107 protein-coding genes and 1 pseudogene (1 of these 108 only partly in view) are annotated in these 115,343 nt (G+C 49.8%); 32 read left to right on the top strand and 76 right to left on the bottom strand.

The genetic code is table 11. The annotated features are described in order from the left end of the window. Positions 1 to 570: the 3' portion of a Crp/Fnr family transcriptional regulator gene (locus AC50X8_RS16210; protein WP_056028519.1), read on the top strand. 117 nt of this gene lie to the left of the window's left edge; the window shows 570 of its 687 coding nt (coding positions 118–687); its start codon lies beyond the left edge, outside the window; it ends in the stop codon at positions 568 to 570. A 12-nt stretch (positions 571 to 582) separates the two neighbouring features. Here the strand turns inward: AC50X8_RS16210 and AC50X8_RS16205 are convergent, their stop codons facing one another. The 3 genes from AC50X8_RS16205 to AC50X8_RS16195 form a co-directional block, all read right to left on the bottom strand. Continuing rightward, entirely contained in the window at positions 583 to 1,896 is a 1,314-nt protein-coding gene (locus tag AC50X8_RS16205; RefSeq protein ID WP_494880360.1) for a hypothetical protein, read from the bottom strand. Between the two features lie 97 nt (positions 1,897 to 1,993). Then, positions 1,994 to 4,252 (bottom strand): nitric-oxide reductase large subunit, encoded by a 2,259-nt coding sequence (locus AC50X8_RS16200; protein WP_056028525.1) that lies wholly within the window; start codon positions 4,250 to 4,252, stop codon positions 1,994 to 1,996. A gap of 26 nt (positions 4,253 to 4,278) precedes the next feature. Continuing rightward, positions 4,279 to 5,448: a TIGR04053 family radical SAM/SPASM domain-containing protein gene (locus AC50X8_RS16195; protein ID WP_494880358.1), complete on the bottom strand. Its 1,170-nt coding sequence runs from the start codon at positions 5,446 to 5,448 to the stop codon at positions 4,279 to 4,281. Positions 5,449 to 5,629: 181 nt separating this feature from the next. On the opposite strand from AC50X8_RS16195, the gene AC50X8_RS16190 reads away from it, so the two are divergent. Then, positions 5,630 to 6,595 carry a multicopper oxidase domain-containing protein gene (locus AC50X8_RS16190; RefSeq protein WP_442952508.1) on the top strand — a complete coding sequence of 322 codons (966 nt, stop codon included), beginning with the start codon at positions 5,630 to 5,632 and terminating at the stop codon, positions 6,593 to 6,595. Here AC50X8_RS16190 and lpdD read toward each other — a convergent pair. Next, positions 6,592 to 6,951, bottom strand: a complete 360-nt coding sequence (gene lpdD, locus AC50X8_RS16185) for a prenylated flavin chaperone LpdD (RefSeq protein ID WP_056028534.1) — start codon at positions 6,949 to 6,951, stop codon at positions 6,592 to 6,594. The two genes, AC50X8_RS16190 and lpdD, sit on opposite strands and share 4 nt — an antisense overlap. A gap of 244 nt (positions 6,952 to 7,195) precedes the next feature. Between lpdD and AC50X8_RS16180 the strand changes: the two genes are divergently transcribed. The 5 genes from AC50X8_RS16180 to AC50X8_RS16160 are packed head-to-tail and all read left to right on the top strand — an operon-like array spanning position 7,196 to position 9,965. Then, positions 7,196 to 7,435 (top strand): DUF2249 domain-containing protein, encoded by a 240-nt coding sequence (locus tag AC50X8_RS16180; RefSeq protein ID WP_056028537.1) that lies wholly within the window; start codon positions 7,196 to 7,198, stop codon positions 7,433 to 7,435. A 43-nt stretch (positions 7,436 to 7,478) separates the two neighbouring features. After that, positions 7,479 to 7,799: a hypothetical protein gene (locus AC50X8_RS16175; RefSeq protein ID WP_046233434.1), complete on the top strand. Its 321-nt coding sequence runs from the start codon at positions 7,479 to 7,481 to the stop codon at positions 7,797 to 7,799. 22 nt (positions 7,800 to 7,821) lie between these two features. Continuing rightward, on the top strand, positions 7,822 to 8,382 hold the full coding sequence (locus tag AC50X8_RS16170) for a DUF2249 domain-containing protein (RefSeq protein ID WP_494880356.1): 561 nt from the start codon (positions 7,822 to 7,824) through the stop codon (positions 8,380 to 8,382). 13 nt (positions 8,383 to 8,395) lie between these two features. Continuing rightward, entirely contained in the window at positions 8,396 to 9,628 is a 1,233-nt protein-coding gene (locus AC50X8_RS16165; protein WP_056028543.1) for a hypothetical protein, read from the top strand. A gap of 31 nt (positions 9,629 to 9,659) precedes the next feature. Next, positions 9,660 to 9,965: a metal-sulfur cluster assembly factor gene (locus tag AC50X8_RS16160; RefSeq protein ID WP_494864448.1), complete on the top strand. Its 306-nt coding sequence runs from the start codon at positions 9,660 to 9,662 to the stop codon at positions 9,963 to 9,965. A gap of 347 nt (positions 9,966 to 10,312) precedes the next feature. Here the strand turns inward: AC50X8_RS16160 and mobB are convergent, their stop codons facing one another. Next, the gene (mobB, locus tag AC50X8_RS16155; RefSeq protein WP_494880354.1) at positions 10,313 to 10,825 is read right to left on the bottom strand and encodes a molybdopterin-guanine dinucleotide biosynthesis protein B; all 513 of its coding nucleotides are present in this window, start codon (positions 10,823 to 10,825) and stop codon (positions 10,313 to 10,315) included. Between the two features lie 121 nt (positions 10,826 to 10,946). Between mobB and AC50X8_RS16150 the strand changes: the two genes are divergently transcribed. Together AC50X8_RS16150 and nrdD are read left to right on the top strand one after the other, a co-directional pair. Continuing rightward, on the top strand, positions 10,947 to 11,615 hold the full coding sequence (locus AC50X8_RS16150; RefSeq protein WP_056028551.1) for a radical SAM protein: 669 nt from the start codon (positions 10,947 to 10,949) through the stop codon (positions 11,613 to 11,615). A 14-nt stretch (positions 11,616 to 11,629) separates the two neighbouring features. Further along, positions 11,630 to 13,597, top strand: a complete 1,968-nt coding sequence (nrdD, locus tag AC50X8_RS16145) for an anaerobic ribonucleoside-triphosphate reductase (protein WP_494880352.1) — start codon at positions 11,630 to 11,632, stop codon at positions 13,595 to 13,597. 208 nt (positions 13,598 to 13,805) lie between these two features. On the opposite strand, the gene AC50X8_RS16140 is transcribed toward nrdD, so the two are convergent. Beyond that, the gene (locus tag AC50X8_RS16140; RefSeq protein ID WP_494880350.1) at positions 13,806 to 15,077 is read right to left on the bottom strand and encodes a molybdopterin molybdotransferase MoeA; all 1,272 of its coding nucleotides are present in this window, start codon (positions 15,075 to 15,077) and stop codon (positions 13,806 to 13,808) included. Between the two features lie 211 nt (positions 15,078 to 15,288). Here AC50X8_RS16140 and AC50X8_RS16135 point away from each other — a divergent pair, with 211 nt between their 5' ends. Then, a complete protein-coding gene (locus AC50X8_RS16135) occupies positions 15,289 to 15,816 on the top strand; it encodes a Crp/Fnr family transcriptional regulator (protein ID WP_056028560.1) in 528 nt (175 codons plus the stop codon). On the opposite strand, the gene hmpA is transcribed toward AC50X8_RS16135, so the two are convergent. From hmpA to AC50X8_RS16115, 4 genes are all read right to left on the bottom strand, one after another. Further along, a complete protein-coding gene (hmpA, locus tag AC50X8_RS16130; protein ID WP_494880348.1) occupies positions 15,817 to 17,073 on the bottom strand; it encodes an NO-inducible flavohemoprotein in 1,257 nt (418 codons plus the stop codon). Between the two features lie 463 nt (positions 17,074 to 17,536). Continuing rightward, entirely contained in the window at positions 17,537 to 18,523 is a 987-nt protein-coding gene (locus tag AC50X8_RS16125) for a glycoside hydrolase family 43 protein (protein WP_494880345.1), read from the bottom strand. Next, the gene (locus AC50X8_RS16120; RefSeq protein ID WP_494880343.1) at positions 18,462 to 18,737 is read right to left on the bottom strand and encodes a hypothetical protein; all 276 of its coding nucleotides are present in this window, start codon (positions 18,735 to 18,737) and stop codon (positions 18,462 to 18,464) included. The genes AC50X8_RS16125 and AC50X8_RS16120 overlap by 62 nt, the downstream gene beginning before the upstream one ends. Positions 18,738 to 18,877: 140 nt before the next feature. Continuing rightward, complete coding sequence (locus AC50X8_RS16115; RefSeq protein WP_056028574.1) at positions 18,878 to 19,768, bottom strand: LysR family transcriptional regulator; 891 nt, start codon at positions 19,766 to 19,768, stop codon at positions 18,878 to 18,880. Positions 19,769 to 19,889: 121 nt separating this feature from the next. On the opposite strand from AC50X8_RS16115, the gene AC50X8_RS16110 reads away from it, so the two are divergent. Then, positions 19,890 to 20,987, top strand: coding sequence for a branched-chain amino acid aminotransferase (locus AC50X8_RS16110; RefSeq protein WP_056028576.1), 1,098 nt, complete (start codon positions 19,890 to 19,892; stop codon positions 20,985 to 20,987). A gap of 174 nt (positions 20,988 to 21,161) precedes the next feature. Here AC50X8_RS16110 and pdaA read toward each other — a convergent pair whose 3' ends face one another. From pdaA to AC50X8_RS16090, 4 genes are all read right to left on the bottom strand, one after another. Then, positions 21,162 to 21,947, bottom strand: a complete 786-nt coding sequence (gene pdaA / locus AC50X8_RS16105) for a delta-lactam-biosynthetic de-N-acetylase (protein ID WP_494864596.1) — start codon at positions 21,945 to 21,947, stop codon at positions 21,162 to 21,164. A gap of 83 nt (positions 21,948 to 22,030) precedes the next feature. Further along, on the bottom strand, positions 22,031 to 22,921 hold the full coding sequence (locus AC50X8_RS16100; protein WP_494880340.1) for a sigma-70 family RNA polymerase sigma factor: 891 nt from the start codon (positions 22,919 to 22,921) through the stop codon (positions 22,031 to 22,033). Between the two features lie 80 nt (positions 22,922 to 23,001). Next, the gene (locus AC50X8_RS16095; protein ID WP_099520004.1) at positions 23,002 to 23,448 is read right to left on the bottom strand and encodes a carboxymuconolactone decarboxylase family protein; all 447 of its coding nucleotides are present in this window, start codon (positions 23,446 to 23,448) and stop codon (positions 23,002 to 23,004) included. Positions 23,449 to 23,659: 211 nt separating this feature from the next. Then, positions 23,660 to 23,848 (bottom strand): hypothetical protein, encoded by a 189-nt coding sequence (locus AC50X8_RS16090; RefSeq protein WP_056028590.1) that lies wholly within the window; start codon positions 23,846 to 23,848, stop codon positions 23,660 to 23,662. A 136-nt stretch (positions 23,849 to 23,984) separates the two neighbouring features. On the opposite strand from AC50X8_RS16090, the gene AC50X8_RS16085 reads away from it, so the two are divergent. Then, positions 23,985 to 24,311 carry a helix-turn-helix domain-containing protein gene (locus AC50X8_RS16085; protein ID WP_056028593.1) on the top strand — a complete coding sequence of 109 codons (327 nt, stop codon included), beginning with the start codon at positions 23,985 to 23,987 and terminating at the stop codon, positions 24,309 to 24,311. A 32-nt stretch (positions 24,312 to 24,343) separates the two neighbouring features. On the opposite strand, the gene AC50X8_RS16080 is transcribed toward AC50X8_RS16085, so the two are convergent. Continuing rightward, positions 24,344 to 24,832, bottom strand: coding sequence for a phosphatase PAP2 family protein (locus AC50X8_RS16080; protein ID WP_494880337.1), 489 nt, complete (start codon positions 24,830 to 24,832; stop codon positions 24,344 to 24,346). 235 nt (positions 24,833 to 25,067) lie between these two features. Between AC50X8_RS16080 and AC50X8_RS16075 the strand changes: the two genes are divergently transcribed. Genes AC50X8_RS16075 through AC50X8_RS16065 form a run of 3 tightly spaced genes read left to right on the top strand, consistent with a single transcriptional unit; the run spans position 25,068 to position 28,001 of the window. After that, on the top strand, positions 25,068 to 25,934 hold the full coding sequence (locus AC50X8_RS16075; RefSeq protein WP_056028599.1) for a class I SAM-dependent methyltransferase: 867 nt from the start codon (positions 25,068 to 25,070) through the stop codon (positions 25,932 to 25,934). Beyond that, positions 25,934 to 26,701 (top strand): RluA family pseudouridine synthase, encoded by a 768-nt coding sequence (locus AC50X8_RS16070; protein WP_056028602.1) that lies wholly within the window; start codon positions 25,934 to 25,936, stop codon positions 26,699 to 26,701. Before AC50X8_RS16075 ends, AC50X8_RS16070 begins: the two co-directional genes overlap by 1 nt. Next, the gene (locus tag AC50X8_RS16065; RefSeq protein ID WP_494880334.1) at positions 26,685 to 28,001 is read left to right on the top strand and encodes a CapA family protein; all 1,317 of its coding nucleotides are present in this window, start codon (positions 26,685 to 26,687) and stop codon (positions 27,999 to 28,001) included. Before AC50X8_RS16070 ends, AC50X8_RS16065 begins: the two co-directional genes overlap by 17 nt. Before the next feature lie 147 nt (positions 28,002 to 28,148). Here the strand turns inward: AC50X8_RS16065 and AC50X8_RS16060 are convergent, their stop codons facing one another. Further along, positions 28,149 to 28,553 carry a MarR family winged helix-turn-helix transcriptional regulator gene (locus AC50X8_RS16060; protein ID WP_046233412.1) on the bottom strand — a complete coding sequence of 135 codons (405 nt, stop codon included), beginning with the start codon at positions 28,551 to 28,553 and terminating at the stop codon, positions 28,149 to 28,151. A 196-nt stretch (positions 28,554 to 28,749) separates the two neighbouring features. Here AC50X8_RS16060 and AC50X8_RS16055 point away from each other — a divergent pair, with 196 nt between their 5' ends. Next, positions 28,750 to 28,917, top strand: a complete 168-nt coding sequence (locus AC50X8_RS16055) for a hypothetical protein (RefSeq protein WP_172455590.1) — start codon at positions 28,750 to 28,752, stop codon at positions 28,915 to 28,917. On the opposite strand, the gene gyrA is transcribed toward AC50X8_RS16055, so the two are convergent. Genes gyrA through AC50X8_RS16030 form a run of 5 tightly spaced genes read right to left on the bottom strand, consistent with a single transcriptional unit; the run spans position 28,908 to position 36,166 of the window. Continuing rightward, complete coding sequence (gyrA, locus tag AC50X8_RS16050) at positions 28,908 to 31,361, bottom strand: DNA gyrase subunit A (protein WP_494880332.1); 2,454 nt, start codon at positions 31,359 to 31,361, stop codon at positions 28,908 to 28,910. The two genes, AC50X8_RS16055 and gyrA, sit on opposite strands and share 10 nt — an antisense overlap. Positions 31,362 to 31,373: 12 nt before the next feature. Continuing rightward, complete coding sequence (gene parE, locus AC50X8_RS16045) at positions 31,374 to 33,344, bottom strand: DNA topoisomerase IV subunit B (RefSeq protein WP_056028607.1); 1,971 nt, start codon at positions 33,342 to 33,344, stop codon at positions 31,374 to 31,376. Between the two features lie 56 nt (positions 33,345 to 33,400). After that, positions 33,401 to 34,387 (bottom strand): ABC transporter permease, encoded by a 987-nt coding sequence (locus AC50X8_RS16040; protein ID WP_081418554.1) that lies wholly within the window; start codon positions 34,385 to 34,387, stop codon positions 33,401 to 33,403. Continuing rightward, entirely contained in the window at positions 34,380 to 35,339 is a 960-nt protein-coding gene (locus AC50X8_RS16035) for an ABC transporter ATP-binding protein (protein WP_494880330.1), read from the bottom strand. The genes AC50X8_RS16040 and AC50X8_RS16035 overlap by 8 nt, the downstream gene beginning before the upstream one ends. A gap of 14 nt (positions 35,340 to 35,353) precedes the next feature. Then, on the bottom strand, positions 35,354 to 36,166 hold the full coding sequence (locus AC50X8_RS16030; RefSeq protein WP_056028613.1) for a GDSL-type esterase/lipase family protein: 813 nt from the start codon (positions 36,164 to 36,166) through the stop codon (positions 35,354 to 35,356). 143 nt (positions 36,167 to 36,309) lie between these two features. Here AC50X8_RS16030 and AC50X8_RS16025 point away from each other — a divergent pair. Continuing rightward, a pseudogene (locus AC50X8_RS16025) lies at positions 36,310 to 37,038 on the top strand (TylF/MycF family methyltransferase). A 160-nt stretch (positions 37,039 to 37,198) separates the two neighbouring features. Here the strand turns inward: AC50X8_RS16025 and purT are convergent. The 11 genes from purT to leuC form a co-directional block, all read right to left on the bottom strand. After that, positions 37,199 to 38,380: a formate-dependent phosphoribosylglycinamide formyltransferase gene (purT, locus tag AC50X8_RS16020; protein ID WP_494864424.1), complete on the bottom strand. Its 1,182-nt coding sequence runs from the start codon at positions 38,378 to 38,380 to the stop codon at positions 37,199 to 37,201. Positions 38,381 to 38,522: 142 nt separating this feature from the next. Next, positions 38,523 to 40,352 (bottom strand): ABC transporter ATP-binding protein, encoded by a 1,830-nt coding sequence (locus AC50X8_RS16015; RefSeq protein WP_056028619.1) that lies wholly within the window; start codon positions 40,350 to 40,352, stop codon positions 38,523 to 38,525. Beyond that, the gene (locus AC50X8_RS16010; protein ID WP_056028622.1) at positions 40,352 to 42,133 is read right to left on the bottom strand and encodes an ABC transporter ATP-binding protein; all 1,782 of its coding nucleotides are present in this window, start codon (positions 42,131 to 42,133) and stop codon (positions 40,352 to 40,354) included. Before AC50X8_RS16010 ends, AC50X8_RS16015 begins: the two co-directional genes overlap by 1 nt. A 309-nt stretch (positions 42,134 to 42,442) precedes the next feature. Continuing rightward, positions 42,443 to 46,162, bottom strand: a complete 3,720-nt coding sequence (locus AC50X8_RS16005; protein WP_494880321.1) for a dynamin family protein — start codon at positions 46,160 to 46,162, stop codon at positions 42,443 to 42,445. Positions 46,163 to 46,174: 12 nt separating this feature from the next. Beyond that, positions 46,175 to 46,447: a hypothetical protein gene (locus AC50X8_RS16000; protein ID WP_046234755.1), complete on the bottom strand. Its 273-nt coding sequence runs from the start codon at positions 46,445 to 46,447 to the stop codon at positions 46,175 to 46,177. A gap of 44 nt (positions 46,448 to 46,491) precedes the next feature. Then, positions 46,492 to 47,172 (bottom strand): endonuclease III, encoded by a 681-nt coding sequence (gene nth, locus AC50X8_RS15995; RefSeq protein WP_056028628.1) that lies wholly within the window; start codon positions 47,170 to 47,172, stop codon positions 46,492 to 46,494. Positions 47,173 to 47,312: 140 nt separating this feature from the next. Then, entirely contained in the window at positions 47,313 to 49,787 is a 2,475-nt protein-coding gene (locus tag AC50X8_RS15990; protein WP_494880319.1) for an S-layer homology domain-containing protein, read from the bottom strand. 132 nt (positions 49,788 to 49,919) lie between these two features. Beyond that, positions 49,920 to 50,480, bottom strand: coding sequence for a GerMN domain-containing protein (locus AC50X8_RS15985; protein ID WP_494864412.1), 561 nt, complete (start codon positions 50,478 to 50,480; stop codon positions 49,920 to 49,922). A 20-nt stretch (positions 50,481 to 50,500) separates the two neighbouring features. Next, positions 50,501 to 51,943, bottom strand: coding sequence for an N-acetylmuramoyl-L-alanine amidase family protein (locus AC50X8_RS15980; protein WP_494864410.1), 1,443 nt, complete (start codon positions 51,941 to 51,943; stop codon positions 50,501 to 50,503). A 253-nt stretch (positions 51,944 to 52,196) separates the two neighbouring features. Beyond that, a complete protein-coding gene (leuD, locus tag AC50X8_RS15975; RefSeq protein ID WP_494880317.1) occupies positions 52,197 to 52,799 on the bottom strand; it encodes a 3-isopropylmalate dehydratase small subunit in 603 nt (200 codons plus the stop codon). Between the two features lie 29 nt (positions 52,800 to 52,828). After that, positions 52,829 to 54,244, bottom strand: coding sequence for a 3-isopropylmalate dehydratase large subunit (leuC, locus tag AC50X8_RS15970; RefSeq protein ID WP_494880315.1), 1,416 nt, complete (start codon positions 54,242 to 54,244; stop codon positions 52,829 to 52,831). 162 nt (positions 54,245 to 54,406) lie between these two features. Between leuC and AC50X8_RS15965 the strand changes: the two genes are divergently transcribed. Next, a complete protein-coding gene (locus AC50X8_RS15965; protein WP_099519986.1) occupies positions 54,407 to 55,300 on the top strand; it encodes a LysR family transcriptional regulator in 894 nt (297 codons plus the stop codon). 114 nt (positions 55,301 to 55,414) lie between these two features. Here AC50X8_RS15965 and AC50X8_RS15960 read toward each other — a convergent pair whose 3' ends face one another. Then, a complete protein-coding gene (locus tag AC50X8_RS15960) occupies positions 55,415 to 56,212 on the bottom strand; it encodes a carbon-nitrogen family hydrolase (RefSeq protein ID WP_056028649.1) in 798 nt (265 codons plus the stop codon). A gap of 132 nt (positions 56,213 to 56,344) precedes the next feature. Here AC50X8_RS15960 and AC50X8_RS15955 point away from each other — a divergent pair, with 132 nt between their 5' ends. From AC50X8_RS15955 to AC50X8_RS15915, 9 genes are all read left to right on the top strand, one after another. Beyond that, entirely contained in the window at positions 56,345 to 56,797 is a 453-nt protein-coding gene (locus AC50X8_RS15955; RefSeq protein ID WP_056028652.1) for a hypothetical protein, read from the top strand. 107 nt (positions 56,798 to 56,904) lie between these two features. Then, on the top strand, positions 56,905 to 58,101 hold the full coding sequence (locus tag AC50X8_RS15950; protein ID WP_494880477.1) for a pyridoxal phosphate-dependent aminotransferase: 1,197 nt from the start codon (positions 56,905 to 56,907) through the stop codon (positions 58,099 to 58,101). Positions 58,102 to 58,437: 336 nt separating this feature from the next. Next, positions 58,438 to 59,538 (top strand): glutamate 5-kinase, encoded by a 1,101-nt coding sequence (proB, locus tag AC50X8_RS15945; protein WP_494864403.1) that lies wholly within the window; start codon positions 58,438 to 58,440, stop codon positions 59,536 to 59,538. Between the two features lie 61 nt (positions 59,539 to 59,599). Continuing rightward, positions 59,600 to 60,850, top strand: a complete 1,251-nt coding sequence (locus tag AC50X8_RS15940) for a glutamate-5-semialdehyde dehydrogenase (protein WP_494864401.1) — start codon at positions 59,600 to 59,602, stop codon at positions 60,848 to 60,850. A gap of 45 nt (positions 60,851 to 60,895) precedes the next feature. Beyond that, positions 60,896 to 61,777 (top strand): pyrroline-5-carboxylate reductase, encoded by an 882-nt coding sequence (proC, locus tag AC50X8_RS15935; protein WP_494880312.1) that lies wholly within the window; start codon positions 60,896 to 60,898, stop codon positions 61,775 to 61,777. Continuing rightward, on the top strand, positions 61,774 to 62,994 hold the full coding sequence (locus AC50X8_RS15930) for a 2,3-diketo-5-methylthiopentyl-1-phosphate enolase (RefSeq protein ID WP_099519980.1): 1,221 nt from the start codon (positions 61,774 to 61,776) through the stop codon (positions 62,992 to 62,994). The genes proC and AC50X8_RS15930 overlap by 4 nt, the downstream gene beginning before the upstream one ends. Beyond that, positions 62,991 to 63,662 carry a 2-hydroxy-3-keto-5-methylthiopentenyl-1-phosphate phosphatase gene (locus tag AC50X8_RS15925; protein ID WP_056028670.1) on the top strand — a complete coding sequence of 224 codons (672 nt, stop codon included), beginning with the start codon at positions 62,991 to 62,993 and terminating at the stop codon, positions 63,660 to 63,662. The genes AC50X8_RS15930 and AC50X8_RS15925 overlap by 4 nt, the downstream gene beginning before the upstream one ends. Next, positions 63,662 to 64,312, top strand: a complete 651-nt coding sequence (mtnB, locus tag AC50X8_RS15920) for a methylthioribulose 1-phosphate dehydratase (RefSeq protein ID WP_494880310.1) — start codon at positions 63,662 to 63,664, stop codon at positions 64,310 to 64,312. The genes AC50X8_RS15925 and mtnB overlap by 1 nt, the downstream gene beginning before the upstream one ends. Before the next feature lie 191 nt (positions 64,313 to 64,503). Beyond that, positions 64,504 to 65,544, top strand: coding sequence for a MerR family transcriptional regulator (locus tag AC50X8_RS15915; RefSeq protein ID WP_056028677.1), 1,041 nt, complete (start codon positions 64,504 to 64,506; stop codon positions 65,542 to 65,544). 22 nt (positions 65,545 to 65,566) lie between these two features. Here AC50X8_RS15915 and AC50X8_RS15910 read toward each other — a convergent pair whose 3' ends face one another. After that, positions 65,567 to 66,439 (bottom strand): SDR family NAD(P)-dependent oxidoreductase, encoded by an 873-nt coding sequence (locus AC50X8_RS15910; protein WP_494880307.1) that lies wholly within the window; start codon positions 66,437 to 66,439, stop codon positions 65,567 to 65,569. A 144-nt stretch (positions 66,440 to 66,583) separates the two neighbouring features. On the opposite strand from AC50X8_RS15910, the gene AC50X8_RS15905 reads away from it, so the two are divergent. Continuing rightward, a complete protein-coding gene (locus AC50X8_RS15905; protein WP_056032632.1) occupies positions 66,584 to 67,048 on the top strand; it encodes a MarR family winged helix-turn-helix transcriptional regulator in 465 nt (154 codons plus the stop codon). Positions 67,049 to 67,232: 184 nt separating this feature from the next. Here the strand turns inward: AC50X8_RS15905 and argC are convergent, their stop codons facing one another. The 24 genes from argC to AC50X8_RS15785 all read right to left on the bottom strand — a co-directional run bounded on the left by argC (position 67,233) and on the right by AC50X8_RS15785 (position 92,364). Next, positions 67,233 to 68,186, bottom strand: a complete 954-nt coding sequence (gene argC / locus AC50X8_RS15900) for an N-acetyl-gamma-glutamyl-phosphate reductase (protein WP_056028683.1) — start codon at positions 68,184 to 68,186, stop codon at positions 67,233 to 67,235. A gap of 112 nt (positions 68,187 to 68,298) precedes the next feature. Further along, positions 68,299 to 70,716 (bottom strand): RNA polymerase recycling motor HelD, encoded by a 2,418-nt coding sequence (gene helD / locus AC50X8_RS15895; protein ID WP_494880305.1) that lies wholly within the window; start codon positions 70,714 to 70,716, stop codon positions 68,299 to 68,301. 334 nt (positions 70,717 to 71,050) lie between these two features. Next, positions 71,051 to 71,926 carry a sugar phosphate isomerase/epimerase family protein gene (locus tag AC50X8_RS15890; RefSeq protein ID WP_081418556.1) on the bottom strand — a complete coding sequence of 292 codons (876 nt, stop codon included), beginning with the start codon at positions 71,924 to 71,926 and terminating at the stop codon, positions 71,051 to 71,053. Between the two features lie 197 nt (positions 71,927 to 72,123). Beyond that, the gene (locus AC50X8_RS15885) at positions 72,124 to 72,813 is read right to left on the bottom strand and encodes a DnaD domain protein (RefSeq protein ID WP_494880303.1); all 690 of its coding nucleotides are present in this window, start codon (positions 72,811 to 72,813) and stop codon (positions 72,124 to 72,126) included. Positions 72,814 to 72,846: 33 nt separating this feature from the next. After that, positions 72,847 to 74,070, bottom strand: coding sequence for an acetate/propionate family kinase (locus tag AC50X8_RS15880; protein WP_494880301.1), 1,224 nt, complete (start codon positions 74,068 to 74,070; stop codon positions 72,847 to 72,849). Next, positions 74,070 to 74,942, bottom strand: coding sequence for a 3-hydroxyacyl-CoA dehydrogenase family protein (locus AC50X8_RS15875; protein WP_056028690.1), 873 nt, complete (start codon positions 74,940 to 74,942; stop codon positions 74,070 to 74,072). Before AC50X8_RS15875 ends, AC50X8_RS15880 begins: the two co-directional genes overlap by 1 nt. Positions 74,943 to 75,100: 158 nt before the next feature. Further along, positions 75,101 to 76,597, bottom strand: a complete 1,497-nt coding sequence (locus AC50X8_RS15870; RefSeq protein ID WP_056028693.1) for an AAA family ATPase — start codon at positions 76,595 to 76,597, stop codon at positions 75,101 to 75,103. Next, positions 76,590 to 77,132 (bottom strand): hypothetical protein, encoded by a 543-nt coding sequence (locus AC50X8_RS15865; protein ID WP_056028696.1) that lies wholly within the window; start codon positions 77,130 to 77,132, stop codon positions 76,590 to 76,592. Before AC50X8_RS15865 ends, AC50X8_RS15870 begins: the two co-directional genes overlap by 8 nt. Before the next feature lie 146 nt (positions 77,133 to 77,278). After that, positions 77,279 to 77,806: a hypothetical protein gene (locus AC50X8_RS15860; protein ID WP_056028699.1), complete on the bottom strand. Its 528-nt coding sequence runs from the start codon at positions 77,804 to 77,806 to the stop codon at positions 77,279 to 77,281. After that, complete coding sequence (locus AC50X8_RS15855; protein ID WP_494864594.1) at positions 77,806 to 79,107, bottom strand: amidohydrolase; 1,302 nt, start codon at positions 79,105 to 79,107, stop codon at positions 77,806 to 77,808. Before AC50X8_RS15855 ends, AC50X8_RS15860 begins: the two co-directional genes overlap by 1 nt. Continuing rightward, entirely contained in the window at positions 79,088 to 79,744 is a 657-nt protein-coding gene (locus AC50X8_RS15850; protein ID WP_046232083.1) for a redox-sensing transcriptional repressor Rex, read from the bottom strand. Before AC50X8_RS15850 ends, AC50X8_RS15855 begins: the two co-directional genes overlap by 20 nt. Next, on the bottom strand, positions 79,741 to 82,605 hold the full coding sequence (dinG, locus tag AC50X8_RS15845) for an ATP-dependent DNA helicase DinG (RefSeq protein WP_494880299.1): 2,865 nt from the start codon (positions 82,603 to 82,605) through the stop codon (positions 79,741 to 79,743). Before dinG ends, AC50X8_RS15850 begins: the two co-directional genes overlap by 4 nt. Before the next feature lie 18 nt (positions 82,606 to 82,623). After that, complete coding sequence (locus tag AC50X8_RS15840) at positions 82,624 to 83,358, bottom strand: tetratricopeptide repeat protein (RefSeq protein WP_494880297.1); 735 nt, start codon at positions 83,356 to 83,358, stop codon at positions 82,624 to 82,626. A 116-nt stretch (positions 83,359 to 83,474) separates the two neighbouring features. Continuing rightward, on the bottom strand, positions 83,475 to 83,858 hold the full coding sequence (gene panD, locus AC50X8_RS15835; RefSeq protein ID WP_056028712.1) for an aspartate 1-decarboxylase: 384 nt from the start codon (positions 83,856 to 83,858) through the stop codon (positions 83,475 to 83,477). Next, positions 83,851 to 84,741: a pantoate--beta-alanine ligase gene (gene panC, locus AC50X8_RS15830; RefSeq protein WP_494864592.1), complete on the bottom strand. Its 891-nt coding sequence runs from the start codon at positions 84,739 to 84,741 to the stop codon at positions 83,851 to 83,853. Before panC ends, panD begins: the two co-directional genes overlap by 8 nt. Continuing rightward, positions 84,716 to 85,660 carry a 3-methyl-2-oxobutanoate hydroxymethyltransferase gene (gene panB, locus AC50X8_RS15825; RefSeq protein WP_056028715.1) on the bottom strand — a complete coding sequence of 315 codons (945 nt, stop codon included), beginning with the start codon at positions 85,658 to 85,660 and terminating at the stop codon, positions 84,716 to 84,718. The genes panC and panB overlap by 26 nt, the downstream gene beginning before the upstream one ends. 275 nt (positions 85,661 to 85,935) lie before the next feature. Further along, on the bottom strand, positions 85,936 to 86,916 hold the full coding sequence (locus AC50X8_RS15820) for a biotin--[acetyl-CoA-carboxylase] ligase (protein WP_494880294.1): 981 nt from the start codon (positions 86,914 to 86,916) through the stop codon (positions 85,936 to 85,938). After that, positions 86,906 to 88,300, bottom strand: a complete 1,395-nt coding sequence (locus tag AC50X8_RS15815; protein ID WP_494880292.1) for a CCA tRNA nucleotidyltransferase — start codon at positions 88,298 to 88,300, stop codon at positions 86,906 to 86,908. Before AC50X8_RS15815 ends, AC50X8_RS15820 begins: the two co-directional genes overlap by 11 nt. Next, positions 88,209 to 89,375 carry an N-acetyl-alpha-D-glucosaminyl L-malate synthase BshA gene (gene bshA, locus AC50X8_RS15810; protein WP_494864367.1) on the bottom strand — a complete coding sequence of 389 codons (1,167 nt, stop codon included), beginning with the start codon at positions 89,373 to 89,375 and terminating at the stop codon, positions 88,209 to 88,211. The genes AC50X8_RS15815 and bshA overlap by 92 nt, the downstream gene beginning before the upstream one ends. 88 nt (positions 89,376 to 89,463) lie before the next feature. Further along, positions 89,464 to 90,162: a bacillithiol biosynthesis deacetylase BshB1 gene (gene bshB1 / locus AC50X8_RS15805; protein ID WP_056028727.1), complete on the bottom strand. Its 699-nt coding sequence runs from the start codon at positions 90,160 to 90,162 to the stop codon at positions 89,464 to 89,466. Continuing rightward, the gene (locus AC50X8_RS15800; RefSeq protein WP_056028730.1) at positions 90,159 to 90,578 is read right to left on the bottom strand and encodes a methylglyoxal synthase; all 420 of its coding nucleotides are present in this window, start codon (positions 90,576 to 90,578) and stop codon (positions 90,159 to 90,161) included. Before AC50X8_RS15800 ends, bshB1 begins: the two co-directional genes overlap by 4 nt. A gap of 40 nt (positions 90,579 to 90,618) precedes the next feature. Next, the gene (gene dapB, locus AC50X8_RS15795; RefSeq protein WP_056032644.1) at positions 90,619 to 91,377 is read right to left on the bottom strand and encodes a 4-hydroxy-tetrahydrodipicolinate reductase; all 759 of its coding nucleotides are present in this window, start codon (positions 91,375 to 91,377) and stop codon (positions 90,619 to 90,621) included. Positions 91,378 to 91,426: 49 nt separating this feature from the next. Beyond that, a complete protein-coding gene (locus AC50X8_RS15790) occupies positions 91,427 to 91,972 on the bottom strand; it encodes a tetratricopeptide repeat protein (protein WP_056028733.1) in 546 nt (181 codons plus the stop codon). Positions 91,973 to 92,028: 56 nt separating this feature from the next. Continuing rightward, positions 92,029 to 92,364, bottom strand: a complete 336-nt coding sequence (locus tag AC50X8_RS15785; RefSeq protein WP_056028735.1) for a nucleotide pyrophosphohydrolase — start codon at positions 92,362 to 92,364, stop codon at positions 92,029 to 92,031. Positions 92,365 to 92,753: 389 nt separating this feature from the next. Between AC50X8_RS15785 and AC50X8_RS15780 the strand changes: the two genes are divergently transcribed. Then, a complete protein-coding gene (locus AC50X8_RS15780; protein WP_056032646.1) occupies positions 92,754 to 93,623 on the top strand; it encodes a YitT family protein in 870 nt (289 codons plus the stop codon). A 12-nt stretch (positions 93,624 to 93,635) separates the two neighbouring features. On the opposite strand, the gene AC50X8_RS15775 is transcribed toward AC50X8_RS15780, so the two are convergent. The 12 genes from AC50X8_RS15775 to AC50X8_RS15720 all read right to left on the bottom strand — a co-directional run bounded on the left by AC50X8_RS15775 (position 93,636) and on the right by AC50X8_RS15720 (position 102,537). Then, complete coding sequence (locus AC50X8_RS15775) at positions 93,636 to 94,511, bottom strand: sporulation protein YpjB (protein WP_056028738.1); 876 nt, start codon at positions 94,509 to 94,511, stop codon at positions 93,636 to 93,638. 52 nt (positions 94,512 to 94,563) lie between these two features. Continuing rightward, positions 94,564 to 95,199, bottom strand: coding sequence for a DUF1405 domain-containing protein (locus tag AC50X8_RS15770; protein WP_494880290.1), 636 nt, complete (start codon positions 95,197 to 95,199; stop codon positions 94,564 to 94,566). Positions 95,200 to 95,308: 109 nt separating this feature from the next. Continuing rightward, positions 95,309 to 96,187: a menaquinol-cytochrome c reductase cytochrome b/c subunit gene (locus AC50X8_RS15765; RefSeq protein ID WP_056028744.1), complete on the bottom strand. Its 879-nt coding sequence runs from the start codon at positions 96,185 to 96,187 to the stop codon at positions 95,309 to 95,311. Between the two features lie 19 nt (positions 96,188 to 96,206). Beyond that, complete coding sequence (gene qcrB / locus AC50X8_RS15760; protein WP_046232067.1) at positions 96,207 to 96,878, bottom strand: menaquinol-cytochrome c reductase cytochrome b subunit; 672 nt, start codon at positions 96,876 to 96,878, stop codon at positions 96,207 to 96,209. A 16-nt stretch (positions 96,879 to 96,894) separates the two neighbouring features. Then, positions 96,895 to 97,428, bottom strand: a complete 534-nt coding sequence (locus AC50X8_RS15755) for a Rieske (2Fe-2S) protein (protein WP_056028748.1) — start codon at positions 97,426 to 97,428, stop codon at positions 96,895 to 96,897. A gap of 233 nt (positions 97,429 to 97,661) precedes the next feature. Then, entirely contained in the window at positions 97,662 to 98,084 is a 423-nt protein-coding gene (locus tag AC50X8_RS15750; protein ID WP_056028750.1) for a DUF2487 family protein, read from the bottom strand. Between the two features lie 257 nt (positions 98,085 to 98,341). After that, positions 98,342 to 98,521: an IDEAL domain-containing protein gene (locus AC50X8_RS15745; RefSeq protein WP_056028751.1), complete on the bottom strand. Its 180-nt coding sequence runs from the start codon at positions 98,519 to 98,521 to the stop codon at positions 98,342 to 98,344. A 22-nt stretch (positions 98,522 to 98,543) separates the two neighbouring features. Beyond that, positions 98,544 to 99,050, bottom strand: coding sequence for a gamma carbonic anhydrase family protein (locus AC50X8_RS15740; RefSeq protein ID WP_056028753.1), 507 nt, complete (start codon positions 99,048 to 99,050; stop codon positions 98,544 to 98,546). 105 nt (positions 99,051 to 99,155) lie between these two features. Then, entirely contained in the window at positions 99,156 to 100,391 is a 1,236-nt protein-coding gene (locus tag AC50X8_RS15735; RefSeq protein ID WP_056028755.1) for a hypothetical protein, read from the bottom strand. A 271-nt stretch (positions 100,392 to 100,662) separates the two neighbouring features. Beyond that, a complete protein-coding gene (locus tag AC50X8_RS15730) occupies positions 100,663 to 101,259 on the bottom strand; it encodes a histidine phosphatase family protein (protein ID WP_056028757.1) in 597 nt (198 codons plus the stop codon). Positions 101,260 to 101,341: 82 nt separating this feature from the next. Beyond that, positions 101,342 to 101,944, bottom strand: coding sequence for an anti-sigma factor (locus AC50X8_RS15725; protein WP_056028758.1), 603 nt, complete (start codon positions 101,942 to 101,944; stop codon positions 101,342 to 101,344). Continuing rightward, the gene (locus AC50X8_RS15720) at positions 101,941 to 102,537 is read right to left on the bottom strand and encodes an RNA polymerase sigma factor (protein ID WP_056028760.1); all 597 of its coding nucleotides are present in this window, start codon (positions 102,535 to 102,537) and stop codon (positions 101,941 to 101,943) included. The genes AC50X8_RS15725 and AC50X8_RS15720 overlap by 4 nt, the downstream gene beginning before the upstream one ends. A 488-nt stretch (positions 102,538 to 103,025) precedes the next feature. Between AC50X8_RS15720 and AC50X8_RS15715 the strand changes: the two genes are divergently transcribed. The 3 genes from AC50X8_RS15715 (at position 103,026) to AC50X8_RS15705 (ending at position 107,354) form a co-directional block, all read left to right on the top strand. After that, positions 103,026 to 104,234: an MFS transporter gene (locus tag AC50X8_RS15715; protein ID WP_494864355.1), complete on the top strand. Its 1,209-nt coding sequence runs from the start codon at positions 103,026 to 103,028 to the stop codon at positions 104,232 to 104,234. Positions 104,235 to 104,445: 211 nt separating this feature from the next. Further along, positions 104,446 to 105,753 (top strand): NtaA/DmoA family FMN-dependent monooxygenase, encoded by a 1,308-nt coding sequence (locus AC50X8_RS15710; RefSeq protein ID WP_494880288.1) that lies wholly within the window; start codon positions 104,446 to 104,448, stop codon positions 105,751 to 105,753. 737 nt (positions 105,754 to 106,490) lie between these two features. Beyond that, a complete protein-coding gene (locus tag AC50X8_RS15705; RefSeq protein ID WP_200931576.1) occupies positions 106,491 to 107,354 on the top strand; it encodes a collagen-like domain-containing protein in 864 nt (287 codons plus the stop codon). A gap of 434 nt (positions 107,355 to 107,788) precedes the next feature. Here AC50X8_RS15705 and AC50X8_RS15700 read toward each other — a convergent pair whose 3' ends face one another. The 6 genes from AC50X8_RS15700 to AC50X8_RS15675 all read right to left on the bottom strand — a co-directional run bounded on the left by AC50X8_RS15700 (position 107,789) and on the right by AC50X8_RS15675 (position 115,328). Further along, entirely contained in the window at positions 107,789 to 108,883 is a 1,095-nt protein-coding gene (locus tag AC50X8_RS15700) for a prephenate dehydrogenase (RefSeq protein WP_056028766.1), read from the bottom strand. Between the two features lie 4 nt (positions 108,884 to 108,887). Beyond that, positions 108,888 to 109,985: a histidinol-phosphate transaminase gene (hisC, locus tag AC50X8_RS15695; RefSeq protein WP_056028768.1), complete on the bottom strand. Its 1,098-nt coding sequence runs from the start codon at positions 109,983 to 109,985 to the stop codon at positions 108,888 to 108,890. Between the two features lie 141 nt (positions 109,986 to 110,126). Next, positions 110,127 to 110,888, bottom strand: coding sequence for an ABC transporter ATP-binding protein (locus AC50X8_RS15690; protein ID WP_494880286.1), 762 nt, complete (start codon positions 110,886 to 110,888; stop codon positions 110,127 to 110,129). Between the two features lie 10 nt (positions 110,889 to 110,898). Further along, positions 110,899 to 113,250: an FtsX-like permease family protein gene (locus tag AC50X8_RS15685; RefSeq protein ID WP_494880284.1), complete on the bottom strand. Its 2,352-nt coding sequence runs from the start codon at positions 113,248 to 113,250 to the stop codon at positions 110,899 to 110,901. Further along, on the bottom strand, positions 113,216 to 114,514 hold the full coding sequence (locus tag AC50X8_RS15680) for an MFS transporter (protein WP_056028774.1): 1,299 nt from the start codon (positions 114,512 to 114,514) through the stop codon (positions 113,216 to 113,218). Before AC50X8_RS15680 ends, AC50X8_RS15685 begins: the two co-directional genes overlap by 35 nt. 178 nt (positions 114,515 to 114,692) lie before the next feature. Further along, on the bottom strand, positions 114,693 to 115,328 hold the full coding sequence (locus AC50X8_RS15675; protein WP_056028776.1) for a TetR/AcrR family transcriptional regulator: 636 nt from the start codon (positions 115,326 to 115,328) through the stop codon (positions 114,693 to 114,695). Between the last annotated feature and the right edge of the window lie 15 nt (positions 115,329 to 115,343).

The following is a 115,343-nucleotide window of genomic DNA, read 5'->3' as shown; positions in this document are numbered from 1 at the left end:
ATTTTTACGGAGGGCAGCCATAAAGAAGCCGTGTTTTTCGTCCAGAACGGGCTGATCAAAACATATAAAACCGATGAAAACGGCAATGAGCATATTATGTCCTTCCTCAAAACAGGGGATATGTTCCCTCATACCGGCTTTTTCAACCAGCACCCTTACCCGGCAACGGCCGAGGCGATTATGGAGACGCAGCTGCTCGCCATTCCTATTCATGCATTCGAGCAGCTCATGATGAATACGCCGGCGATTGCGATTAAAGTGATGCGGGTGCTCAGTGGTAAAATTATAGAGCTTCAGGAAAAATTGCAGGAGCTAACTGGTCAAGATGTGCAAGACCGCGGCGTATCTTTCCTGCTCAAGCTTGCAGAAAATTATGGAACGGATCACGGCGGCATCGTCCATGTCGAGGTGCCGATGACCAATCAGGAGTTTGCCAATACGATTGGCACGACGAGGGAAACGGTCAACCGGCTCATTAACCAGCTGCGTAAGGAAGGGATTTTGGAGCCGCAGCGGAGCGGCTACCTGATTCATGACTATGAAGCATTAAAAACCTGGTCGCACAAGTGAAGGCGGTTAGCCTTACACTTGCGCGGCCTTTCTTTTTCCCCAGAATAAGGCGATGCCCGTCACCATAATCAGGCTTGCCGCCCAGACGGCTTCCTGTACGAATACAAGCGCCCCATGCCCCGTCCAATCGAATAAGCCTTGTAAAAATAACGTCAGCTCGTTCAGCATAAAACCAGCAATAAAGCTCATATAGCCAATATACGCTATCCTCCCCCTCCCATTCAGCCAGCCCTGCTGGAGAAAAAGCGCTAGGCAGAGGCAGCTTACAAAACCGAGCAGCGTCAGATGCAAATAGCCGATGACGATGCTGCGCGACTGATAAATCGCCTCCGCCAGCTGCGGTACGATAAGGCCCAGCTCAAGCGTCGCCTTAATCGCCGCGAGCAGCAGCGCAAGCACGAGCAAACGTGCCGCCCAGCCTGTGAATACGGCGGATAAGGCGAAGCGGGCTTTGAGCAGGACGGCGCAGAAAAGCAAAATAGCCGCCCACTGAATGACGGCAGCGAGCGCTGCGGCGAGCTGGGCGGCCAGCCCTATTTTCAGCCAGAGCACCGATAATAGAAATGCAGGCGGCATTGCCAGCGCGTACATCCAAAAAAGCAGCCTGACGATTTTCACAGAATAAGTGATTTGCCGCTGTTCCATCAGCCGCAGCAGCACCGCGAACAAGCCGAGCGTAAACCAACCGTTATATTGAAAATGCAAATAAAAATAAATCGCCGCTTCATACAGCGGACTGCCCTTCAATCCATTGGCACTCAGCAGGGCAAGCCCCCAGGGGCCAAGCGAGGAAATGACGAGACAAAGCAGACTGCCTTTGACGAACAGAAAGGAGAGCGGCTGTCTTGTGCTTGGATGCGAGCCTGTTCCTTGTACTTGCTGCAATTCCGAATGCACTCCTCGTTCCGGTTTTGCTCCTTCTCTTGCAATTACTGCTAAGCGTCTCCATGCCCATCCGGCGAACCAGTAGGACAGCAAAATTTGCAGCGTCGAAAAGCTGATCGATACGGCGGCATATCCTTGGATACAGAACGCAAAAAACATTCCGGCTAGTGTCAGCTGTGTTATCACCAGCATCACGCGGATTTTCTTTTCCTTGAAGACGCCCCCTGCCCTGCCACTGGCTGAGTTAAAAAAGACAGCGAGAAACAATAAAAACAGCGCCATATATCCCCAGCCGAGCAGTGCCAAATGGGAATGGGCATGCAGCAAATAATCGTAACGCAGTCCAGGCAGCGAGACATATGCCATACTGCGCATCAGCAGGCCGGTTACCGCCGTTACGAGGAAATAACCAATCGTTAGATGAATCCAGCTTTTGGGCAAGCTTTCCCCCTCCTTCGTTTAAAATGGGCCGGCAAGCAGCGATTCGCCCGCTGCTTGCCAGCAAACCAGCATTCCACTTTCCAGCATTAGCGAAAGTCTAGCTTACGTCCGACTTATAGGATCGGCCCGTCGCCAAACCGATGACAAAAATAACAATGCCTACTACACCAAGCGCAAAAATCGTATCGCCGACAGCCCTCAGCCAGACGAGATTTTGCATCGTGCGGGTATGAAGGAATTCGGCAGAGCGCGCATACCACATCCCATGCTCCATGCTCGCCAGCGTTTGGAGTATTCCTACGGGCAGCAGGCTTGCCAGACCCATCATCATCAAGCCGATATTAAACGACCAGAAGGAAAACCTCAGCAGCTTCGTCCGCCATTCCTTCTCTCCGGTGAGCCCGCGCATACAGAACAGCATAAGCCCGATTCCAAGCATGCCATAAACGCCGAACAGAGCGGTATGTGCATGAAGCGCCGTCGTATTAAGCCCCTGCATATAATATAGCGCAATGGGCGGATTGATAAGGAAGCCAAAGAGACCCGCTCCGACCAAATTCCAGAATGATACGGCGACGAAGAAAAAGATCGGCCATTTATAGCGCTTTACCCACGGTTTTGCCCGGCCATGACGCAAATTTTCATAAGCCTCAAACCCAATCAATAGCAGCGGCACAACCTCTAGCGCACTGAACGATGCGCCGAAAGCGAGCACTCCAATCGGCGTCCCGGCAAAATATAAATGATGAAACGTGCCAATAATGCCGCCCGCGAGAAAAATAACGGTCGAGAACAGCACCGTTGCCGTCGCGGTTGCCGTGCGTATAAGCCCCATGCGAGAAAACAGAAATGCGATAACGACCGCAGCGAACACCTCGAAAAAGCCCTCCACCCATAAATGAACGACCCACCAGCGCCAGTAGGTCACAATGGTCAAGTGCGCCTGAGGCCCCCACATTAAGCCCGGAATGTAAAACGTCGGAATCGCAACCGAAGCGATTAGAAACAGCGTCAGCAGATGGCGGCTTTCCCCCTTCTTCTTCAGAGCCGGCCAGATTGCCCGCGCCATGAGGAAAAACCAAATAAATAAGCCGGCCGTCAGAAAAACTTGCCATGCCCGGCCCAAATCGACATATTCATAGCCCTGATGTCCAAAATAAAAATTATGCGTCGCGCTTGTAATATAGCCTTTGACCGCAAGCCATTCGCCCGCCATTGAACCGGCAACGATCAGCAGCAGGCAGCAAAACAGCACGTTCACCCCTAAACGCTGGAATTTGGGCTCATGCCCAGAAATCGCTGGTCCGATATATAGGCCGGTTGCGAGCCATGCGGTCGCAATCCAAAATACCGCGAGCTGCTGATGCCAGGTGCGCGTGACGCTATAAGGAAACCATTCCGCGATCGGGATGCCGTAAAAGCCATTCCCCTCCACCGCATAATGGGCGGTAATCGCGCCGAGACCTGCCTGGACGGCGATCAGCGTCGTCACTATCCAGAAATATTTCATCGTCGCCCGCATGGAAGGCGTCGATTTCACTTGCAGGAGCGGATCTTTCTCCGGTATATGCCCGCTCTCATCCTGCTCCTTGCTCCGCTGTACGGCGTAATACCAAGCAAGCGCCCCTACTCCGGCAAGCAGCAAAACCACGCTCACAATGGACCAAAGCAGCGACGCGCTGGTCGGTTCATTATCAATGAGCGGCTCGCCCGGCCAGTTATTCGTATACGTAATGTCTGAGCCTAACCGATTCGTCGAGGTTGACCAAGTCGCCCACCAGAAAAAGGCATTCAGCTTCTCGCGATCGTCCAGTGAGCCTACCGTATTGGCTGGCAGAGCGATTTGCTCGCGATACGCGGCCCATTCAGGTGCATCTCCGAATACACCTGAATAATAGTCGCCCAGTTCAGAAGCCGTCAACGCCCGCAATGAAGTAATCACAATGTCACCCGTCTCCGGATCATACGTATTCGTGCGGATTTCACGCTTGAGCGTGGCTTTAAGCTCAGCCTGCTGCTCCTCTGTCAGGTGGTCATAAGGCAGCTGGTATTTTTGCTGCGCGTTATAATCATTCATAAACACAAGCTGCCGATGCAAATAGTCGGCCGTCCAATCCGGCGCTACATAGGAGCCATGGCCCCAGATGCTGCCCAGCTCCTGACCGCCCATTCGCTGCCAGACCTGCTGGCCCTCCATAATATCGGCTTTTGTAAAAATCGCATCTCCCTGCTCCGTGACCACCCGCTCCGGAATCGGCGGCTTCTCCTGAATAATCTCTCCGCCATAATAGAGCAATACGCCAAAGGATAAAACAAATACGAGCGCCAATGCCGCCCATAGCTTTTTATAAGGCATGAACTCCCCGCCTTTACCTATTTATTTTAACTCGGTATATAAGCACAATAAGGATCACTCTCCAAATAATCGCCGGTGAGGGCATAGGCCCTCGCCCTTGAGCCGCCGCATATTTGCTTGAAGGGGCAGATTCCACATTTACCCTTTAAAAGCGATTTATCCCTCAGCTGCTTCATAATGGGCGAATGCCGGTAAATTTCCGCGAGCGGCCGCTCGCGTACGTTGCCGCATACGATTGGCAGAAAACCGCTCGGATAAACATCCCCCGTATGGCTAATAAAAACAAAGCCGTCCCCATCATTAACGCCTTTGGGAGCACGTCCCAGCATGTCGGCATGTTTGCCCATGCCCCCGCCCGCACCTGCGCTTCCGCTTCGACTACCGCTTGCGCTTGTGTCATGTTCCTCCACTTCCTCACCGGCGTGCTTTCGCTGTTCCAGCTGGTCCTGTTTTTGCTGCTTTTGCTGTTGCAAAAAAACTCTGCGATAATGCGGTGCCTCCGTCGCTTTCACCCCGTAAGGCATCATTCGCTGAGTCTGGCACAGCCACATCATCACAGCCTCATGCTGCTCCGGCGAAATCATGTCTGCCTCCATTCCGCGTCCCGTCGGTACGAGAAAAAACACGCTCCACAGGACGGCGCCCATTTCCTTCACCTTCTCGGCGATTGCAGGCAAATCACCAACATTGTAGCGCGACACGGTCGTGTTCACCTGCAGTGGAATTTGCTGCTCCTGCAAATACGCGATTCCTTTCATCGTCTGGTCAAATGAGCCCCTCGTTCCGCGAAAATGATCATGAATCGCCGCTGTCGAGCCATCCAGACTGAACGCCCAGCGCGACAATCCCGCCTCCTTCGCCTTGCAAATCGCCTCATACGTAACCTTAGGCGTAGCGCTAGGTGTCATCGAAACCGGCAGTCCCTGCTCCTCGGACGCATACTTCGCAAGCTCGAACAAGTCCTGCCGCATTAGCGGATCACCGCCTGTAAAAACAAATAACGGCCGTTCCATCGCCGCGATCTCATCAATCAGCCGCTTGCCTTCAGCAAGTGTTAGCTGACGGGGATCTGCCTTGTACTGCGCCTCCGCTCGGCAATGCAGGCATTTGAGCGCACAGGCGCGGGTCACCTCCCAAATGACGATAAATGGATTAACCTTATAATCGCGCTCCTGCTTGGTTAATTTCGTGCTCATGCTTCTCCCTCCTTTCCTTAGCAAATTAGAAACTGTCCTTATTTTAGAAAACATTCTGGAGCACAACTGTGCGTCCCGTCACATTCGCACGCGGCACCTTGCTTTATTGTTGAGGTATACCGGAGCACTTTAGGCATCTACTGGATTGAAAGGAAGGATGACCATGCTGAATGTGAGGCATATGATTATTGTGATCGCAATTCTGGGAGCAATCGCTGTTTTCTGCGCGTACATCCCTGCGGAGGAAAATGATGCGGCGGCAATCGCGGAAGCGGCGGAAACGTTGAATCAACCACCTATAGCACCGAGTATTCACCGGAAGGGAAGCACAGTGACGATTGAAATGACCGCTCAGGTAACCGACGTGGAAATTTCCAAAGGCGTCTATTACAATGCATGGACGTTCAATGGGACGGTACCCGGCCCGGTGCTGCGCGTGAACGAAGGTGACACGATTGATTTTACGCTAAAAAATATGGACCCGAATGTGCCCCATTCGATGGATTTTCACGCCGTTCATGCTGCGCCAAGCAAAAAATTCATCGATGTGATGCCGAATGAAGCGGGCCATTTCAGTTATAAAGCGGAGTCGCCAGGCGTGTTTATGTATCATTGCGGGACAAGCCCAGCGCTCGCCCATATCGCCAACGGCATGTACGGCATGATTATTGTGGCGCCTGCGGATGGTTATCCCAGCGATGCAGACATTGACCGGGAATATACGATTGTGCAAAGCGAGTGGTATAAGGAGCATGACTATCAAGCCTTTTTAAATGATGAGCCCACCTATGTCGTATTTAATGGCAATGACTTTGGACTTAAAGAACAGCCTTTCCTTGCCAAAGTCGGAGATAAGGTGCGGTTTTATGTCAATAACGCCGGTCCCAACGAGGTCAGCTCGTTTCATATTGTAGGCACCCTGCTGGACCGGGTTTATATCGACGGCAATCCGCGAAATGTGCTGTACGGCCTGCAAACCTATTTGCTTCCGGCAAGCGGTGGTGCTGTTGTCGAGGTGACTGTAACTGAGGAAGGCGACTATCCGATTGTGACTCATCAGTTTAATGATGCCGCTAAGGGAGCTACCGCGATTTTACGCGTAACAAAAGATGGCAAGGATACGCATGAGCCAGCGATGAAGCATTAGCGCAGAAGCGCAATTTTCTGCTTCATGCCCTCTCTCGTTCGATTGACGATATTCGTAATCTCGCTGCGAGTCGGCTGCTCCAGATGAATGCCCACGACCACTGTAGCGGTTACGCCGAGAGTGCTTGCCGCCAGCATCGCCAGTTCCGCTGCCAGCTCTCCTTCCCGATGCCCTGGCAGTGTAATCGTTTCGCATTTGGGTGCAGCTAAATGAGCGCCCCATGCTGTCCAATATGCGGTAGCTGACGCTCCGATATGGGCGGCTCCCCCGGTGATGAGAAAGACTAGATCGCTGCCCATTGGCAGCACCCGAATGTCCACCTGCTGCTTGATTTGATGCTCCATTTGAGAATCCATATTCCCCTCCGGCTTGGCCGCGTGCAATTAGCGCGGCCTTTTTTATTTGTATAAGGCGAGTCTACAGCAAACCAGGCAGGATGGCTGTGACAGCCATCACCTGCAGCATCTCCGCCCTTCACGCACTTTTTCACAAAAAAACGCCCCTGCTTCACACAATGTGATGCTCGTCACAAAGCCGCCTCCCGCTTTCGATTATGCTTTAGACATAGCCAAAACCAATCTTTTCGAGGAGGAATGTTTTATGCAAGCTTTCACTGCAACTGTCAACGCTACGGAATATCCGCCGCAATTAAAGCACAAAGTTATTTTTCAAACGTTTCAGGAGCTAAAGCCTTCCGAAGCGATGCTGCTCATTAACGATCATGATCCCGTGCCGCTCCGCTTCCAATTCGAATCGATGTACAAGAACCAGTTTGATTGGGAATATATCGAGCAGGGTCCTGAACTATTTCGCGTCAAAATCGGGAAGCTTGCGCTGTAACAGCAAAAGCTTCGTAGAATAGCTTCGATAAGGAGGCAAGCACATGGCCGAAGTGACTATCGTCAATGAAAAAACGATTAAAATTGCGGTCCAGCTGGAGGATGCGCTGACCATGATCCGCGATGCCCAGACCCATATTACGGAATATGCGTTTGACATCGTCACCATGGTGGAAAAAATGCCGCAGTTCAACTATACGTATTTTTGCTTCTATGCTTACGACAGCGCCGCGCTTTTCGAGCGGATGCTGGATACGGATCCCAAGCAGTACACTTCCTTTTCACTCGATGCGCCGGATTCCTTTTTCTATGCTTTGTATGGAGGTATGACAGGACTTTACGAGGAAGCGAGGCTTTACCTTTAACGACTGGAGGAGGAGAGCAGCCATGCTAGCTAAGCAAACCCGAATTGTGGAGCTTGATGTTAGGCCTTATTTACGCCAAAAGCTGGAGCCCTTCCAGCTTATTATGGATCAGGTGAAGGAGCTGGAAACTCATGATGTGCTTGTGCTCCATGCTACCTTCAAGCCTACCCCGCTGCTTGGTTTGATGAAGGTAAAAGGCTACGCTAATAAAGTTCAGCAGGTAGGCCCTGAGCACTGGAGCGTCACTTTCGTCAACAAGAAAAATAAAAGCTTCCTGCAGGCATGGGACGCAGAGCCCGATGCGGCGATGGAGGAGGCTGTACGGGAAGAGGCAGCCTCCCCAGCTTCTTCAGAGCATTCCGGCAAAAAAATCATTCGGCTGGACAACCGCGGACTGGAGCCGCCTCAGCCGATGATTCGCACCTTGAATGCGCTGGAGAAGCTGGGCACCTGCGATGAAGTCATCATTCATAATGATAGAGTTCCCGTCTTCCTCATTGAGGAACTAAACTCGCTTGGATATGCCTTTACAATTGAAGAGCAGGAAGATGGCTCTGCACAAGTTTTCATTCAAAAAAGCTAGGAGGCCTCAGCTTATGTTGCGTCTCCCTTTTCTCTTTATCGCAACAGGCATCGCCGGGTTCACCTTGTTCCACCTCACCTCCCTGCTGTCGCTTGCCGACTGGACCCTAGATCCTGTTCGCGGGCCCACAGGATGGTTCAACATCCATCTCATCATCCTTGGCTGGGCAACGATGATTGCCATGGGCGCCGTGTATCAGCTCATTCATGTTATTTTACAATCAAAAATTTATAGCGAACGGCTCGCTTACGTCCATTACGGCTGCTTCACCGCCGGGGTATGCGGACTGCTTTACGGGTTCATTAAAGGCGAGGTTGCCTGGATTGCCGGCTTTGCGGTACTCGCTCTAATCGGTCTGCTGCTGTTCGCCTTTAATGTCACCTATACCCTATGGCGCGCCGCACAGTGGAATGCCATTACGCTCAGCACTGCTTGCGCCGTTTTGTATTTGACGCTGACGGGGCTGTCCGGCATGGGCATGGGACTGAACTTCGCCCTAAACGCCTGGAGCGGACTGCATGAACGTTTGTTCGGCGCCCATATTTGGCTCGGCACCTTAGGCTGGTTCGGGCTGCTCATTACCGGCTTCAGCTATAAAATGCTGCCGATGTTTTATTTGGCGCACAGCTTTCCCGCCCGCCTGTCCTATGTCACGCTCGGCTTATGGAATGCTGGCGTGCTGATGGGTGCTGCCTCCTTCCTGTTTGGCTGGGGCTTCTGGGCAAAATGGACTGCGCTGCTCTTTCTCGTGCTTGCGCTGCTTGCATACAATGTTCACCTTGCGCAAATTCGCAAGCATAGGCACAAGCGCCATCCGGGTGCAGGCATCGTATGGTCGGTGAACAGCTGCCGAGCTATCGCTCTGTTTGCCATCGGTGCGCTCATCTATACGGCGTTTTATCCACAGGCGTTCGAGTCTGCTGCGCTGGCAACAGCTGCGGGCTGGATTTATTTAGGCGGCTGGGTCGCTTTTATGATTTTATGCTACTTGTCCAAAATCGTCCCCTTTCTATGGTGGACGCAAAAATACGGCCCGCAGGTCGGCAAAACAGGCATACCTACCATGGCTGCTTTGCTGGGTGATAACGGCGTCAATCTTGGGCTTACCGGCATCGCTTTTTCCCTGCTGCTGCTGTTTGCGGGGCTGCTGCTTGGCCTGCCGTTTCTAGCGCTTGTAGGCGGGCTTGGCTTTTCTTTATTTTCACTCGGTTACATTTCATTAATCGCCTTGGTTTTTACACGGTAATGAACGGCACTTTGGAGAGGAGAGGAGCAGAATGGAAGAACGTACGAAGGAGCAAATATGGGAATTGCTGCGCAAGGTGCATGATCCCGAGCTGGGCGTTAATATTGTCGATCTTGGCCTCGTATACGACCTGAATTGGAAAGATGAGCATATTACAGTGGAAATGACGCTGACAACGCCAGGCTGCCCGATGCATGATATGATCGCTGGCGGCGTCCGGCATGTGCTGCTGGGGGAGCTGGGCTTCACCTCCGTCGACGTTAATGTCGTCTGGGAGCCTGCATGGCAGCCTGCCATGATGTCAGAAGAGGCGAAGGAATTTTTAGGCTATTGCTAGGCGCAAGCGTAAACGGCTGTCGCCGTCCTTTGGCGGCAAAGCTACCGTTTCGCGATGAAATATAAGCCCATTATAAGGGTGATACTTATAAATGCTTATATTTCAAGCGTAAACGGCTGTCGCCGTCCTCTGGCGGCGCCGCGCGTTTCAGTCCGAGAAATAGAAGCACAGTATGGCAAAAACTTATACTTTCTTATATTTAAATAAATAGGCAAGCTGCTGATGACTCTCATCGCGGCTTGCCTATTCGTGCTGTTGTCCATTGTTCGTAGCACCACGAGCGTCTCACGGAGCGATACGAACTCTAGCGGGCATTTGCTTTAATTTACCTTTCCCCGCTTATACGCTTACGTCGGTTCCTCCAGCACGAATGCTCCCTTGCCGCGTTCCTCCCGTATCCAAGCTGCCATACCCGCGCTGTCCTCAACAGTGAATACCGGAAGCCCATCGAAACTCACCGGATACCATGATGCAACCGCAACGACCTGCTCTAATTGCATAACGAGCGCCTCATCCTCCTCCTTGCGGATCAAGACAATTTTTGGATAGCGCTCTTGTTTAAAGCCTTCGACAATGACCCAGTCCATTTCACGGAACTGCTGAAGCAGCTCATTCAGCGGCGTTGGCCTTTGCTCCATAATTGCCGTGCGATGCGGCGAGGTGATGGCGATTTTATGCGCACCCGCCTCGCGATGCTGCCATGTATCGGTACCCGGATGATCAATGTCAAAATCATGTCCGTCATGCTTAACCGTGCCGACGCGGCAGCCGGCTTCGGCAAGCCGCTTGACCAGCGCTGCGGTCAGCGTCGTTTTCCCGGTATTTTTAAAGCCGACAATTTGAATAATGGAAGTTGGCAATGGTCCCTCTCCTTCTTTTTCTCACGCTGCTGTGATCCCTATCACTTCACGACTACCATATGTTGTATTACTATTAACTCCTGAAACTAAATGTAGTTATTCCAGTGGGAAGGAGAATATGATGCTGACCTTCTACCCCCGGTTCATCCGTACCTTTACAGATTTGCCCGGGCATCTCTCCCTGCTGATCCACGCCTGGAACGGCTGTAATATGCGCTGCTACGGCTGCCATAATGATGCGGAATTAATCGCGCAGAAGCCGATTCCGCACTTGTTATTAACCGCAGAGGAGACGCTTGATCGGCTGAGCGGCAGCGACGGGCTGTTCGACGCCGTGCTGTTCAGCGGGGGCGAATTTTTAATCGGCAGCGCGGCGGAGCTGGAAAGCTTCCTGCGGCGTGTACGCCTTATTTTCAGAGGGAAAATCATTATTATGACTAATGGCACGTTCCCAGGCAAACTGAAGCGTCTGCTGGAACTGGCGCTGATCGACGGCGTTCATATCGATATGAAGCTGCCCTTTCACCTGTTGGACCCTGCGGAGGATGCCGAGGTGTTCGAGGCGATTATCGGCGCCCAGCCTTCCGTCCGCTTCTGTCAGGACATCCTCGACTCCGTCGATCTCGTCATTCGCCACAACAGCAGGCTGAGCCAAGTAAGGACCGTTCGTTACCCGCTGCTGAGCGAGGAGTTTTTCGTCCAGATTGCCTCCTATGTTGAGCATTTGAAAGACAAGTATGACAGTATTGTACCTTATTCCCTGAATCCCTACCATCCACCGCAAAAATAGAACGGAGGCCGATGATGTTTAGCCAATCTACCGATATTATCCGCACGTTTACTTCCGGGTCCGAAACGAAGCAAGCCGACTATTTGAAAAGAGAGAACAGCAACTTCGTCTACTCGCTGCCGCTGCTGCGCCATAATCTGAACAATTTTGCCGAGGAGGAGTACTTGCTGAAGCATATTTTGCCGCCTGCTCTTACCGAGCTATATTGGGACGGAGTTGTGTACATTCACGACAAGCAGCTTAGCCCTTATTGCCTAAGTGTAGGCTGCAAAGATATTGCAACAAGCGGCATCCCTACACTGGCAAAAAATATGATGTCCTCGCACCCGACGAAAAAGCTGGAAACGCTGCTGCGTCATTTCAGCAATCTCGTCGTCCTGATGTCGCAGCAGGTGTCCGGCGCCGTCATGCTCTCGCAGATGACGACAGTGTCTGCCTCCTATCTCTATTATGAGGAGACGGTCAAGGGGCACATCTTTAAGGCAGAGGAGCTTCAGCAGCTGTTCCAAAGCTTGATCTGGGAAATGAACATGCCGCTGCGCGGCGGCTCGCAATCTGCCTTCACCAATATAACGCTGGAATTTGGCAAGCCTTCTGATGAAATCAAGGATGATTTTGTAGTCATTGGCGGCTCGCCGCTGGACATGCGCTACAAGGAAATTCCATCCGCCTACTTTGACCGGATTAATGAGGCGGTGATTGCGGTGATGAAGCAGGGTACAGGCAGTGGCATCCCGTTCACCTTTCCGCTCTTGACAGTGCCGATTGACGATCATTTTGACTACAGCAACCCGTTGTTTCTGGAGCTGCTGGACGGCATGTACCAATGGGGCGGCGTTTATTTCGAAAACTTCCGCAGCAAGCCGTTCGAAAGCGAGCATTATCGCCGTCTGAACCCTTATATTAAGCCGCGTGATCCAGAGGTCAGCCGCAGCCTATGCTGCCGACTGCAAATTGATTTAACGGTATTGTCACGTCTCGGAAGCGGGATTTTTGGCAGCTCCACTGGCTCTACCGGTGCCGTACAAGTTCTTAATCTAAACATGAACCGCGTCCTGATGGAATACGGCGGAAATGAAGATACGCTGCTTGCGAAAATGGGCGAGCTGCTGAACATTATGCAGGAAGGCCATATGGCCAAGCGGCAGTGGATTGAGCAAAACAAAGAGCTGTATCCGACCTTTTTCGCTTTAAACCGTGACTTGTCCAATTATTTCAATGTGTTCGCCGTTACCGGGATGCATGAGGGGCTAATCAATATCGGCTATGAGGGCGGGATGAACAATGAGGCAGGCAAGCAGCTCGCCCACCGGATTATGCAGTTTATGACAGAAACGATCAATACTTTTATCGTCCGCGATCAGGTCGCCTGCGGCATCGAATATGCACCGGGTGAAAATGCTGCCATCAAGCTGGCCCGCCATGATGTCAAATGGGCGAAAAACCATGACCGCACTATTTTTGTACAGGGCACTGGGGAAAACGTTTATTTGACCTCAGGCTGCATGCTGCCGTTCAGCGAGGATGACTTTCTGCGCCAGGTGGAGAACAGCGCCGAATTCCAGGCTTATGCGACCTCCGGCAGCATTTTGCACCATTTCCTTGAAACGAAGCTGGCTCCGGAGAGGCTGGCCGATTATTTAAGGAAAATTTTTGAGAAGCCTATTCAATATATTACGCTTACTCCGACTCTGACTAGCTGTCTCGCTTGCAGCCAGCAAATCGTCGCCGAGGACGGAAAAAACATCCACACCTGTCCCGTTTGCGGCAGCGACGATATCGCCACCTTCAGCCGCGTCATTGGTTATGTCAAAATGATTGCCCGCAAAAAGCTGGAGGTAGATGAGCAGGGCTACTATACAGGAGAATATAATTTTTGGAGCAATGCGCGGCGTTTTGACTGGAATACGCGCAAACGCATGAAGGAAGAGGCTGTTAACAGCGTTAGCACAGCCGCTGCCGTCTCTGCAGCAGACTCTTGATTTAGAAGATAGGCGCGTTAGAAACGTTAATTAGAGCTATAAAGGCTATGTAGGCTTAGAAGCTTTGCAGACTTTGCAAAAATAATAACCGTGTGTATACCTGCTCGGCAAACCACGCCTTGTGCCGATTACAGCCTCCCTTTCCCCTTTCGATTGATAGCGCTGGAAGGGGGAAAGGGAGCTTTTTCATAGCAGGTTTCCCCCTGCCTTACAACTTAGCAGCAGCAAGAGGAATGACCGTAACAAGCGTCCCCGCCTTGATGCCTGTCTTCGTAGGCGGAATGACTATCAGGCAGTTTGCATCCTTTAACGTAACCAGCGCGCTCGACATATCCACGCCCTCCTGCTTCACGTACACCAGTCCGTTGTTGAAATAACGAATGCCCCGCACAAAACGGGGATAAGCATTTACCTTGTTATAATCGGCTGCAAGAAAAGCATCATGTGCTTGAACATCTGCCGCCTTGTGCTCCCCCTGCATCGCGAGCAAAACGGGACGCACCAATAATTCACAGCCGATAAAGCATGCTGCCGGATTGCCGGACAATCCAAAGAAAAGTTTGTTATTCCATACGCCAGCGCTCGTTGGGCTGCCTGGGCGCATCGCAATTTTATTAAACAGCGTTTCCCCTTCCCACTGCAGGAAAAAATCAGCGATAATATCATAATCTCCGACAGACACGCCTCCAGTTGCAATAACCATATCCACATCGCTTGCGAGCAGCTTGTACAGCATGTTTTCAGCGTTTGTATAATCATCAGCAATATGCTCCACAAAAAGCGGTTCAGCGCCGCATGCGCGCACTTGGGCCGCCAGCATATAAATGTTGCTGTTTCTGATTTTGGCGCCTTCCAGCGGATCATCAATGGACAACAGTTCGCTCCCTGTTGAAACGATGGCAACGAGCGGCTTGCGGTGCACGCGAACCTCCGCGCAGCCAAGTGCGCTCAGCAGCGCCATCTGCCCCGGTCCAATCGTCTCGCCCGCCTCCAGCAGCAGCTCCTGAGCGCGCGCTTCCTCGCCGATTGGCGAAATATTCGCGCCGATCGGCACCGCTTTGCGCAGCTTGACATAAGGCCGGCCGGCTTCTGTGGCCTCCTCGGTCATTTCCAGCATGATGACGGCATCGGCACCATCTGGCACCATCCCGCCTGTCATAATCCGCGATGCTGTACCGGATGTAACCGTTTTTGTCGGCACAATGCCGCATGGCAGCTGTTCTATGACTTCCAGCATAACAGGAAGCTGCTGCAAATCAGCCGTTCGAATCGCGTAACCATCCATGCCGGAACGGCGAAAATGCGGAATTGCTTCGCGCGCGCGAATATTCTCGGCCAAGCAATAGCCTGCTGCATCGGCCAGTGCTATTTTAACCGTACCCGATTGATGAACCCGTTCCAGCAAAGCCTGCTGCGCGTCGCCTAGCGTTACCGCTTTTCTCTGAAGTTTGCTATCGTTTGTTTCCTTGTGTATGTTCATTAGAAACCCGTCCTTTCAAAAGCTGTTCTCGTTTATTTGAATGTACCAGTATAATGCACCGAACCACTGTGAGATAGGTCACTAAAGAATAGCTTAGGAATGTCCAAATTGCAAAAAAAGACCAATCAGCCTGGCACTGATTGATCCCGTCTATAAAAAGCCGCTATAATTTACATATAAGAAATACAGTATGGAAAGGAAGTTGCTCTTTATGCTGCTTCATAAAGGAGAAACGCTATTCCGCCAAGGAGAACTTGGGCCCCTCTACCATATTAAAAGCGGCATGCTCAAAATTATTCGCCTGCATGAGGATGGCAGTCCGATTCTAATGAATATTATTACCGCTGGCGAAACGATTCCCCATCATTCTCTCATCACTCAGCAGGCGTATCACGGGACAGCTGTAGCGCTGGTTACCTGCGATATTGAGGTGCTGCCATCGCAGGAGTGGTACCAAGCGCTGGAGAGCGAGCCGGAAAAATGCCGCGATATTGCGCTGCTGCTGCAAAACAAGCTGCGCATGATGCAGCAGCGCATCGATCAATTGACACAGGCCGCTCCAATTGATAAGCTCCGCAAGCTGGAGCAGTGGTTCGATCAGCATATTTCACCGGCTACCCTTTGCGATGTATTGACGCAGGATGAAATTGGTCAGCTGATCGGGCTGCGCCGCGAAACGGTCAATCGTCTTCTGCGGGCAAAGGCCGCCGAGAGCGCACTGAAAGAAGCATCCGTCTAATTAAACGGTATCGGCTGTTTCCTGCTGCTCTCCCTGCCCGTCGTTCAAGCTTTCTGCCGGGCCAAAAAACTCAAAATGAATATCGGAAGCCTGAACTTCAAACACCCGCAAAGCGCGATTGATCATTTTCATAAACGGCTGCGGTCCGCAAAAATAGAAGCTGGCATCCGTCGTCGGAATAACTGTACGCAGCCATGGGAAATTGATCAGACCTTCCTTGTGGTAATCTTTAAGCGCCTTGTCATGCGCCGTCGGCTGCGTATAACAATAGAAGACGGACAGCTGCGGATGACGGCCGGCAAGCGCCGATACCTGCTCCTTCATCGCATGCGTGTCACCATTCGTGGTCGCATGGATAAAGGTAACCGGGCGCTCTGGACTGGCTTCCAATACAGCATGCAGCATACTCATCATCGGTGTCAGCCCAACGCCGCCGCTAATGAGCACGACAGGCCGCGTATCCTCCAAATCAACGGTAAAATCGCCCGCCGGTGCTGACAAATGAACGATATCTCCCTCGCGCAAATGCTCATGCAGAGACACAGACACTTTGCCAGCAGGCCGGTCATCCTGCCCATCCTCGCGTTTGACCGAAATGCGGTAATAAGGCTTGCTTGGCGAATCCGATAAACTATATTGGCGAATATGGGTAAAAGCATCATTCGGCAGTTCCCTTTTCATACTCACATATTGCCCAGCTTTAAAGCTTGCAATCGCACCGCCGTCCTCCGGAACGAGGTAGAAGGATGTAATGTTGTCGCTCTCCTGAACCTTTTTATTGACCACAAAAGCCCGGAACCCTTCCCAGCCGCCATGCTGCTGCTCCGCCTGCTTATACATCTCTTTCTCCACACCTATAAACGCATCGGCAATAAGACCATATGCTTCTGCCCACGCCTGCAAAATATCATCAGTAGCCGCATCGCCCAGCACATCCTTGATGGCAGCAAGCAAATATTTTCCGACGATCGGATAATGCTCTGGCAAAATCCCCAAGCTTCTATGCTTATGGGCAATTTGCTTCACAACTGGCAAAATAGCAGCCAAATTATCAATATGAAGAGCGGCAGCGTAAACCGCATTTGCGAGCGCCGCTTGCTGCTTGCCTTGTTTTTGATTGGCATGGTTGAAAATATGAAGCAGCTCCGGATGAGCCGCAAACATCGTCTCATAGAAACGCTTCGTAATTGTCGTGCCGTGGACTTCCAATACAGGAACGGTAGATTTAATTGTGGCAATGGTTTTCTCACTCAGCATCATCGCACTCTCCTCACGGGTCTAAGTATCCTTCAAACTTGATCTTCACCAGTATAAACAAGGAATACGTTTTTGATTGTGATTGAAATCACAATAAAAGATGCTGAATTGTGACAGTTGCCCAGGGATTAATCGACAAAAGCGAAAAACTAAGAAAAACGCCTGGCGGCAAAGCTACCGTTTCGCGGGTGAAATATAAGCCCATTATAAGGGTGAAACTGATAATAGTATTATATTTCAAAAAAATCCAGATAAAGCAAGAGCTTCAGCTGAATTTGAGCTTTTTTTCAACCTTATAGCGCCTTTTGTCACATTTGACGTCAATCATTCACGTTTTAGACAATCGTTAGACAAAGTTCTTTAAGGTTCGACTAAGGTTTTGTTTATATAATAATAACTATCAACCCCACAGTTGATCATATAACTAGGACAGGCCCACAGAGATGTGGGCCACTTTTTTTATTTAACCTTTACTCCAGATATTAAAATCAGGTCTGCCATCCTTCGACCAATGCAGCTGCTTGACGAATGTATGACGATTCGGATCATTTAGCGGGTCGCCCTCAATCTCCTTATAGGTGCGGGCATGGTACACGAATACATCCGTCTCGCCATCCTCCGCTACCGTGAAGCCGTTATGCCCCGGGCCATACTGCCCGCGTTCCCCATCAGTCTTAAATACCGGCATTGGCGATTTCGTCCATGAAGCCGCATCGAGCAGATCGCTATCCTCAGATGCCGTCAGCAAACCGACGCAATAATTAAAATCGGTAGCGCTTGCAGAATAGCTGATGAAAATGCTGCCGCCCCGTTTAATGATCGCGGGCCCCTCATTAACCAAATAGCCGATTTTTTCCCAATCGTATTCAGGGGTTGCGATCATAATCTGAGTCCCGCGAATCGTCCAAGGGTTTTCCATCGCCGCGATGTACAGGTTTGTATTTCCTTTGATCGCTGGATCATTTTGCGCCCAAACCAGATAGCGCTCTCCCTTATGCTCAAACGTCGTAGCATCCAGATTGAAGGACTCCCAGTTCATTATGATTTTGCCCTTCTCCGTCCATGCGCCCTCCAGCGGATTAGCGCTTTCATTTTCAAGCACATAGGTGCGGTGGGCAAAGCCTGCATCCGTCCGCCCCGAAGCAAAATAAATGTACCAACGGCCATTGATAAAATGAATTTCCGGGGCCCAAATTTTCTCGCTCATCTCGCCGCTTTCATGCTTGTGCCAAATTGCAGCTGGCTCCGCATCAGCAAGCCCCGCAATCGTCTGCGAGCGGCGCAGCTCGATATAATTATAATCCGGCTCTGTCGCCGTGAAATAATACCAGCCGTCTACATGCTTATAAATCCAAGGGTCTGCGCGCTGCAAGATAATCGCTTTCCCCTCATTTTGCGTGATTTGCTTTGTAATCGGCTGTAAACTCTTCGATGATTTTGTCTCCGCCATCTTTTCTCCATTTTGCAACTGCATCATTCCAACCTTTCTCGTCAAGCTCACCCATTACGTATTTGGTCTGTGCATCGGTTATTGCTGTTTTGAGCTCATTGCCCTTCTGCACATTGGTGTCGGACAACAACGATGCGCGTAAATCAACCACAGCAAGCTCCAAATTATCCTCATAATAGCTTCTCCAGCTTGACGTCCAACTCCTTCTTTTCACCCTGCATCGCAATGGTGGCCAACATCTCCCGAATGCTACTCCGCTTGCCAACCAAAAGGTAAATGATGGCGGCTAAGATATTGAACAAACCGTCATACAATTGGAAAAGATAAAACAATAGGCCGAGGGGACGTTTGCGGTTATTGCTGAAACATTTGAATAAAATGACGGGCAGCATTGGACAGATAACGATTCCTGAGCCATACGATGCCGACATCCGATTGAAAATCCGTGTCCGTGATGGCCAGCATGCGAATCGTTGGAAGCGGAAAAGAAGCCATAACCGATTTAGGAAAGACAGTTACGCCGATTCCTGCTGCCACTAGCGCCATTATTATGGCGACGCTCGAGCATTCGCAGATGATTTTCGGCTCAAAGCCGTGGGCGCGGCACTCAATCATTACCTTCTCATGCATGGCCGTTGTCCGCTCTGTCTTAAGGGCAAGAAACGGCAAATCCTTAAGCTCGCTCATCTGCATCGATTGCTTTTGCGGATCTGTGCTCCACTTTGAAGGCAGCACCGCAACGAATGGGTCGGATGGCAGCGGCAATATCGAATAAGGCTGCGAATCAGAAGCTGATTCAAACGGCAGCCTGGCAACAACAAGCTCAATGCTGCGCTTTTCCAGCTGGCTGCCCAGCATATAATGATCGCCTTCCCAAATTTTGAACGTCACCTCGGGATGCTTGTCCCGAAACCGCTCAATGACAGGCGGCAGCAGCGAAATGCAGGACACGACCGAGCCAATCGGCAGTACGCCCTGAATGCCCGCATCGAGCTCGCGTACCTCCTGCATCGTTTCATTAAATTGATTGACCAAGCTTTCGGCCTTATCGCGCAGCAGCTCTCCCGCATGAGTCAGCACAAGGCTTTTGCCATTGCGGTCAAATAAAGTGACGTTCAGCTCCTGCTCCATTTGCTTTAATTGGCGGCTCAGTGGGGGCTGCTCCATATTCAACAGCTTGGCGGCGCGCGTAATTTGCCCCTCCTTGGCGATAGCCAGGAAGTATTTAAGCTGACGTATATCCATATGCATTCTCCTATACCTAAAAAGTATGATGATCCGATAAAACAGATATTATCAATATACTTCGTTAAGTGGTACGATTCAACTAAACGAATATTACGAATATATGTGGGAGGATTCTGAAATGAGCCAACCGATTGCCATTGAATTAGCTGCTACCAAAAAAACAAAGCCCCAATCCGATCAATTAGGGTTTGGAAAATATTATACCGATCATATGTTTATTATGGACTATGAAACATCGAAAGGCTGGCATAGCCCAAGAATCGTTCCTTACCAACCAATTACGCTCGACCCTGCCTCCAAGGTATTCCACTACGGACAAACGGTGTTCGAAGGGTTGAAAGCGTATCGCACGGATAACGGCAGCATTTTGCTGTTCCGTCCAGAGGAAAATTTTAAACGGCTAAACCGTTCTAACGAGCGTCTGAGCATTCCGCATCTTGATGAGGAAATTGCGCTGGAAGCTTTGAAGCAGCTCATTGCTGTTGATCAGGACTGGATTCCTGATGAGGATAAAACGTCCCTTTACGTCCGTCCGTTCATAATTGCGAACGAATCATCACTTGGTGTAGCGCCTTCTCAAAACTATATGTTTATGATTATCCTTTCGCCGGTCGGCTCGTATTACGCAGAGGGTATTCATCCGGTGAAAATTTTTGTAGAATCCGAATATGTACGTGCGGTTAAAGGTGGCGTCGGCAATGCCAAGACAGCTGGCAACTATGCTGCTGGCTTGAAAGCCCAGGAAGAAGCATCAGCCAAAGGCTGCACGCAAGTATTGTGGCTGGATGGTGTTGAGCGCAAATACATCGAGGAAGTCGGCAGCATGAACGTCTTTTTCAGCATCAACGGCACGATTGTCACTCCGGCGCTGAATGGCAGCATTCTTGACGGCATTACGCGCAAATCGATTATTGAGCTGCTTAAATCGTGGAACATTCCTGTTGAGGAGCGCAAGCTGTCCATTGACGAGCTCGTGGAAGCTTATCATAATGATACGCTGGAGGAAGCTTTCGGAACAGGTACGGCAGCGGTTATTTCGCCAATTGGAGAGCTGCATTACCTTGATGAGCAGCTGCTGCTTCGCGGTGGCGAGACAGGCCCGCTGTCGCGCAAGCTGTATGAGACGTTAACAGGCATCCAAACGGGCGTCATTGCCGATCCATTCGGCTGGACCGTTGAACTGCCAAGTGCCCAATATACCGCTGGAACAAAATAAAACATAGCGGCGCTCATTTGGCGCACAGCATGCCCCCTATACACATAAAACGAACCCCGTGCATTCTTAACAAGATCACGGGGTTCGTTTTATTTTTTATATTTCCGTTTTATTTCTTATCGTATTCAGCGTATGTGGCGATTAACTTTCTCCTGACGAAGCAGCAAATACCTATCAATAGCTGCGATTCGTCAGCTGATCCAAGCTTTTGAATGTATAGCCTTGCGCCCTCGCGCCATCTATAATCGCCCCTAAAGCTTGGGCATTGTCGCTTGAAACCGAATGCAGCAATATTACAGCTCCCGGATGGAGCTGGCGCATCACTTGATCTAGGGCATATGCAGCGCCCTTCTGGCTCTTAATGTCCCAATCCTTGTAGGCAACCGACCAAAAAACGCTTGTATATCCCGCCTGCTTGCTGACAGCAAGCACCTGATTGCTGAAAATCCCCCTCGGCGGCCGCAAATACGCCATTTGCTGCTGGCCGGTCAGCAGTGCCGACTGCTCCTCCACCTTTTTGAGCTCGGTCTGAATTTGTCCTGAGCTGAGCTGTGTCATATCCGGATGGCTCCATGAATGGTTGCCAACGATATGTCCTTCTGACGCCATACGCTTCACCAGCTCCGGCTGATCCTTAATAAAATGGCCTGTTACAAAAAAAGCAGCAGGCACACCCTTCGCTTTTAGCGTATCCAGCACCTTAGCTGTATAGCCGTTTTCATAGCCATTATCGAAGGTCAAATACAGCTCCTTTTGCTTCGTATCGCCGAGGAAAATCGCCCCATTTTGCTGGACGATGCCTTTGAAACCTTCCTCATTTATCGAAGGCAGCTGTCCTCCAGCGCTTTTCTTAAACCCAAAATGATACACGCCCGGCTGCGCCATTACGCTGTCCATCCCCAGGCAGCCTAGCCATACAGCCAGACACAGGCTCAGCAGCCGGAGTGCTATTCGCTTCATCATGCTGTTCCCCCTCATTCATATGCTGCTTACTCGCCCTTATGTTCTGCATCCAGCAAGCAAATTATGAGTGGAACCTTACATTAAATAAACGATAGCTTATCCGGGTTATACATCGCATAAATTCGCTTTATACGGCTGCCTTCCTCCGTTTGCACCCATTCTAGGCACATGACCGCCTGAACCTCTTTTCCCCGGCGGAAAATGAGCGCTGGCTGTCCGTTCAACATAGAAATGGATATGTTCGTACCGTGCAGGCTGTGCGTGGACATTCTCCGCAGCAGTATTACAGCGCGGCGTGCGCTAATAACGGGCCGTCTCACTGCAGTAACTTTGCCGCCGCCGTCGGTGATAAACACAGCATCTTGACGCATCAGAGCAAGCAGCTTCCCAATATCGGCCTGTTCAAATGCCGCAACAAATGGCTCCAATGCTGCTGCGTCCACTGTTAGCTCTTGTTCCTCAGCATCCGATTGTGGAAGCAGGCGGTACTGGTCAAGCGCCAGCTTGGCACGACTTAAAATTTTGCGGCAGTTTGACTCAGACTTGCCTACCAGCTCAGCAAGCTCATCGTAGCCATAGCCATAGCCTTCACGCAGCACAAATACCGCACGCTCTAATGGGGATAAATGCTCCAGCATGACGAGCATGGCATAGCTGATCGTTTCCCTGCGCGCGAGCTGCTCCAAAGGCTCATCGCCATAATCGCCGCTCCATGGCTCCGGCAGCCATTCGCCGACATAAGCTTCTCGCTTGTGGCGGGCAGATTGCAGCACATTCATGCAGCGGTTGACCGTCATTTTGCACAGATAGGCTTTGACATTGCGCAGCGGAGAAGGCTCTGCCGACTGAAGCGTCACAAAAACATCCTGGACGACATCGTCCGCCTCCTGCCGTGATCCAAGCAGCTTGTATGCAAGCGAGCTAAGCAGCGACTTATAATCCGCATACCACTCTGCTACTTTCCACAACACCTGAGTATCCGCCATCTCGCTTCCAAAACTTCCTTTCCCGTAAACAAATAACCAAATTTATAATTTCCTATAACGTCCTTTTAGTCGAAGCAGCCGGGGAACATGCTAGTTGAAATGGCAATCCGATTCCAGCTGTTGATCGTAATAATCGCCAAAATTAATGCTGCATATTCCGCTTCATCATAATAGTCTCTCACGCGATTGTACAGCTCATCCGGCACTCCCGCTGCAGAAACCTGAGTCACGTGCTCGGTCAATTCCAAAACGGCACATTCCTTTTCCGTATAAATAGGCGCTTCTCGCCATACGCTTAGCAGCATAATTCGCTGCAAACTTTCGCCTTTGTTCATCAAATCCTCACTATGCATATCCAGACAAAAAGCACAGCCATTGATTTGCGACGCCCGCAGCTTAATAAGCTCATAGGTGATAGGATCAATGCCGGAGCTTGACGCTGCTTTCTCCAATTCCATCAACGCTTTAAATACTGCAGGGTTCGCCGTGCGATAGTTTACTCTTAATTTCATTTTAAATTCCTCCCAGTAGGTTGGTGTTTTTCGGTTCTCATAAGATAAGACAAAGAAGCCGCCCCTTTTGTGACAAGCATAAGCAAAAAAAGCCAAACTCTACGCATAAAGCGTAAAATCCAGCTTTTTTACTCTTATTTCCATACTCTGAAACAACATCGTTTGCAATGCTTGATTGCACAGAGGCCCGTTCGGTGCCCTTTCTTGCAAGCTATTGCTTCTCTAATCGGTAAGTATGGCCGCAGAAAGAGCATTTGAACAACATCCCAGTATCGCCCATGATCCAGCTGATGCGATCATCGTCCTCTGCTTCTAAATATTCGCGCCCCTGTTCGTCTCGATCTCCGGTTGCGAACAATCCGGTTTGATTGCCGCAAACACATTCAAAGGTTAGTACCACGGTTTGTTTCCCCTCCCCTAAACACAGTTGTTTCCTGCTATTTTCGCCAAAACTATTGACAATGATACATTTTGTATCATAAATTAATAGTTAAGCTTGTATTATTATTTCAGCTTTTTTGAAGGAGCCACTAAAAATGACGATGGGAGACCGCTTGAAGGAACTCCGCTTACAAAAAAATCTTTCGCAAGAAGCCGTTGCCCGTGCGATCGGGATCACCCGCTCCGCTTACAGTCATTACGAGATTAACAATCGCCAGCCGGTATATGAAACGCTGATTAAGCTCGCCTTCTTTTTTCATGTGACGACGGATTATATTATTGAAGGTGAGACCCGCCAGCAAGTGGCTGGGCTCGCCAGGGAAGAAACGCACGAGCTGCTGCAGCTGCTGAATCATATGGATGAAGACAAACGAAAAGCATCGATTCATAAATTGCTTAATGTCATTCGCGAGTCGGAGTAATCCTTTGCCGGCTTGCTGCCCTGCTGCTTTCTTTAGCGGCGAGCCGTCAGAACGGTCATCATCAGTGCAAGGATGGCAAAGCTCGCTGCATACCCGCCAATAATGTCCGTTGCGTAGTGGACGCTGAAATACAGTCTTGAAGCGCCCATTAATACAATAAGCAATCCGGCGAGTACATAGCTGGCCCGCTTCATCGTTTGACTAAACCAGGCATCCCTTCCAATCCATATAGCTGCAAGCCCATAAAGCGCCATCGCCATCATGGCATTTCCGCTTGGAAAGCTTGCGCCAGCTGCCTCTAATCCCCAAGCCTCCTCTGGCCGGCCCCGGTCAAAGGCCATTTTGGCCAACGTATTCGTTATGTATACAAGTCCAGTACCTACTATAATCGGAGCTGCTTTCAGCCAGCCGCTGCGCCAGCCGAACCATAGAAAAAGCGCAAAAGTCGCTGCGATAATAAATAGAGAAGAACCCATATAAGACATCGCCTTGAAAAAAGCCGTCCATCCTTCTCCCCGCATTTGCTCAGCGAATGCGGCTGTTTCTTTGTCGAGCTGTGACAGCTCTGGACGTGCTGCAATCGCTGTAGTTAACGCAAATAATACCAGGCTTGCGGCAAGCCCGGCGACCCATCCCCAAAATACCTTTCGAATAAATATCCTCTCCCAATTGCTTCAACTTGTTTGCTTCGCTATAATTAGCGTTGACCTTAATATTATAATACAAATTTTGAAATTGGGAAGGAACGCTAAAATCATGTACGTATCAGATAAATGGAGAGATTACGAGGTAATAGATACAGGGAATGGAGATAAGCTGGAGCGTTGGGGCTCTTATATTCTTCGCAGGCCGGACCCGCAAATTATTTGGCCAATAGCGAAGGAAGACGGCTTGTGGAAAAAAACAGACGGCCACTACCACCGCAGCTCCTCTGGCGGCGGCGAATGGCAGTTCAATTCCCAGCTGCCGGAGCGCTGGACCATATCCTATGGAGAGCTGTCCTTCCATATTAAGCCGACCAGTTTCAAGCATACGGGGCTCTTTCCTGAGCAAGCGGTGAACTGGAGCTGGATGATGGATAAAATCCGCACGGCGGACCGTCCGATTCGCGTACTCAATCTTTTCGCCTATTCCGGTGGAGCTACGGTTGCGGCTGCCGCAGCAGGCGCAGAGGTTGTTCACGTGGATGCTTCCAAAGGCATGGTGCAGTGGGCGAAAGAAAATGCCCAGCTTTCCGGGCTGTCCGACAAGCCGATCCGCTTCATTACCGACGATGTATTCAAGTTTGTTCAACGCGAGCAGCGCCGGGGCCGTCAATATGACGCTATTATTATGGACCCGCCGTCCTACGGACGCGGACCGAACGGCGAGACGTGGAAGCTGGAAGAGAACCTGTTCCCGTTCCTTGAGTTCTGCACGACGATTTTATCCGATAATCCATTGTTTATGCTAATTAATTCGTACACGACAGGTCTATCCCCATCCGTGCTGCATAATCTGCTTCATATGACGATGGCGAAGCGCTTCGGCGGTGCGATACATTGCGGCGAAATCGGTCTGCCTATTACTGCATCCGGACTGAACCTGCCTTGCGGCATATTGGGCCGCTGGGAGTCTGTCTAATGGCTGGCTACTCTCTAGATGGCATCGGCGAAATTCCGGTGCTGTTTGAAGACAATCATATTTTGGCAGTTGTGAAGCAGCCGGGCATTCCCTCCCAAGAGGATCACACGGGTACGCCGGATATGCTGACACTGCTCAAACGCGATTTAAAAAAACGCCACGATAAGCCGGGAAATGTGTTTCTCGGCCTTATTCACCGACTGGATCAGCCTGTGGGCGGCGCCATGCTGTTCGCCAAAACCTCGAAAGCGGCCTCACGGCTCTCCGAGGCAGTCCGCAGCAGAAATTTTGGCAAAACCTATGTGTGCGTCGTACATGGCAAGCCTCATGCGGCAAGCGGCAAGCTTCGCCACTTTATCCGCAAGGATGCGAAGCTTAATCAGGTGACCGTATTCAAGCAGGAAGCACCGGAAGCGAAGGAGGCTGTGCTCGAATATACGGTTATAGCCAGTACAGACCGTTATGCTCTCATAGCTGTCATGCTGCATACGGGACGGCCCCATCAAATTCGGGCGCAAATGGCCTTTATCGGCTGCCCGCTGGTGGCCGACCGCAAATATGGAGCGCCGCAAACGGGCGGTGTTAACGATATCGCTCTTTGGTCTACTTCCGTTTCGGTTTCCCATCCCATAACGAAGGAACACGTCTGCTTCCGCTCCATCCCTTATGGGTCGAAAGCTTGGGGCTGGTGGCCGCAAGCCGAGCTGGAAGCCGCAGCAGACGTCTACCTGGCTGAAGGAGAATCCGTCCATGCGCCGAAGGACTAAAATTCATCTCGCCGTCAATATGATCCTGCTGCTGCTGGCAGCAGCAGGACTCCTTATTATTTTTTTCCCGCCGCTAGCAGGCTCATTACCGTTTACCGCTAACAGCGTCGATTCCACGATGCAAGTGGAGTCGGAATCGAGCGCCAGCGCACAATCGGCTACAGCTCCTAGTGCAACGACCTCCCCTGTGCTATCATCTGAGCCATCACCCGAGCCCACTACAACGCAGGAAGCCAGTGTTCCCCCATCCAGCCCTTCTAACAGCTATCAGGAAGCGCTATGGGTCGCCGTTGGCGATATTATGATGCATTCCCCGGAGCTGCCGGGTGCTTATAACAAAAAGACGAAAAGCTATAACTTCGATCCTTTCTTTCAAGATGTAGCGTCGATATTGAAAGAAGGCGACTGGGTTTTGGCGAATTTAGAAACGCCTGTAGCCGGATCCGCGTTCGCTTATACGGGTTACCCGACGTTTAATGCGCCCGTTGCCCTGCTCGATGCGCTGCAAAACGCCGGCTTCAACATATTGACCAATGCCAACAATCATATGCTCGACAAAGGCGAGAAAGGGCTGCTGCTGACGCTGAAGCATATGAAAGAGAAAGAGTTTATAATAAAAGGCTCCGCCGCCACACAAAAGGAAGCGGATACAAACATCATCGTCGAAAAAAACGGGATTCGCATGGGGCTGCTCGCTTACACGTATGGTACGAACGGCATCGCTATTCCTAAAGGAAAGCCATATATGGTTCCGCTAATTGATGAGCAAAAAATGATTGCCGATATTAAGAAGCTTAAGAAAGCAGGCGCCGATTTTGTTACGGTAGCGCTCCATTTTGGAACGGAGTACCAGACGAAGCCCAATGAGGAGCAGAAGACGCTTGCCCGCAAGCTGATTGCGGAAGGCGCCGACATTATCGCAGGCTCGCATACGCATGTCATTCAGCCCTATGAGGTGCTGGAGGCAACGGATGACGACGGCCGCGAGCGCCAAGGACTTATCATTTATTCGATGGGCAATTTTATTTCCAACCAGCGTGGAGACACGAAGGATTATGGCGTCATTTATCAAGTGCTTATTCGCAAAAATAACGGGGACGGCAGCATCCAGCTTGCCGATATTGAAGCCATTCCGACTTGGGTTTACCGCTACAAACCGGATCATAATTATCGCTATCGCATATTGCCTGTTGAGCAAACGCTTGCGGAGCAGTCGAGCAAGCTGCTTACACCAGATCTATATGCCTCTCTGAAAAAAAATCTCAGCCTGCTGCGCACCCGGCTCGAATCGATGTCCTAATCGCGGCTGTTCAGGGCAGAATGGGTAACAGGATAAGCAAACATAAAAGGGCGTTGCCGTCTTAGGACAGCAACGCCCTTTTTGTGCAGAATATAGCGGCGTCTTGCCTTAAGCCGCCTGTTCCACCTGCACCCTGCATTAGCGGAACTATCTATTGGCTACCTTGCCTAATAAGTAAACAAGCAGCTGCTGATTATGGGAGGAAATCCGGTCTAGCGCTTCAGAAATAAGCTTCGTTCGTACTTCCTTGCCACGCTGTGCCTCTGATTTCCCTTTGCCTGATACGGATACCCATACAATTCGTCTATCGGCTGTATCTCTTGTACGTACAATTAGTTCATTGCGCTCCATACGATCGAGCAAAGTAGTAATCGCTGCTGGAGTCGTTGCCAAATGCTGCAGCAGATCGGATGGCTTCATCGGTTGGTGTTGCAGCAATAAATCCAGCACATTCAGCTGGCCTTCCGTGAGCGGCGCCAGTCCCTCTTCCAGACCTGTCCTCCATTCTCTGCTTAGCTTCGTCCACAATCGAGTAAATTCATCAGAAACCATTCATACACCCGCTTCCTGTCCAATTTCTCTTTAATTCCAATTATACCATCCGAGATTGTCGAATAAAAGGTTAACCCGATTAATAATTTCCCTCACAAACTGCGATATACCCGAACGTTTTGACAAGAGTAGACATACAATGAATCTGGGCGCTTTCCCTATTTCGCCATCCTCACCTCATAAGGAGTGAACCTCAATGGATAACGAGAAAGCCGAAATTATTCGCAAAATTAAAGCTTATGGCATCATAAAAAACCCACAATGGCTCGATCGCCCGGATGAGCTCGTACCATTGTGGGTTATGTTGGATGCGATGATCCAGTTAATTGAACGCTTTGATCCGCCTAATCGCCCTTATGATTGAAGGACATCAGACGGACGGACAATGACTGCCGTTAAAACATCATTTTTTTCGAGCGGAACGATAGTCCGCCCTATCGATCTGCGATCATCTATCGGTGATTTCTCCGTCGTCATCGGCAGCTTAGCCCCAGATGAAGCTAGCGCGATGAGATCAATCGCATCCTTGCAATAAACGGCATAAACAAGTGCTGAGCCATTCGGCTTCACACGCTTGCCTTCTTTAAATTCGAACGTCTGAACCCCTTTGCCGCCTCTGCCCTGAACAGGGTAATCCAGCAGCAGCGAGCGTTTGGCATAGCCAAGGTCAGAGATGACGAACAATTCTCCTTCATCCTCGCCTACCCAGTCTGCCGCAATCAGTTCGTCGTCTTCCTTCAGCTGCATGCCGCGCACGCCTCCAGCGACACGCCCCATAGGGTTTACTTCGCTTTCGGAGAACCGGATGCTCCAGCCTTGCTTGCTCACGAGCATCAGCTGCTTCGTACCGTCGCTTGGCAAAATTTTAATAACCTCGTCGCCTTCAGCTACTTTGCAGGCTGCAATCGCTGTCGAGCGCGTTGACATATAGTCCTTCAGCTCAGTCCGCTTCACCTGTCCGCGTTTGGTAACAAAGACGAGCGAAGCGCCTGGAACATTAAAGTCCTTCACTGGGATGACGCTAATGATCGCATCATCCTTCGGAATCGGAACGATATTGACGACTGCGGTCCCCGTATCCTTCCATTTGAACTCGGGAATTTGATGGACGGGCAGCGTGTAATATTGTCCCTTTTTCGTGAAGAGCAGCAAATTATCAATCGTGTTGACCGCGTACAAGCCGCGAATGATATCGCCATCCTTCACGCCCGCGTTGCCAACTTCACCGCCGGAGCGCGTAAACGAAAGCATGCTTGTCCGCTTCATGTAACCTTCATTGCTCAGTGTAACGAGCACTTCCTCAGGCGTTACCATTACTTCAAGGTTAACCTTAAGCTCTTCTACTTCTCCCTGGATGTCTGAACGGCGGTCAATGCCGAACTTCGCATGAATTTCCATCAGCTCATCACGAATGACACCGATCAGCTTCTTATTGCTGTTCAAGATGCTGCTCAAATAAGCGATGCGCTTCATCACTTCTTTATGCTCTTTCTCCAGCGACGTAATTTCCAAATTCGTCAGACGATACAGCTGCAACGTTAAAATCGCATCCGCCTGGCGCTCGCTGAACGCGAACTTCTGGACGAGATTTTGCTGCGCATCGGCACGGTTTTTGGAAGCTTTAATCGCCGCAATCACTTCATCAAGCAAATTCAGTGCCTTAACGAGACCTTCCAGCACATGGGCACGATCTTCCGCTTTTTCCAGATCATATTGCGTACGGAATGTGACAACTTCCTTCTGATGTGCAATATACGCATTCAGCATTTGGCGAATGCCGAGCTGCTGCGGCGTTTTATTAACGATAGCCACCATATTAAAGCTGTAGGCCACCTGCAAATCCGTCTTTTTGAGCAAATAAGCCAAAATGCCGTTTGCATCTGTTTCCTTCTTCAGCTCGATCACGATCCGAAGGCCGTTTCGTCCACTCTCATCGCGCACCTCGGCGATACCTTCGACCTTTTTCTCCAGTCGAATATTTTCCATCGCCGTCACAAGGCGTGATTTGACAACCTGATAAGGAATTTCGGTTATGACAATTTGCTGGCGTCCGCCGCGCATGTCCTCGATTGCTGTCTTGGCGCGCAAATAAATGCGGCCTTTGCCGGTCGCATAAGCATCGCGTATGCCTTCCTCACCCATGATGAGGCCGCCCGTCGGAAAATCAGGCCCTTTAATAATTTGCATCAGCTCTTCGAGCGTCGTCTCTGGGCGGTTCATAACGGTGATACAGCCATCAATAACTTCACGCAAGTTATGGGGCGGTATTTCAGTCGCAAAGCCGGCAGAGATGCCGCTGGCCCCATTTACGAGTAAATTGGGGTAGCGAGACGGCAGCACAACCGGCTCTTTCGTCGTATTATCGAAATTATCCTTGAACATGACCGTACGCTTATCAATATCTCTCAGCAGCTCAATGGCTAGCGGAGATAATCTAGCTTCCGTATAACGCATGGCCGCAGCGGGATCATCATCCATCGAGCCCCAGTTGCCGTGGCCGTCAACGAGGATATGCCCCATTTTCCAAGGCTGCGCCATCCGCACCATGCCCTCGTATATCGAAGAATCGCCATGTGGATGATAATTGCCCATTACATCGCCGACCGTCTTCGCAGATTTGCGATATGGCTTGTCCGGCGTATTGCCGGAATCGTACATCGCGTACAATATACGTCGTTGTACCGGCTTCAAGCCATCCCGTACATCGGGTATGGCACGGTCCTGAATAATATATTTAGAGTAGCGGCCGAAGCGGTCGCCCACGATTTCTTCAAGAAATGCTGGAAGAAACTGTTCCAAAATGCTCATGCTGCTTGCCTCCTATTCCTCATATTCCGCAAAATCAACATTTTCCAAAATCCAGCGCTTGCGTGGATCAACTTTGTCGCCCATAAGCGCAGACACTCGGCGCTCCGCCTTCGCAGCATCCTCGATCTGCACCTGCAGCATCGTCCGCGTCTCCGGATTCATCGTCGTTTCCCACAGCTGGTCGGGATTCATCTCGCCAAGTCCTTTATAGCGCTGAAGCTCAAAGTTTTTGCCGAATTCCTTTAAATAATTTTGCAGCTGCTCATCCGTCCATGCATAACGTACCGTCTCCAGCTTGCCGGATTTTCGCGTCAGCTTGTAAAGCGGCGGTTGAGCAATATATACGCGTCCGCTGTCTATAAGCGGCTTCATATAGCGATAGAAGAACGTTAGAAGCAGCACCTGGATATGGGCTCCGTCCGTATCGGCATCCGTCATAATAATGATTTTGTGATAGTTGCATTCCTCGGATTCAAATTCCGGGCCTACGCCTGCGCCAATAGCGGCGATAATCATTTTGTACTCGTCGTTTTTCAAAATATCATGCAGCTTGGCTTTCTCCGGATTCATCGGCTTGCCCTTGAGCGGCAAAATCGCCTGATGCTTCGAATCACGCCCCTGCTTGGCCGAGCCGCCCGCCGAATCGCCTTCGACGATAAACAGTTCATTGCGCGTAACATCCTTCGATTGCGCTGGCGTCAGCTTGCCGCCAAGATTGGAGCTTTCGCTCTTCTTCTTGCCGCTGCGCATATCTTCCCGCGCCTTGCGCGCCGCTTCCCGCGCCCTTGAAGCCTGAACAGCCTTCTTGAGCAGCAGCTGGGCAACCTGCGGATTTTCTTCGAGAAACACTTGCATTTTCTCCGTCACAATCGCATCAACGACGCCGCGTGCAGAAGCGCTGCCGAGTTGGTCCTTCGTCTGGCCGACGAACTCCACCTCAGACATCTTAATGTTGATGACCGCCATCATGCCTTCGCGGAGATCATTGCCTTCCAGATTTTTGTCCTTTTCCTTCAGCATCGCGGCTTTGCGGGCATAATCGTTCATGACGCGCGTATATGCGGTTTTGAAGCCCGTTTCATGCGTACCGCCGCCCCGTGTAGGAATGGCATTAACGAATGAAGCCAGTGTTTCCGTGTAGCCGTCATTGTACTGAAGCGCCACTTCAACCTCAATATCCTCACGCTCGCCAGTAAAATGAATGACGTCATGCAGCACCGACTTGTCCTCATTGAGAAACTCGACGAACTGGCGCGCTCCGCCTTCATAATGGAACACATCGAGCTTGCCGCTGCGATCATCCTTGATCGTCACTTTCAGCCCCGAGTTGAGAAAAGCGATTTCCTGCAGCCGTTCTGCCAGCGTATCGTAATTCAGCGTAGTTCCCGTCTGAAACACGCGTCCATCCGGCTTAAATGTAACCTTCGTGCCTGTCCGCGACGTCGTTCCCGTTACTTCAAGTCCCGTTGTCGGCTCGCCGACATGCTCCTTGCCATCCGCATCTACCCAATATTCGAACCGAAGCTTATGTATTTTTCCATCACGGAAAATTTCCACTTCCAGCCATTCGGATAGCGCATTCGTTACCGAAGCGCCGACGCCGTGCAGGCCGCCTGATTTTTTATATCCCCCGCCGCCGAACTTTCCCCCAGCGTGAAGGATCGTAAATACGACTTGCGGCGTTGGAATTCCGCTTTTATGCATCCCTGTCGGAATGCCTCGTCCATTGTCATAGACCGTAATGGAACCGTTTTTGTGCAAAGTTACCTCAATGGCGGAACAAAATTTCGCCAAATGCTCATCGACAGCATTGTCGACGATTTCCCAAACGAGATGATGCAGCCCTGAGCTGCTCGTAGAGCCTATATACATTCCCGGACGTTTCCGTACGGCTGTCAAGCCTTCAAGAATCTGTATATCATCGGCCTCATAATTCCGATCCGCGGCCGGTGCTTGTGTAAAAACATCTGCATGCTCTGCCATATGCGCCCCCCTTATCTGCAGCACTTGTTACAATGTTACCGTATCTTCAAGCTATTTTAATTCAAGATGTCCTGTTTAGTAAAGACGCTGAACGAGACAATAAGCCCCGCAATCGCCCAAATCGCAAGCACGATAAGGGAAAAAGAAAATGACATGCCCTCAATCGGCGGCGGCGAACCTTCCAAATATGTCGGCAAATTGAGGTTCACGGCGAATAAATATTTGGCATTTTCCCACGAGGAGGACATGCTCGAAAGAATTGTTCCGGCAATGACAGAAGCCATCATGATCACCATGCTTGCCGCCGTGCTTCTGACAAGAACCGATACCATCAAAGCGAGAATTGCTACCGTCATGGCGGACAGCCATACGAGTCCCGTCTGCATGAGCATGTATAGCCACTGAGGAACAATGTGCACAAAGCTCGTGTCGACCTCGCTGCCGTTGATCGTAAAACCGGTAAAGATCGGCAAGCCCCAGCCTCCATAGCCGAAGAACATGCCCGATATTAAATAACACAGCAGCACCATCACCCCGACAAGCAGCGATACATAAAGAGTAAGCGCCGCGAGCTTGCTGAACAGCACCTTCCATCTGCGGACCGGCTTGGTAAGCAGCATTTTGATCGTTCCGGTGCCGCGCTCGCCAGATACGAGATCAGAACCAATGGTCAAAACGAGCAGCGGAATAAACAACCCTACCGCATTATTCATAAATTCCCGAGTAAAAGTGACGCCATTCGGGCTGCTAGGATTGACATCATGATCCAAATAATATTGAAGCTGCTGTACCGCAATGCGCTGCTGCTTCTTCCATTCCTCAGGAATCCGATTGCTGGACAGCCTGTTTTGCATATCCGTAATTTGCTGCAGCACCTCGTTGCGCCAGTCGGCAAATTTGTCTTTATTGTTCTGTGCTACGGTTAACTGAGCATACGTGAACATTGGAATAATAACAAGGAGAACAAGGACAATGACGAGAAACCTTCTTTTTTTCCACATTTTCAAGGTTTCATTTTCAATAAGGAGCAGTAGTTTATGCAAGGCTTTTCCCCTCCGTCATGTTCAGAAACAATTCTTCCAGTGTAGGAGCCGCTTTGTGCACCCCTTCAACGCTTATACCTTCCGCTACCAGCCGGCTGACGGTACCTGCAATATCCTCTAGCGGCATCGTTGTGACGACGGCGCCCGGCATGCTCGCAAGCACGCTCTCATCAATACGGTGCTCCTCTTCCGAAACGATTGCGGCCTTGCCGTCTTGCAGCAGCAAAGCAATGCCTTTCTCCCGAGGCTCCAGCTGCCATAATACATACGTTCCAGCCTGCTGAACCAGCTCGTCCACCGAACCGACGGCCAACACTCTGCCCTTGTCAATAATGGCCACTCTATCGCACATCAATTGAATTTCACTGAGCAAATGGCTCGATATGAACAGGCTGATGCCTTCTCCGGCAAGCATCCGCACAAACGCCCTCAGCTCCTTGATCCCAAGCGGATCAAGCCCATTCGTTGGTTCATCAAGAATAAGCAGCTTCGGACGTCCAAGCAAAGCTTGGGCAATGCCTAAACGCTGCTTCATGCCAAGCGAATATGTTTTGACTTTCTCATGAATGCGCTGCGTCAGGCTGACGATTTCGACGACCTCGCTAATTCTGGCCTCATCCACATCATCAAGCATATTGGCAAAATATTGCAAATTATCCCAGCCCGTCATATAGCCATACATTTCAGGGTTTTCTACAATGCTCCCGATATAACGGAGCGCCTGCTCCGGCTGCTTCTGGACATCATGTCCGCAAATCCGGATTTGCCCAGAGGTTGGCTTAATAAGATCGACCAGCATGCGAATCGTCGTCGTTTTGCCAGAGCCATTGGGTCCAAGAAAACCAAAAATTTCACCTGCCCGCACCTCAAAGCTGACATCGTGAATAATTTGCTTGCCGCGAATTTTTTTGCTTAAATTTGTCACTTGCAGCACTACATTCGACTGTTCCATAGCGCCTCCTTCTGCTACAACGCCTGCACGACCCGCTGCGCAATTTGTTTGTAACCTTCATGATTCGGGTGAAAATGGTCTGATGACAAGTAGCTGCCAATCCGTTCCTCAAACAAATCGAATGTCGGTACCATCGTCATATTTGAGTATTCATGAAGCATGTCATAGGCTTTCTCGTTCCACTTCTGAACCTCCAAGCTGCCATCCCGCAGCTCTTTTACATCAAAAAACGGATTATAGAGGCCAATATAAATGATGCGGGCATCCGGATTAATCCGGTGCAGCTCCGAAAGCACATTATCCAGCCGCTTCAAGCCTTCCTCAAGTCCCTTCTCCACCTGCGCGAGCGACATGTTTGGTTCAGCTGCTGCAGTTCCATTGGAATCCTGAGCGCCTTGCAGCGATTGAAACAGGTCGTTGCCGCCAATCGTCAGCAAAATGACATTTGCCTGCTGCAGCGCATAAGCCATGCCTTTATCCGTCTTTAAATTTTCCGCAAGCTGGTCGGCGCGCAGCCCGCTAATGCCCAAATTATTGACGAGCTCCGCCTGCTTGTCCGGATCAGCAGCCAAGCTGTCTACGACCTGCTTGACATAACCCCCGCCTGCCGAATCGCCAACTCCCTTGGTCAGAGAATCGCCTATTGCGACAATGCGAAGCTGATTTTTCTCAGCCGTCTGCTCTGGCAATGCCGTAACCTGCGGCTGTACGGATACAGAGGGAAACAGCTGATCCTTAATGGCATAGCCAATACCAACGAGCATCAATATCGTGATCAATAGGGAGCAGGCGCCAATCATAATGCCTAATCTTTTGGATGAACGCATCGCTTGTCTCTCTCCTTTTTCACAATCATTTACAAATTACAGGCAATGTATAAGTTTTTCGCTCCAATTGCCGTACACACAAGCCATTTTCAAACTTGTTTCATGTTCATACGTTAACCATAAAAAAGAAAAGGACTGTGATTATGAGCAATAATACACCAAAAGAGATGTATTTGGAAATGTTGAAAAAAGCAATATTATTTGAAATTTGGCTGGAGCGTGAGCCTGGCGCTACGAAGGAAAACCGCTTTTAAGGCCTCGATTGGCCCCTCATTGCACATAGTATGATTGGGCGTATTCGCATGAACCATCTGCATCAGCTTATGAATGCCGTCGTTAGCAACAACATCGAGGGCGATTTCATTGAAACTGGCGTATGGCGCGGCGGAACTTGCATTTTCATGCGCGGCTTTCTGAAAGTACATGGCATAACGAACCGGAAAGTGATCGTCGCCGATTCCTTTGAAGGGCTGCCAGCGCCGGAGGCCCGCTGTCCGATCGACGAAACCTCGAAATTTCACGAGCAGGACTTTTTGCGCGTTTCCTTGCCTGAGGTCGTCAGCAATTTTCAAAAATATGATCTATATGACGATGGCATTATCTTTCTTAAAGGCTGGTTCAAGGATACGCTGCCGGCGGCGCCAACGAATAAAATAGCGATAGCCCGCCTCGATGGCGACATGTATTCCTCGACGATGGATGCGCTGACTCATCTATATCCTAAAGTATCCATTGGCGGCTTTATCGTCATTGACGATTACTCCATTGGCTATTGCGCCGCAGCTGTTACCGACTTCCGCAATGCCTATCACATTACCGATCCGCTCGTGACGATAGATTCAACGGGCGTGTACTGGAAAAAAACAAAATAGGCAAGGTGAAACGGCTATCGCCGTCCTTTGGCGGCAAGGCGCGTTTCACTCCGAGAAATATAAGCCTAATGATAAGTGGGAAACTTATAAATTCTTATATTTCGAGAAGGAAGGGCTGCTGCGCCCATGCGATAACTGGACGCGGCAGCCCTTCTGCAGCCTATTCTCCGTATGTAATATGCAGCAGCTCCGCCGCTTGGCGCGCCGTTTCCCGTGCCTGCTCTACATCTGCAGCCGTACTGAGCGCAACAGCCATCCGGCGTCCGACTTTCGTCTCCGGCTTGCCGAATACCCGCACCTGCGTATGCGGCAGCGCCAGCGCTTCCTGCACGCCGCCAATACGGAACTGATTGCTTTCACGATCCGCTTTGAGCGTATGCGAGGCACCTGGCGACAGCAGCCTGATCGTTGGAATCGGGAACCCCAATACAGCGCGAACATGCAGTGCAAACTCTGACAAATCCTGCGTCGCCATCGTAACCATGCCTGTATCATGCGGACGTGGAGAAACCTCGCTAAACAGCACGCCATCCTGCGTAAGGAACAATTCGACGCCATAGAGGCCATAACCGCCCAGCTCTTCGGTCACTTTGCGGGCAATGTCCTCCGCCTGCTCGATTTGCTCAGTGCTCATCGCATGCGGCTGCCACGATTCGATGTAATCGCCATCCTTCTGTACGTGGCCAATAGGTGCGCAGAAGCTCGTGCCTGATACGGAGCGAATCGTAAGCAGCGTAATTTCCGATTCAAACGTAATAAAGCCTTCGACGATAATCCGCTGCTTCTTCGCGCGACCGCCCTCCATAGCGTAGCTCCAGCAAGCTTCAATTTCCGCTTCACTGCGGCAGACGCTTTGCCCTTTGCCAGACGAGCTCATGATCGGCTTAATGACACATGGGAAACCTAGCGCTGCTGTCGCTTCACGCAGCTCCTCCAGCGTATCGGCAAAACGGTAGGCGGCCGTCGGCAAGCCAAGCTGCTCGGCAGCAAGGCGGCGAATGCCTTCCCGGTCCATTGTCAGCCAAGCAGCGCGAGCCGTTGGAATGACGCGGAAGCCCTCCTGTTCAAGCTCCAGCAGCGTTTCGGTTGCAATCGCTTCAATTTCCGGCACGATATAGTCCGGGCGCTCCTGTTCAATGATTCGTCTTAGAGCCGCTCCATCCAGCATATCAGCTACATAAGAGCGATGAGCGACCTGCATCGCCGGCGCGTTCTCATAGCGATCTACCGCAATCGTCTCAGCGCCGAGACGCTGCGCTTCAAGCGCTACCTCCTTGCCAAGCTCTCCTGATCCGAGCAGCATAAGCTTGCGCGACGCTCCGGACAATGGTGATCCATACATAATAAAAAGAACCTCCTGGAAGCAAACCGGATAATTGTCGGCGGCTGCCTTAAGGGACAGCGATACCGATTCCGAATTGTTTTTTCTTCCATTGTGGAGGTTCCTGCACTAAAAATCAAGACCTTAACCGCTTTGATTCGACTTAAGCTGACAAGAAACGATATTGGGCTTCAATCAGCCCATTGTATATGCCCTTTTGCGCAATAAGCGCTTCGTGCTTGCCCCGCTCGACGATGCGGCCATGGTCCAGCACGATAATTTCATCGGCATTGCGAATCGTTGACAGGCGATGGGCAATCATGAAGGAGGTCCGTCCAGCAAGCAGCGCCTTTAGCGCCTCCTGGATTTTCAGCTCCGTATCGGTATCAATGCTTGCCGTCGCTTCATCGAGAATGAGAATGCGCGGATTCGCAAGCAATGCTCTGGCGAAGGAAAGCAGCTGGCGCTGGCCCATCGACAAAATGTTGCCGCGCTCCTCTACTTCCGTATCGTAGCCATCCGGCAAATTCATAATGAAATCATGGGCATGAACCGCTTTAGCCGCTTCCACAATATCCGCATCCGATGCATCAAGTCTGCCGTAACGAATATTGTCGCGAATCGTTCCCGAGAATATAAACGTATCCTGCATTACGATGCCGACTTGGGAGCGCAAGCTTTCAATCGTTACGTCGCGAATATCCTTCCCGTCGATCTTCACGCTGCCGCTAACGGGATCATAGAACCGGCAAAGCAGGTTGATGATCGTACTTTTGCCTGAGCCCGTATGCCCAACGAGAGCGATCGATTGGCCTGCTTTGGCTTCCAGGCTAATGCCTTTAAGTGCTTGGCGCCCTTTTTCATATTCAAAAATAATGTTGTCAAATACGACGTCGCCGCGAATATTCGGCAGTGCCTTCGCTGCGCCCTTCTCGTGTACCGTTGGCTCTTCATCGATAAATTCAAAAATGCGCTCGGAAGATGCCATTGCAATAAGCAGCTGGGAATACATTTGGCCAAGCCGGTTAATCGGGTCCCAGAAGTTGCCGATATAGTTGGCGAAGCCGACGAGCAAGCCGATTGTAATCGCACCTTGCTGAATCAAATGGGCGCCGTACCAGAACAAAATAAATGTCCCGATAGCTGACGTAATTTCAATAACCGGACCAAACGCTTGGTTGAGCGCCGAGGCCTTATTCCATGATTTCACATTGACCGTATTCATGTAGTCAAAGAAACGCATATTGTCTTTTTCCTGAACGTAGGCTTGCGTTACTTTCATCCCCTGGATGCTTTCGTTCAAGTGGGCATTAATTCGCGACTGCTTCATCCGAACGTCCTGCCAAGCAAAACGAATCCGCTTGCGCAGCGCAGTCGAAACGATAAACATGAGCGGTACCGTCACCATGATTGCAAGCCCCAGCTTGAAATTCCAGATCAGCAAAATGACAACAATCCCCAGCAGCTGCACGCAGTCCATCAGCAAGTTGACGACACCGTTCGTAAACAAGTCCTGAAGGGCGTTAACGTCATTCGTAATCCGCACAAGCACGGAGCCTGCCGGACGCTTGTCGAAGAAGCGGAAGCTAAGCTTCTGGATATGCTTGAACAGATCATGCCGCAGGTCATAAATGACCTTTTGCCCAATAATATTCGTGTATTTGATCCGGTAGCTGTTGGCAGCCCATTGCACCACATACAGCAAGAGCATTAAGCCGGCATACAAGTACAGCTTTGGCAAGCTTGCCGCGCCATCAGCTGGCTGAATGGCTTCGTCAATCGCGAGGATGACGAGTGCGGGAGTCGCGAGCCGCGTAAGCGTGCCAATAATCATCATGAAGATGGCCGGGATCAGCTGGCGCTTATAGGGCTTCATGTAAACGAACAATCTGCCCACCTGCGCCCAGTTAAACGGCTTCTCGATCGCATCATCATCTTTGTAAATAAAACGTTCTTTTTTATCGTATTTATCCGTGCCGGAAGTGCTGCTCATTATAGCGCCCCCTCCTTCCGCTGCGAACCCGCCTGCTCAAGCTCTTCGAGCGGAAAGTCGGCGTATTGAATTTTGTAAGTATCACGATAAGGGCCAGGCTGCGCAAGCAATTGCTGATGCGTGCCGCGCTGCACAATTATGCCTTGATCCAAAACGATAATTTCATCCGCATGGCGCAGCGAGGAGATGCGGTGGGCAATAATGAATGTCGTGCGACCCGCCATAAGCTCCTTGAAGCCCGCCTGAATTTCATGCTCCGTTTCCATATCTACAGCGCTCGTAGCGTCGTCCAGAATGAGAATATGCGGATTTTTAATAAGGGCGCGGGCAATCGCAATCCGCTGCTTCTGTCCGCCGGACAATCCCATTCCTCTTTCACCTACAATCGTATCGTAGCCTTCCGGCATTTCCATAATAAAATCATGTGCCTTCGCCAGCTTCGCTGCACGTTCAATTTGCTCATCCGTTACATCCTGCATGCCATATGCCAAATTCGTGCGGATAGAGGCGGAGAACAGGAACGTTTCCTGAAAAACAGGAGCCATCTGTCTGCGCAGGCTGTTCACGTCAATGTCGCGAATGTCCATGCCATCCAGCGTAATGCTGCCCTCTTTCACATTATAGGCGCGCATGAGCAGCTGGATAACCGTCGATTTTCCTGAGCCTGTAGCTCCTAGGAAACCGATTACGGAGCCCGCCGGGGCATCAATCGAAATATTCGTTAATGCCGGAGCATTGTCAGGATAATTAAACGTTACGTTGTTGAAACGGACATGCCCTTTAACCAATTGCTCGTCAAGCACGATGGCATGTTCGAGGTTTTTCACATGGACATGCTCGTTCAATAGATTCAGCACCCGTTCGCCGGAAGCTTTGGATTGCGTGTAGTTGTTAATATGGAACCCAATCCCCCACATCGGGCCGATAATGTACCAAGTTAAGCTGAAAAAGGCAACCAGCTCGCCTAGCTTGAGCTCTCCTCTAATGACGAGCATTCCACCTGCTAGAAGCAGAATAACTGCGCTTATGTTGGCGCATAATTCCATAATAGGGAAATAACGAGCCCATATTATTGCAGCACCGATCTGATTCGTCTGATAAGCTTCATTTTTCACTGAAAATTTGTTCACTTCATGCGGCTCGCGGGCAAAGGATTTCACCGTGCGAACACCCGTAATGTTTTCTTGAACAGCCGTCGTCAGGCTGCTGAGCGCGCGGCGCATTTCTTGAAAGGCCGGGTGGATTTTGCGCTCGAAGCGCAAAGCCGTAAACACGAGCAGCGGGATGGTAACCAAAGTAATAAGCGTCAGCTGCCAGTGGATGGACAGCATCATCGCTCCGCCGAATACGACCATCAGCACCACGTTCAAAATTTGGGCAAAGCCAAAGCCGATAAAGTTGCGAATCGCTTCCAAATCCGCAGTCAAACGCGACATGAGATCGCCTGTTTTCGCTTTGTCATAATATTGAAAAGATAGCGATTGCAACTTGTCATAACAAGCATTGCGAAGCCTAAAAGCTACTCGGTTGCCGAGCCTTCCTCCGAAAAAACCATGCAAAAATTGCATCAATCCCTTTAACGTCACAACCCCCACAACAGTTAGCGCTAACGCAGGCACCTTGCCATACTGCTCTTCTTTAATAACATCGTCGATTAAGATGCGAAGCAAATTCGGATATACGAGCCCGAGCGCTGTCGCAAACATCAGGCAGACGATGGAGGTCAAAAGAAATTTTCGTTCGACCCAGTAAAATCGTTTGAGTTGCCTAAAGACGTCCAAGCAAATCCCACTCCCTGTTCTTTTTTGTAAGCATGAATGAATATTATCAGCATCCTATGACAGGAGCAATCTGAGTAAATTTCCGTATATTACATTGAAACAGCCGATTAAGGCAATTTGGAAACACTAACTAACCTATGCTCAAGTATCGTCTTAAATCATCCCTAAAGTGTGCGTCTTACGCCATTTTTGCACAGAAACACACAAAACAAGCCTAAACAATTTTTCATAAATACTTATATTAAAAAAAATGCTTTCAAAGGCTCATACCCGCCCTTGAAAGCATTCAGATTATTATTAGATGAAAGCTTATGCAATTGTTGCGCTATGCAGATGAATCAATTGCTCATGCAGCTCGCGCAATTGCCCCACATCAGCATTGTCCGCTAGCGAGATGCGCTTGCCCTCTACATAGTTTACAACGTCTTGCTGAAGCTGCTCGCCTGACTGCTCGGCGTACTTTTTCCAAAGCGCGCTGTAGCGTTCGGTCCACTGTCCATTTAGGACAGCCATCCACTGCTGGAGCGATGGAATGAGCAGCGCCTCAAGCTCCTTGCGCAGCTGGCCTTTGCCGTCGCCTTCGAAAAATTGCCGCGGCGATTTAAAGCGGCTCCACAGCCATTTGCCGGTAATATCCGTCGTCGTCCAATCGACATCGATTTCCGGAGTAGGAATGGCCGCTGTCTCATACGGGATCGATTGATAACCCGCCAGCAGAGCGGCAAGCTCCGACGCGCAGCTGTCAAATTGCTTGCGCAAAAGGCCGTTCAAAATTCGCTCCAGACGCAGCGAAGTCGCTTGCAGCTCCTGCGCCAGCTCCATCTGAATTTGCCGCTGCAAATCAAGCCAAGCCGTCCAAATCATCTTCTTCAAATCGCGACCATCATCCTGCAAGACAGAAGGATTAAAGGCGTAGTTGTAAAATTCTCCGAATCGAAGCTGCTGGCGCTGTACGACATAATAGAGCAGCTCGCTTAGCTCCTGTGCCTGCTGAGGCGGCGCCTCGCTGGACCGGTAGGACGCAAGCAGCAGCTGTGCCTGCTCTTGCAGCGCAGCCAGCTGGCTGCGCTCCTGCTCTCTCGTAGCCGCATCGCCTGTAGCACTGTTCAGCCAGCCATTTACGGTAGCCGCCGCCCTGACAATTTCCTGCTCCGCTGCGTCGATCGCAAGCCGCCCTAAATCCTCGCTCACAAAATGCAGGAAGGAGCGCTCGAACGCGTCAATGCCTGAGCGCGCTAACAGTTCGCCATCGCCGCTTTGCTTCGCGTCGAGACCATCCAAGCTTGAAACCGGATAAAGACGCGGCGAACGAATGCCGTGCTGAAGCAAATTATGCTCCACATGCTTCAGGACGCCCGCAAGCTCCTCTTGATCGGCTGCCAAATCAGCCGCATTGACGAGGAAAAACATTTTATCGAGCTCGAACTGGTCCTTGACCCGCCCCAGCTGCATAAGAAACTGACGGTCTGCCTGTGAAAAAGCATGGTTGTAATAAGTGACGAACAGGACAGCGTCGGCATTTTTAATGTAATTGAACGCTACGCCCGTATGCCGGGCGTTCACGGAATCGGCTCCCGGCGTATCGACGAGGACGATGCCCTGCCGCGTCAGCTCGCAATCGTAATAAAGCTCGATTTCGCTGACGTAGCAGGAGCGAGATTCCTCCGCTACGAAGCGCTCGTATTCCGCTTGGGAGACGGTGAGGCGCTGGCCAAGCAGCGACTCATGCGCTTCCCAGCCTGCGCGTGCAGCACGCAGGAAGCTGTAGTGCGGCCGTCCGCCGGCGTGAATCGCATCCGGCGACAGGCGGTCGATCGCGCGCATAAGAGCGGCAGCGTCCGGCAGCGCAGCGTCAGTAGCGTCTTCGCCGAGCAAAGCGAGCGAATAGCGCAGGTCTTCCAGGACGGCGTCACGGGATTTCATGACGACGCCTGCCGTTCCATGCTCGCGTTCGCCCGATGGCGGCACGAGACGGTTGATCGCCGCCGTCGTCGGATTCGGCGACACCGGCAGTACCGGCTCGCCAATAAGCGCATTGGCGAGCGAGGATTTGCCCGCGCTGAACGCTCCGAACAGCGCGATTGTGAACCGGCTGCTGCGGAGCCGGTTCGCCTTGTCCTGCATCGCCTGCGCGGCCGCGGCTAGCGGCGCGTGCGGCGTCAGCAGCGCGGCTGCGCTGAGCAAGCGCGCTGCTGCGCCATGCTGCTGCGACAGCGCTTCGCCGCTGCCGAGCGCAGCTTGCGCTCGTGGCGCGTGCTGCGGCGCGCCACTGGCACTTGCGGCAGCAGCGTCGCCCGCTGCCGCCCTATCGCCGCGCTGCGCAGCTTCGCTCGCGCGGCGAGGCCCGGCGGCGGCATCTGCCGCGCCGCCGTCCACACCTGCGCGCGCGCTGGCATCCGCCGCTGCGCGCTTCGGCGCCGGCAGCGCCGGCCGCGCCACTGGCTGCGGCAGCGCCCTTACGACCTGCGCCGCATGCTGCGCGGCGCGCTCCGCCAGCGCCGCAAGCAGCCCTAGCGCCCCGGCTTGCGCATCAAGCGCCGCAAGCCGGCCTCTCACGTCTGCAGCGGCTGCCTCGCTCGCCGCTGCCACATGCGCCGTCAGCGCGTCAATCAGCTCATTGCCGCGCTTCCGGTAAAGCTCCTTCACCTCCGCGGCTAATTCGCGCGTATACGTCATCGTATATTCGTTGCCGAATACGGCTCCCGTATTTACGCGCTGAATGAGCCAGGAAGCATCCGGCTTCCAGCTAAACTGCTCGGCAAGCTGCTGCTCCAGCGTTTCCGCTGCGTAGCCGACTCGCTCAGCGGCACGGCGAAGCAAATCCTTTACATGCCAATCGACAGCCGCGCCCACTTGGCCAGCAAAATCATGGCAGAACAGCTCGGCACGCCGCTCCTGCTCAGCCGCCGTCTTTGCGCCCGCGAACAATAGCCCCGTCTTGAAGCCCGGCTTTCTGCTTTCCAGAAACGAATGCGCCAAATCACGCACCGGAGCTGGCGTAATGATCGCATTGTCTACCAGCGCCTGCATTTCACGGCGCAGCTCCAGACGCAGCCGTTCCGGTTCAGCCTTGAGCTGCTCCACCTGAACAGTCAGCTCGCCTTGCTCCGCCTTCACCCGCTGTGCTTCCTCTTCTCCGCCTGCCTCGGCAAGCAGCCGTTCCTTCTCCGGCTCATCCTGCATCTCGCACCATTTCAAATGCTCTGCTGCAAGATGGCGCAGCGAAGCGTCGACGCTGTAAGCAGCGAGCGGCTCACGCAATTCCTTCAGCTCGTCAAGCAGCTGCGTAAGCGCCTCCCATTCCTGATGCGGATGATCCGGCTGGCGCAACGACAAATAAACGATTCCCGCTGGCTCCAAATGCCATGCTTGAAACGCCTCTTCTACGCTTTTGCGGTAATCGGCAAACGTTAGCTCGCGTTCCCTGTGTTTATCAATCTGATTAACGATAAAATATAACGGCTTGCCCCAATCCTTAAGCTGCTTCGCAAACGCAAAATTAATTTCCGATTGCACATGATTGTAATCCATCACATAAAACACGACATCCGCCAAATGCAGCGCTGACTCCGTTGCCATCCGGTGTGCATCATCCGTAGAATCAATGCCCGGCGTATCCAGAAGTACCGTATGATTGCCTAATCTTTCTGTTGGATACGTAATCGAGACCGATTGGAACTGCTCCCCGTCTACGCAATAGCGATCCAGATCCTCCAAAGGCACACTAAGACTAGAGGCCTCCCCGTCCCTCTCCGTGATGATGCTTGCCAGCGCCTCTGCTCCGCCTCTTATGGACACTACGTTCGCGCTGGTCGGAATCGGACTGGAAGGCAGAAGCTGAGCCCCGCACAGCCGATTGATCAGCGTGGACTTGCCTGCGGAAAAATGACCGCAAAAAGCAACAGTAAGCCGACCTTCGGCCAGCTTACTGTTTACTTCCATAACTTGTTTGGCGTGCAGCGCATCACCTGCGTCCGCCATTTCGCGGGCCGCCAGGATTGTTGCTTCTTCAATGCGTTGTACCGTCATTTCAGCCATAACCTATGCAATTTCCTCGTCATCGGAAGGCAGGCAAATTTCGAATACATTGCCATGCTGCAAAATCATAATGTTACGCTCTTTTTCACGCATAACAACGACTTCCGGTTTTTGGCGCATACGCTCGATGTATTGGTCAGGCACGTCGCCGGAGCCGCTAACGGTTACGCCTTCCACTACGATATCTTCGTTTTCTTCTGGCGGGGAGCTAAGCACTTGCTCATAAATATCGGAGAAAAGCTCAAAACTATTTGTATACACAGAAATACACTTCACTGTCATCATCCTTCATTTTAAAAGTATTTGTCTCTCAGCCAACCTTATTTAGCCACTCTCTTAACAGTCTTCTTGTTTAAGCCTGGCTTCATACGTTGTTTTCCTTCTTTGCACATATCCAGCAGCGGACATACCTCGCATTGCGGGTTTTGCGCCTTGCAATGATAGCGGCCGAAAAAAATGAGCCGATGATGGGTAAGGGTCCATTCCTCTTTGGGAACAAGCTTCATGAGCCTCTTCTCAACTTCCAGCACAGAATCATCAGGCTTCGCTACCCTAAGGCGCTTGGATACACGCTCGACGTGAGTATCGACGGCAATTGCCGGCACATTAAACGCATTAGACATGACAACATTCGCCGTCTTGCGTCCAACGCCCGGCAGCTCGACCAGCTGCTCATGCGTGGAAGGAGTTTCTCCATCATATTTATCAATGAGAATACGGCACAATTTTTGAATATTGGAAGCTTTGCTTCGGAATAGACCGATTCTTCGAATATCCTGCTCCAGCTCCTCCAGCGGAACCGCCACATAGTCCTCTGGCTGCTTATACTTCTGAAATAAGTTAGCGGTTACTTTGTTCACCATTTCATCGGTGCATTGTGCAGACATTAGAACGGCAATCGTCAGCTCAAACGGATTAGAATGGTTCAGCTCGCAGTGTGCGTCCGGAAACATCTCCGCAAGAGTATCCAATATGTGTCGCATCTTCTGCTTCGCATTCATCGTCCTCTCTCCCATTCCAAACACTATCGTTCAAAGTGTAGCGAAAAACGTCCCGCCATGCAACTATAATCCACCATAAATATTGAAAAAAGCATAAAAAAACTGCCCCGTAGGGCAGTTTGTCACATAACCTTACCAATTTACACTTTTACAATTTCCACGGCTTTATTTTTGAAAGCATAAACGATGATCTGATCGCCGTATTTAATATCCTGCAGCGAAATCGTTTTTCCATCTTTTAGCAGCTTTGTTGAACCTGTCACGTAAAAATAATTGGCATTGTCGGCATCGGTCGTTTTGAGCGTCCACAGCTGTCCAGCCGTAGCGTCATACTGCCAAAATGTTCTTGTCTGGCCAACAGCAACAGTAACCAGCACGACATCATTTTCATTTTTGCTCAGTTGGATCCGGTCTCCCGTTACAAGCGTCGACGTAGTAGCAGAAGTCGATGTGCCCTTCGTAATTAGGAAGGATTGGCCAAGTGCAGCCGTTGTTGTCTGGCCATTCTCATTGGTCAGCGTAATGCTGTTCGTGCCTACCGATTGAACGGTTCCATAAGAAACGACGATGGATTTCACGGCAGTTATTTGCTTGCCAATGTAGCTGACATTAATGAAAGTGCCCGGAACAAGTGTATCGATCGCCACTTTGCTTCCTGTCTCATTCGTAATGTCGATTCCCGACAGCACTAGATCTGTCTGGACATTTTGCGCATTAACGACCGTAACCTTTTTGGTTCCAGTGTTGACAGCACGTACTTCATATTGGATAGGACGATGAACTTGAATGAGCGTTGCCCGATCCTGATTCACATTCATCACCGTTGTAATCGTATCGCCAACTTTAAGATCAGTCAGAGATGCCGCTGCAATGCCCGGAACTTCTACCGTTGGCGCCGAATAAGTAACTGTAACATCTACGCCGCCAGGCACGCTCAGCGTAACGGAATTGCTCGAAGCATTAATAGAGACGAGCTTGCCTGTATATTTACTTGCAATCGACAAGGACACAACCTTATCGCCGCTGTAAGTAATCGTCAGTTTGCGGTTTTTAGTCAGCCAAGTGCCGATGTCCTCCAGCTTGATTGCATTGCCGTTGTTGTCAATTCTCGTTTTGTCAGTCAAATAAAGCGGATAGGCTTTTGACCCTGCAGAGTCAAAAACGACAAGGAATTTTTTGTCCGCATTATAGCTTTCCACCTGAGCACCAACGAGCGTCTGAACGTTGCGGTTTACGACCTCGATTTTTGTAATCTGGTCCTGGTCATTCGTTGTAATTTGCAGTTGATCCACATCTTTAATCAAATCGCCAATCGTTGGCCCAACGATGCCTTCGATTATAATTTCAACCGTGCTGCTCAAAAATTTGGAATTGAGCTTGCCAGCGCTGTCTTCATAAGTAAGGACGCTTGCATCGCCGGAAATAAACGTGCCTTTGAGCACAGCCGCTCCTGTTTGTTGGTCAACTGTAATTTTCAGCGCTTTAGGAGATGTACGGAACGTATCCTGCGTCACTGTAATTGCGCTGTTTTCTTTCAAGTCGCTAATGGCAATCGTCTTGCCAGACGTTTCGGTTAAGATAAGCGAGTCGTCATAATAAACCTCTACCGGCTTATTATCTATCCACACATACAGCATCTTCTGATCCGGCAGCACGCGGCCAACCGTACCTGTTATCGTTTTAATTTGCGGCTTGTCATCCTGGAGCTCCACGTAAGCAGCCCCGCCCGATTTCGTAATGACCGTTACATTTGCATATTGCACAAGATCTTTGGCTGCAATTGGCGTTTCTGAGTCATAACGATAGATGACCGTATCCGGGCTAAGCGTATATACAGCTGATTGAGACTTGCTATAAATCGTTATGCCCGTATCGCTAGATTGCAGCAGCACACCCGTTGCTTGGCCTGCGTATTCCACCGGATACAGCTTCTCAGCACGGCTGAACAGCGTTGCAAGGCTTGCACGGTTTACATTCGCTTTAGGGTCGAACTTGACTGCCGTTACCCCTTTAACCAAATCTAGTGAAACAGCCGCATTGACATAGCCACGGTAGCTGCTAGCAATTTGATCTGCATCATTAAACGATGAAACAGCGTTCTGCAGGCTGTCCGCTGTGCTCTTCTGGTTAATAGCACGAATGAGCAGCTTCGTCACCCATTCACGAGTGGCAGGGCGTTGTCCCCAGCCTACAGCTTGATCGCCGGAAGCGGCAAGCGCATATTCTTCGGCTTGATCCAGCAAGCCTTTATCAAAAGCAAGCTTCACTTCGCCTTTAAAGTCGCTCTTAACGACAAACGTTTCTGGAAAAGCAACAGTATCATCAGCCGGAGCTTCACTTGCTGCGCCTATAAAACGCAAAGCCATAAGAACGGCTTCCTGCTGCGTTACATTATCAGCCGGACGAAACAGGCCATTAGAGCCATTAATGATGCCTTGAAGCGACAGCTTCGTAATATGCTTTTGCGCCCAGTGATTCGATGCTACATCGCTAAACGGGTTGGAGCTGACAGACGCCGCATACGAAATAGGGGCGGGAACCGCAAAAGGCCCCGCCAAAATGGAAAATGCAATTGTACCTGCAATGATAGATTTAGATGATCGTGACAATGCCATAGTTATCGTTCCCCCCAAATAGTTTCAAAACGTATTAAATGGAATTTCTATTTTATTACACTCTTTTATTCATTATCTATCATTTTCTTTCTATCAAGCGTAAACGGCTGAAGACGTTCTCTGGCTGCTAAGCTACGGCTTTAGTGTTGGATGCTCAAGCTCAACATGGCCCATCAGCGTATCTGCGCTGTCTCCATCGATGAGCAAATCATAGGATTTTACAAATTCGAACTGGAACAATGTTTTTTGGAGCGTCTCCAGCACTAATACTTCGCCAGGCGAACCAAGCCGGGACTCGTCAGACAGATGAAGATCAATCGTCACCTGTCCATCGCTTCCCAGCAACACCGATTTAATTTCAATCAGCTTCCACAGCGATACAGCGCCATCGCCCTCCGCTTGCTGTAATGCTGTAATTGCGTTTTGAACTAACTCCAGATCTGAGCTGTATGCAACCTGAACCTGCTGCTCCACTATACCATCCAGCTCTTCATTTCCCGCATATACCTTTATTTCTGCTGTCTGTTTTGCTGGCTCAATTGACGGCTCGGCCGTCGGAGCAGCGGATGGCTGAATAGAAGGCGACGGGCTGCTGCCCGCGCCTGATTCAGCTGGCTTGTTAACCGCCGCACAGCCCGCAACGAGTCCAACTATACATAAAGTCAACATGAACTTGCTCACTGTTCGCAGCATCTGTTATCCCCCTGTCTCTACTATAGCTTCAAATAGTCCTTGATTCCTGCTACAATTCCGGCAGCGATTTTATTTTGCACGGATTCATCAAACAGCTTCTTGTAATCGTCTGCGTTAGACAAAAATCCTGCCTCAAGCAAAATGGCTGGCATTGTCGTTTCTCTCGTCACATGCAAGCTCTGCTGCTTGACACCGCGATCCTTAAGGCCTGTTGCTTTGGCAAACTGCTTGTGTACCGCATCGGCAAACGCTTTGCTGCTAGCTCTTGTGTAGTAGGTTTCCGTGCCCGTTGCGGCGCTGCTCGGATTGCTGTTGGCATGAATAGATAGGAATAGATTAGCTTTAAGATTTTCAGCAAACTTTACCCGATCCTCCAGCTTGACATAGTTGTCATCGGGACGGGATAAAGAAGCTTTTATTTTCGACTCCTTATCAAGCAGAGCCTTTACTTTCAAAGAAAGGCTGAGATTAAATTCTTTCTCCCATCTGCCATTAATTCCTTTTGCTCCTGGATCAGAGCCGCCATGTCCCGCGTCAATTACGATAGAATAAACACCGTTTGCTGGCAGTGTCGGACCTGCAGTTGGCGTTGGCGTCGCTGAAGGCGTCGGTGTTGGCGTAGGAGTAGCTTGCACTGGCAGCGGATCAATGACATTGATGCGAATTTCGCCTAGCGCACTGTTGATGACATCCACATCGGCATCTGCTTTCAGGTCAAGCACGATACGTACAGTTGCCGGGCTTGACGAGAACAAGGAATAGCGGATACCGCTCAAATAAGGATGCTCGCCTACCTCAAGATTGATCTGACCTGAGCCAAGCTGCGCTAAAAGCGTATCCGAATAGGACACCTTGGGAATGTCCATTACGATTCGTTTCGGGCTTTCGAGCTTGAAAGGCTGATTGTAGACAGCGCTTCCCTCGTAGTGAATAATAATCGCATTTTCATTGTCATACGAAATGTCCGTTACAACACCATCAGGCTGTGTGACAACCGGATCTGTTGATGGAGTTGGCGTAGGCGTTGGCTCCGCTTCTTTAAACAATTGGACGGATTTTGTCGTTTGGTCCCAATTGACCTGCATTCCGAGAGATTCCCCAACGAATCGCAGCGGAATAAGGGTTGTCCCTTTTTGCAGCAAAGCTGGCGTATCCAGCTTCACCTGCTCATTGTTAACAAAAGCGACATCCTGGTTAATAGTAAGTACAATTGAATCAGAGCCATTATGTACAGTAACTGTCTGTGTAGCTGACGACCAGCCTACTTTGTAGCCGATACTCTCCGACACGAGCCGAATCGGTACAAGCGTATACTTGTTGTCTACGATTTGCGGCGCTACCTTCGAATCCAGTAAAGCCCCATTCAAATAAAGCTTTGGCACAACCTCGGCAGCATGTCCTGCACTAGAAAACAGCGTGAACAAAAACGACATGAGCAACAAAATCGGTACAAATTTCTTCATTTTCCACCTCGATGACTGAAATTGCCCTCATCGAATGGGGTGCATTCGACTTAAACAGACTAAAATATTAGACGCATAGCGTCAGAAAAAGTTGCGTATAGAGGAAAAAAGAGGACAATTTTTCCGACAGGAAATTGCCCTCTTTTTAAAATATAGGAAAGTATATCGTTTTTCCATCCTTCTCTATATTTCTCGTAATGAAACGGCTGTCGCCGCCAGAAGGCGGCAACAGCCGTTTTTTCTTATTTACAGCTTATGCGTGCGATTCTGCAGCGCGTTTTTGCTCGTAAGCTGTAATTTTATCTTCATGCATCAGCGTAAGGCCGATATCATCAAGACCTTGCAGCAAAAACTGGCGACGGTGCTCATCCAGCTCAAAGTTGATTTCCAGACCATAATCATCAGTCAGACGATTGTTTTCCAGATCAACATTCAGCTTGTAGCCATCATGCTTCGCCGTGCGCTGGAACAGATCTTCAACCTGCTCTTCGCTCAGCTTAAGCGGCAAAATGCCGTTTTTGAAACAGTTATTGTAGAAAATATCTGCATAAGACGGTGCAATAACGACTTTGTAGCCATAGTCGAGAATGGCCCATGGCGCATGCTCACGCGAAGAGCCGCAGCCGAAGTTAGCACGAGATATAAGAACGGAAGCGCCTTGATAACGAGGCTTATTCGGTTCAAAATCAACGTTTACTTCACCGTTCTCATGAAAACGCCATTCGAAAAATAGAAATTGTCCAAAGCCGCTGCGCTCAATACGCTTCAAAAATTGCTTAGGAATAATCGCATCCGTATCTACGTTAACGCGATCGACTGGAGCAACAATGCCCGTAAACTGTTTAAATGGTTCCATATCGGTAATACCCCTCTCACACGTCCTGATTAGTTCAATACTTCTGTTTTGACATTCCAATCACGCACATCTGTAAAACGGCCCATAACAGCTGCAGCAACAGCCATTGCTGGAGATACGAGATGCGTACGGCCTCCGCGGCCTTGGCGGCCTTCGAAGTTACGGTTCGATGTCGAAGCACAGCGCTGTCCTGGCTGCAGAACGTCCGGATTCATTGCCAGACACATCGAGCAGCCTGCTTCACGCCATTCGAAACCTGCTTCGATAAATACTTTATCAAGGCCTTCTTTCTCAGCCTGAATTTTAACGCGGCCCGAGCCTGGAACGACGATTGCTGTCACTTTATCACTAACTTTGTAGCCGCGAGCGATTTCAGCAGCAGCACGAAGATCCTCAATACGTCCATTTGTACAAGAACCGATAAATACATAGTCGATCTCGATTTCATTCATAGGCGTACCTGGCTTCAGATCCATATATTCAAGTGCTTTCTCAGCAGCTTTACGCTCATTTTCCGTAGGGAGCTGTTCTGGGTAAGGAACGGAAGAAGTAATATCCGTACCCATGCCAGGGCTTGTACCCCAGGTTACTTGCGGAATCAGGGAATCCACATCAAAATCAACAATCGTATCATAAGTTGCGCCTTCGTCAGTGGACAGCAATTTCCACTCTTCTACAGCTGCATCATAATCTGCTGGAGCATATTCGCGTCCGCGAAGATAGTTGAAAGTCGTTTCGTCAGGAGCGATCAGACCTGCGCGAGCGCCGCCTTCGATCGACATGTTGCAAACCGTCATACGCTCTTCCATCGTCAGCGAGCGGATCGACTCACCTGTGTACTCGATAACGTAGCCGGTAGCGAAGTCCGTGCCGTATTTTGCGATAACGCCCAAAATCATATCTTTTGCCGTTACGCCCGGTTTGCGGTTGCCTGTGAAGCGAACTTCCATCGTTTTTGCTTTCGATTGCTGCAAGCATTGTGTTGCCATTACGTGCTCAACCTCGGAAGTACCGATACCAAATGCAAGCGCGCCGAACGCACCATGCGTGGACGTGTGGCTGTCGCCGCAAACGATCGTTTTGCCCGGATGCGTGAGGCCAATTTCAGGCCCCATAACGTGTACAACGCCTTGGTCAATATTGTCAAGATCAAACAGCTTTACGCCGAAATCCTTACAGTTTTGCGTCAGCGTATCGATTTGTTGCTTGGAAATAGGATCTTTAATATTAAAGCGGTCTTTCGTAGGAACGTTGTGATCCATCGTTGCAAATGTCAAATCCGGACGACGTACTTTACGACCCGACATGCGAAGGCCTTCGAAAGCTTGCGGCGAAGTTACTTCGTGAACCAGTTGAAGATCGATATAAATAATACTTGGTTTGCCTTCTTCTTGATTAATGACGTGATTATCCCAAATCTTCTCAAACATCGTTCTTTTAGCCATTAAATTCACCCCATCGTTCGACTTCTCTTCAAAAATGATGCTCTAAGCATAACATCTGGCACTTGATTGATCCAAGATATAATATCTATAATGTCTATAGGTAACAACTATAACGGTAAATGAAGAAGCTCTTCCCAGAAAAATAGAAAGCGAAGGATGCCCATGGAGCTCAGACAACTGCAGTATGTGCTGCAAATCGCAATTGAAAAAAACTTCTCCCGCGCAGCGGAAAAGCTGCATATCGCCCAGCCCTCGCTCAGCCAGCAGCTGTCTAAGCTGGAGCAGGAGCTTGGCGTGCTGCTGTTTCGGCGCACGACCAACTCGGTTGAGCTTACGCAGGCTGGTCAGGTATTTGTTGACAAGTCCCAAACGATTCTCGATGCGATTGAACAATTAAAGCAGGAAATGGATGATATGGCGCAAATGCGGCGCGGGCGGCTCGTCGTCGGAACGCTGCCGATTACAGGCTCGCATATTTTGCCGCTCGTCCTGCCGGTATTCGGCGCCCAGTATCCACAAATCGAGGTGGTGCTCGTAGAGGATACTTCGGCAAAGCTGGAGCAGCTTACGGCAAGCGGCGGCACTGACCTCAGCTTGCTGTCCCTTCCGCTTGCCGATACCTCGCTTGCATGGGAGCCTTTAATGGAAGAAGAAATTTGCCTGGCGATTCCGCCACAGCATCCGCTTGCGGAAAGCTCGGAGCCTGTACCGATAAGCATATTGCGCAATGAACCCTTTATCGGCTTAAAAAAAGGCCAGGGCTTCCGGCAAATTACGGTCGAGCTGTGCCAGGCTTCCGGCTTTACGCCGCAAATCGTATTTGAAAGCAGCAATATTGAAACCGTCCAATCGCTCGTCGCGGGCGGCATGGGCATCGCCTTCGTCCCGAAAATGCTGACACGGCAAAGAGGGAGCGAATTCGCCCCCATCTACTTGCCCCTGTCCCCCAAAGCGTCACGGACACTAGTCATCGCCAGCCGCAAGGGGCGCTACCTGTCCAAAGCTACGGAAGCCTTCATTCGAACGATGAACAAAACGATCGTCCATTATAAATAAATGATCCGCTAAAAAATGGTATTAAACAGAAACGGCTAGATGTAAAAAGGTTGGGCTGCCCGAGGGCTATTTAACCCCAACCTTTTCACTTCTCTTGACTTTTTATCCAAGCTTTTAATACAAATTTGGCCGACGATCTTCAAATACGGGGATTTTCCCGCGTACCGCATCAACGAGTGAAAGGTCGATTTCCGCATAAATAATCGCTTCGTCCTCTCCACCCTCAGCAATGGTTTCTCCCCACGGATCAAGGACGAGTGAATGCCCGAAAAAGCTCGTTTCGCCGCTTTGCCCTACCCGATTGCAGGCAATGACGAACATTTGATTTTCAATCGCTCTTGCGCTCAGCAGCGTTTTCCAGTGATGCAGGCGCGGATTCGGCCACTCAGCTGGAACGAACAGCAGCTTTGCGCCTCCAAGCGCCAGCTTGCGAGCAAGCTCAGGGAAGCGGATATCATAACAAATCATCATGCCGGCTTCCTGTCCGCCAAGCTGAAACAAACCAAGCTTATCGCCAGCTTGCAAATATTTTTCCTCATCCATTAAACGGAACAGATGGATTTTAGAATAATCCGCAATCGTTTCCCCCGCACGGTCGAAAGCAAAAATCGTATTGTAAACGCCATCCGCCTTGCTTTCCGCAATCGAGCCCGCAACAATATTTACTTGATGCTTAGCCGAAAAGGCTGACAAAAGCTGTTTCGTCCGCTCCCCATTCGCATCAGCCAGCGTTTCGATTTCCGTCAGCGCATAGCCTGTGTTCCACATTTCAGGAAACACGATGACATCAAGCTTGCGATCCCCGCTTACCGCTTGCTCCAGCATTTGCGCAAGCTTGGCAAAGTTCGCCTCCGGATTTCCTGCATTTATGTCCATTTGCAGCAGCGCAATGTTTAATTTTTCATTATTCATTTTCGTCAGGCCTCCTGTATGTTGCAACCATTCATTTTCCCTAATGATACCTTCACATGGTTCTGTGTCAAGATGGGGATGATAACTCAAGTACAATTACCAATCCATATACAGACAAGGAGCATGCATAACATGAAGCTGCAAAAATGGATAGCTGCCCTGTGCGCAGCTTGCTCATTATTTATTTTTGCCTCCACCGGATTTGCCCAGGAGACAGCAAAAGAGCAACATACGGTGGGACCCGTTCAAGTTTTTGATGTTAAAGCTGGCAAGGTCGTGCTGACTGTACCGAATGACAAGGACTATCAAAAGATGGCAAACAGCTGGCTTGGCTCCATTACAGGTCTTGCTCCCCAATTAACGAATGACAACACCTGTACCTATGTATATCGCGTTCCTCTAGCTAAACCTTACAAGCTGAGCACGAACAATATTTCGCTCAATGCAACCGAAGTATTTCTGTTCGTATGCGAAGGCAAAGCGCCGCAGCTGTTAGTTTTTGATGATCAGCGCAGGCCGCTGCTGCTGTTATTTACAGCTGATATCGCAGCTTTTGTTAAAAAAGTCGGCATTCCGGCCGCTTAAGAATCCATTCCAACTGAATCACTCGACATAAATGGTTTTTGCGTGCTACAGTAATGCTTAACGGCTTATTGTTCATGAGCAACTATTGGATGTGGAGTGTGAATAAAATGGAAACAAAGCTGGAACAGCATATCATTAAACCAGCAGATCGTATGACTGGCTTGCCTACGCAATTTTTTGCTAAATTGGTTGCTAAGGCTAATGCCCAAGTCGCGAAAGGCCGCGACGTTATTAACCTTGGACAAGGCAATCCCGATCAGCCGACTCCGCCGCACATTGTGGCCAAGCTACAGGAAGCAGCCGCAAACCCTATGTATCACCGTTATCCGCCTTTTAGCGGCTACCCTTTTCTCAAGGAAGCCGTCGCAAATCGTTATAAGGAAGATTATAACGTCGATATAGACCCAACAACAGAAGTTGCCATTTTGTTCGGCGGCAAAACAGGTCTGGTGGAACTTAGCCAGTGCCTGCTTAATCCAGGCGATGTCTGCCTCGTGCCTGACCCGGGCTATCCCGATTATTGGTCAGGCGTGGCGCTCGCTGGAGCGGATATGCATTTTATGCCGCTAACGGCGGAAAACCGCTTTTTGCCTGATTATAGCGCCATAGACGAAGCAGCGCTTAAGCGGGCGAAGCTCATGTTTATGAACTACCCTAACAATCCGACCGGAGCGGTAGCGAATGCTGAATTTTATGAACAGACGGTAGAATTCGCCCGCCGCACAGGCGTCGTTGTCGCAAGTGATTTTGCTTATGGCGCGATTGGCTTTGATGGCGAGCGTCCCGTCAGCTTCCTGCAAACGCCGGGAGCAAAGGAAGTAGGCATAGAGTTTTATACATTGTCCAAATCCTACAATATGGCGGGCTGGCGCGTAGGTTTTGCACTAGGCAACCCGCAGGTCATCTCTTTAATCAATCTTATGCAGGATCATTATTATTGCAGCCTGTTTGGCGGCATACAGGAAGCGGCTGCTGAGGCACTAACCGGACCTCAGCAATGCGTAACAGAGCTGAATGCCACCTATGAGCGCAGACGTGAAGCGTTGTTCGGCGCGCTGGATCGCATCGGCTGGAAAGCAGAGCGTCCAGGAGGCTCCTTCTTCTGCTGGCTGCCTGTTCCAGAAGGCTATACATCTGAATCGTTCGCGGATCTCGTATTGCAGGAAGCAGATGTCGTTGTCGCGCCTGGAGTCGGCTTCGGCACATTCGGCGAAGGCTATGTTCGGCTTGGATTGCTTACGAGCGAAGCACGGCTGGAGGAAGCGGTTGAACGTATTGGAAAGCTCGGCATTTTCAAAGCCTAACCGCCTGCAAATGCCTCTCTTTACAGCACCCGTCGATCATGATATGCTTACATCAACTGAACATGAAACGTTATGACGGGACCAGTAAGCTTGACTAGGTCGTGCCCAGAGAGTGAATTCCAGAGGCTGCAAGAATTTACCTCGACTGCTCGCTGAACCTGCCCCTGAACGGCCGATGATGAATCGGACAGCACCTCCTGTTACGAGGCCCAAGCAGGATTGTTTGCCTTAACCGGCCTACAGTCAATTAAGGTGGTACCGCGGAAGCATATAAGACTTTCGTCCTTTACGGACGGGAGTCTTTTTTATTTTGTCAGGAAATGGGATGATGGGAAAATGGCGGAACGAATCATTGTAAAAATCGGCAGCAGCTCGCTAACCTCCGAGGAAGGCGGACTGAACAAAGAACGCATCGCTTATTTTGTCTCCGAGCTTGCCGCGCTGCATGCAGCAGGCTGCTCGGTCATATTAGTCACCTCCGGTGCCGTTGCCGCAGGCTTTCGCCAAATTGGCTATGAGTCAAGGCCCAAAGCCGTACACGAGAAGCAAGCGGCCGCCGCAGTTGGGCAAGCGCTGCTCATGCAAGCTTATCAGGAGGCTTTTAGCCAGTTCAGTATTGGAGCAGCACAAATTTTGCTGACGCGGGCAGACTTCTCTAACCGCAAGCGAATTCAGAACGCTTTGATGACCATTGAAGAGCTGCTCAGGCTGCGCACGATACCGATTATTAACGAGAACGATACCGTCGCAACCGATGAGCTGAAATTTGGCGACAATGACAATTTGTCAGCACTGGTCGCAACAATGACGAAAGCCGGACAGCTCATTATTATTACGGATATGGACGGCTTGTATACGGAGGATCCACGGAAGAATCCGCAAGCAGTCAAAATCGAGCGAGTCGGCAGCATTTCCGCAGACATTATGAAATTCGCCGGCGGTGCCGGCTCGGCAGTTGGAACGGGCGGGATGCGCTCCAAAATTGAAGCAGCCCGAATTGCCATGCGCGGCGGCGTACCCGCTTTTATCGGGAAAGTGCAGCAGCCTGGCGATCTGTCGCTTGCGACAAGCGGCTCCGGCAAAGGCACGTATTTCGATACGGAGATGCATAGCCTGCCGATGAAGAAGCAATGGCTGGGCTTCCACTCTATGCCTCAAGGCACGATATCAGTCGATGCAGGAGCTGAGCTTGCGCTGCTTACAGGGGGCAAAAGCCTCCTCCCTGCCGGCATTACAGGCAGCAGCGGCGATTTCCATCCCGGCGATATCGTGGAGGTGCTTAGCGCCAGCGGCGAAACGATTGGGCGCGGCGTCGTCAATTACGCTGCATGGCAAGCTAAGGCAGCAGCCGGACTTGGCAGCGAAGAAGTGAAGCGCAGAATTGATGTGAGCCGGATTGAAGTCATCCACCGGGATGAATGGGTTTCATTAAAATAAGCCCTTGTCCATTAATAGGGCCAGTCGTTATTCATCACTTATTTTTAGGAGGAACAAACCTATGACAAGCGAAGTTGTCCAAAAAGCCACATTGGCAAAACGTGCTGCAAGTATTATGAACACCGTAACGACCGACCAGAAAAATGCCGCACTGCTTACGATCGCTGACGCTTTAATTAAGCATACAGCTGATATTATTGAAGCGAACAAGCTCGATTTGAAAAATGGAGAAGCAGCCGGCACTAGCCGCTCCCTGCTCGACCGTCTCGCTCTCGATGAGGCAAGAATTGAAGCAATTGCTCAAGCGCTCCGTGAAATCGCTGATCTGCCTGACCCAGTTGGCGAACTGCTGGAGCAGTTCGACCGTCCGAATGGACTGCATATTGAAAAATCACGTGTTCCGATCGGCGTTATTGGCATCATTTATGAAGCGCGTCCGAATGTGACGGTCGATGCGGCTGGATTATGTCTCAAAACTAGCAACTGCGTCGTGCTCCGCGGCGGCTCGGCAGCACTTGAATCGAATCGCAAAATTATCGAGGTGCTGCGCCAGGCGCTTGAGTCGACGGCATTGCCAGCCGATGCCCTCCAGCTCATTGAAGATTCCGATCGCGCGTCGGTCAATGAAATGCTCAAGCTGAACGGACTGCTCGATGTTATTATTCCACGCGGCGGGTCAACACTCATTCGCACCGTCGTTGAAAATGCTACCGTTCCGGTTATTGAAACCGGCGCAGGCATTTGCCATACTTATATTGATGCGAGTGCAAACGTGGAGATGGCGGCCAGCATTTCGCTCAATGCCAAAGCACAGCGTCCATCCGTCTGCAACTCCATGGAAACGCTGCTTGTACACGAAGCTTTTGCCAGCGAGTCGCTTCTCTCCATTGCTGAGCAGTTTACAGCAGCAAAGGTGGAGCTTCGCGGCTGCGAGCGCGTTATGAAGCTTATTCCGCACGCCAAGCAAGCGACGAATGAGGATTACGCGACAGAGTATAATGACTATATTCTGAACGTGAAAATCGTAGATAATCTGGATGAGGCCATCGCTCATATTAGCAACTACGGGACGCAGCATTCCGAATGCATCGTTACCGAGGACGCAGGCAATGCAGCCCGCTTTATGCAAGAAATTGATGCGGCTGCCGTCTATCACAATGCTTCCACTCGCTTCACGGATGGCTTTGAATTCGGCTTTGGCGCCGAAATTGGCATTAGTACGCAGAAGCTTCATGCACGCGGTCCTATGGGCTTGCCTGCACTCACATCAACCAAATACCGGATTACCGGCTCTGGACAAATTCGCGGCTAATTAAGCGTTCACTTTACGATTTCGAAAATATGGGAGGAAACCGTTATGCCAATAGATACAGACACCAAGACGATTGATCGCATTCAGTCGCTGCAAATCGCTTTCTACGGCGCAGGCTCCATGGCGGAAGCCATCGCCCGGGGCATGATTAATCAGAACCTGACGCAGCCGAAACGCATTGCAATGCTCAACCGGCAAAATGCCGATCGTTTGAACGAGCTTAACAGCCAGTATGGTGTTCAGACGATTTTGCAAGGCTCCTCGAACGAAGCTTTTCTGAAGGAAGCCGATATTATTTTTCTCGCCATGAAGCCAAAAGATGCAGCCGAAGCCATTGCAGGCATTAAGCCTTTTATTTCGGAGCATCAGCTTATTATTTCGGTCATTGCCGGACTATCGATTTCTTCGATTGAGCTGCTTCTTGGCCGCAAGCTGCCTATCGTACGCACGATGCCGAATACGTCCTGCACGATCGGGCTCGGTGTTACAGGCATCAGTTATTCCGAAGCGGTGACGAAGGAGCAGCAGCTGCTGGCGGAAGCTATTTTCCAATCCGTTGGCATCACCTCCGTCGTTGAGGAGAACTATCAAGACGCCATTACCGGCGTATCGGGCAGCGGCCCGGCTTACGTGTATTATTTTATGGAATCGATGATTGATGCGGCGAAGGCAATGGGCCTTAGCAAAACGGCTGCCAAGGAGCTTGTCACGCAGACGGTGCTTGGTGCAGCGGAAATGGTACGTGCAACTGGCGAGGAGCCTGCCGAATTGCGCCGCAAAGTGACATCCCCGAACGGGACGACACAAGCAGCGCTTGAGCTGATGAGCCAGCAAGGTTTGGCAGAGACAATTGCCAGCGGCATGAAGCGTTCCGCCGAACGCGCAGCCGAAATCGGAGCCGATATTGAAAGGAGCTTGAAAAAATGAGTGAATTTTGCATTGCTACCTACCGCAGCTTTGATGATAAAGCTGATTTTGATAAAAAAGCGTTATCCATTGCCGTCGGCCTGACGGTTGGAAGCTGGACCGATTTGCCGGAAGCGCGCAAATCCGAAATGGAGAAGCATCTCGGCAAAGTATTGTCCGTTGAGGTGCATGAAGGCGGAGAAGGCAATCGCTACGCTGATATTCGCATCGCCTATCCAGATATCAACTTCAGCCGCGATATCCCTGCCCTGCTCGTTACGATTTTCGGCAAGCTGTCGATGGACGGACGAATTAAGCTGATTGATATTGAAGTTTCACAGTCGTTCGGCTCTGCTTTTCCGGGTCCGAAGTTTGGCTTGCAAGGCGTTCGCGGCCTACTCGGCGTACAGGAGCGTCCGCTGCTGATGAGCATCTTCAAATCTGTTGTCGGCCATGATCTGGCGAACTTGCAGGAGCAGTTTTATAAGCAGGCGCTTGGCGGCGTTGATCTGATTAAAGACGATGAAATTTTGTTTGAAAATCCGCTGACCCCGCTGGAAAAACGCGTTGAGGCTTGTATGGAAGCTGCCGAGCGCGCCCAGCAGGAAACGGGCCAAAAGCTGCTGTATGCTGTCAATTTGACGGGCCCTACTTCGCAGCTTGCTTCTCAGGCGCGCAAAGCGATTGCTGCTGGAGCTAACGCCCTGCTCTTTAATGTGCTGGCTTACGGCTACGATGTGCTGCATGAGCTGAGCAAAGATCCGTCGATCAGCGTACCGATTGCTGCGCATCCGGCTATGGCAGGAGCGATGTATCCTTCGCCGCACTATGGCATTGGCGCTTCCGTGCTTCTGGGCAAGCTTATGCGCCTTGCGGGAGCTGATCTCGTGCTGTTCCCTTCTCCTTACGGCTCGGTCGTTATGCCGAAGGAAGAAAATCTCGCCGTCAAGGAAGCGCTGCTTGCCCCATCCAGCGAGCTGCTCACCAGCTTCCCTGTTCCATCCGCGGGCATTCATCCGGGCCTCGTGCCGCTTATTTTGCGCGACTTCGGCACCGATGTAGTCGTCAACGCTGGCGGAGGCATTCACGGCCATCCGATGGGCACCGCTGCTGGCGGACAAGCCTTCCGCCTCGCGATTGATGCAGCGATGAATGGCATTCATCTGCGCGATGCTGCCGCAGCTCCTGGCGGTGAAGCACTGCAAGCTGCTATTGACGCTTGGGGGATTAAAGAATGACAGCAGCAAAAAAACGCATCGTGTTCTGCGATTTCGACGGAACGATTACGGTAAACGATAATATTATTGCGATCATCCGCCATTTTAACCCGCCAGGCTGGGAGCCGATTGTGGAGCAGACGATTTCACAGCAAATATCCATTCGTGAAGGGGTAGGCAAGCTGTTCCGCCTCCTCCCTTCTTCTATGCAAAAAGAAGTTGTCCATTTCGGCATTACGAATGCGCGCATTCGCGAAGGGTTTGGCGAGTTCCTCTCCTACTGCCGGAAAAATGATATTGAATTTTACGTGACAAGCGGCGGTATAGACTTTTTCGTCTATCCGGTGCTTGAGCCATTCGATATTCCACAGGATCATATTTATTGCAATGGCCATGATTTTAGCGGTGCTAATATTGAAATTACATGGCCGCATCCGTGCGACGGACAATGCAGCAATGAATGCGGCATGTGCAAAACGACGATTATGCGCAGCTTCCCCGCTGAGCAATATGAACGTATTGTCATTGGCGACAGCGTGACGGACTTTGAAGGCGCAAAGCTGGCGGATGCTGTTTTTTCCCGCTCGCACCTGACGACGAAATGCCAGGAGCTTGGCCTGCCTCATTCCGAATATGAGACGTTCCATGATATTATTCGCGTGCTTGACAAGGGAAAGGATGAATCGTAATGACATTTGAGCAAATTACAACCGAGCAGAAGCAGAAGGCGCTCGCTGATCTGCGTGAAGTAAAGGAGCTGTTCGCCTCGCGCGGCTGGTTCCCTGGCACAAGCGGCAATCTGTCCGTGCGCGTAGGGGATTTCGACCCCGAGCAGTTCCATTTTGCCATTACGGCAAGTGGCAAGGATAAGACGGTTCATACACCAGAAGACTACCTATTCGTCGATAAAGAAGGCCAAGCTGTCGAAGCGACTAAGCTGAAGCCTTCGGCGGAAACGCTGATCCACTGCGAAATTTACCGCCAGACGGGCGCAGGTGCTATTTTTCATGTGCATACCGTCTTTAACAGCGTCATCTCGGAATGGTTCTGGGATCGCAAATCCGTGCCGGTTGACGGCGTAGAGTTAATTAAAGCTTTTAATATTTGGGACGAAGAAGCGCATATTGACATTCCAATTGTGTCCAACTTCGCCAACATTCCGCAAATCGTTCCTGAAGTAACGGAGCGCCTGCAGCCCGAAATTCCCGGCATTTTGCTGCGCAAGCACGGCATTTATGCTTGGGGTGCGAATCCGTTTGAAGCGAAGCGCCATTTGGAGGCGTTTGAGTTCATTTTTGAATACGTGTATCGCTGGGAGCTGTTGAACGGCCGCAAATAAAGCGCTGTTTCAACGGTAGGCTATATTAGGATCATACTAATAAATAAGACTAAGAGCTGTCTCGATGCACACCCGTGCAGAGGCGGCTCTTTTTTCAAGACGTAACCAGCTGTAGAATGAATGAGCAATTTTGAAAAAAGCTTGACCTTTACGTTAGGGAAAGGTTCATGCTTAGTAAAGGAGGGATGACGGTGAAAGTATTTGAAGCTGCACGGCTGCTGGATACAACTCCGCGTACGCTGCGATTTTATGAGGAAAAAGGGCTCGTTACGCCCACGAAAGCGCGCGAAAACGGCTATCGCCTGTATAGCGAGGAAGATATAGAGCGGCTGCGATGGATTATTGCGCTCCGCGAGCTTGGCATGCCGCTGGCTGCCATTGGCGAGGTGCTGCAAACGGCACGCCAGCCTGATGATTTTCTGCGATTAGCCGATCGTGCGCGGGCTCTCCTCTATGAGGAATGGGTCGCAGCGGGGCAAAAGCTGCAGGCGCTTGATGATACGATAGCCAAATGGAGGAGCCAACCACAGCCTGAGCTTGGCGCCGCTGAGGATGCAGCGGAAAAGATGAAGCATTCCCGCTCCCAGCGAAGCAGCTGGAATGATCGCTGGGATTATGATCGTCTAGCGCTGGAGCATGGCGAGGCTGCCCCAATGGCTGCATTGGCAAAGGTGCTGACTCCCTTCAGCTATGAACAAGCGTTAATGAAGACGCTGGAATGGATTGATCCGATTGCAGGCGAGTACGGCGCCGAGCTTGGAGCGGGAACCGGCAATCTGTCTGTCAAGCTCGCAGAAGCAGGTGTACGCTTAACAGCAATTGAGCAATCGGTGCAAATGCTGAGCATTTTGCGCCGGCGTCTGCCGCATGTGGATGCAAAGCTCGGCAACCTGCTCACCATACCACTGCCGGATCGAGTATGCGCCTTCATTGCTTGCAGCTTTGCAATGCATCATTTGAATGATTCCCAGCAGCTGCTCGCTCTGGCTGAGATGGATCGAATTTTGCTGCCTGGAGGACGAATGGCCATTATCGATATTAGCAAGGATAGCGAAGCAGCAGCAGACTCAACTAAATTTGCCGCTGCCGGGCAGCCTCTTGCTGCAGCTATTGAGCCTTTCCGTTTGCATGAGCTTCAAAGCTGGCTCCAGTCGCGCCGCTACTCCATCTTCGTTGAGCGCTTGGAGAGCGCTGCGGTCATGCTTTTTGCGGTAAAATCGGAACAGTCATAATATACCGGCGTAGGCCCGTTATTTAAATCCATTCCTTTTGCTTTAGCAATTGCTGTGTCTCTTTCCACAGCCTAGACTGCATTGCCAGATCGCCGCCTGGGTGCACAGGAAGGATCGATTTCCCTGTCCCAACGTTATAATATCCGCCAGTAAAACCTTCGTATTGCGAATCAACTGCTAGGCGGGTAATAATCTCGGCACCTTTGCGCGGATCTCCAATTCGCAGCCATTTTAAAATTCGTTCAAGCAGCGGGGCAAACCAGAGCTCGCGGCCAAGTCCGGTTACATTAAATCCGGGATTGAGCGTATGAACAGCTACACTCGTGCCAGATAATTGACGGGAAAGCTCTCCTGCAAACATAATGTTCAACAGCTTCGTTTTTCCATAGATGGCTGACGAGCCCCTCGCTGTAAAATCAGCGGTATCCGTCAAATCTTCAGGCAGCGTCAGCACCCCATGATTGCGGGACGCTTCTGATGCCACATTGACAATTCTCGCTTTGTTTGAAGCCTTGAGCGACGGCAGCAAAATTTTCGACAATAGCCAGGGAGCCAAATAGTTGACGGCCATCATTTCCGAGAAGCCTTCGGAGGTGATCCGCTGTTTAAAAGCATGCAGACCCGCATTATTTACGAGCACATCGATTTTGGGATAGGTTGACTTGATTTCTTCCCCTATCCGTTTCACATCCGCCATAATAGATAAGTCACCGTAAAAAAAGACCATTTCTGAATGAGGCGCAACCTCATTAATCCTTCTGGCTGTTTCCTCCGCTCGTTCTCTGCTTCTGGCAGTTAATGCAAGCTTCATGCCGCGCTTGGCTAAATCCATGGCCGCAATCTGTCCAATGCCGCTGGTCGCTCCTGTTATGACAGCCACTGATTTCGTATCCATACGTTTCTCCTCCATCACGCTGAATTTATTTTGACACCTTCTAGGCAAAATCATATAATTGACATAAATCAACTATATGATTTTATTTGATATATGTCAATTATATTCAAGTATAAATCTATGGAGCCAACGGAGATGATTATTATGGACAATAACCCATCAGAGCAGCTTGCACCGAGAACACAGCTTGAGCTAAAGCTTGGTGAGCAGCTTAATGCGCTTATCAGCGCCTCCCACGCCTTGAATGTCAGAGCTGCTGCGCGGTTCGACTCTAGCTTGCAGCCCGCCGCTTTTTTAATTGTACGGTGGCTCCTCTCCTATGGGGCAACTAGCGCCACTGCTTTAGCCGAAGCAACAGCTATGGACCGCAGCTCCGTCAGCCGTCTGGTCAACCAGCTTAAGGGGCTGCACTATGTACAAAGTGAAACGGCTCCTGAGGATCGCCGCGGCGTACGCTTATCCTTAACCGAGCTTGGACGGGAACGAACTTTAGAAGCCTTGAAGGAAAAAGAATCCGCCTTCTATGCCAGCATTTCACAATGGGATGATGCCACGCTGCAGCATTTCACCGAAATGCTCCAAAATTTCAATAGCTACAATTTGAAATAGCACATGTACAATTGAAATAAACGATTAGACCAGCCTGACTATAAGAAAAATCGGTTGCCATGGACGAAAAAAATAGGCCAACCAGAAATCTGGTTGACCTATTAGAATAACAATACAGCTGGACCAACGCATTTTTATTGAAATAACGTTACTCGATAGCAGAAAATGTTTTGCCTAAACGAATTTAGTTCAACAAGCTATTCCCTTCATCCAATCCAAGCATGAGATTCATATTTTGCACTGCAGCCCCTGATGCACCTTTTCCTAAATTATCGTACCTTGAAATAATATTCACCTTGCCCTTTTGTCCAAAAACAAAAATTTCCAATCGGTTCGTGTTATTGCACTCCGAAATCATGAAGTGTCCTTCATCAAGGTTTGCTTCTGAATCGTATGGCATGACATGTACAAAACGCTCCGATTCAAAATACGCGGACAATGCTTCATGCACCTCTTTTGCAGAAGCGTTTTTGGACAAAATCCTGCTAATTAAGGGGACTGACATCGCGAGTCCTTGTGCATAATTAGCTTTTATGGGCGTGAATAATGGTTCATATAAAAGTCCTGAATACATCAACATCTCAGGTATATGCTTATGATTATGCTGCAGCGCATAATGCCTTGGAACATGGAGCTTTCTTTCAGCTGCTAATACTGAATTCTCATATTCCTCTATTCCGCTTTTGCCAGCTCCGGAATAGCCAGTCAAGGAATAACACGTTACAGGGTAATCTTCTGGAAGTATGCCTGCTTCAATTAGCGGTCTAATCGTAAGAATAAAACCAGTTGCATGACAGCCTGGAACGGATACTCTCGATGCGGACTGTATGAGTTCTCTTTGATTTTTCAACTCAGGCAGACCATATACCCAGCTTTTATCCGTTCTAAAGGCAGTGCTGGTATTAATGATTCTTGTTTTGTCATTTTTCACAAGCTCAATTGACTCTTTAGCAGCCGAATCGGGCAGACAAAGAAATACGATATCTGCACTATTAAGGAATTTACTTCGTTCTTCAGGATTTTTTCTTTTGTCAGAGTCAATTCTGAGAACTTCAATGTCCGACACCTTAGACAGATACTCAAAAATCTTTAAGCCCGTCGTGCCTTCTTGTCCGTCAACAAATACCTTATATGTCATAAAGCTCTCCCCTACCATGCATATATATTCTTTATAATGAATAATTATACACAACTATATTGCTTTAATCAACTTTCATTTGCAAAGTTTATGACACGTCTTCCCCGATCCATCAATATGCTGCTTCCTCATACAAATTCGCAGGCAATGACTGCATGAACGGCGACCAATTGCCCGTCGTATAAAGGTGAAGCCGATGCATGGCCCGCGTACATGCCGTATAAAGAAGCTTGCGTTCGTTTTCCTGTCCATAAGCTTCGGGCGAAGCATCATAGATCAAAACTGCATCGAACTCGACACCCTTGGCGAGATACACGGGAATGACCATCACTCCTTTTTCAAAGCCCAGCGTCTCCTTCGTAATGAGCTGCAGAGCTGCGCCTCCATATATCCGCAACGATTCATGAGCTTCCCGGCTTTCGGCAGCGGTCTTCGTAATGACGGCGATGGAATCGAAGCCTTCGGCCCTGAGCGCCGCGATGTCTGCCATTATTTGCGCATCACGCTTCTCCCCGCTGTCCATTCTCGTCAGAAGGGGCTTGTGGCCTCGCCTTTCAAAAGGTGCAATTTCTTCCCCGCCTGGAAGCATCGATCTCGTAAATTCAACTATCTCCCTGGTTGAACGATAACTGCGTACAAGGCATACTAGGCTCGTTTCGGCTTCGCCATAAAGGCGGACCAGCGGCGAGTCGGATGCGGACAAACTTGTAGCCTGCATGAAGATCGCTTGCCCAAAATCACCGAGCACCGTCATCCGAGCACGTGGAAACAGCTTTTTTAAATATTCATATTGAAACGGCGAATAATCCTGACCCTCGTCTACGAACACATACCGGATTTCCTTGTTCGTCCGGACGCCTTCGATCAGTTCTTTTACATACAAATAAGGAGTCGCATCCTCGTAGAATAGCTCATTGCGAAGCAGCGATTCCTTCGTTTGCCTGCATATTTCAGGCCACAGCGGTGGGATGACAGCCCCATTCGTTTTCTCTTGATAAGCGGCTTCGTCAACAAACAGTTGGCCATATATGCCTTTAATATCTACGAACGAGAGCTTCTTCACCATTTTCCTTAGCGGTTTAAAGCATTCTTTCACGATCCTGCGGCGGTGCAGCTCTTCCTCCCTTGTGGCGAAGTCAAAGTCGCCTTCATCTTCCCGAAGCTTGTTGCTTATTTTCTCGCGAACTACCGCGTATTGTTCCGCAATGTCGAATACTTCCTTATCTTTATGCAGCATTCCGAAAACTTCCGCGTACTGCTCGGCATCGAGATAATTCAGCTCTTCCTGCACCCAAGGCGCTTCCCGCTCCTTACGTTCCAGCAAAGCCAGTTCTTTCAGCAGCCATTCCTGTAAAAGTTCGATACGATTGAGCAACGGCTGAGAACGGTCATATTCGTAAAATTTCGCTTTTATTCGCTCTGCGGCAATCAGATCGCGTTCCCGAAACCGGATACCGTTGAATCGCATGCCTTTTTGTCCCAACCACACGCCATAGTCCTTCAGGGCTTGCAGGAAAACCTCGGAAGCTTTATATTCGATCCCCTGAAGTCGAGCCTCATACCCCGGCACCCCTTGTGCGGTCAGTACATATTCAATTTGATCAAAAGCATCCTCCGGCCGTAACGAAGAACCTAGCCAATAGTCGAGATATTCTTGAAAAGTCGTCTGCTGTATGTTCTCTTCACCAAGCTCCGGTAGGACGGTGGAGATATAACTGGTAAACATCGGATTCGGCGAAAAAAGAACGATTTGATCGGCCTTGATCGACTGGCGATGTTTGTACAGCAAATACGCCACTCGCTGCAATGCCGCTGAAGTTTTGCCACTGCCGGCCGCCCCCTGTACGATAAGCATCCGGCTTTTTTCATTGCGGATGATGATGTTTTGTTCCCTCTGTATGGTGGCCACGATACTCTTCATTTGCGAGTCCGCCCCTTTGCCGAGCACTTGCTGCAGCAATTCGTCTCCGATCGTCTCGCTCGCGTCAAACATGCTCTGGATTTGCCCGCTTTGAATCTGAAACTGGCGCTTGAGCTCCATCGTCCCTTCGATTTGTCCAGCTGGCGTGACATAAGACGCTAAGCCAGGGGAATAGTCGTAGTAAAGGCTCGCGATGGGCGTACGCCAGTCATAAATCAGAAAGCTCAAACCGTCATCGTCGATGAAGGAAGATACGCCAATATAGATTTGCTCGCTGAAGCCCAGACCATCCTCCTGAAAGTCGAGGCGTCCGAAATAAGGAGATGGATGCAGACGTTTCATGCTGTCCCATTGCTGCGCCAATAGCTTGCGGCCCCGCTCCCGTTCGGCCAATACCGCGGACTGCTGGTTAATCGTGTAGAAGGTTTCTTCGAAATCTTCTTGCGTGCTTGTGTTGATCGTAACCTCTTCCCAAAACCGCTTGCGGATGTCCGCAGCTTGATCGCGCAGCCCGGCAACCTCCGGCTCCAATTCAGCGATCCTCGCCTGCAGCTTGTTCCTGATCCATTCCAGTCTCTCCTGTTCTTGCCGCCAATCCTTCGTATCCATTCTCCTGAACACACTCCTTTTTCCGTTTTTCCGGGATAAAAAAGAGCATTGACAAATCAAAGTTCCAGATGTACAATTAAAGTGGGAATAAAATTGGATACATCTTTAATCTGCATTGTCAATGACGCTATCGATTATATCATGGCGTTATTTTGCGTTCAATCTATTTTTTTTGTTACCCCTCCGGTAGAGCAGAACACTGGCCCGAATTCTAGACCGTTTAAACAAACTACCGCGGAATTAAGCGGCCATGAGAGGAGCCTTGCATTTAGCAGGGGTCCTCTTTTTTATTTCAAGCCTGATACGAAATGATTCTGCTACTTCATAATTTAGGTTAGCGGTATCGTCTAATAAACTCGACAGCTTTGCGAATATCCTCCTCTGGCTGCGTACCAACCTCGCGCTCAATCGTCAAATAGCCCTGATACCCGATCGTCTGTATCATCTTAAAATAAGCATCAAAATTTACGCGGCCCTCGCCAAGCGGCAGCTCTGAAAAGTCCGGGCCTTCGGACGCCATTTGCGCGATTTGCCCATGGTCCATTTTTTCATAGCCTAGCGCTCCATATACTTGCCGGGGATCCACAACACGGTGGCGGACGCCATCCTTCACATGCGTATGCATAACATAATCCCTTAGGAGGTACAGCCCATTCACAGGATCATCTCCAGTAACCATGACCATATTCGCCGGATCAAAATTAACCGAGACGCCCCGCGAGCCTAGCGTATCAAGGAATGCCTTCAGATGCGCCGCTGTTTCCGGCCCCGTCTCAATCGCAAAATACGCCTGTTGGCTAGTTGCATAATTCGCCAGCTCCTCGCACGCCTGCTGCATGGACGCATACACTTCGCTATTCGGATCGTCCGGTACGATGCCAATATGGGTCGTAACAATGTTTGTCCCCAGTTCAACCGCTAAATCCAGAATGCGTTTGGATTTTTCGATTTTTAACGGATTGGCCCGTTTATCCTGAAAACCATGTCCACCTAAATCGCCGCATAACGCCGATATTTCAAGCCCTAGCTGGGCAATTTCGTCCTTGAGCTGCTTGCGTTTGACTCCTGTCAGTACAGCAGGGTCCATTTCTCCATCCACTGCATATATTTGTACACCCTCCGCTCCAACATCCTTTGCCAGTCGCAAGCCTTCGCTTACGCCGACGCCAAAGCTATCGACAATTACTCCAATTTTGTTTGTAAGCTGCACGCTCTGCTCATCTCCTTTAATCAAGTTACTTCTTAAATTCGCTTCTCACTAGCAGAGTTCCTACCTCTCGTAAATAAGCAACCAAAAAGCCTAAAAAAAACAGCCGCCACCCTATAAAGGATGACGGCCGCCGCTATATTCAATCCATAGACGCATTGATTCACTTCACTTGCATAATAACCAGACGCTTCCTGCGCTTATCCCCTGCCGCCGCGAAAACGCTGCGCATGGGCGCGAGCTTCATCCTCGTTCGTTACACGATTGCGGCTCCACTCGATTAAGATGCGGTCAATGTAGCGGAAGCTTAGCTTCCCGGCAAATACCGCTTCCTTAAGGGCAAAGCGAATAAGCTCTTCCGCATATTTATCCTCGTCCATCCACCCGCTAATGGTCTCGCATTCGATGGGGGATAGCAGCCGGCCAAACTCCTGTTCAAAAATATTAAACAGATTGACCGGATTTGCAACGCGCTGCACCGGCTGGCGCTGTGCTTTCTCCGCTTTTTTCGACTCGCGTTTTTCCAGAGCTGCCCATTCCGCTGCCTTTAGCAGCCAGCCGCTCCAATTATACTGCTCGGATTGGATACCTGTTTGGGAGTCCAAGTGCTCATCTATCGCTAGGAAACCTTCTTTCATCAGCTTCCCAAGCTGCTCGACAATGCTGCGCTCGCTTGTGCCCATACGCTCCGCCAGCTCGTCTGGCGTCGGGAAACCATTTTCCTCCGTTTCCCGAAATGCCTTAAGCTGCAGCAGCAGCAGCAGCTCGCTATCCGTCAGCCCAAGCTGCCGATAAGAACGCAGCAGCACGGCGTAAATATGCACACCGCCCTCCTCCATTACAGCCGCCATACCGCGCGAGTAAGCTTTCCAGATGTCATCATTGCTCACTGCTTGCCCGCCTTTCCGTTAAACCTGCTTTCTTTAAACGTTTGCTTCTCCAGCAGCCTGTGCTTGTACCAGTGTATACGTATCGCGAGCGATCAAGAGCTCTTCATTCGTAGGAACAACCAGCACCTTCACGCGCGAAGCCTCTGTCGAAATAACCCGCGCTTCCTTGCTGCGCTTTGCATTTTTCTCTTCATCCAACTCAATGCCAAGGAAAGTAATGCCATCGCATACCGCTTTGCGAAGCGCCGAAGAGTTTTCGCCAACGCCTGCTGTAAACAGCAGGACGTCAATGCCGTTCATCGCAGCTGCATAAGCACCGATATATTTACGAACGCGATACGTGTACATATCAAAAGCAAGCTTCGCATTACGGTCGCCTTCCTCCATCGCTTCCGTTACTTCGCGCATGTCGCTGCTGATGCCTGAAATCGCCAGCATGCCGCTATGCTTATTCAGCATGGAATTAACTTCGCTAAGCGTCAGCTCTTCTTTATTCATGACGAAAGGAACGATCGCCGGGTCAAGATCGCCGCTGCGCGTACCCATCATTAAACCTTCAAGCGGGGTCATGCCCATGCTCGTATCAAACGATTTGCCATCCAAAATCGCCGTGCAGCTTGCGCCGTTTCCAATATGCGCTGTAACCATTTTAAGCGACTCCAGCGGCTTTCCAAGCAGCTCTGCACCTTGCTGGCTCACATATTGGTGCGATGTGCCGTGGAAGCCGTAGCGGCGTACCTTGTGGCGACGGTAGAGCACCTGCGGGATTGGGTATAGGTAAGAGGTGTTCGGCATCGACTGGTGGAACGCTGTATCGAATACAACAGCCTGTGGAACGCCCGGCATATTCGCCTCAACCGCCGTAATCCCCATCATATGGGCTGGATTATGCAGCGGCGCCAGATCAAACAAGCGGCGAATTTCAAGCTTAACCTCAGGTGTAACAAGCGTGGAGCTGTTGAATACTTCCCCGCCATGCACAACGCGGTGTCCGACCGCCTCTATTTCATCCATTGTCGCAACTGCGCCATGTTCCGGATGAGTCAGCATGTCGATAACCTTTTTAACTGCCGTCACATGGTCCAAAATTTCGCTCACATCGCGCACTTCCGGCTTGTCCGCTGGTTCATGCGTTACGATAGAGGAATCCATGCCGATCCGTTCAACTCGGCCGCTTGCCAGCACCGATTCATTGCGCATGTCATAAAGCTGATATTTTAGAGAAGAGCTTCCTGCATTAATAACGAGTACTTTCATTAGATCCGATCCCCATCCTTGTCATATTTGAAAAAGCCAACGCCAGTTTTCGCACCCAGTTGGCCAGCACGCACCATTTTTTTCAAGACGATGGAAGGGCGGTATTTGAGCTCGCCATATTCGCGGAACATGCGGTCCAGTGCAGCAAGCACCGAATCGAGACCGAAGCGGTCTGCCATCTCGAAAGGACCGTGCTGGAAGGAATAGCCGATACGCATCGCGCTGTCGATGTCTTCCGCAGAAGCAACGCCTTCCTCCAATACGTGCAGAGCTTCGTTTATGAACAAGCAAATAAGGCGGGATGTTACGAATCCGGGAGATTCAAATACCATGACGCCTTTTTTATGAATAATTTCTTCAACGAAATGTTTCGTGCTCGTAAAGGTATCCTCGCTCGTTTTAAGACCACGAACAATTTCTACCAAATCGATTTTGAGTACCGGATAGATGAAATGAAGTCCAATCACCCGTTCCGGATGTGCAGATGCGCTAGCCAGCTCCGTCAAGCTGAGCGTCGACGTATTGCTCGCCAAAATAACATCAGCGCCGCAAATGTCGTCTATTTGGCTAATGACAGCCTTCTTGCTTTCCAAGTCCTCGGTAACCGTCTCAATGACCAGTTCGCATTCGGCCAGTGCATCATAAGACAAAGTCATATGAATACGATTCATAATCAACTTCTTCTCCGCCTGTGTCAAAGCCCATTTCTCGATTTGTTTGTCCAGGCTAAGCTCGATCATTTGCCTGCCATATGTCAATCGTTCTTCCGAAATCTCGATTAAATGAACGTCCAGCCCATTAGAGGCCAACATTTCAGCAATACCCTGGCCCATTGTTCCTGCGCCAACTACGCCAACTTTTTTAATAGACATGATTCTCTCCTTGTCGTTTCCCTACAGCATGTAAATGAGAAACATTCTCTTTATAGTTATGTTCAATGTTTATTATAACGGTTTTCTGAAAAAAAAGAAGACAGACATGTCGTCTGCCTTCAAATTGTAATAAATTGAGGATTATTCATGCTGAATTATTATGCGCTATGTGACAACTTCTTAAGCAATTCACGAAATTCAATGCCGCTGAGCGTTTCTTCACGGATCAGGACATCAAGCGCGTCCAGAAAAACTTGACGCTTCGTCGCCAGCATCGCAGTCGTCTTGGCCATTAAATCGTCAAGGATGGAGCGATTGATCTTCGCCCAGGCGTCAGGCGTCATCATTTCGGGATGAATAATGCCGAGCTCCGTTAAGCCTGATTCGACGAGCGTACGAACAATGTTCATCGCCTGATCAAAGTCGCCACGCGACCCTGTGCTGCGATTGCCGTAGAAGATTTCCTCAGCCGCCGCCCCACCAAGCGCAATCATAATTTGCCCATTCAGAAAATCCCTCGTATATAAATAACGGTCCTGCTCTGGATTATGACGCACATAGCCTAGCGCCTGACCACGTGGGGACAAGGCAACCTGAGATACGCTGCCCGGGCGGAGCAGCTCTGCTGATATCGCATGGCCGAGCTCATGCAGCGCCACACGCTCGCGCTCCTCCTTCGTCGCCTCGCGATCCGTCTTCTCGCCCATCATGACCTTGTCAATCGCCATAGCCAGATGCTGCTCTTCAATGACCTCGCTTTGCTCCCGCATCGCATAAATGGCGCCTTCGTTCATGACGCTCTCAAGCTGTGCGCCGGAGAAGCCGAACGACTCAGCAGCTACTTTCTCCAGCTCCACTGTATCGGCAAGCGGCTTGTTGGCCGCATGGATATTCAATATTTGATAGCGTGCTTTTTTGTCCGGCAGCTCCACACCAATATGGCGGTCGAATCGTCCGGGCCTCAGCAGTGCGCTGTCGAGCATTTCCTTACGGTTCGTTGCCGCAATAATGAGCAGCCGCGGTGCCGTATCCGCATGAATGCCGTCCATTTCCGTAAGCAGCTGATTAAGCGTTTGATCATATTCCCGATGCTGTCCGCCATCGCGCTTGCCGCCGATAACCTCGATCTCATCGATAAAAATAACGGCGCTTTCCTTGCCCGCTTTCTTCGCTTTCGTCCGCGCTTCTTTGAATAAGTCACGAATCCGGCCTGCCCCGACGCCGACGTACATCTCCACAAATTCACTGCCGGAGGCAGCCAAATAAATCGAATCGGTATATTGCGCGGCTGCCTTCGCCATTAGCGTCTTCCCGGTTCCCGGCGGTCCCGTCAGCAAAATTCCCTTCAACGGCCGAATGCCGAGCTTGCTCAGTTCCTCATGCCGGACTAGAAAATCGAGCGCCTCGATCAACTCCTGCTTGGCACGCTCCTGTCCGCCAATTTGCTCAAAGGAGAATGGCACGCTGTCCGATACCTTCCGCCGCTTCGTACCTGAAGCATGTGCAAGCTTTCCTCTGCCGGTCGCTAAATAAACGACAGCAGCTGCGATAATGACAAGCAGCACAAAAGGCATTAAATTCACATTCACAAATAAAAGAAAGGCAATCAATACCGGAATAAAACCAATTGCCATTTCGATGCCGTATTTACGCATAACTGGACACCTCCAGCTGTGCGGCTACACGCGGAAGCACGATATACTTCGTAGCCGTACCATCTTTCAGCGTAATGTATATATTGGTGTCATCCATATCGGTAACGGCGTGAACACCTGAATGTTCATCCGCCAAAGCTTTCAACGTCTCAGGAATAGTCGAATAGTTTTTGTGCTCCATCGCTTCAGCCACTTTGAATAGAGACGATGACCAAAGCTGATCCAGCTTGGCGTTCGAGCTTGTATTCGCAATATCGAGCTGAATGTCGCGGCCTCCAATGACAGATTTGCTTTGCCCCGCTATCGTTTCATATACATGCTTTAAATCCGCTCCAGCTGAAAGCGTCAGCGGGAAAGTAATACGGTCCGTATCCATAATAGGTGTCTCGGATGAAGCAATGCCTTCTATTGAATCAACCGCCTTGGCAAGCGGAGCTGCGAATGCAACCTGATGATAAATAAGCCAGCCTCCAAATAAAACGAGGGCGGACGCAGCAGCTGTTAGCAAAATCGGCATAATCTTGAGTTTGAACATCGTAAAAATCCCCCTCTCAAAATGACGGTGATATACCAAACGCATATCCACTCCGATACACGAAAGTATATCACATCGCCTGTTGAATAAGGGGGTGTAATAATAGCCAGCAATTCCAACTGTTACAGCTAAGGCATCCATTACAGCTAGGACGCCTTGTCACCTACTAAACTATATTTCTTCAAAAATGCGCCATCGCGGAACGAATAATACGCATAATAATATTTCGTTATCGCTTCATCACGGCTATAAAAAATTTCCCATACCGGCTCGCCGTTCAGCAAACCCGGCTGTGTTCTTTTAATATCCGCATCCGGCTCGCTGCCCAGTAAAGCAGTATCCGCCTGCTCTTGAGTAATATGCTCGGTCGCTTTCACCGTGAGCACAGGACCTTCCGCTGTCGTTAGAAATACATAAACGTCTTGTTCATCAGCCGTATTCCCTTTTACAACCCAGGAAATGCCATCCCACACCTGCTTCGTCATCCCGGTGACTTCCGTCAACTGCGCGGCTTCAATAGCATGCGCTTTAATAGGGGCTTCCTCTGCCCATAAATCCTTATGCACAGTTCGGTAATAAACAATCGTAACGGTCAGCAATGCGATAACAAAAATAACTGAAATAAAGACAGCCCGTTTTACCGTCCAAAACGGCTTTCTCGTTCTCGCCCGCATTATGCCTTCAACAGCCTCTCGAAGCTCGCCTGAGCATCGTGACGAATTTTCTCCTCATCAAGCAGCGTGCATTCGCCATCCCGTACAACTTGGCGGCCGTCCACCCATACATGCTTAACGTCGCGGCCAGAGCCGGCATATACCAAATGGGACACAATATCCGTCTGTGGATAAAAATGCGGCTGTTCAATATCGATCGCGATGAAGTCAGCCTTCATGCCAACGCGCAGGCGGCCAATGGAATCCTCCTGCCAAATGGAGCGAGCGCCGTATACCGTTCCCATACGCAAAGCTTCAATGGCTGGCACAACCGTAGGATCGCCAGAAACACCTTTATGCAGCAAAGCCGCAAGATTGATTTCCTTGAATAGATCAAGATTGTTGTTGCTCGCCGCGCTGTCCGTGCCTAATGATACAGTTACACCTGCGCGAAGCAAAGCAGGCACGCGGGCAATGCCGCTTGCCAGCTTGAGGTTGCTGACCGGGTTATGCGATACGGCTACTTTGCGTTCAGCCAGCAGCGCAATTTCCTCGTCATTCAAATGCACCGCATGAGCAACGAGCGCCGGACGCGAGAAGAAGCCTAAATTGTCGAGATGCTGAACGGGACGAACGCCATAATCGCGAACGTTCTGCTCTACTTCGGCAATCGATTCTGACATATGCGTATGCAGTGGCAAATCATAATCATGAGCGGCCTGAACAAATTTCTCAATATAATCTGGCGGGCATGTATAAGGCGCATGCGGCGAAATCATCGTCGTAATCCGGCCATCGGCCTTGCCGTTCCAATCGCGTGCGAAAGCAATCGCTTCCGCCAGCTTAGCTTGCTGTACATCCTCCGGGCAAAGGCCGATGACGCCGCGCGTCAGACAGCCGCGAATGCCGGACTGTTCAACAACTTCGGCCAGCTGGTCCATGCGGTCATACATATCCACGAAAGCTGTCGTACCGGATTTAAGCATTTCCACCACGGCAAGCGCGCTGCCCGCACGGGTATCAAGGTCGATGTATTTGCCTTCCATCGGCCACATTTTTTGCTCCAGCCATACTTGCAGGTTTTGATCATCGGAATAGCCGCGCAGCAAAGTCATAGCCGCATGTCCATGCGTGTTTACTAGACCCGGCATAAAAGCAAGCTTGCTGCCATCCAGCTTTTGCACATCGGCTTGCAGCCCAGTTGGAGCTTCTGCTCCGATATATGTAATGCGATCATCGGTTACAACCATATGCCCTTGCAGCACATGCTCGCCATCCTCCATCGTTACAAAACGTCCATTTTCAATCCAAATTTGGCTCATTTTCGTCATCCCTTTCCCTCTCCAAGTAATAGGCCAGACTTAGCAGCTCTTTCGTAAAGTCAGCATGATGTATGCGAATTTCCTCAGGTACCTTCAATATCGCTGGGGCAAAATTAAGCAAGCCTTCAATGCCGGCGTCAATAAATTGATTAGCAACGTTTTGCGCTTCAAATCCGGGAACGGTTATAATGCCGATCCGGATATTGTTTTCCTCCACCGTTTGTTTCAGCATATCCATCGGCATAACGGTCAAATTATTAATTTGCGAGCCGATTTTAGATGGATGCACATCAAACACCGCGATGATTTTCATATTGTCTTTGGAGTATTTATTATAATTGCACAGCGCATGGCCTAAATTACCAGCTCCGACAAGGGCGACATTTATCGTCTGATCAAGCTTGAGAATTTGGCGGATTTTTTCAATTAAATACGTCACATCATAGCCGATGCCCTTACGGCCAAAATCGCCGAAATACGCCAAGTCCTTGCGGATTTGCGCCGGATTCAAATCCAGCTTGACGCCAAGCTCCTGGGACGAAACGGTCTGCACCTCCCGGTTGTTCAGCTCGTTCAGCACTTGCAGGTAAATGGGGAGGCGTCTTACGACGGCCTCCGATATTTTCGTCTGCTTCACCCGTTCTCCTCCTCCCTCTCGGCACCAAGCCATTCTTTCATTCTCGGTACAATTTGCTCTATATGCATATGCTCAATTTTCGGGCCAGGCAAGGAATACAGAAAATGCTTGCCATAATACGTTTCAATCACTCGCGTATCATAAATAATGACAATGCCTTTATCCTTCGCCGTTCGCACGAGCCTGCCGAATCCCTGCTTGAAGCGAATAACCGCTTGCGGAATTGACAGCTTCATAAATGGATTTTGCTTTTGGCGCTGCAGCAATTCCGACTTCGCTTCCAGCAGCGGATGATTGGGCGGTTGGAACGGCAATCGGACGATGGCAAGGCAAGTCAAGGCTTCGCCTGGAATATCAACGCCTTCCCAAAAGCTGCTTGTACCAAGCAGTACGGACTCTGGCTGCTGTAAAAAACGACGCGTCAGCTTCGTACGATTGCCGCTGTCGATGCCTTGGCCCAGCACTTGAATGCTGGTGGCCGCGAGCGCCGCTTTAAGCGGGTCATATACCTGCTTGAGCATTCGGTAAGAGGTGAACAGCACCAGCATTCTGCCATTGGTCTGCTGCACTGCATCTGCCAAAGAAGAGACGAGCATTGAAATAAATGCGGGCTCGCCCGCCGAGCCTTTAAGAACAGGGAAATTGCGCGGAATAATGACGAGCGCCTGCTCCCGGTAATTAAACGGCGATGCCAGCTGCACGGTGCGCAATCTGCCCGCCTCTTCAAAGCCGCTAAGTCCAAGCTGCTCTTCGGCGAACTGGAATGACTTTTGCACCGAAAGGGTGGCTGACGTTAAAATAATGCTGTCCTTCACATCAAATAAATACTGCTGAAGCTGGCTGCTCACATCAATCGGCACCGCATAAAGATGCAGCGAGCGATGCTTGTAGGTCATGTTGGCTTCCAGCCAGAATACGTCAGTCGTCTGATCGACTTTCATAAAGCTGCGCAGATCATCCTTAACTCTCGTCAAATCGCGCAAAACGCCATTCAGATCCGTTACAAGCGCCTGTACGGCCAGCTCATCGATGCGGTCTTTAATTTCCTCGGACATTTTCTCAGCTGTCTTCAGCACGCGAATGAGCTCCGTATGAATATTGGTCTCTTCGGCGAGCACTTCGGACCAGCCTTCCGGCAGGCTATCGCCTCGCAGACGATAAACGGATTGATTGTTTTCACCCATCGCGTCAGGAGAAGCTTGCACAAAGCTGTACAGCATTTCAAACAGCCTCTCCCAATGCTCCTTCACTTCCGTGAAGGTCGGGATAATGGTGTCAATCGTTTCAAGCCAGCCTTGAACCCGCTCATCGCTTTCCTGCTGAAGATGAATGCGCAACGATGGCAGCAAGCCGGAACGACTATCCTTGAACATCCGCGTAATCGCATTCGTTATCGAATAATAGCCGAGCTGCATGCCTAAATGCTTGCTGGCTACTTCCTCCACATGATGTGCTTCATCGACAATCAAATGGCTGTAAGTCGGCAGCAGCCGATGATCCGCTTGAATGTCTGTAAACAGCATGGAGTGATTCGTAATGCACACATCGGCAATATTAGCTTCATGCTTAGCACGATGGTAATAGCAGCGTTTGAACCAAGGACAAGCCCGGTTCAGACAGGAATCTGCATCACTGGCAACGGTCGACCAGAAATCAGTCCCCTTGTTGCTGAAATTCAGCTCTTCCTGATCGCCTGTTTCCGTCTCGCCCAGCCAAACGACCATTTGCGAGGCAGTAATTGCATCATCAACGGGGGACATCATATCCCTCGTATTTATTTTACTTTCAAATTTGCGCAGGCACAAATAATTCCCTCTGCCCTTGAAAATAGAAGCTCGGAACTCTATCGGCAAAATCTGTTTAAGCAGCGGCACATCGCGATGCCTTAGCTGCTCTTGCAAATTAATGGTATGCGTGCTGACGACTATCTTCTCATCTTGACGGATACCATAATAGAGCGCTGGAATCAGATAACCGAGAGACTTTCCTGTACCTGTACCCGCTTCAATGAGCAAATGGCGTTTGCTGTCCAGCGAATCAAACACTTCATGGAACATCGTCATTTGCGCTTCGCGTTCTTCATAATTCGGGAATTGCTCAATAAAACGCTGCTTGATTTCATCCAAATATTGCTCGAATGACATATCCTGCAAAGGCGAGGCTCCCTCTTCGCTTCGCGCGGGCTTTTCCTCTGTCCATTCTCTGGCTTTCAACGCAAACTGGTTGAAAAAATCATAATCCGGAACACCCATAACGATGTTCTGTTCCACCTGCTTAAGCGTCAGCGTAATAAACCAGCTTAAATCGCTGCCATTGTCTACAAGCGAAGATAACCGCTGCAAAGTCAGCAGCGGCAAGCTCCGTAGCTTTTGAACTGATTTGGCAAATATAACGGCGGTCGCCATCGCATCGCTATCAGCGCGATGATGATGATCATGCGTAATGCCGAACTGCTCAGACACAGCACCAAGCTGGTAAGACGTAATCGATGGAAAAAGAATGCGCAGCAGCTCAATCGTATCGAGCCTGCGCCCTGCAAACGTGTGGTAGCCGCTGCGATCAAGCGCTTGGTTCAGAAAACCAGCGTCAAAATTGACATTATGCGCGACAAGCACCGCATCATCAAGCAGCGGAATCATATCCATCAGCACATCAGACAGCTCAGGAGCATCCGCCACCATTGCCTCGTCAATGCCCGTTAGCTGCGTAATAAACGGTGGTATCGCAATCGTTGGCTTTACAAACGAATTATACGTATGAATAACTTCAAGATCATCATCAAGGAGGACCAGCCCCACCTGCAAAATATCATCGGAGGCGCTGTGTCCGGTCGTTTCCAAATCAAGCACTGCATATTTCATAAAATAAATCCGATCCTCTCACAAGCAGCATAGCTCCGTGCTGCCGAACAATAATGACAACTGCTGCGGACGTTCCCGGCAGCTCTGCAAATTATTCAGCGGATCCTTAAAGCTTGGGTCCAGCTCATAGGCTTTAAGGAAAAATTGCTCTGCCTGCTCCAAGTTTAAATGAACCGCTTGAATGCACCCAAGGGCATTATAGCTTAAAGCGAGCCATTTCGGATAGTCCGTAAGTTCAATTAGCAGTTGAAAATGACGCTGCGCCTCACTCCAATTTTGCAGGTGCATATTCGTCATAGCCAAAAACAGCCTTGCTAAATTGCATTCCGGCAGGTGGTTTACAGCAAGCTGGAACTGCTTTGCAGCATGGGAAAACATAAATAATTGATAATAGCCTTGTCCTTTGGATATGAGCTCCGCTTGCTCCACAGTCATGCCAGAAATAGGCTGCTGTGAGACGTTTGGCTTTTCTGCTTGCTGCTGCGGCAGTGGCTGCACAGCCGCTGGCGCTTGTCCTACATACTCCGCTGCTGCTGTAAGCAGTGAAGCATTTGAAGGCTCGGCCTCTTCCTCTGTGAAAACGGCAAATTTTTCTTCAAAATCAATCCATTGCTCAATTAAAGAATCGCTGATTTGCTTCAAAGCGTAAAGCTGCTCGTCATAATATTGCTTCTGTTCCTCCGCCGCCAGAGGGTAGGAATCAATAATGTTGTCGAGCATTTCGTTCATCGTCGCAAACATATGCTGGAACATCATGCATCCCGCCTTCACCAAAGAATTGAGGAGTGATAACCTCATTCTTTGTTAAGCGGGTGCTTTTCATACTTGGAACCAGCCTTTACATAACGGAGGAACTGACTTGCGCCTGCTTACAAAATCGTCGCATGAATTTCTTCCGTCATTTGCGACACCGGACGGTTCGCCTCATCCAAAATAACGACGCGCGGCTTGTAATTTCTAGCCTCTTCCTCCGTCATCGATGCATAAGAAATAATAATGACCGTATCTCCTGGCTGTACGAGTCGGGCAGCTGCGCCATTGAGGCAAATAACGCCAGAGCCTCGCTCCCCTTTTATAACGTATGTTTCAAGGCGGGCACCATTATTATTGTTTACGATTTGCACCTTTTCATTGGCCCAAAGATCCGCCGCATCCATTAAATCCTCATCAATGGTAATGCTGCCGACGTAATTGAGGTTTGCCTCTGTTACCGTCGCGCGGTGCAGCTTTGATTTCATCATCGTTCTAAACATTGCCATTCACCTCCAAAGGTTCAAACAGCTCATTATCAATTAAACGGGTCGCCCCGAATTTTACGGCTAAAGCCAAAATGTAACGCTTGCGGGTACTTTGAAAAGGAACGTCAGCAACAGGTGTGGCAAGTGCAGGGTATTCCAGTACTTCGACATAATCGATATTGGCAAGCGGTGCTTCGCTAATCGCAGCACGCACTTTGTTCACAAGCTCTGCTGGCGTTAGCGAGGCGTCCTTCATCCATTCCCGCGCCTTTGCAAGCGATGAAGAAAGGGCAGCAGCTTGCGACCGCTGCTCCGCATTCAAATATACGTTGCGCGAGCTAAGCGCAAGGCCATCCGGCTCCCGCACAATCGGGCATGGCACGATCGTAACAGGGAAATTCAAGTCATCGGTCATTTGCTGAATGACTGCGACTTGCTGGGCATCCTTCATGCCAAAGTAGGCCCGGTCTGGCTGCACCAGATGAAACAGCTTGCTGACGACCGTTCCAACGCCGTCAAAATGACCAGGGCGCGATGCGCCGCATAAGCGGTCTGTTACATCGCTGACGAGCACCTTCGTCAGCACCTTGCGCGGATACATTTCGCTGACCGATGGCATAAATACGATATCAATGCCGTTTTCAGCAGCGATGGATAAATCGCGCTGCTCATTGCGCGGATACGTTTCAAAATCCTCGTTCGGCCCAAATTGCAGCGGGTTGACGAAAATCGACAGCACGCTAATATCATTTTCTGCTGCTGCCTGCCGCATTAAACTGGCATGTCCTTCATGCAAATAACCCATCGTTGGCACAAAACCGATGCTTGGCTTGCTGCCGCCGCTCCACATCTTCTTTTGCTGCTCTTTTAGCTCATCTATGGTTCGGCACAAAATCACGCTGCTCATTCCCCTCTCCAGCCTGCTGGCTTTCACCCGCACCTTTGACACCATTAGTCTGCTCGCGGGTCGCTGAACCGCCATAGAGGCTGTCTACAGCGTCCTCAGACCTTTTGCCGAACACATGCTCCTCCGCTGGAAACTCACCGGATTTGACTTCACTTACAAAAGCTCCGATGGCATCGCGAATCGTCGAGCCTATGTCTGCGTACACTTTAACCATTTTTTTCTTAATGACCGGTGATGAATATTGCAAAATATCGTGATACACAAGCACCTGTCCATCGCATCCGCGGCCAGCCCCAATCCCAATCGTTGGAATCGACAGCTCGCGGCTAATACGGTCCGCAATCGTCTCCGTTACAAGCTCCAGTACGATGGCGTAAGCTCCTGCCTGTTCAAGTGCCTTGGCATCCTGCAGGATTTGCTCTGCTTCCGCCTCCTGCTTTCCTTGTACCTTAAAACCGCCATGCGTGTGAATCGATTGCGGCTTGAGCCCGATATGTCCCATCACCGGAATGCCCGCTTTGACCAGAGCCGCCACTTCGCCCGCAATTTCGACGCCGCCCTCAAGCTTAAGCGACTGGCCGCCGCCCTCCTGCATCATTCTGGCTGCATTGCGCAGCGTAGCTTCACGCCCAATTCCGTATGTCATGAAGGGCATATCCGTCACAATAAACGTATTGCGTGCCCCGCGTGCTACCGCTTTCGTATGATAAATCATATCGTCTAAAGTGACCGGAAGCGTCGTATCGTAGCCGAGCACCACATTGCCAAGCGAATCCCCTACAAGAATAATATCGACGCCAGCCTCCTCCGAAAGCATAGCTGACGGATAATCGTAAGCAGTCATGACGGTAAGCTTATTGCTCTCCTCTTTCATTTGCTGCAAATTCGTTATCGTTAAACGTTTCCTCATCTTGGCCTCATCCCTTCTTCAATTCTGTTTTAGGATAAACACAAAAAAACCTTTTAGCCGTCGCTAAAAAGGTCCCCAAACGAAAAAGGAAACGTATATCACTTTATTGCTTCCTTCTGTCTCGGTCCTTTCGGCTCAGAGCAGACTACTTGTACTTCCAACAAAACTTTCTTGCAATTCCATGCCGATGCTGGCATGAGGTTTAGCACAGTGCAGCTCTTTTCAGATACCGCCCGTTAACCCCATACTAGCAAAAATATGTCGATCCGTAAATATTACTCGCCCCGCGGCTCGCCCATTTCTGCAGAAAAAATAAGCGCCTGGCTGCCATCCAGCTTTTCTACGATAAGCGCTCCGCTAGCATCAAGCCCTCTCGGCGTGCCTTCAACGACACCTTGCGGCGTTAAAAGCGTAGCTGGCTTGTGAAGCGAAACCGAAAGCGATTCCCATAGCGTAACAATCGGGGCAAAGCCCTCGCTTTGATACAGCTCATACAGCTGCTCCCACTCCAGCAAAAAATCGGCAATTATCGCTTCGCGTATTTGTTTCTCGCCGCTTGCCATACGCAGGGAGGTCGCTTTTTCCAAAAGCTCCTCGGGATAATCGGCCTGCTGCAAATTAACGCTGATGCCGATTCCGGCAATGACATAGCGCAGCCGCTCATCCTCTGCGGCGGATTCGAGCAATATGCCGCTGATTTTTTTGCCATTAATGAGCAGATCGTTGGGCCATTTGATGCCGATGTCGAGCTTCGTCAGCCGCTTAAGGCTGCGGCAAAGCGCTACTGCCGTAAGCAGCGTTAGCTGCGGAGCAAAATAAATCGGCACCGTTGGACGCATGACCATGCTCATCCAAATGCCTTTGCCCAGAGGCGATATCCAGCCTCGGCCCATGCGGCCCCGACCGCTCAGCTGCTGCTCAGCAACAACGAGCATACCTTCCTCCGCCCCGCCTTCCGCTAGCGCTTGCGCAATATTTTGCGTCGATTCGACCGATTCCAGCACCTGCAGCTTTTGACCAAATTTTTTGGTTTTAAGACTGGTTAGCAAAGCAGCCATGTCCAGCTTGTCCGGCATGGAAAGCAGACGATAACCGAGCCGGCGTGAAGCTTCAAATTCAAATCCTTGTGACTCCAGCTTGCGTATTTGCTTCCATACTGCCGTGCGGCTCACTTTCAGCTCGCGGCTAATATGCTCGCCAGATACATATTCGCCGTCGCGATCTGCAAACAAACGCAGCAAGTTTTCATGACTCATCCGTCTCTTCCTTCCATCTGTCAACTTGTTTCAGCAGCTGTTCCTGCGAATTAGAAAGCTCGCCAAGGGCGACTAGCAGCAGCAGCCGTTTCAGCGTCTTGCCCATCCAGGCGCCCGGTTTGCGATCCCAATAGGCCGCAAGCTGATTGCCGTCTAGCGCCAGCTCCTTGAGCGAGGAAATTTCCATTTGCGACAGCCAAAGCTTCATCCGCGGCACATCCGCCCAAAAAGCGTGCTCCCGCCCAGATGCTTCTGCAATATGCAGCCAGCTTGCTGCTGCTACCTGTCCGTAGCGCAGAACGGCCTCAATCCAGCTTACACGAAGCTTCTCTTCGTTCGGGCTCCGGTTAACGACCATATCATGATGAAGCGACACAATCGCCATAATGACGCCGCTGCGGCTTCCTGACATCCGCAGCGCCTGCAGCGTTGCTTTTGCCTCCTGAGGGGTAACGCTTGGCTGCGTCATCAATGCTGCATAACGAATGTCCACCCCATGTAGCGCAGGCAAATAGTCAAGCTGAATACGCTCCGTCTTCGCTGCCTCAGCAAGCAAGGCACGAGCGGCCGGCAAAGGCTCAAGGGTGTAAGCAAGAAGGCCGCTGCCAGCGAGCAGCGCTGCTGCATAATGCGGAGCCGGTCCGCCAATCATTTTATCAAGCTCGGCCTGCACACGCTCCATCGCTACGTAGCGCAGCAGCTCGCGGTGCTTGAGCAGCGCCCGCCAAGTGCGGTACACGATGCGAAAGCTGAACTGCGAAGCGAAGCGGAGAGCACGCAGCATGCGAAGCGCATCCTCCTGAAACCTGGCTTCCGCGTCCCCTACACAGCGCACCTGCTTCGACTGTATGTCGCTCATGCCGCCATACGGATCGTAATAATCTCCGCTTAAACGCATCGCCATCGCATTAATCGTCAAATCCCGCCGCAGCAAATCTTCTTTAATATCCGAAATAAAAGCCACACTTTCTGGCCTGCGATGCTTCTCGTATACGGATTCCTTGCGATACGTCGTTACCTCATACCCTGTTCCATCCTGCATCACCGTCACCGTCCCATGCTGCAGGCCAGTTGGAATACAATACGCAAATAAGGCAACAACCTGCTCCGGTGTCGCCGACGTCGCAATATCTACATCCTTAAGCGCGAGGCCCATAACGGTATCCCTCACGCAGCCTCCAACGAACACGGCTTCATGGCCGTGCCCGTTCAAGGTTGCGAGAATGGGCAGCGCCTCTCGCATTGCTTGCGGAATCGAGGTGCAGCGCTCCATCTTCTCACCCTCTATCCTCTTATTCGCAAACGACCGCAGACGCAGGAAGCTCAGCTTCCATGCCCAGCACGCGATAATATATTTCTTCATATTCAGCCGTAATGCGATCATTACAGAAAGCATGGCAGGCGCGGTATATGCAAGCTTCCTTAAACTTCGCATGCAGCTCTTCGTCTGTCAGCAAACGAATCGCATTGGCGGCCATGCTGTCCACATCGCCTATCGGGCTAAGGAAGCCCGTCTCTCCATGCGTCACCAGCTCAGGGATACCGCCAGCAGTCGAGCCAATCGTCGGTACGCCGCAAGCCATGGCCTCCAGCGCTACTAGACCGAAGCTCTCTTTCTCCGAAGGGAGCAGCAGCACATCAGCAAGCGATATCACCTGCGCCACATCCTCCTGCTTGCCCAGAAATACGACGCGATCCTCCAGTCCCATTTCACGGATTTTACACTGGATTTTCGAAAGCTCAGGACCTTCCCCAACGAGCAGCAGCTTCGAAGGCACTTTTTTAGCAACCTGCTGAAAAATTTCAATAACGTCAGAAACCCGCTTAACAGGACGGAAATTGGAAATATGCATTAATATTTTTTCGTTCGGACTGGCATAATCCAGGCGAAGCGAAGCGACGTCCCGAGGATAATAAATGCGCTTGTCAACGAAATTATAGGTCAGATCAATCGGCTTCGTAATATCAAGCAGCCTTCTCGTCTCCTGGATCAAATCCTGGGAAACCGCCGTTACAGCATCACTTTTGTTAATGGCAAGCCTAATCAAGTCCTTAAGCGACTCATCCTGCGCGAGCACCGTGATATCCGTTCCATGCAGCGTAGTAACCGTCTTGAGCTCATCGCCGATCATCTGCTTGGCGAGATGGGCACAGACGGCGTGAGGAACCGCATAGTGCACATGAAGCAAATCCAGCTTCTCCATCTTGGCAACCTGTGCCATCTTGCTTGCCAGTGATAAATCATAAGGCGGATACCGAAATACATAATAATCATTGACTTCAACTTCATGGAAAAAAATATTTTTATTAAAATGGCCTAGCCGGAACGGAATGCTGTGCGTTATAAAATGAATTTCATGTCCCCGCTCAGCAAGCAGCTTGCCGAGCTCAGTCGCAACGACACCAGAGCCGCCAAGCGTAGGATAACAGGTTATCCCGATTTTCAACTTACGTGCCATGTCATGCTCACTCCTGCCGTCTCTAGCTTTTATAATCAATACTATTCCTAATGGTTTGTATATCTTGCCAAACCGGTTGCCCGGCCTTCTAAAATAATTTCACCTCATGCGGCCGCTTTAAAGCAAATCCTTCCGCATACTGCCAGGAGCGTGCCTGACCGAGCAGCATATCCCTTGCTTCTACTCGTTCCACATAGCGGTCGGTGAGCGGCGTCGAAACGCGGTCTTCCGATTGGGAAACCGCTTGAAACTGCGAGCGGTAAGCTAGCAGCGATTGGCGCTTCGTTTCGTATTGCTCACTAACGTCTACGACGAGCGAAACCTGCTCCATGTCATTTATGTAGTAATAAATGAGCTGCTGCACCTGAACAGGCGGCAGCTCCGGCATATATTTTCGCAGCTTGGCATTGAATACAGCTTCCTCAACCAGCTGGCTGCATGCAATATGATCGGGATGCCGATCAACCCAATACGGCGCAAATACGATGCGCGGGCTGGTGCGGCGGATTTCTGCCACGATGCTGTCGATATTGCTGCGTGTTAGCTCAAGGCCGCGATCCGGCAACTGCAGATTGGTCCGTGAATAAAGACCAAGCACCGCAGCAGCTTCATCGGCTTCGCGCCTTCGCTGCTCTACGGTGCCATTCGAAGACATCTCCGCTTCGGTCAAATCACAAATGCCAACCAGCATGCCTGCCATCGTATGCTTGGCAATAGTGCCGCCCATTCCGATTTCAGCATCATCTGCATGAGCGCCAAATACGAGAATATCTAAGCGCTCACTCATAACGGCAATTCAGGCTTGTACTTATGAACAAGCTCTCTCCAGGCAAAATCGCCGCGTTCCAGCGCCTTGACGAGCAATTCGGCTGTCGCCACGTTCGTCGCGACTGGAATGCCCTGCACATCGCAAAGGCGAAGCAGCGCAATAATATCCGGCTCATGAGGCTGTGCCATTAGGGGATCACGCAAAAAGATAATCAAATCCATTTCATTTTGGGCAACAAGGGCGCCGATTTGCTGGTCGCCGCCGAGCGGTCCCGACATAAAACGGTGAATGCTCAAATTCGTTTGCTCCATAATTCTCGTACCAGTCGTACCTGTTGAATAGAGCTCGTGGCCAACAAACACCTGCTCATAGGCAATAACAAAGTTGACGATTTCTTCTTTTTTTCGGTCATGCGCGATGAATGCAATTTTCATAGGTGAGGCCCCTCTTCCGCTGTCTAGTTCAAACCTTCTACTAATCCATTAAATGCTCGAAACCGTATATTAAACCGCTGTACCCCATCACTTTCTTGATCGCTACATTAACACCTGGCATATAGCCCGCACGGTCATAGGAGTCATGGCGAATTTTGAGCGATTGGCCATAACCGCCAAATACAACTTCCTGCTGCGCAAATACGCCCGGAAGTCTCACACTATGTATACGGAAGCCATTGTAGTAACCGCCTCTTGCTCCTTCAATCGTTTCTTTCTCGTTAGGATTGCCTTGGCGCAGCTCCTGACGAGCCTCGGCAATGAGCTCTGCCGTTTTGATTGATGTGCCTGAAGGAGCATCAAGCTTGTGGTCGCCATGATATTCAATAATTTCAACATGCGGCATATATTTCGATGCCTGTGCTGCAAATTTCATCATCAGAATAGCGCCAATCGAAAAGTTAGGCGCGATGAGCCCGCCAAGCTGCTTCTCGATACAACGCCCGTTAAGCTCTTCAATTTGCTCAGGGGTAAAACCTGTCGTTCCCATAATAGGACGAACCCCAAATTCTATCGCTGTTTTTGTATGTTCATAGGCTGCATGCGGAGCCGTAAAATCGACCATAACATCGGCCTTTGCACTGCTGAGCGCCTCTTCAATCGTCTTGCAAGCGATGACGCCGGTATTCGGCTTGTTCGCAAAGCTTCCTGCATCTACAGCGCCTGCTGAAGGCGCGACGGCGGATACAAGCTCCAGCGCCTCATCCTCCAGCACCATTTTTACCACTTCACGGCCCATAAGACCGCCTGCTCCGATTACTGCTACTTTAATTGTATCCACTTATCCATCACCTGTTCCTTCGTCTATGTTGTCCGTTGATTCGGTAGCGCATCAAGCGCCGCCGACGGCTCACATCAGCAAACAGCCTTCTGGCAGCTGAATGCTCCGGGTCAAGCCGAATCGCTTCTCGCGCATGGACAGCAGCTTCATCCAGCTGCCCAAGTTCAGCGTACGTCATGGCGATCCAGTAAAAAGCGTCAAAGCACAGCGGATCAAGCTCCACCGCCTTCTTTAGCATCAACAGCGCCTCTTCCAATGCCGGAGGTTCTTGTATCAGCTGTTGCTGCGCGCCAGAGAGCTGCAGCCTCGCTTCAATCGTCTGCAAATGATAAATATATTCCGGCTCATCCCTCGCCAGCTCAAGCGCCCGGCGGGCATGGTCATAAGCTTTCGCCCATTTCCCGCTGCGCGCGCATGAAATAGCGCACTTATGATAATAACTGGCATTGTCAGGCTCTGCGGCAATCGCTTGCTCAAACCAGACAATAGCCTGTTCAAAATCGCTGGTTAAAATGAAAGCATACGCCTTTTTGATACAAGCATCCCCGTTCATTACCGCCCATCCTCCTTGTACACAGGTTGATGGTACAGCATATGTGAGATGCGGTATTACTGTTCAGCGTTTTTTAAAGTCCAGCGGTTTTTATCCCGTGTATTGAATTTGTCCATTACTTTATTATGTGCTTCCGTTAAATCAATATCGAGCGAATTGGCGAAGCAGGATAATAGAAATAAAATATCGCCAAGCTCCATCTCGATGGAGTTGTCAGCTTCATCCGCCTTCTTGCGCTTCTCGCCGTAGGAATGGTTCACTTCACGCGCAAGCTCGCCGACTTCCTCGCTCATTCTTGCCATCAGCGCCAGCGGACTGAAGTAGCCTTCTTTAAATTGAGAAATATAATCATCCACTTCTTGCTGGATATGTGCCAACGTTTTTTGAGACATACGTGAAATTCCCTTCTTTCAAGACTAGCGTTTTCCCCATCTATAGCAGTTGGAAAACAAGCCTAAAACTTATTGTTGTCAATAATTCATATGTTAACGCAAAGAGACGATGAAAACAATGTTTTTGAACGATGAAAATTGCGCTATACTACAGAATGGAAACCGCCTTCCGATCAACATCGGCGTTTTCCGGCCATCCCAAGTATAAGATTAATCGCAAGCAGTGGACACCGAAGCGAATAAGTGAAATAATGGCTTCTTTATGCTTATCATTCAAGCGTAAACGACAATCGCCGCCCTTGGCCGGCAAAACTTCGTTTTGCGCTGAAATATAAGCCCGATATAAAAGGAAAACTTATATGCTTATATTTAAAAAAAGGGGAATGCTAATGATGCTTCGAAAAGTGACTAAACAATTGCAAATTATTTTGCCTATTCTGCTAGGCACAGCCATATATGCTTTCGGGCTGCACTATTTCCTTATTCCGAACATGCTTATGGAGGGCGGTGTAACCGGCATAGCGGTTCTGCTCAATTATGCAGCCGGATGGCCGCTGTCCATTACGACGCTTGTCCTCAACATTCCGCTGTTTCTGCTTGGCTGGAAGACGCTTGGCCGTACCGAGATGCTTTATACGCTCGCTGGCATCGTATCGCTCTCCTTCTTCCTTGCTGTAATGGAGCAGCTTATTGCCAGAGGCTGGGTCATTACCTTCCACACTTCAACCGATTACATACTTGCCGCTCTGTATGCAGGCGTTACGCTCGGCGCAGGGCTTGGCATCGTCTTTCGCTTTGGCGGGACAACTGGCGGCGTGGATATTATAGCCCGAATCGTATCACGTCGCAAAACGCTGAGCATGGGGCAAATTATTCTTATACTCGATATTGTCATTATCGGAGGCTCGCTCTTTTTTATTCCTATCGAAAAAGTACTGTATACGCTCGTAACGGTATTCGTTTCCGCCAAGCTCATTGATTTTATTCAAGACGGTGCCTATGCCGCCAAATCCTTCTCTATTATTACAGACAAAGGCACGCCGATGGCGCAGCGCATTACGATTGAGATGGAACGCGGCGTGACGCTGATGCCGGCAAAAGGTGCTTTCTCCGGCCAGCAAAAGGAAATCGTTTATTGCGTCGTCCAGCGGCAGGAGCTGCGCCGCCTCAAAGCAATCGTACGCAGCGTAGATCCTCGTGCTTTCGTCATCATTAATGATGTCCACGATGTGCTGGGCGAAGGATTTAACGAGGAATAAAAGCCGCTCCCATCATGGGAGCGGCTTTATGCCGTAAGGCTGCTGCTTGTATTTACGCCAGCTCTTATAAGCAAGCACAGCCATAATAATAGCGCCAAGCAGCAGCGTCCAGCTTACCGGATTAGCCGATGCGGGAGGCGCGAGCGCGGGCTCCTCCACAACAGCTTGCGGCTTGTCCGTAAACAATCTGCTTACCGCCGCTCCAAGCTGCGTCAGCGCCTCGTCCACTCGGCCGGCTTGCGCTTGATCCTTAGGCCCAGCGGATAACAGCACGTTTGTGTAGCGTATCCGCTCTTGCAGCTCTGCTGCCCGTCCTTCCGGACGCAGCATAAAGGCGGGACCCTCAACGAGCGCCAAATGCGCGCTTAAGTTGTCCATCGCCGCTCTTGCAGCATTCGCCCGTTCCTCATAAGGGCGCTTCCACGCTTTCCTCACACGGCTTACATCTTCGAGCATAACCCGTTCATATTGCATCCACAAACCGCTAGCCGGCCTAAGCATCGCATCCGCTGTTAGATGAATCCGGGCAGATGCCTCCATCCACGCTACGGACTGCTTTTTGCTCAAAAGCTCATCGGAGACAGCCCTGATGCTCTGCTGCAGCTTTGCCCAACCAGCTGGGCGGCCTTCTATGCCTGTTTCCAGCTGCGGCACAAGGCGCTCCAGCTGCTGGACATATTTATAGCCGGCCTGGCGGTTATCTGCATAAGAAGCCTTATATAATGAATGAGCCGCTTCCTCGAAACGACGCAGTAGCTCTTCAGCATCGGCAGCCTGCGCTTGTCTCGCGCCAAGCGGCTGTTCACCAGCATAAGCCCAAGTTGCAGAGACGGAGCCTAGCAACATCGCTATACATAATACAATGGGTATTGCAATACGCGTTCTCATGGACATCCCCCCATAATCCAGCTTATGAGGGGATGTCCATCGTTATGCTTTTTTAAAGTTGTTTTCTTGCTCGGAGCGCCAGCCAGCCGGCCATAAAGCTGAAGATGGTTAAGCCATATGTAAACAAACGGACTTGCGGCAAATCGTCCATCAGCTCATCAGCAAGCCAAGGGAACACGCCGAACGTATAATCAATCGTGTCATTCAGCAGCAGCCAGGCGGTGCCTATGACGACGGCCTTGAATCCTGCTCTCATAAAGCGAGCATACAGAAGCACCTCTACAGCCATACCTAGATGGGAAAGTACAAGCATGCCATGCTGCCAATTCAGCTCTCCGCCTTGCGCTCCCGTAGCCACTATCATTGATACCGCCCACAAGCCGTATTTCACTGACGTTACGACCGCGAGGCCTTCTATAATCATTCTAGTGACCTGAACGAATCTAGATGCCGATTCAGGCGGCGGGAACAGCAAGTAAAGCAGCGCAAGCGTGAAAAACAAACTAGCCGTCGGACTGTCCGGCACAAATACAAGCAGCCAAGATGGAAACCGTTCGTAGGTATAAACCAATTGATTCCAATACCAGATGTAGCCATAAACGGTCCCGAAAAAATTAACGATAAACAGCAGCCACAATATCGTACGGTTCATCCACAGCATGCGGCTCCATAACCATGACAATCCCATTATTTTCAACCCCTATATTCCTAGCCTTGTTATAGCGTCCGTACATTGTCCTAATAAGTTTGAAAAGAACCTGATTGCAATAAAGCAATCAGGTTCTTGCTGTTACTCGTTATTCAGTTGAAGCTTTCTGCTTGGAAAGCCACGTTGCAATTTGATCAATCTGCTCAGCGCTCAGGCTGTCTTTGAAAGAAGGCATATTGCCGTTGCCGTTCGTGACGGTCGCTACAATCTCTTCTTTAGATAATACATCGCCAATTCCCCGAAGTGCAGGAATTTGCGGTGGGTTACCTTTCATATCAGCTGCGTGGCAGGTCAAGCATTTGGATTGCTCCATCAGCTTGTGTGCTGGATCATCCGCTTCTACAATTGCAACAGATGCGGTTTCAGGCTTCTTCGTTGTGCTAGGAGCCTCTTCACCTTTAGCCGCTGCTTCTCTTGCTTTCTCTTCACGAATGTGATGCTCAGGTATCGTATTGGTAATTTCCAGCTGGTGCTGGTAGTGGTCCCAAGATATAACCGTCAAATACACACAGGCGATCAATGATAAAATCATCAGCGAGGAAGCAATCGGACGACGGTAAAATCTGCGCTCTTTGCCTGTATCGAGGAAAGGAGCAAGCAGCAAGCCGCCGAACATGACACCAGGAATACCCATTGTACCGAGTACAATGTAATCCTGTGATACATATGGATATTTCAAAAATTGATACAGGAACAAGAAATACCAGTCCGGCATCGGAATAAACGATGCGTTTGTCGGATCTGCCGGATAGCCTAGCGGAGCCGGCTCTGCAATCGTCCATACGAGAAACCCGACGAGTACGACGCAGCCAACCATCCACTCTTTCAGCAGGAAGTTAGGAATAAACGCTTCTGACTTTCCTGGAAAAGACGTGTAGTCCGGCGGAATATTCGGATGGTTGTTTTTCTTGACCCGCGAATCTCCGACGAATACAACCTTTTCGTCTGATTTGTGACCATGTGCCATCATAAAGTCCTCCCTTCGCTTAAAGTGGTCCCGAAATACCTTGTTTCCGAATCATCAGGAAGTGAGCTGCCAGCATAGCAAGAAGCGCACCTGGCAGGAAGAAAACGTGAATCGCGAAGAAGCGAGTTAACGTTTGAGCTCCTACGATGTCGCCGCCATACAGGAACTGCCCGATGTAAGGTCCGATGTACGGAACGGATTCCGCGATTTGAACGCCGACCTTTGTTGCGAAGTAAGCTTTGTTATCCCATGGAAGAAGGTAGCCTGTGAAACCAAGGCCCAACATAATGAAGAAAATAAGCATACCCACTACCCAGTTCATTTCGCGCGGCGCTTTATAAGAGCCGGTGAAGAACACGCGCAGCGTATGTAAAAACATCATAACAATAACGAGACTCGCACCAAAGTGATGCATACCGCGAACGATGCCGCCGAATGCGACCTTGTGGTTCAAATAGTCAACGCTTGCATAAGCATTCAAAATGTCCGGAACATAATACATCGTCAGAAACATACCAGACAAAATTTGAATAACGGTAATAAAAAACGTCAAGCCGCCAAAGCAGTAGACAAATGCCGAGAAATGATGTGCAGGGTTAACGTGCTCCGGTACTTCGTGATCCGCAACATCCCTCCACAACGGCGTAATGTCAAGACGTTCATCAATCCAATTGTATACACTTTTAAACATCTGATCATTCGCCTCCTTAGCCTACCCGTGAATTTGGCTTAACTGGACCCAAGTAAACAAATCCATTCTCAAGCTTCACTTCGTATTCATCCAATGGATTTGGAGCAACTGCAAGGTTCTTGCCGTCTTTCGTATAACGTGCGTCGTGACACGGGCAGTCATACTCGTCTTTACCTTTCGCATTCCAAGCAATTGTACAGCCCAGATGTTTGCAGATCGGTGAAAGCGCAAAAATTTTGTTGTTTGCGTCTTTGGACACCCAAGCAGACAACTCAGGATCGCTGACGTACCATCCATCAACTTGGTGAATTTGGAACTTAAACTCTTGCGGATCTGTCGTAATTTTGCTCTCTTCTACTACTTTAACAAAGGTGCCCTCGGTTTTTTTCTCTAATAATGGGTCTACCGCAAAACGCACCATTGGAAGCACGGCTCCGCCCATCATAAATGCGGTTGTTCCACCGAGCGTATACGACAAAAACTGCCGTCTTGACATCTCTTTGCGTTGAAGCGGCTTATGTGCCGATTCTTGATGTTCGTGGTTACTCATCTTCTGTTCTACCCCCTTTGCCAACCATTTCTTGTGTTTTAGCCCATGGCAAAACACATGACGAACTAGGACATACTTATAATAGCCTAGGTGCTTAGGAGCGTCAAGAATATGGCTGATGATTGTCTGCCTAATAAAATGTTGATTTTTAATTTGTAATTAATTTGTCACATTTAACCTTGCATGGCATTTGTTTTCCCCAAAAAACTTCCCGATTATGCAAAATTGAAAAATCAGGATGGCTCCTTTGGATTCCACATAAGCGAAACGCGCTCCTTCACGTCGGCACCAGAAGGCAGCTCGCCGGCTTGATCCGGTTCCAGCAGCAAATCGGCCTGAATATGGGCCAAATCCAGCTTGCCGGATGCGGTCGCTACAATTATATATCGGAATCCCGATGCTCTAAGTGAAGCGCATACATCATTAATCATATCAACAGCCGCATGGGCCCCTACATAATGAAGCGCCGGATAAGTGACGACTCGCCCTTTAAAAGGTATTTCTATCAGATCCATTACATCACGCAGACGCTCCAGGGCAGCGGTCGCCTCATAAGGCTGCTCTTCGCCGTTCATGCCTGTCACAGGCAGCATGCAAGTGTCCAAATAAGGACGCAGCTCTTCCCACTGCTCTTCTTGCACATCGCTAAATTTCATTGCTAAGGACTCCTTCCGCTTGCAGCTTCAGCTGGCTTATCGCAGCTTGCGAAAGCTAGCTAGCTTCCTTTTTATAGATCAAACCTTTGTCTATGTTAACGGTTTATTGTCCTTTTGCCAATGGGTCTTCTCCATCTGCCTGCTTATTTTGCTTGATGCGCAGCAAAATAAGCTTCTACCTCAGCTCGCGAGTTTTCTCGCCAGAGCCTGTGATGGAAGCTTATTTAACCCTTCTCCTTGCTTTCCACGTTATGCCTTCACTTCATTTCGTTCAATTCTTTAGCTAAGCGATAAAACGTATCCTCATCGCCAGCCGCAAGCGACTGGTCAATTTCGCGGTAAATACGTTCCGCACGGAATTTTCGCACCGCTTCATCCAAGGCCATTTCTGCTGCAAGCGACAGCATCGCTTCATACGTTACTTTCATTTTATCCATAGGATACACCTCCACACCGGCGTTAAGAGATCCTATATTCTTCGCCTTTCTTCACGTAGCTTTCCATCGTTCGTTTCATTCGCAGCAAATCGTCCTCTGTAAGCTCTCTAACGACTTTAGCAGGTGAACCAAGAGAAAGCGTATAGGGTGGTATCTTCTTATTCTCCGTAACAATCGAACCGGCTCCTACTAAAGCATATTCACCAAGCTGCGCGCCGTTAAGTACGATTGCCCCCATTCCAATTAATGTGCCTTTGCCTATCGTACAGCCATGGATAATAGCCGCGTGCCCAATGGAAACTTCATCTTCCAAAATGAGCGGCTGGTTCGTATTCACATGACCGACAACTCCATCTTGTATGTTGCAGCTATGTCCAATGTGTATCGGAGCCAAATCTCCGCGAAGCACAGCGTTAAACCATACCGTGCTGCTGTGGCCGATTGTTACATCACCAATCAGCTTCGCTCCTTCCCCGATATAAACACTGGAATGAATCGTTGGTCTTACTCCCAAATAAGGCAGCAGCATCTCGTAAATTCCCCTCTCATTTGCACTGGAAATCAGCATTCAGTTGCTATGCATCCATTCCTTTACATTAACGTGGGGTGATTCTATCAACTGCCGCAGCCATTGTCAATACATGAACAATCGGTTCTGCTCTTCCAGACTGATGCCTAGCATTACCGCTTTGCCCGCTTTCGTCGTTTTGATGACCATACCGTGTTGCTCATGCTCTCCCAGGCGTATTAAACCAAGATGGACGAGCATGCCAAGCAATCTGTGCTGAAAAATCCGCTCCGCATCATCATAATAGAAAGGTTTAATGAGCGGGACGAGCACTTGGCTGAGCGATTGTGCCGTTACCCACTGATCCGACAGTCCGCCAATCCATTGTACGAGCGCTAAAATGTTCGGAATGGGCCCTTTATACTGCTTAAGCCAGCATTTGTACAGCTGCTGCAATTCATTTGCCGGAGCGCTAAGCAGCCTTTCCTGCCCACCTGGCGTAAGCCTGAGGCCCAGAGGCTCCTCTAGAAAATAGTTCATTTGCACACAGTAGTCATACAGCAGCGACATTCGATTCGGATAATGGTGAAAATATTTGCCGTAGCCGAATCGCCATTCCCCCTTGCCCGGCAGCTCCTCCTTGATCGAAAACATATCAAGCAGTTGCAAGCTGAAGCGCTTGTATAAGGAGCCGTCAGCCGCCATCGTCACTTCGTTGTGATGGATGTAATGCAGCAATTGACGAATATCGGCTTGCAGCAGCTCCTGCTCATCACGATACACATGAGGCTCGTCTGTATACACAAGCTGTGCTGCAAATTTGCGCTTCAACGTTTCACGAAACCGCTGCTTCAAATCCTCTGGCACCTGAAACAAATAACGGTTCGGCCCAGTGAAGCCGTTAAACAGCCAGCCCTGATGCTTGAATTTGACGATTGTATCCCGGGGGCTGCTCTCCTTCATGACAGGCGTTTTCTTAGAACGGCGCTTCGGTTGTGTTGCTTTGGCCGGCTTCTGAATAGAAGAAGCTTTCTCTCCAGAAACCTGCTGCTGCACCTTCGCTTCCTTCTGGGCAACGCTCGCCGTCTCCGGGCTGCTGAACTTGCTCTGCTGCGCACGAGCCAGAAGCTCCTCCAGACTAAAAGCGTCTCTCGTCTCGAACAGCAGCGAGTTTAAAAAACGCAAATCCTCAATTGCCATGCTGCTGATCTGTTGCTCGAAAACATCATTTCTGCTTACTGCGCCAAGAATCGACTGAATCAATTCATTTTTGGAGTTGCTATTGCACTCGCATTGATAGACGGAGGCAATGCGGCTGAGCTGCCCGATATCTGCGCAGCCGAGCATATCCGATAAATTCATAGTCTCTCCTCCTTCGCGCTTAACTGCTGCTTTAATGAACAGTTTGCTTGCACTCATGATTGTAGAGCAGCCTTTTTTTATTACCATTATGGGAAGAAACTCAGATTTTATAACCGCAGTTCCAGAAAAATAGTTTTTATGCTTCTTTTTCGGAAAAAGCACCTCTAACAGCAACCATAAAAAAACGCCATTCCTCCAGTAGGAGAAATGGCGCTGCCATCAATTGAATCCAGCTGCCCCTGCAATTGTTAAAGCAGCTTTCACGCTTATTTTAAACGCCGACTTGATCAAGTTGTTGCAAATGCCGGCTGCAATTGTACAACAAGGATTCCCATTCATTTTCGTTGAATTGGAGAATCGAGTAGGACATATTATCGAGAAACTGCTTATCAAGTCCCGAGCAGAGCTCGTCCAGCAGCTGGGCAAGAAAGCTCCCATGCGTGACGACAAGCAAGCGCCCCTGGGGATTGCCTCGCCGCCATTCCTCTACAAAAGAACGCCCACGCCCGCGCACAGTCTCGTCAGACTCCTGTCCAACTTCAGCTTGGCGCCATTGCTCACCCCAGCGTGCTATTCGCTCCTGCTCCGTCGTTCCTTCTATGTCGCCATAAAAACGTTCACGCAGCCGCTCATCCGGCGCAAGCAGCGGAATACCCAGCTTATCCGCGACAATTCGGGCTGTCTCACGGGCACGCTGCAAATCACTGGAAATGACAGCATCCCACAGCTTCTGATCTTCGCTTAGACGGTTAGCGAGCGCAGCAGCTTGCGCGACTCCCCGCTCATTCAAGGGAATATCGGTCTGCCCTTGTATTTTCCCAAGCTTATTCCAATCCGTATTGCCGTGACGTACCAGACCTATTATCATCCCGCCAGCCTCCCCAGCTTAGTTGCAATCTATTACCGCAACGTAACGCAAAACAAGGGCTCCTGTCAAGGAGCCCTTCGCATTAGCTGCGTGTTCTTGATAACCAATTCAGCATAAGCAGCGTCATGACCATGCCAAGCAGCGACAGCGCTACCCAATACTGTGGAAAAGCCGGAACGACCTTAAGCACGAAAGGATCGCTGATGCTCGCAACCGGCACTTCATATTCAGCGCTAATGACGAGCCCGCTGCCAGAAGCATTAGCTGTGTCCATAAAACCAGTCAACTGGGCCAATTGATCCGGACTTGTACTCGTTTCGTTGCCCACGACGAAAAATACGAGCGCACAAACGAACATCGCCATGCAGCCTGCCACAATAAGGGCCACATTGCGACGAAAGGAAGGAGAAAACTGATAGCTTTTGTGTGTAACCGGCATAAGCCAGGAATCCTCTGCATAAATGCGATCCATGACTCCGCGCGTCACATGATCCATTGGCGGCAATTGTACAGAATCATCCTCGGCAATGCAGCGAATCAGCTCCTCGCTCTCTTCCCACAAACGGAGCTGCTCCATGCAATGCTCACAATCAAGCAGATGGGCCTCTATCTCCTGCCGCTGCGGATCTTCCTCCGGCAGCTCCCAGCAAATATGGAGTTTGTGTTGAACGTCTTCGCATTTCATCGCGTTTTCATCCCTTCAAATTCTTCCACTCCGAGAGCTTCGCCAAAATAAGGCTCCAATTGCACCTTCACACTGGCTCTGGCTCTGAATAACAAGGATTTCACAGAACTGACCGTCTGCCCTAAAATGCTGGCAATTTCCTGGTAGTCCATTTGGTCATATTCTCTAAGGATAAGTGCGGACCGTTGTTTTTCAGGCAAATTATTAATAGCTTCGCGAACCATCGCCATTCGCTCATTTCGAAGCACGAGCTGCTCCGGACCTGCATCAGGGGCCGTTACAGGCACAATACCCGATTCATCTAGAGACAAATTTGCAGCTTTCTGCTTGCGCAGCTCGCTAAGCACGGTATTGCGGGCAATCGTATAAAGCCACGTGGAAAAAGAAGCATCCACCTCACGAAACGAGTGCAGGCTGCGATAGGCTTTATAAAACGTTTCCGAGCATAAATCCTCTGCCAGCAGCTCAAGCTTCGCGCTTTTGAGCATATGAAAAATAAAAGATAATATTTTGCGCTGATAACGGCTCATTAGCTCTGAATAAAGCTCAATGTTGCCATCTTTAATTTCCCTTATTAATTGGGAATCAGTCATGACAGGCGAACCTCCCCACCTGCGAATTCATCTTCCCGGCCCTGTTATCATTAAATTGTACCAAGCCGGAAGCAAAAAGTTGCGGTATGTATAATAAAAATTATGAATCGCTAGTCTAACAACATAAATTCGCGCCGCATAATCAAAATCCTGCTTTATTCGACAAAAGGATAAATGAGGAATTTTTTAGAAAAAGGTGCTTGCTATTGATAAATCCCCCTCCTTTTATCCTATAGAACAAAAGAAAAGTGGTTAAGCAGGCAACTAATCCTGCTCAGCCACTATCCCGTTTGCCTATTCTTCATCCTCCTTCAGGTCATGCTCAAAGGGCGAAATTAACGTATAACGACGGCAGCTCAAGGTTATGATATTTATGTTTCACCGCCTATAAGCCCTTAATATAAAAAATTCCACTTATCACGCTTACATGCAAGGTGGTGTTTTTGCTCTTGTATTACTATTAAATTTTAGTGAAGTGAGGAATATATATGAATGAGAAAAAAAAATGGGATTTATCGGCTCTCGCGACTATCCCGCTTATTATGACGCTTGCGAATTCCATGCTCATTCCTATCCTTCCTCTTATTCAAAAAAAATTGCATATCTCTTCTCTCCAATCCAGCCTCATTATTACAGTTTACGCTGCGATATCCATCTTATGTATCCCTTTGGCCGGTTATCTTTCCGATCGTTTCGGAAGAAAACGAATTATCGTCATCGGGCTATGTATTGCGGCTGTCGGTGGTTTAATCTCAGGTTTAGCAGCATGGTTATTGCATGATCATGTTTACGCATTCATTTTAACAGGCAGACTCATTCAAGGGATTGGAGCCGCTGGCGCATTCCCGATCGTTATGCCATTGGTTGGCGATATGTATAAAAGCGAGGAAGAGGTTAGCAATGGACTTGGCATTATTGAAACCTCTAATACTTTAGGCAAGGTTTTAAGTCCCATTCTAGGTTCTGCATTGGCGCTAATTATTTGGTTTCTACCTTTGGCTGTCATACCCTTCATTTCAACCGTATCTATTGTAGCCGTTATTTTTCTCGTTAAAGCACCAAAACAGCAAAATAAAACAAAGCTAAATTTTAAAAATTTTCTTGCTTCCCTTAAAGGCATTTTCTCCGAAAATGGGAAATGGCTGTATGTCATATTTGCACTCGGCGGAAGTGCCATGTTTATGATGTTCGGTTTTCTTTATTATTTATCATCCGTTCTTGAGGAAAGCTATCATATAGAAGGTATTTGGAAAGGTGCACTGCTGGCAATCCCGCTCAGCGCTATTTGCATCGCTTCTTTCGCCTCGGGGAAATGGATTGGAGAAAATAAATTGAAAATGAAATGGTTTACCGTGGTCGGATTTGTATTTATCGCCTCAGCCATGCTGATTTGTGGATTAGCCAATACAAAGAGCTTATTTCTCCTAATATCTCTCATGTTTATTAGCGGATTAGGCATCGGTATTGTTCTGCCCAGCTTAGATGCGTTAATTACGGAAGGAATAGACAAAAAACAACGTGGGACTATCACTTCTTTTTACAGCAGTACAAGGTTTATAGGCGTTGCCTGTGGACCATTAGTCGCTTCCATGCTTTTACGTCACATCGAATGGTTGTTTTATATTTTTGTAGCAATTGCTGGCGTGTGCTGCTTAATTGCTTTGTTTTTTATAAAACCAGATCAAATTAATATATAGAAAAATAGCAGCTAAATCATTAAGCATGAAGCATGAATTAGATAATTATGCATATTGAATTTGTCATTTGTGTATTTGAATCTGTTAAAATCCTTGCTAAACTAAAATTCGATAATGAGAATCATTATTATAATAACATCCTCAAGAGCCTAAGTGAGACCGGAGTGCTTTTTTAGGAGTCATTCTTTTTTTATAAGAAAGGTTGGTTGAATTGACTGCAAATAGACCATTATGTATTGGATTATGCTTAAATGCAACATGGACGAAAGGCGAGGGCTGGCGGCAACCAGATAGCAAAGTAGAAAGAATGGGATCCATTGATTATTACATTAATTGGGCAAAGATGGCGGAGAAGTCAAAACTCGATTTTCTTTTCAGGGCGGATTATCTTTATGTCAGCCCGCAGATGATTGGCGATACCGCTAGTTTTGGCAGTCCTGACCCTACTATGATGTTTGCTGCCATTGCCCGTGAAACCGAGCGAATCGGTCTCGTTACAACCATTTCTACGACTTTTAATCCGCCATATGTTGTTGCCAGGCAGCTTCAGTCTTTGCATTGGCTGAGCAATGGGCGCGCAGGCTGGAATATTGTAACTTCTATTGAAGGGGCAGAAAATTTTGGCGATTCCCCAATGCCTTCCCCACAAGAAAGATATGCAAAGGCAGTGGAGTTTACGGATGTTGTACGCAAGCTATGGGACAGCTTTCCGCAAGAAGCCATTGTTATTGACCGCAAGTCCGGCATGTTTTCTGATAAGGATAAAGTGACTGCCATTAATCATTCCAGTGAATTTTTCAGTGTAAAAGGTCCTCTTACTTTACCTTCTCATAAATCGGGAACGATCCCTTTATTTCAAGCTGGCGCTTCCGATATTGGGCGGAATTTCGCCTCTTCTGTAGCTAATGCTATTTTTGCGGCTATGCCGGATGTTGAATCAGGAGTGGAATTAAGAAATGATCTGAGAAGAAGAGCCGCAGAGCATGGTCGCGATCCGAACGCCATCCGAGTATTGCCAGGCTTATATTTTTTCCTAGCCGATACACACGAAGAAGCGCTGGAATTGCATAAGACTGCGCATGCGAATTTAAGTATTGCACGCAGACATGCCTCTCTGAAATCGGTGCTAGGTCTTGATTTAAGCGATTTGCCTTTGGAGCAACGTGTAACTGCCGAGATGCTTCCCGATCCTAATCAGGCCGTCCGCAGCCGGACACATGCTGAGCTGCTGCGCCGTTACATTACAAAATATCAGCCTACAGTGGAAGAGGTACTCGCAAGGCCGGAGATTGTAGGATCTGCCCATTGGGTATCTGTTGGAACGGTTGAAACGGTGCTAAACGATATTATTGAACGATTTGAGGCTGGAGCTATAGATGGATTTATAGCCCTTCCAGGCGGTTCAGAAAAATCTATGGAAATATTTTTTGAACAGCTGGTGCCGGAGTTGGTTGAAAGAGGCTTGTTCCGAAGCGAATATACGGGAAGCACATTGCGTGAGCATTTGGGAATTACATAATCTATTATTAATCACTAATGTGCAGGCATAATATAACGTGTTGTCAATCTAGCTTTTGATAAAACGCAAGATTGCACCATATGGACTAATGCTGGTAAGATGGTCGATTCTTTTTTTTGTTATAGGTTTCCCCTTAAAGGTGCTCCTTTCTTTGGTTGATGGTGTTCAGTCGAACCCTGTTCTACCAAAGACAAGGGCGCTTTTTTATTTTTATGAGGCGCTACTTTCATCATTCAGGGTACATATTACTTTTGAAAAAGCGGTACTATAACAACACTGTGTTTTTTCCTCAAACAAGCTTTTTTGGTGACATTTTGGTACAACCCAATATTGTCAAGTGGGATGACGAGTATCAAGGAAACCCCATTACAATAAAGCAATGTTGCCATCTTTAATTTCCCTTATTAATTGGGAATCAGTCATGACAGGCACCCCCCCACCTGCGAATTCATCTTCCCGGACCTGTTATCATTAATTTGTACCGAGCCGGAAGCAAAAAATTGCGGTACGTATAATAAAAAATCCGAATCGTTCGTTTATCAAATCGCCTAATACAGTTAGCAAGGCCTCCATTATTACCCCCTTGACAATCCATTCTATTAAAAAAAGGGCTATCATCTATCGTTATTCGCCCTTCTTGCACAAAAATAGATATCAGTCTAGTAAAACTTGGGTTTTTACCCTTCCAAATTTCCAAGTCCAACGTATGATATCTCAAATCTTAGGAGGTGTATTCATTGAGTTGTATTATTAATAAAAACAAGAAAAAGAAAAACTGTCATAAAAAAATCATTACTGTATGTAAACCTAAACGAAAAAAGAATGTTATTATAAAGAAAAAAATCGTTAAAGTAACGTGTCCTGCCCCTAAAGTTAAAGTTAATGTTACCCCTACACCTGGCCCACAAGGACCACAAGGGCCGGCTGGTGCTACAGGGCTGACGGGTCCACAAGGGCCAGCAGGAACTGCTGGGCTAACAGGTCCACAAGGGCCAGCTGGAGCTACAGGACTAACAGGTCCACAAGGGCCGGCTGGCGCCACAGGACTAACAGGGCTAACAGGCCCACAAGGGCCGGTTGGAGCCACAGGACTAACTGGACTAACAGGTCCAACTGGACCAACAGGGCCTCAAGGGCCGGCTGGCGGCATATCTTCCTTCGCCTTCCTATGCAGCACGGAAGCACAAAATGTTGCGCAAGCAGCGGCACCAGGAGGGCAAGGCGGCGCAGTGACCTTTAACGATATGGTGATTAGCGCAACTGCGCTTACTTTCTCCCCACCAAGCAATATTATCATTAACGAAAACGGCTTTTATAACATTAGCTGGGAAGTGTTCCCAACACCTGGAAACTCTGCATTTGGTTTATTCTTCGATCCAGACGGTGCAGGTCCAGCTCCAGCAACACTTGTGGATTGCAGCAACTACGGTACAGGCGCAGGCAACAATCCTTACCAAGGTCAAGTCGTTGCTCAATTAACCGCTGGCGGCGTATTGACTTTAAATCGTATTGATAACATGGGCAATCTGGTATTGCAAAACGCTATCGGCGGCGGAACACCAACCGTGAGCGCATCAATTGTCATTGAAAAACTAGCATAATCTTGTTCGCTCTTCGGGGCTGTCACCAGCTGTCATTCGTAATGGCTGCTGGTGACAGCCTTTTTATGAAGCACTTTGGAAATAGAAAAAAAAACTTCGCCATATAGGCGGTCCCAGATTGTCGAGAAACGCTACGTCTTGGGAAGCGGTTAAGCGCTCTCAAATTTAATTTCGAAAAAATGAAAACGCTTATTGACATATTGGAAGCGTATACATATAATAAAAGTACAGTATGGTTTCTCTCCACTCCTATCCAAAACTTATGTTCTGAGAATGAACATGGACCGCCTCTATGGCGGTCTTTTTTTTGCCCTTGCTTAGTTTGAATATACATTGTTTCTGTATTTATTTCCTTAGCTATACAAGTTGAACTAATGTCCCTAAATCAAAAAGCCCCGCAGCAGCTCAAAAGCTGCTCGGGGCATTGCTATATGTTACTGATGAACCGCGAAGCCGGCATCCGCAAGCACAAGCTGAGCCTGATCCAAATCCTCCTGCGTGCGGAAGGACAGCCTCAGAACGCCCGGAACATCCTCCCTGCTCTCGATAATATGGATGTTGCTCAAATTGATGCGCTCCTTGCCAAGGTCGCTGGCGATTTTACCAATAATGCCGGGATGATCGGGTACGTCTACATAACAATCATAAATCGAATGCAGCATGCCCTTGCGGCGCTCAGGCAGCTTGCTGCGGAATTCGCCCGCTGTACGGAACGCTTCCTCTATGCCTTCGCCATCTTCCCGCTCCAGCAGGTCCGCGAATGTTGCGATTTCTGCATTCCAATCTTTCAGCAGCTTTAGCAGCACGCCTTTATTATTAACCAAAATGTCGCGCCATACGACCGGGTCGCCTGAGGCGATACGGGTAATATCGCGGAACCCCCCTGCTGCAAGCGAAGCATACAGCTGATCCTGCTCATTGTAGCCGCGAATCTGGTTGACCAGTGCAACTGCAATCATATGCGGCAGATGGCTGATCGCGCCCACGATTTCATCATGCGACTTCGCGTCCACACTGACAATGTGCGCTTTCGTCAGCGCAAGCAGTTCAATGAGCTTGTCCAGCTGTCCCTGCGGCGTCGACGCGTCGGGCGTGAGGACGTAAAACGCATTTTCGAACAAATGGGTCGATGCCGCTTCAACACCCGAGCGCTCCGATCCCGCCATCGGATGGCCGCCGATAAACGAAACGCCCGGCTGGCTTTCCAGCCTGCGTCCGCATAAAGCAACGGAAGCTTTCGTGCTGCCGACATCCGTCACAATACAGCCCGGCTTCAGCGGCAGCTGGCTCAGCTCATCTACATACTCCTCCAGCTTGCCTACAGGCACGCAGAGGAATATAAAATCAGCGTCAACAGCCGCCTCCCGAACAGACGTCGTTGCTGAATCTACGACGCCACGATTGACATATTTCTCTGCGGAGGACGCCCGGTTTGAATAACCGACAACCGTTACGTCCGGCTTCCCCTTAAAACAAAGGGCAAGCGATCCGCCAATTAATCCTACGCCAAAAATCGCTATTTTCACCATAACCTTATGACTGCACCGCCACTTCCTGCAAAACCTGCTCCAAAGCAGCTATAAACTGCTCATTTTGCTGCTTTGTGCCTACGCTGACCCGAATATAGGTCGGGTAATACGTCCAACGGGAACGAATAATAAAGCCTTTGCGCAGCAGCGCATCAAATACTTCCGGAGAAGGACGCTTGACATCGACCATAATAAAATTGCCATGCGCCGGATAATAAGCAAGGCCAAGCCGGTCAAACTGCGCAGCAAAATAAGCGATGCCCGCTGCATTTTGCTGCACAACATGCTGAATAAAAGCTTGATCGGACACGGCCGCCTTCGCCGCTGCCTGTGCGATTCTTGACGTATTAAACGGCTCCCGCACCTGATTAATGAAGCGAAGCACGTCCGCGTCGCCAACGCCATAGCCGATACGCAGCGCTGCCAAGCCATACACCTTCGAGAACGTGCGCAATACGATCAGATTCCGGTAGCTGCTTAGCAGTTCAATGCCGTTCGGGAAAGCAGGATCTGTTACTAGCTCGCAATACGCCTCATCCAGCACAACGAGCACATGGCTCGGTACCTGCTGTAAAAAGGAAGTCAGCTCATCCTTCGTCACAATCGTGCCAGTCGGGTTGTTCGGGTTGCAAATCCAGATGATTTTCGTACGCTCTGTTACCTTCGCCAGCATAGCAGGAAGATCATGCTTGCCCTCCTTCAGCGGCACCTCGATGATGCGAGCGTTCTCAATTTCGGCGTTATGCTTATACTGCGGGAAGGTCTCGTCCGCCATAATCGTTTCGTCGCCGGCAACAAGAAATGCGCGGGCCAGCATTAAAATAATTTCACTGGAGCCTGTGCCGAAAATCAGCTGCTCCGGCTTTACGTTAAGATGGTTTGCAAGTGCTGCTGCAAGCTCAATGCTGGCGCCATCAGGATAAATATTCGTTTGGTTTATTTCTTCCAACATTGCCGCTTTAGCCTGCTCGGAACAACCATGTGGATTTTCATTGGAAGCCAGCTTCGTAACTTCAGTTAGCCCAAGCTCTCTCTTCACATCTTCAACCGGCTTGCCAGGCTGATAGACAGGGAGATGTAAAATATTGTTTTTTGGCTGCATGCTGCCGATCACCTCTTCTTAATATATCAACACATTAATTGATATATAAATATCAATTGCATAAAGCTTATTGTCTCACATCTTGTCCCGCTTTAAAAGATGTTCTATTGCAATTGATCGAGCCAGCCCCAAAGAAAAAATCTAAAATCCCATCTCAGCAAGCCAGGATGACAATTTTGCCTCCCGCTCCTTCAATTCGGCCTGTCCGAGCTGACCGAGCCGGCGTTCGCCAACGATGCATCCGTCCAACATAAATAGCACACGCTGTGTTTTGGCAGCTACCTTCGCATCATGGGTTACCAGCATAATCGTCGTCCCTGCAGCATTCATTTCCGCTAAAATATCCATGACCTCATCGCTCGCCTTGGAATTAAGCGCCCCCGTCGGCTCATCGCCAAACACCAATTGCGGCCTGTTGATGAGCGCCCGGCAAATGGCCGCCCGCTGGAGCTGTCCACCTGATACTTGCGACTTGTCCACATGGGCCAGCTGCGCAATGCCTGTCCGCTTCATCAGCTCGCTGGCACGCCTGTTGATAGCAGCGCGGCTCTCTTCTTTCGCCATATAAGCGGGCAAAATAATATTGTCAAGCAGACTGAGATTTTTCAAAAAACCGCTCTGCTGAAAAATAAATCCCATTTTGCTCAAGCGAAGCTGGGCCAACCGCTCTTCGGATAGACTGCCGATCTCTTGCCCTTGTATGGCGACGCTGCCGGACGTCATTTTATCCATCCCGCTAATGATCTGCAGCAGGGTCGACTTGCCGCAGCCAGAAGGCCCCATTATAGATACGAACTCACCTGCCTGCAATTCCAAATTCACATTTTTTAGCACAGGCTGTTCGTTATTTTTGCCTAAGGAGTAGCTTTTGCTAACCTTTTTCGCCTCTAACACATTTGTCATCACAATGCCCTCATTTCGAAAATGATTTTGCTGCGCCAGCGCCTTTGCCAGCTCCCGTTACAGCTAAACTGCTGAATAACGTCGTTATAATTACGACAACGATAAGTGCCAGCGGAATCCATATGTAAGCCACAAGCGGATTTACGACAAACGCAACGCGGGCTGCGCCCATAAAGGACATCAGCACGCTGACTGCACCCTGCCCAAGGGTTGCCGCTGCTGCGGTGCCTAACACCATTCCCGCCAGTAATACGACCAGCGAGCGGATGATGTATTGCAGTCTGATCTGTTTCAAGGAAAATCCAAGGCTTCTCATAATGACGATGTCGGAAGCGTCTTTCACGATTAGCATGTTGAAAAATAAGGCGGTAATCAGTATCGCGATCACGAGAGCTGCTGTCGAGGTGAGCACCGTTATTTTTTGCAGCTGGCTTATGGTGGAGCTTAACGTCTGGGACAAATAATCTTCCATAAGCGTCACCTTTGCCGGATGAAAGGCCGCTGCGTATTCCGCTGTTTTCTCACCAATGGCCACGCCCGGCTTTACATTCAGGCTGACCATGTACCAGAGAACGGACTGTGCTTCGTAAGGCAGCAGCGCCTTCGCCGTCTTGCCGCCATTGGTCACATCCTGATAAATGCCCGTAATCTTCAGCTCTCGTTCTTTCCCGGCTGCGAGGAGCGTTAGCGTGTCGCCAAGCTGCTTGCCGCGCTCCTTCGCATGGAGATAAGAAAGAGCCATTTCATCATTTTGAGCAGGCGCAGCCCCGCTTAAATAGGCTAGCGGGAACAGCGAAAAATCGCCCGTTTGCACGCTCACATTTTCATAGACGCCATCCTCGCTGCGCAGCTTATAAGAGCTCGTTACGAGCGGCGAATACTTTTCTACATCGCTGTCGTTTTGTATATAGGCGAGCATATCGTTGTACCGCTGCGCTGCGTCGCTTGTCTGCCGCATATCGATTTGAATATCACTCCTCCCGGCTCCCATATATGTTATAAAATCAGGCGATTTCATCGTATTCAAAAAATTTGCCGGCACAATGATAAGGAAGAAACAAAGCGTAAACACGAGGCCCAGCAAGCCGAAGGTTCTAATCCGGACGAACACATCCTGCATGCCGACAAATAGATGGACAGGGATAACCCGGCTGCGATGGAGCTTCAACAGTCCTGACATCCCTCCTTTGGACGGAATGCTACCTGAACGCAGAGCTTCAACGGCCGATATTCGCTTAAATCTCCGCAAAACGAAGCGGCAGAACATCATCACTAGTAGAAAAATACAGACCGCTCCCAGCAAGGGGACGGTGTAGCTAAGCGCATTTTTTTCAGCTGTGCCCATATATAGGCTCCGATTCGCTATGAAAGCCCGCTCTGTAAATAGGGACAGCACATACCCTGCCAAACTAGCCAGCAAAGCGATCATCCGATATTTCATTAAATATAGCCGGCGGATATGCTCTCCAGCCATCCCAATCGCCTTCATAACGCCAATCTCATAAAAATCCTCCTCCATCGCAGCAAGCATCGTGAACCGCAGGCAGAGAAAGGCGATCGCAATCAGCAGTAAGCTGGCTAAAAGAATAACAACGGCCGCAACGCCGTCGGTCAGCGCATTCAATAGCCGAAATTGGGCGGATGTAATGGCGGGTCCTTGGTGGGGAAGTCCAGATGATTGATAAAGCTGTTCAAATTCGCTAGTTCGCTCCCCATCATGCAGCAGAAATTCGATCAAATATTCTTTTTCGGCAAAGTAGCCCTTAAGCGTCTCCCAATCCGAATCGCTCACAACGATACGCTTCGAGCTGACAATAGACGGATTCATCTGGGCATCCCTAACAAAATCCGCTATCGTAAAAGTCATGCTAAAGGAACCTTTGGCAATCCGCATCGTATCCCCGATTTCCAGTCCCTGCTGCTGCTTAAAATAAATCGGCACCGCTATTTCGCCTGGAAGCACATCCAGCCTGTTATTGGTTAAATCAAGTAAAAAATCAAACGCTTTATTTTGCTTTACAATGCTCATTTCCATGACGCTGCCTGCCTCTGACTCACCACTCGCGCCAAAATAAACATGAGCCGGCTCAATAGAAATCATTTCGACCGTTTGCTGATCCTTCACTAGCTTACTGCCGTTTGCAAAAGCCTCTATTTCCCGCTGGTCGATTTCCCCGGCATGCATTTGGACAAAATGGGGGACAGCCGCTTTCTCAAACCAGTCATCCACCGAACGGAACAGCTCCAGCAGCATGCTTGCACTGCTTGCCACGAGCAGCGAGGAAATCATAATAAATATAAATAAAATAGCGGTAATCAGCTTATTGTTAGCGATATCTTTTCTCCACATCGTTCCTAGCATCTTGCTCTTCCTCCCCTATTTGATTTTGATAAAACCTCTTTGTCAGCCAAGCTGTTAAAAGCAGGGCTGCGAACATAAGCAGGGCAGGAATATACACCTGTAAGCTGAATATTTCAAACAGCTCTCCGTATACGATTTGCCCAACAGGAGCTGCTATTTGGGCAACCGCCATAATAATGGCCATCACCTTGCCAAGCAGCTCATTAGGTGTCTGCTTTTGCACCCGGGTCAGCACAAAAATTGAAATCATCGTCAACGCCATCGCGATGGGAACAACGCTTGCCATAAACAGCATATAAGCGGGATAATAGCCGAGCCCCAGCATCCATGGCGTCAGCGACAATGACATTGGCAGCAGCCATGCGGCTATGACGAGCAGCCACCGGTATAAGGTGCTCATTTGCATTTTTCTCGCGAAAAAGCCAATCGTCAGTGCGCCCAAAATCGTGCTGCATTCCACAATGCCCATGCCAACTCCGTAAAGCGTATCGCTGCTTTGCATCGTAACCCGCAAAATAATCGGCCCGCCCACAACGAAAAACGGCGTTAAAATAAAATTGAGCAGCGCCGCTAATACCATCGCTTTCAAGATCGGGCGCCGCTGGACTACATAGGCCATCCCTGCTTTCATATCGGCTGCAAGCGTTGCGACGATATTTCCCTTCTGCTCGCGTTTCACAAACGGGATTTTAATAAATAGCTGCATGAGAGCTGACAGCAAAAAAGCGATACCGCTTCCGATCATCAATGTGTGCAGGCCAAGAACACCATACAGAATGCCGCCAAGCACCGGGGCAGCCATTTGGGCCAAAGCGCCGATGCCATTCACCATTCCATTGGCCTGCTCCAGCTGGCTCTCCTGCACCAGCTGCGGGATGCTCGCCTGCACAGCAGGCTGGTACATCGCGCTGATCAGTGAAAGCAGCACCATCACAATACCAATAACAACAACAGGCGCGTCCCCTGCTGCCAATAGGAGCATAAAGCCCAGAACGACGATGCCGCCTCCAAAATCGAATAGAACGATTAAATTACGGCGATTGAAGCGGTCAGCGATGGCCCCGCCAATTGGCGACAGCAGCAGCGGGATGCTGGACACCGCATAAAGAGTCCCATAAATATCTGCTCGCCCTGTAAGGTCTAGCGCATACAGCGACAGCCCAAAGCGCAGCAGCGCGCTGCCCAGAATGGAAATCATTTGCCCTAAAATAAGCAGCTGAAAGCTTCGCGTGAACGGCACCCTTTTTACGTTATTTTGTATCATTTTTCAGCTCCTCCTTAGGAAAAATAAATGGATTCGCATTATAGACTGACCGTCAGTCTATAAAGTTCGAAAAAATAAGCCAGCATCCAAACGTCCCCCGCCATTTGACGGTTTCGGAATACTGGGCACGCTAACAGCTCACCTGCAAGGTGGGACTCGGGTGCGGCAAAAAATCAGGTCATTCCCCGTTCGTCAGCATTTCATATATAAAATCAAAGCTGCCTTTTTTCGCGCCTAGCGTCGTTTCCATCACATGAATAAAAGCTTTCGCCTTCTGGATGATTTCCGCAGGCTGCCATTCGAATAAACCTTCATCGAACAGAAAAGTGGAGGATACGATTAAAAATTCCACTGTCTCCTGTGGAAATTCGGTTTGAAAAATATGCTCCTCTATGCCTTGCTCAATGACTGCTGTTAACACTGGCGTCAAGTGAATAATTGTCTGCACGAGGCTTTTCTGATGCATTTCTGCATTGCCGACCTGATGGAATTGCTCCAGCAGCTGTTCCTTACGGTCACCATGCTTAGGCTTCTGAGCCATCAAAATTTGAAATAATTTGACCAAGGTCGGCAGCTCCGGGTTAGAGGCTATCCCCCTTGCAGCGGCAACATCCGCTGCGACGATCCGCATAATGATCGCATCCATAACTTCCTCTTTGGATTTAAAGTAATAATAAAACGTCCCCTTCGCAATGCCAATCTCCTGAAGGATGTCATTGATCGTCGTTTTATTGTAGCCCTTCGTATAAAAAAGCATTTCTGCTGTATCTAAAATTTCATTTTTGCGCTCTTCCGGGTCTTTCAGTATACGCATCGTCCGCTTAGTCGC

The organism is Paenibacillus sp. JT22N15, assembly GCF_059383755.1.
This window is presented reverse-complemented; position numbering and strand designations above follow the sequence as displayed.

Coding starts and splice junctions, on each gene's coding strand:
- AC50X8_RS16200 (WP_056028525.1), bottom strand. CDS start 4,252: ATGCCTTATAAAAAGCTATGGGCGGCATTGGCGCTCGTATTTGTTTTA.
- AC50X8_RS16195 (WP_494880358.1), bottom strand. CDS start 5,448: ATGAGCACGAAATTAACCAAGCAGGAGCGCGATTATAAGGTTAATCCA.
- AC50X8_RS16190 (WP_442952508.1), top strand. CDS start 5,630: ATGATTATTGTGATCGCAATTCTGGGAGCAATCGCTGTTTTCTGCGCG.
- lpdD (WP_056028534.1), bottom strand. CDS start 6,951: ATGGATTCTCAAATGGAGCATCAAATCAAGCAGCAGGTGGACATTCGG.
- AC50X8_RS16180 (WP_056028537.1), top strand. CDS start 7,196: ATGCAAGCTTTCACTGCAACTGTCAACGCTACGGAATATCCGCCGCAA.
- AC50X8_RS16175 (WP_046233434.1), top strand. CDS start 7,479: ATGGCCGAAGTGACTATCGTCAATGAAAAAACGATTAAAATTGCGGTC.
- AC50X8_RS16170 (WP_494880356.1), top strand. CDS start 7,822: ATGCTAGCTAAGCAAACCCGAATTGTGGAGCTTGATGTTAGGCCTTAT.
- AC50X8_RS16165 (WP_056028543.1), top strand. CDS start 8,396: ATGTTGCGTCTCCCTTTTCTCTTTATCGCAACAGGCATCGCCGGGTTC.
- AC50X8_RS16160 (WP_494864448.1), top strand. CDS start 9,660: ATGGAAGAACGTACGAAGGAGCAAATATGGGAATTGCTGCGCAAGGTG.
- AC50X8_RS16150 (WP_056028551.1), top strand. CDS start 10,947: ATGCTGACCTTCTACCCCCGGTTCATCCGTACCTTTACAGATTTGCCC.
- nrdD (WP_494880352.1), top strand. CDS start 11,630: ATGTTTAGCCAATCTACCGATATTATCCGCACGTTTACTTCCGGGTCC.
- AC50X8_RS16140 (WP_494880350.1), bottom strand. CDS start 15,077: ATGAACATACACAAGGAAACAAACGATAGCAAACTTCAGAGAAAAGCG.
- AC50X8_RS16135 (WP_056028560.1), top strand. CDS start 15,289: ATGCTGCTTCATAAAGGAGAAACGCTATTCCGCCAAGGAGAACTTGGG.
- hmpA (WP_494880348.1), bottom strand. CDS start 17,073: ATGCTGAGTGAGAAAACCATTGCCACAATTAAATCTACCGTTCCTGTA.
- AC50X8_RS16125 (WP_494880345.1), bottom strand. CDS start 18,523: ATGGCGGAGACAAAATCATCGAAGAGTTTACAGCCGATTACAAAGCAA.
- AC50X8_RS16115 (WP_056028574.1), bottom strand. CDS start 19,768: ATGGATATACGTCAGCTTAAATACTTCCTGGCTATCGCCAAGGAGGGG.
- AC50X8_RS16110 (WP_056028576.1), top strand. CDS start 19,890: ATGAGCCAACCGATTGCCATTGAATTAGCTGCTACCAAAAAAACAAAG.
- pdaA (WP_494864596.1), bottom strand. CDS start 21,947: ATGAAGCGAATAGCACTCCGGCTGCTGAGCCTGTGTCTGGCTGTATGG.
- AC50X8_RS16095 (WP_099520004.1), bottom strand. CDS start 23,448: ATGAAATTAAGAGTAAACTATCGCACGGCGAACCCTGCAGTATTTAAA.
- AC50X8_RS16085 (WP_056028593.1), top strand. CDS start 23,985: ATGACGATGGGAGACCGCTTGAAGGAACTCCGCTTACAAAAAAATCTT.
- AC50X8_RS16080 (WP_494880337.1), bottom strand. CDS start 24,832: ATGCGGGGAGAAGGATGGACGGCTTTTTTCAAGGCGATGTCTTATATG.
- AC50X8_RS16075 (WP_056028599.1), top strand. CDS start 25,068: ATGTACGTATCAGATAAATGGAGAGATTACGAGGTAATAGATACAGGG.
- AC50X8_RS16070 (WP_056028602.1), top strand. CDS start 25,934: ATGGCTGGCTACTCTCTAGATGGCATCGGCGAAATTCCGGTGCTGTTT.
- AC50X8_RS16065 (WP_494880334.1), top strand. CDS start 26,685: ATGCGCCGAAGGACTAAAATTCATCTCGCCGTCAATATGATCCTGCTG.
- AC50X8_RS16060 (WP_046233412.1), bottom strand. CDS start 28,553: ATGGTTTCTGATGAATTTACTCGATTGTGGACGAAGCTAAGCAGAGAA.
- AC50X8_RS16055 (WP_172455590.1), top strand. CDS start 28,750: ATGGATAACGAGAAAGCCGAAATTATTCGCAAAATTAAAGCTTATGGC.
- gyrA (WP_494880332.1), bottom strand. CDS start 31,361: ATGAGCATTTTGGAACAGTTTCTTCCAGCATTTCTTGAAGAAATCGTG.
- parE (WP_056028607.1), bottom strand. CDS start 33,344: ATGGCAGAGCATGCAGATGTTTTTACACAAGCACCGGCCGCGGATCGG.
- AC50X8_RS16035 (WP_494880330.1), bottom strand. CDS start 35,339: ATGGAACAGTCGAATGTAGTGCTGCAAGTGACAAATTTAAGCAAAAAA.
- AC50X8_RS16030 (WP_056028613.1), bottom strand. CDS start 36,166: ATGCGTTCATCCAAAAGATTAGGCATTATGATTGGCGCCTGCTCCCTA.
- purT (WP_494864424.1), bottom strand. CDS start 38,380: ATGTATGGATCACCATTGTCCGGAGCGTCGCGCAAGCTTATGCTGCTC.
- AC50X8_RS16015 (WP_056028619.1), bottom strand. CDS start 40,352: ATGAGCAGCACTTCCGGCACGGATAAATACGATAAAAAAGAACGTTTT.
- AC50X8_RS16005 (WP_494880321.1), bottom strand. CDS start 46,162: ATGACGGTACAACGCATTGAAGAAGCAACAATCCTGGCGGCCCGCGAA.
- nth (WP_056028628.1), bottom strand. CDS start 47,172: ATGAATGCGAAGCAGAAGATGCGACACATATTGGATACTCTTGCGGAG.
- AC50X8_RS15990 (WP_494880319.1), bottom strand. CDS start 49,787: ATGGCATTGTCACGATCATCTAAATCTATCATTGCAGGTACAATTGCA.
- AC50X8_RS15985 (WP_494864412.1), bottom strand. CDS start 50,480: ATGCTGCGAACAGTGAGCAAGTTCATGTTGACTTTATGTATAGTTGGA.
- AC50X8_RS15980 (WP_494864410.1), bottom strand. CDS start 51,943: ATGAAGAAATTTGTACCGATTTTGTTGCTCATGTCGTTTTTGTTCACG.
- leuD (WP_494880317.1), bottom strand. CDS start 52,799: ATGGAACCATTTAAACAGTTTACGGGCATTGTTGCTCCAGTCGATCGC.
- leuC (WP_494880315.1), bottom strand. CDS start 54,244: ATGGCTAAAAGAACGATGTTTGAGAAGATTTGGGATAATCACGTCATT.
- AC50X8_RS15965 (WP_099519986.1), top strand. CDS start 54,407: ATGGAGCTCAGACAACTGCAGTATGTGCTGCAAATCGCAATTGAAAAA.
- AC50X8_RS15960 (WP_056028649.1), bottom strand. CDS start 56,212: ATGAATAATGAAAAATTAAACATTGCGCTGCTGCAAATGGACATAAAT.
- AC50X8_RS15955 (WP_056028652.1), top strand. CDS start 56,345: ATGAAGCTGCAAAAATGGATAGCTGCCCTGTGCGCAGCTTGCTCATTA.
- AC50X8_RS15950 (WP_494880477.1), top strand. CDS start 56,905: ATGGAAACAAAGCTGGAACAGCATATCATTAAACCAGCAGATCGTATG.
- proB (WP_494864403.1), top strand. CDS start 58,438: ATGGCGGAACGAATCATTGTAAAAATCGGCAGCAGCTCGCTAACCTCC.
- AC50X8_RS15940 (WP_494864401.1), top strand. CDS start 59,600: ATGACAAGCGAAGTTGTCCAAAAAGCCACATTGGCAAAACGTGCTGCA.
- proC (WP_494880312.1), top strand. CDS start 60,896: ATGCCAATAGATACAGACACCAAGACGATTGATCGCATTCAGTCGCTG.
- AC50X8_RS15930 (WP_099519980.1), top strand. CDS start 61,774: ATGAGTGAATTTTGCATTGCTACCTACCGCAGCTTTGATGATAAAGCT.
- AC50X8_RS15925 (WP_056028670.1), top strand. CDS start 62,991: ATGACAGCAGCAAAAAAACGCATCGTGTTCTGCGATTTCGACGGAACG.
- mtnB (WP_494880310.1), top strand. CDS start 63,662: ATGACATTTGAGCAAATTACAACCGAGCAGAAGCAGAAGGCGCTCGCT.
- AC50X8_RS15910 (WP_494880307.1), bottom strand. CDS start 66,439: ATGGATACGAAATCAGTGGCTGTCATAACAGGAGCGACCAGCGGCATT.
- AC50X8_RS15905 (WP_056032632.1), top strand. CDS start 66,584: ATGGACAATAACCCATCAGAGCAGCTTGCACCGAGAACACAGCTTGAG.
- argC (WP_056028683.1), bottom strand. CDS start 68,186: ATGACATATAAGGTATTTGTTGACGGACAAGAAGGCACGACGGGCTTA.
- helD (WP_494880305.1), bottom strand. CDS start 70,716: ATGGATACGAAGGATTGGCGGCAAGAACAGGAGAGACTGGAATGGATC.
- AC50X8_RS15880 (WP_494880301.1), bottom strand. CDS start 74,070: ATGAAAGTACTCGTTATTAATGCAGGAAGCTCTTCTCTAAAATATCAG.
- AC50X8_RS15875 (WP_056028690.1), bottom strand. CDS start 74,942: ATGTCTATTAAAAAAGTTGGCGTAGTTGGCGCAGGAACAATGGGCCAG.
- AC50X8_RS15870 (WP_056028693.1), bottom strand. CDS start 76,597: ATGCGTAAATACGGCATCGAAATGGCAATTGGTTTTATTCCGGTATTG.
- AC50X8_RS15865 (WP_056028696.1), bottom strand. CDS start 77,132: ATGTTCAAACTCAAGATTATGCCGATTTTGCTAACAGCTGCTGCGTCC.
- AC50X8_RS15860 (WP_056028699.1), bottom strand. CDS start 77,806: ATGCGGGCGAGAACGAGAAAGCCGTTTTGGACGGTAAAACGGGCTGTC.
- AC50X8_RS15855 (WP_494864594.1), bottom strand. CDS start 79,107: ATGAGCCAAATTTGGATTGAAAATGGACGTTTTGTAACGATGGAGGAT.
- dinG (WP_494880299.1), bottom strand. CDS start 82,605: ATGAAATATGCAGTGCTTGATTTGGAAACGACCGGACACAGCGCCTCC.
- AC50X8_RS15840 (WP_494880297.1), bottom strand. CDS start 83,358: ATGTTCCAGCATATGTTTGCGACGATGAACGAAATGCTCGACAACATT.
- panD (WP_056028712.1), bottom strand. CDS start 83,858: ATGTTTAGAACGATGATGAAATCAAAGCTGCACCGCGCGACGGTAACA.
- panB (WP_056028715.1), bottom strand. CDS start 85,660: ATGAGGAAACGTTTAACGATAACGAATTTGCAGCAAATGAAAGAGGAG.
- AC50X8_RS15820 (WP_494880294.1), bottom strand. CDS start 86,916: ATGAGTCATGAAAACTTGCTGCGTTTGTTTGCAGATCGCGACGGCGAA.
- AC50X8_RS15815 (WP_494880292.1), bottom strand. CDS start 88,300: ATGATCGCATTACGGCTGAATATGAAGAAATATATTATCGCGTGCTGG.
- bshA (WP_494864367.1), bottom strand. CDS start 89,375: ATGGCACGTAAGTTGAAAATCGGGATAACCTGTTATCCTACGCTTGGC.
- bshB1 (WP_056028727.1), bottom strand. CDS start 90,162: ATGAGTGAGCGCTTAGATATTCTCGTATTTGGCGCTCATGCAGATGAT.
- AC50X8_RS15800 (WP_056028730.1), bottom strand. CDS start 90,578: ATGAAAATTGCATTCATCGCGCATGACCGAAAAAAAGAAGAAATCGTC.
- dapB (WP_056032644.1), bottom strand. CDS start 91,377: ATGGGCCGTGAAGTGGTAAAAATGGTGCTGGAGGATGAGGCGCTGGAG.
- AC50X8_RS15790 (WP_056028733.1), bottom strand. CDS start 91,972: ATGAACGGGGATGCTTGTATCAAAAAGGCGTATGCTTTCATTTTAACC.
- AC50X8_RS15785 (WP_056028735.1), bottom strand. CDS start 92,364: ATGTCTCAAAAAACGTTGGCACATATCCAGCAAGAAGTGGATGATTAT.
- AC50X8_RS15780 (WP_056032646.1), top strand. CDS start 92,754: ATGATGCTTCGAAAAGTGACTAAACAATTGCAAATTATTTTGCCTATT.
- AC50X8_RS15775 (WP_056028738.1), bottom strand. CDS start 94,511: ATGAGAACGCGTATTGCAATACCCATTGTATTATGTATAGCGATGTTG.
- AC50X8_RS15770 (WP_494880290.1), bottom strand. CDS start 95,199: ATGGGATTGTCATGGTTATGGAGCCGCATGCTGTGGATGAACCGTACG.
- AC50X8_RS15765 (WP_056028744.1), bottom strand. CDS start 96,187: ATGGCACATGGTCACAAATCAGACGAAAAGGTTGTATTCGTCGGAGAT.
- qcrB (WP_046232067.1), bottom strand. CDS start 96,878: ATGTTTAAAAGTGTATACAATTGGATTGATGAACGTCTTGACATTACG.
- AC50X8_RS15755 (WP_056028748.1), bottom strand. CDS start 97,428: ATGAGTAACCACGAACATCAAGAATCGGCACATAAGCCGCTTCAACGC.
- AC50X8_RS15750 (WP_056028750.1), bottom strand. CDS start 98,084: ATGAAATTTAGCGATGTGCAAGAAGAGCAGTGGGAAGAGCTGCGTCCT.
- AC50X8_RS15745 (WP_056028751.1), bottom strand. CDS start 98,521: ATGGATAAAATGAAAGTAACGTATGAAGCGATGCTGTCGCTTGCAGCA.
- AC50X8_RS15740 (WP_056028753.1), bottom strand. CDS start 99,050: ATGCTGCTGCCTTATTTGGGAGTAAGACCAACGATTCATTCCAGTGTT.
- AC50X8_RS15735 (WP_056028755.1), bottom strand. CDS start 100,391: ATGAATTTATCGGATATGCTCGGCTGCGCAGATATCGGGCAGCTCAGC.
- AC50X8_RS15730 (WP_056028757.1), bottom strand. CDS start 101,259: ATGATAATAGGTCTGGTACGTCACGGCAATACGGATTGGAATAAGCTT.
- AC50X8_RS15725 (WP_056028758.1), bottom strand. CDS start 101,944: ATGAAATGCGAAGACGTTCAACACAAACTCCATATTTGCTGGGAGCTG.
- AC50X8_RS15720 (WP_056028760.1), bottom strand. CDS start 102,537: ATGACTGATTCCCAATTAATAAGGGAAATTAAAGATGGCAACATTGAG.
- AC50X8_RS15715 (WP_494864355.1), top strand. CDS start 103,026: ATGAATGAGAAAAAAAAATGGGATTTATCGGCTCTCGCGACTATCCCG.
- AC50X8_RS15700 (WP_056028766.1), bottom strand. CDS start 108,883: ATGGTGAAAATAGCGATTTTTGGCGTAGGATTAATTGGCGGATCGCTT.
- hisC (WP_056028768.1), bottom strand. CDS start 109,985: ATGCAGCCAAAAAACAATATTTTACATCTCCCTGTCTATCAGCCTGGC.
- AC50X8_RS15690 (WP_494880286.1), bottom strand. CDS start 110,888: ATGACAAATGTGTTAGAGGCGAAAAAGGTTAGCAAAAGCTACTCCTTA.
- AC50X8_RS15685 (WP_494880284.1), bottom strand. CDS start 113,250: ATGCTAGGAACGATGTGGAGAAAAGATATCGCTAACAATAAGCTGATT.
- AC50X8_RS15680 (WP_056028774.1), bottom strand. CDS start 114,514: ATGATACAAAATAACGTAAAAAGGGTGCCGTTCACGCGAAGCTTTCAG.
- AC50X8_RS15675 (WP_056028776.1), bottom strand. CDS start 115,328: ATGCGTATACTGAAAGACCCGGAAGAGCGCAAAAATGAAATTTTAGAT.